Raw genomic sequence first — 115,343 nt, 5'->3', positions numbered from 1 at the left:
GCCAGCTTTTCAGTCAGCCGCCCACCAACGTGGTGGCGCAGTGCCCTGGTCGCTTGCAGGTCTTGCCGCCAGGGAGCCTGCAGGAACGGATGCATGGCATGTCCCGCAAGCGGTGAGAGCACCGTGCGCTCGACTCACTGAGAGCGTTGGCTTAGGTCCCTGATTGCACCCAAGCGCTGCATGGTTTGAAGTCTCGATTGGGTCGGGCGTGTTGCCCTGGGTCCTAGACACTGCGGATAGATCAGGCACGACGCGGCCGATCTGCGGCCTGGTTGCAAGGCCCTTGCCCGCCCACCACCGCGGGACACGCCGTGAATCCATCCCTGGAGGCTCTTATGCGGCATCCATGCCGCATAAGGTCCCGCAATGGTGAGCGGGCAAGGACCCGTCGAGATGGTCGGTGTGCATGGTCAGGAGAAGATCATGACGCGCGCTGTTCGGATAATGGAGCAGCCGATAACCATCTCCCCTCGCAAGCCGACCAGCAGGCGGGCTTTCAACAAAGCCACCTGCAAACTTCCTGGTGCGGTGCCCTCGCCGGTTGCCGGACCCTTGGCGGCATGAATGCCGCCAAGGAGCCTCCACGGACGGATTCACGGCGTGTCCCGCAAGCGGTAAGGGCACCGCGCGCTCGACTTACAGGGCTGTTACCCGTCTCCACTCAACGACGCCGGAATTCGAGCTCGATGGACTCACGCAGTTCCCCGCAAGCGGCAAGACACGCGGGTATTCGACCAACTCCGCTGTTGAGCAGTCGTTTTGTCAGATGCGCTAAGACGGTTCGGCAGAAAACGGCGTCGTGCTCGCCAGCGCGCGGTACTCGCGCGGCGTCATACCCACCGCTTGCTTGAACTGTCGCGCAAATGCGCTCTGATCGCTGAAGCCGCAGGCATGGCCGATTTCGGTCAAGCTCTTTTTTCCGTGCAGCAAATGCATGGCCATCTGCAAACGCAACTTGGCCAGCACCTGCTGCGGGGTGAGCTGGAACACCTTGCGGAACGAGCGTTGCAGCTTGGACATCGAAAACCCGGTGATCTCCACCAATGCCTGCATGCGCACGTTCTGCGCGTAATTGGCGTTGAGATACGCCAGCGCAAGCCGGAGTTTTTCGTACTGCGATTCGTGCCCGTCCTGCGGGCCGAGATCGCGCGAGATGCCGATGATGCCTTGCACCTTGCCGTCGACCAGCAGCGGACGTTTGCAGGTAAGGCACCAGCCCGGCTCGCGGTTGGCGAACAGGTGCAGTTCCAGCAGGTTGTCGATCACCTCACCGGCCAGCACCTGCTCGTCCTGATTGGCGTAGTTGGTGCCGAGACCGCTCGGGTAGACCTCGGCGACACGCTTGCCGATCAGTTCCTTGCGCGACTTCAGGCCCAGGCGCCGCAACATGGTCTGGTTGACGTGGGTGTAGCGACCCTCGCGGTCCTTGACGAAAAACAGCACGTCCGGCACAGCATCGAACAACGCTTCCAGATCGGCAGGATCGATGCTCTTCATGCGAGAGAATTCATGCAGTGCGAGGGACTCGGGGCCAGGAGAAGCGCAGCGGTGTAGCGACGCACCAGCGTCTGCACACACCACCGGTGCGCAACGTCATGATACGCCGCGCCTGTCGCTTGGCTTGCAGGCGCTCAGCGCGGCTGTTCGGCCAAGGTGCCTGTGACTGCAGCAGCCGAGGCGTCCTTCGGGGCATCGATGGACGCGCTGGTGGCGCCCATGCGATCGGCCGGCGTGCGCCGCGCCGCCCAGGTATGCACCACTGCCGCACCCGATTGCGACCCCACCTGCACGCGCAGACGCGCGCCGGCCGTGGACGCGACAAATTCGATTTCGCAATCGCCCGCGGCCATGCAGCTGTCCGCTGCCAGCGGGTCGACCGGCTGCCAGCCCTGCTCGGCGATCGCCCGCGAAAACGCACGGTAGCTCATGCCAGGCTTGAGGCTCGCCGGCAACGGCACCAGCAGCTCGCTGTTGGCGGCCTCTGTCGCGTTGGCAGCGACGGGCGCAGCTGCCACCGGCGCGCGTGCAGGCACCGCCGCCGCAGGCCGCGGTGCGGCACTCCAGGCAGGGCTGAAAATCAGGGCAAGCCCCAGGACGGCAGGGCGGACGAATGTGCGCATGCGAAAGATCCTTGCGATCCTGGCAGGGATTGGAAAAGTTAAAGAAGCGCTATTTTGACACGCCGACAGGACGCCAGGGCGATGGTGCCGGCGCCCGATCAGCCGCCATTTCATCGCCGGTTATCCAACGGCAGATCACAAGCACGCTGGACTGAGGGCTTATCGGCCGCACACCGGTTTGCTTGAGCGAGCGCTGCAGCAACCGCCATTTCCAGCTGTCTAACAGCGGCTAATACAACGGAGCGCGCAGCCTTCAGGTGGGTGTGGACGGCGCGCAGGAACCGGAGCGGACGAGCGGGACATGCCGCACCGAGCACCTAGCACCGGCCGCGTCGGCCTGGTGGTGAGCACGGTCGCTTTATTGGCTGATCTAACTCGACACGACGCATTTCCGGACGATACGCAGTTGCCCAATCGTCGATCGCCAGCAGCATCCGCCTGCTGCAGGTCGATGCTCGCGACACAAAAAAACCGGCACGCCGCGGCAAGGCGGCATGCCGGTTTTTTTAAAGCATTACTGGCCGATATGCTGCTTCAACCAGCCGTTGACCGTGTCGTGCCACAGGATGCTGTTGTCCGGCTTGAGTACCCAATGGTTCTCGTCCGGGAAGTACAGGAACTTGGAATCGATGCCCTTGCGCTGCAGCGCGGTGAACGCAGCCAGGCCTTGTTCGACCGGGATGCGGAAGTCCTGCTGGCCATGGATCACCAGCATCGGCACCTTCCACTTGTCCACGTGAAGCACCGGATTGAACTTCTCGTAGCCAGCCGGGTTCTGCCAGGGCGTGCCGCCGTTTTCCCACTCGGAAAACCACAACTCTTCAGTGGCGTAGCCCATGGTGCGGTTGTCGAATACCCCGTCGTGATCGACCAGGCATTTCCACGGCTGATGCCAGTTGCCTGCCATCCAATAGACCATGTAGCCGCCATAGCTGGCACCTAGCGCACAGGCCTTGTCGCCGTTGAGGAAGCCGTACTGCTTCTGCGCGGCAGCCCAGCCTTTTTGCAAGTCTTCCAGCGGGCGGTCGCCCCAGTGCTGGCTGATCGCATCGGTAAATTCCTGGCCGTAACCGGTGGAGCCGTGGAAGTCGATCATCACCACCGCATAGCCCTGGCCGGCGTAGGTCTGCGGGTTCCAGCGGTTGCTCCAGCCATTGCCGAAGCTGCCCTGCGGCCCGCCGTGGATCAGGAACGCCACCGGGTAGGTCTTGCCCTCCTGGTAGTTGTACGGCTTGACCACGTAGCCGTACACGGTGTCGTTGTTCCAGCCCTTGAACTGGAACTGCTCGTAGTCGCCGAACTGCACGTCGGGCAATTGCTCGCCAGCGGTCTGGGTGATGGCACGCAGGTTCTGGCCCTGCACATCGCTGACGAAGATCTGGTCGCCGCTCTTGAGCGAGTTGCGGGTAAACGCCAGCGTGTTGCCAGCCAGCGTCGGTGCATGCACGCTGCCCTCGCCCACCAGCTTGGTCGCGTCGCCGCTGGCGATGTCGATCTTGAACAGCGGGTGTTCGCCCAGGTCGTCGGCACTGGTATAGATGCTGCTGCCGTTATCGCCCAGCACGATTTCGCCGGCCGAGCGATCCCACTTCGGCGCGATCTCGCGCGTCTTGCCGCTGGCCACGTCCATCGCCATCAGGCCGAAGCGGTCGGCCTCGAAGCCGGGGCGTTTCATCGCGCGGTAGTACAGGGTTTTGCCATCGGCACTGAATACCGGGCCGGCATCCCAGGCCGGGTTGGCGGCGGTCAGATTGACCGGCGCAGACTTGCCGGCCGCATCCAGGCGATACAGGTCGAAGTTGGTCTGCCACGGCTCGTCGTTGCCGGTCGGCTTGGTGGCGGCCTTGGCGTTCTTACCGGCCTCTGGGCCATGCGGTTGCGGGATGCGCACGCTGGCGACCACACTGGCACCGTCTGGCGACCAGGTGTAATCGTCGTTGCCGCCGAACGGCTTGGATGGCGCATCGCCGGCCAGCGTGGCACTGATCGCCGAGGCGCCGACCACCGGTTTGGCGCCGGTTGCGGGCAGCTCGGAGACGAACAAGGTGTTGCGACGGCCATCGTTCCAGGTGTCCCAATGGCGCACGAACAGCTGGTCGTACACCACGCCGCTGGCCTTGGCATTCTTCACGCTGGCGAGCTTTTTCTTGGTGCAGTCCAGGTCCGACCCGCAGTCCTGAAACACGCCCGCACTGAAGGCGATGCGCTTGCCGTCTGGGGAAAGCTTGTAGCTGTCCACGTCCACCGCAAACGCGGTGAGTTGCTGCGGGGTGCCGCCAGCCAGCGGCTGTGCGTACAGCTGCTGGCTGCCGGATTTGCTGCTGAGGAAGTACACCGTCTTGCCATCGGGCGACAGCGCCGGGCTGTTGACGTTCCAGCCTTCCGGGGTGAGCCGCTTGGGCAGCGACAAATCGCGGGTACGCAGGTTGCGCATCCACAGGCCGGTGGCCGGCTTGCCGTTGGCGGTCTTGGCCTGGCGCTTGGCGAACACCACCACGCCGCCATCGGGGCTGAGCGTGGGCGAGGACACCCGATCCAGCGCGACCATGTCGCGCACATCGAAACCGCGCGCGGCGGCAAGGGTTGGCAAGGCGGCCAACAGACACAGGGGCAGCACGGCGTGACGCAGCTTCATCGAGAGTTCCTGCAACGGCAAAACGTCGATGGTAGGCGTTGCTGCGGCGCACGCGCAAAGACTTGCGCTTGCGTCTGCCTGCGCAACCCCGTGGGCGTCGCCTCGTGGATGGAATGGCGCGCATCAGCGCGGCGATCAGAAGGACCTAAGGCGCGTGCTGTCGAACGCGGATAGCCGGCGCGCTTGGCGGCATGGTTGACGCGGGCAGGAAGCCCGATCAAGCCGCCCAAGCCCGCTTGACACGTGCGCGCTGCGTTGGACAGCTGATTGCAGCAGTCTGCGCACGGGCCGCGGCTACGCCGAGCAAGGCCTCCATGCGGCAACTGCAGCTCAGCGTTGCTCAAGCATCAGCAGCGCCTGGTTTGATGCGGACTGACGTTGCCAGGCGCCAGTCGACCTGGCGCCTGGCAACCTTGACCATTCGCTACAACGCGGGGTGTGCATGTACGACAGCACACCCTGCCCTGGCTCACCACACGACTCAGAAGCGGTGCGCCATGCCCACATACACCTGCGCATCCGGGGTACGGTCGTTGAGCCCGAAGTTGGCGCCCACGTCCAGTTGCAACAGCGGGTTGATCAGATACGCAGCCGCGATATCGGCCGAATACTGCTCGATGGTTTCGGCCGGGTCGCGATTGATCGAAGACCACACTTCCACTGCCATCGACAACTTCGGCGTCAGCGGGCGTGCCAGGTTGATCGCATTGACGATGGCGACATGCTTGCCGCTGCCATCGCTGTCGGCCAGCCAGTCGACTTCCGGGCCGAAGGTCAACGAGAAGCTGTTGGGCAAGGCGAAGTTGATCGGCAACGCGACACCGCCTTCCCATTCGTCGTTGCCCAGACCGGTGCGCGCGGTCGGCGCCTTGACGAACGGCAGCACCGCGACGGTGGCGGTGTCGCTTTCGTAGAACCGCGCCTTAATGCGTAGATAGATGTCGCCACCGCCGCTCAGGCTGCTGCGTGCGCCAGTAGCGCGATCGGTGGTCTTGACCTGCAGCTGCGGCGCCCAGTTGAGCTGCAGATCGATGCGGTCGCTGACGCCGTATTTGAGCGTGGGATTGGTGAACACCGAGGTTTCGATGCGTGTGCCGGGCTGGCTGTCGCGGGTGTAGCTGCCGATGTCGGTTTCCAGCTGCCAGGCGCCGGTCGGCACGGTACAGGTGGAATTGGCCTTGGTCGGCCGATCGGTGCACAGCGCCGCTTCGGTGGCGTCTTGCGCTTGCGCTTGCGTGGCCAGGCCGCACAGCGCACCGGCCATGGCGATGGCCAGCAGAGGGGTGCGCGGTGCGCGGGATGAGGAACGGGGACTAACAGTCAGCATTGCAGGAACTCCATGGCAGAGCGCTGGATCGATGACACGACAAGCCAGCAGTGAGTGGGTGGGAGTGCGCGTGGAGAGGTGGATCGACTGCATGACGCTGGAATATCGGCGTCTGGTCGATCCTATCGAACTGTCGAGCTCGCCAGACAAAAAGCGACCGCAACCGCACCTTGGAAGCGGCGCAATGTGATTGGGCTAACGTTTTTGGTAGCAGCAGCGGCGGCGCGATGGCCTATGGCGCGCAGATCAGCGGGGTCGATCGAGGCATGCGGCAGCCGTAACGCATCATCCGTGCGGGAGACGGCACGATACGCAGCGGCGGCATAAAGGCGCTATGCATGAGCGCCGGACCTGGCATAAAGCCGGCGCAAAGACGGGCTGCAGACGAGGAAGTGCCGTCACGGACGATCGACGAGGTCTGCAGCGGCGATGCGTGGGAATGGTGCAGATGGCGCGCTGCAGGCAGGTCGCCTTGCGCGCCTGCCAGAACGGCGCATGCATCGCATGCGCCGTGTCTGTCGCAGGCTCAGGCCGCCTGTTCGCCGCGCTTGCCGACGCGATACAGCAGCCAGCCGACCACGGCGAGGATGGCCAGACCAACCCACTGATTGAGCTGCAAGGCAGCCGGCAGTGCCAGCACATCGGCGCGGCTGGACAGCACGATCGGCACCGCGATGGCGATACCCATCAGCGCCTCGCCGGTGATCAGCCCGGCGGCAAACAGCACGCCCGGACGATGCACCCGGTCGCGGCCGTCTTCGTCGTCGGCGCGGATGTTGTGGAAGCGCTCGACCAGATGCGCGATCAGCCCACCGATGAAGATCGGCACCATCAGCTCCAGCGGCAGGTAGATACCGATCGCCGCGGCCAGCACCGGCACGCGGAAGCGCTTGCCGGTCGCCTTCAACCATTCGTCCAATGCGATGATCGCCGCGCCCACCACCGCTCCAATGGCGATCATGGTCCACGGCAACTGGCCGCCGAACAGGCCCTTGGCCACCGAGGCCATCAAGGTGGCCTGCGGCGCGCCCAACGCGTTGGGATGCTGTGGGGTGGCCGGGCCGATGCCGTAGGCCTGCGCCAGCAGGTTCAACACCGGCGCCATGATCAACGCACACGAAAACGCACCGATGCCGAGCATCAGCTGCTGCTTCCACGGCGTGGCGCCGACCAGATAACCGGCCTTGAGATCCTGCAGGTTGTCGCCGCCCACCGCCGCCGCGCAGCACACCACCGCACCGATCATGATCGCCGCCACCGCGCCCAGCGGTGCGGCGCCGATGCCCACCGGCACCAGCCCGTCCTTACCCAGCAGCAGCACCAGCACCGCCGAGGCGAACAGGATGGTGGAGATGGTGATGCCCGACACCGGGTTGTTGGACGAGCCGATCAAACCGGCCAGATATCCGGACACCGAGACGAACAAAAAGCCGGCCACGATCATGATGATGGTCATCGGGATCGACACATGCCACTGCTGCACGATGGCCTGATACAGGCCAAGCAGCGGCAAGGTGCACAGCACCAGCGCCACCAGCATCCACTTCATCGGCAGATCGCGCTCGGTCTCGGCGACTACGCCGCCCCCGCTCTTGCGCGCGGCGGCAAAGCCGCTCTTGACGCCGGAAAACAGCGATTTACGCAGCGAGAACAAGGTCCACACGCCGCCGATCAGCATCGCACCGACGCCCAGGTAGCGGATCTTCGCGCCCCAGATGCCGAAGGCCGCATCGGCCGCCGGCGCACCGACCAGGCTCTGTGCCAGCGCCGGGTCCGAACCCATGAAGAACTGCTGATACAGCGGGATGGCGATGTGCCAGGACAGGATGGAACCGGACAACACCACGATGCCGACGTTCAAGCCGACGATGTAGCCCACACCCAGCAATGCCGGCGACAGGTTGGTGCCCAAATACCCCACCAGGCGGCTGCTGCCCAGGTAGGTGGCCTGCGCCCAGGTGTCCGGGATCACCCGCAAGCCGCTGGCGGCAGCGAGTTTGACCAGCGCGCCGATGGCACCGGAGGCGGCCAGGATCTTCAGGCCCGGGCCGGGGTTTTCGCCGGCCTTGAGCACTTCGGCCGCGGCTTTGCCTTCGGGGAACGGTAGCGGGTCTTCGACGATCATCGAGCGCCGCAGCGGCACCGAGAACAGCACGCCCAGCAAGCCGCCCATGCCGGCGATGCCCAGCACCCACCAGTACTTGAAGTCCGGCCAGTAGCCCATGATCACCAGCGCGGGGATGGTGAAGATCACCCCGGCGGCGATCGACGAACCGGCCGAAGCACCGGTCTGGACGATGTTGTTCTCCAGAATGGTGCCGCCGCCAAGCAGGCGCAGCACGCCCATCGACACCACCGCTGCCGGGATGGCCGTGGCGATGGTCAAACCGGCAAACAGGCCGAGGTAGGCGTTGGCGGCCGACAGCACCACCGCCAGCACGATGGCCAGCACGACGGCGCGGAAGGTGAGCTGGCGCGGTTGCGCGTCATGGCGCATTGGGCATTCCCCTGTGGGCAAAAAATCCGCACCACGCTAGCGCCTGCGCCGATGCGAGTCCAGCTGCGACGCGGCGTGACAGTGTGCCTGCTTGTGGCGGGTGGGCTGCCGCCAAGCACACTGACGCGGTGATTGCGGCGCTGCAAGGGCTACCTGGCTCTGGCGCCACCCAGCGTGGTGGACAGGAAATCCAGCAATTGGGTGTAGAAGGCACGCCGATGCGGCTCGGTATAGAAACCGTGGCCCTCCGTGTCGTAGTAGAGCGTCTGCACTGGTACGCCAGCCGCTGCAAGGGCGGCCTGCATCCGCTTGCTGTGCTGGATGGGCGCCCGCTGGTCCTCTCCGCCGGCTGCCAAAAACACCGGCACCTTGATCTGCCCGGCCAGGTTGACCGGTGAGCGTGCCGCCAGCGACGCCGGATCACCCAGCCACTCCTTGAGAAAATGCTCACCGGAGCGGGCCTGCTGAATGTCCCCGCGGTTGTACATCATCGGCAGATCGTAGACACCTACATAACCGACCGCGCACGCATACAGATCCGGCTCTTTGGCCGCTCCCATCAGGGCTGCATAGGCACCGTAACTTGCACCGAAAATGCAGATGCGGCGTGCATCGGCATAGCCCTGCGCGATTGCCCAGCGCGTGGCATCGGTGACATCGTCCTGCATGGTGCCGCCCCACTGGCGAATGCCCGCTTGCTCAAAGGCGCGCCCATAATTTCCGGAGCCGCGGAAGTTGACCTGTAATACCGCGTACCCGGCCTGGGCCAGCAGTTGTGCATCATCATCGAACTGCCACGCATCGAAGATGCCGAATGGCCCGCCATGCGGCAGGACGACCATCGGCAGGTTTTTGGCAGCGCTGCCGCGCGGAATGGTGAGATAACCGTGCAGCGGCAGGCCGTCGCGGGCCTTCAATGCAATCGGCTGCACATCGGCCATGTGCTCAGGGTCGAACCACTCGCGGCGACTGATGATGTGCTGGGCCTTTTTCTCCTGGGTGTCGAACACGTAAAAGTCGCCAGGATTATGACCGGCATAGGTTTGCACCATGATGTAGCGGCCATCACGGGTACCGGAACTCACACGCACTGCATTGCCTGCGAACGCCGCTTCCAGACTGTGGTAGATGCGCGCTTCGCTGCCTTGCTCGTCAAAGAAACGGCTGCGTGGACGATCCGCCATGAAGATCGCACCCACTGGAACCGAGGTGCCGTTGCGATAGATGATCTCCAACGGATCGGCGACCGCATCGCCGAGCACCTGCTCGCGCCGATTGGCCGCGATATCCCAGGCCACGATCGCATCCGGCCCGGCAGGGGTTTGCACGCGCAGATAGGCGATCCGGTCGTCCTGCGAAAAACCGATGGGCGTTTCGATATGTCCGCTGGCGCCCTCATCGTTGATCAAGGTCCAGTCGGTACCCGAGGCGCTGCGGTGGTATAGCTTGTTGACATTGTCGGCACCGGCTCCCATTGCAAAACGCACATCCCCATTGTGATCGGTGGTGAAGGTGGCGCGCTGGACCGGCGCCCGCGCCAGTGGGAGGCGGTGGCCGCTGAGGACATCCAGCTTCTCGGCGCGGGTATACGGCTCGTTGCTGGAAAACGGCCAGATACTCACGACGACGTTGCGGTCGTCGTTGGGCAACGTATCGGTCAGATACGCGGCCACTGCCTCGGTCTTCTTGACCTTGATATTTGTTCCCAAACCGCTCCCTTTGGCGCGATAGCCCACCAGCAGTTCGACGCCGGAGCCATCGGCATTGATGGCGTAGAGCTCACCGGTTGGCTGTGGTTTGTCGAGCAGACCGAACTTTTCAGCAATGCCGATCACCACGCGGGTATCGCTGACCCAGGCGAATTCGCTTACATAGGTATTCTTGCCGAGCTGGAAGGTCGCGCCGAGGCTGTTGTCCGCGCGACGCATGATCGCAAGCGCGGTCTTGTCGTCCATCGGCACGGTTGCAGCGAAATACTCGCCACCGGGCGACAGCTTGATATCGGTGAATTTGTCTTTTTTGATAAAGGGGCCAACATCCACCTGCGCAGCAGCGTTGCCCGTCAACAGCACAAACCCCAGGGCGACACAAACGATCCATGTCCGCATTACGTTATCCATATTCACGATGTGTCAGATCGCAAAATTAGCAGCAAGTTGGAGCCACAGGAAGTCCTGCTGCTATCGCGCCCGGCACAAAAGAGGCGCTACGTTCGCGGCGAGCGGTAGCATCCTGAAGATCGGAGGTAGGTGCGACGCAATCACGTTGTAGGACGCAACCAGCACTGCCAAGTTAAGGCAAGGCAAGCACCGGCCGATGCGACGCGGTGCGTGCCTTGTCCGCAAGGCGCAGGCCTCAGTGCAGCAATTCAGCGAACGCGCGATCGGCCTCGATGACGTCCGGCAAGGTAGCGAACAAACCCTCCAGATCCACACCATCCATCAGTGGTGCGCGCAGCGCGTCCAATGCCTGCGGGGTGGCACCTCCGTGCGCGTGCAGTGCGTCGGAAACCTGCACTGCCTGGGCGACCAGCAACGGCATGCGGGCACCGTCGGGCGCGGCGGCCGGGCGAACCTGGTAGGCGATGGCTTCCTGGATCACCGCCGGCAATTGCCAGCGCCGCACCAGCTCGGCGCCCACTTCCGGGTAGCCGAAGCCCAGTTGCAGGGTTTCTTCGGCGGCATGAGCCGCCGATGAGGTGTCGTGATTGATGCGGCTGGCGTAATCCGGTGCGCCGGACTGGATCAGCAGTTCGCCGATGTTGTGCATCATCCCGCAGGTGAAGGCGGTTTCCGGGTCCAGGCCGTGCTGGCGCGCCAGCAGGCGGCAGATGCCGGCCACCTCGAAACTGTGCCGCCAGAAGGCCTTGAGATCGAAGCCCGGGCCGGCGCGGAAGGCGCCAGTCATGGCCGAGGCCAGCACCAGGGTGCGCAGCGTGTTGAAGCCCAAGCGCATCGCGGCGTCTTCCACGCTGGTGGAATCGCGCAAGCCGTGGAATCGCGCCGAATTGGCCAGGCGCAACACCTTGGCAGCGATCACCGGATCGCGCTCGATGGTGTGCGCCAGTGCATCGATATCGGTTTGCGGATCGTCGAATTGACGGATCAGGTCCTGCGCCACCTTGGGCACGGTGGGTAAGGTGTGCAACTGGTCGAACAACGCCTCCAACTTCATGATCGCCTCGTGGGTCAACGGATAAGCCAGCGCGGCTGCGCAGACCTGCATGGTGTAGCACAGACCGGCTAGCTGTCGGTGACCGAGGCCGGGCTTATTCATGCACGCGTATGGGTTTTTGCGCTTGAGGCGACATCCCGCACGCTCCAGGGCGGCGATCACGGCCACCAGCGAACCCGACAGTGATGCGCAGGCGATTGCGCGGATGCCAGCAGTGATGCGGTTTGGCTGTCGATCAGTGGGGGTGACGGGCGCGCAGCGATGCACGGTTGCGCTGCGCGCAGCCGCATCAGGCGCATGGACATGACGCATCGTTGCGTTGCCGGTATGTGCTTGCTTCGGCAGCGCTAATGAAAATCGCGCGATGGCAGTTGCATCTCGCCGAGCAACTCGCTGAGGTCGTACAAATCGCCGGCGATCAGATGCTCCACGTCGTCCACGCGCTCCCAGCGGCCACGCACGGCGAGCAGGCGCGATTCGAGCAATGCGCGGCGTCGGCGCAGCGCCAGATGCGACCAGACGATGACGTTGATCATGCCGTGCTCGTCTTCCAGGGTGACGAAGATGGTGCCCTTGGCGGTGGCCGGGCGCTGCCGCTGGGTGACCAGGCCGGCCACATGCACGCCGCTGCCATGGCGACGGCCTTGCAGGTCGCGCAGCCCCAGGATGCGCCGTTGCTGCATCTGCGGGCGTAGCAGCGCCATCGGGTGCTGACGCAGGCTCAAGCCCACCGAGCGGTAGTCGGCCAGGATCTCTTCGCCCATCCGGGGCGCTGCGAACTCCACAGCGCGTTCTTCCGGACTGCCGGGCAGCAAGGGCCGGCGCGCTTCCACGCCAGCCATCGCCCAGCGCGCGGCATTGCGATTGCCGACCAGGCCTTGCAAGGCACCGGCTTCGGCCAACGCCAGGCGCGCCTTTTCGTCGAGTGCCGCGCGCAGGCACAGGTCGCCGATGTCGGTGAAGGCGCGTTGCGTGCGGGCAGCGACAATCCGATTGGTCACCACTTCCGATAAGCCAGCGACCTGGCGCATGCCCAGCCGGATCGCCGGTTGTTCGCCAGGGTCGGCATCGCTGCACCACGCGCGGCCGCCCACCAAGGTGTTGTCCCAGTCGCTGTGCAGCACATCCACCGGCAAGACCTCCACGCGCGCGCGCTCGGGGCTGCCGCGGCGTGCGTCCTGCACGATCTGGCTGGCCGAATAAAATCCCATCGGCTGCGCATTGAGCAGCCCGCAGGCAAATGCCGCCGGTTCGTGGCGTTTGAGCCAACAACTGGCGTAGACAAGTTTGGCGAACGAGGCGGCATGACTTTGCGGAAACCCGTAGGAGCCGAAGCCTTTGATCTGCTCGAAGATCTGGTCGATGAAAGCCGAGGCATAGCCTTTCTTTTCCATCAACCCGCGAATACGCACGCGATGCGATTCCATATCGCCACCGCGGCGCCAGGCCGCCATCGAACGGCGTAGCTTGTCGGCCTCGTCAGGGTCGTAGCCGGCGTGGATCACCAACTCCATGACCTGCTCCTGGAACAGCGGAATCCCCAATGTCGGCCCGAGAATTTTCTCTACGCCTTCAGAGGGATAGCTGATCAGGCTCTTGTCTTTGCGACGTTGCAGGTACGGATGCACCATGTCGCCCTGGATCGGGCCAGGGCGCACGATCGCCACTTCGATCACCAGGTCGTAGAACACTGCGGGCTTGAGCCTTGGCAGCATCGCCATCTGCGCACGCGACTCGATCTGGAACACGCCGACCGTATCGGCGCGCTGGATCATCTTGTAAGTAGCGGCATCTTCATCCGGCAAGGTCGCCAATGCGTAGTCGCGACCACGATGGCCACGCACCAAGTCCAGCGTCTTGCGAAGACAGGTCAGCATGCCCAGGGCTAAGCAATCGACCTTGAGCAGTTTCATGGTTTCCAGATCGTCCTTGTCCCACTGGATGATGGTGCGGTCGGCCATCGCGGCGTTTTCCACCGGTACCAGCAGCGACAACGGTTCATCGGAGATCACGAAACCGCCGACATGCTGCGACAGATGCCGTGGGTGATCGCGCAGATGTTCTGTCACAAGCAGAATCTTGTTGATCAGCGGGTTGGCCAGATCGAACCCGGCTTCTTCGATACGCTGCTCCATCGGCGTTTCCCCATTGCCCCATCCGTAGCAATTGGCCAGCAACGCGATCTGGTCCGGCGGCAGGCCGAACGCCTTGGCAACATCGCGCACCGCGCTCTTGCCGCGATAGCAGATCACCGTCGCCGCCAGCGCCGCGCGTTCACGCCCGTATTTGGTGTAGACGTATTGCAACACCTCCTCGCGGCGTTCGTGCTCGAAATCCACGTCGATATCTGGCGGCTCGTTACGTGCTTTGGACAAAAAGCGCGAGATCAACAATCGCGTCTTGATCGGATCGACCGAGGTGATACCCAGCGCATAGCAGACTGCCGAATTTGCCGAGGATCCACGCCCCTGACACAGGATTTTTTTGGAACGCGCAAAGCGCACCACATCCTGTACCGTGAGAAAGAAAGCCTCGTATTTCAGTTCGGCGATCAATGCCAATTCTTTCTCGATGTCATCGCGAATTTTCTCCGGCGTACCCTCCGGCCAACGCTCACGCATGCCGGCTTCGGTGAGTTGGCGCAGATAACTGGCGGGCGTATGGCCTTTGGGCACCAGTTCGCGTGGATAAGCGTATTTGAGGGTGGAAATATCGAAGGTGCAGCGTGCGGCCAACTCCACCGCGGCTTGCAACAACGCACCCGGATAGATGTTGCCCAAGGCGCGCCGCGTGCGCAGGTGGCGCTCGCCGTTGCGGAACAGATGCGCGCCGCACTCGGCCAGCGGGGTGGTGTGGCGGATGGCGGTCAAGGTGTCCTGCACGATGCGCTCGCGGCGCTGCGCCATGTGCACATCGCCGCTGGCCAAGGCGGTCATGCCCAGTTGCTGCGCCAACTGTTGCAAGGCGTGCAGACGCGCCGCGTCGTCCTGCTCGCGATGCAGTTCCACTGCCAGAAACGCGCGCGCGCCGAACACCTGCTGCAACCAGGCGCCCTGCTCTGCCTGCGGCTGCGCGCCAGGCAACCACAGCGCAAAGACACCAGGCACAACATCGCGGAACTGCGCCTGCAGCTCCGCACGCCCCAAACGATAATCGCCCTTGCCCGCTGCGCGTCGTGCGGTGGTGATCAAGCTGCACAACTGCGGATAGCCCTGCGCATGCTCCACCAACAGCACAAAGCGGGTGCCATCGACGAGGGTGAATTCACTGCCGACGATCAGCCGCACGCCGGTGGCGCGCGCCGCTTCCAGGCCACGCACGATGCCGGCCAGCGAACATTCGTCGGTGATGGCCAGTGCGCTGTACCCGCAGTGTTGCGCGCGCACGAACAACTGCTCGGCACTGGAGGCGCCACGCAAAAACGAAAAGTCCGAAAGACAATGCAGCTCGGCATAGGCAGGCAGGCCATCGGCGAGCTGCGTATGGGTGATGTCGTCGTTGGCCGCGCGCAGCCGTGCCGCAACATTCCAGGCGCGCGGCATGCGCCCGCCCGGCGTGTCGCGGTCCACGCCATCGACAGCGTCATCCCAGCTCATGCGCGCATCCCTTCAAGCATCGCGCTGCCAGCGCAGCGTCTTTGCAATGCGCGGCAGATCGTTGGGTTGCAGCAGCGCCTTCGCGTCATGCTGTCTCGGGCGCTTGCGGTAGCGCTGCGATGACCCGCCAGGCACCCAACGCTGCGCTCTGACAGTGGCATGCATCGGATCACGCAAACCACCCATGCAGCATCCAGCCTTGGACATGGCCAGGCGCAGCAAAGACCCAGCCGCGTCGGCCGCGTGCGGTCTCCACCACGTAGTAATCGCGACGCGCCTCGTCGTCGTCCCACCAGCCGCTTTCCAGCCGCTCGGGGCCGGAGACGATGCGCAGGTGCGGATCGTGCAGAGGCACCGGCTGCGGCAGCAACCAGGTGGGCCGCGGCGGACGTGGCGGCGCTGCCGTTTCGCGCACCGCATCGCCGATGGCACGGCGCCAGGCGCGTTCCGGGCGCGGGTCGTCGGCCGGCAACACGCGGTACACCGCCTCATCGCCCAGGCGCGCACGCAGACGTTCGCGCAGTTGCGGCCAATCCACCGACTGCTGCGCACGTTGGTCGAACAAGTCGCGCATCGCCGGCACGAACGGCGGCAGCTGGCGCGCCAACAGCCGCATCGCCACCACCGGCCGCGGAATCTCCACCCGCTCCAGCCGGTTGCGGGCCAGCTCGAACAACAGCGTGGGCGCACGCTCCGGGGTCAGCAGACCGATCTCGACATCGGTGGCGCCTTGTTCGTGTTCCAGACGCAGCAAAAAGCGTTGCACGCCGCCATCGCGAATGGACAGATAGGTGCACAGATCACCGATCAACCTGCGCAGCGGGAACAGCAACGCCGGATGGGTTTCCACCTCGTAGCCCAGCTCCACGCGTTGGTCGAAGTGGTCCGGAGGGGCGTAGTACTCCAGCGTGTCATCGGCGTTGCCGTAGAGCCGGTCCAGATGATCGAGCAGGCCGGCACCGAAGCGCCGCTGCAGCCCATCGCGCGGCAAGGCACGTACCGCGGCGAGCGTGCGCACGCCCATGTGCTGCAGGCGCTCGCCGGCATCGCCGGGCAAGGCGGCACGGCGCACCGGCACCTTGTTGAGGGTGCTGTGCAAGTCCGGCACCTGGGTCACCACCATGCCATCGCGCAGCCCGGCCAGCACACGCGCCGCGCGTGGGGTGGGCGCCAGTGCAAGCCGGTGCTGAAATCCCAATGCCTGCAACTCATCGCGCAGGCGGCGCTCGAAACGCGGCCACGGGCCGAATAGACGAAAACTCGCGCCCGCCTCCAGCACGATGGCGCGCGACCATTGCTGGCTCACCAACGAACTGTGCCGGTACGCCCAGGCCGCAAGAAAGCGTTGCGTGCGCGCTTCGTTCTGCGCGTCGTAATCGATCGTGCGTACCTGCGCCATCAAGGCATGCGCCGCAGACAGGCGCATGCCCGGTTTCAATCCCGCAGCGGCAGCGGCGGCATTGACCGAATGCAGGCTGCGCAGCTGCGCCGGCCCCTGCACCAGCACCAGCGGCGCCTGCGGCTCTTCAAACCGCCGTAGAACGGCGTCCAGTGCCAGCTGCGGCAATAAGATGCAGGCCCACAACATGCGCGCGGCTCAATGCGCCAGCCGCAACGGCTGCGAGGGCACTTGGCCGCCGCGGCACTTGCGCACCTGCCAGGCATCGCGCTCGGGCAGAAATTCCAGCCGCAAGGCCGCCGGCGATGCATTGATCGCGTGGCGACGATCGCGCAACGCAAACGCGCAGCAATTGCCGCTGTCGGCCGCGACCTGCAGCCGCCGCAAGGCGCGCGCATCGCCGGTCTGCGGCCAGCCCAATACCGCCGCGCAGGCGCCGCTGCGCAGGCATTGCTCGAACGCCCACAAGGCGTCGCGCGGCGCGGCCTGCACCACTTCCAGATGCTCCAGCACCACCCCGCCCGCCTGCCAGGCCGGCGCATACGGAATGAAGGGCGGCGCCACCAGCACCACCCGGCTGCTGGCGCCGGTCATCCGCGCCAGCGTGGGCAACAACAAGGCGATCTCGCCGATGCCATGTGCGGGCAACAGTAACTCGGTGAGCGCCCGCCGCGGCCAGCCGCCATCGGGCAGCAGCGCATCCAATGCGGCATGGCCGGTGGATTCGCCGCCATTGGCCGTGGCGGTACCGTGGCCTGCACGCCATACCGTGCGCGCGGCCAGCAAGGCGTCCAGCGGCATGGCCAGCGCGGCATTGCCGTGGTGTCGCAGCTGCACGGGCTCGCTCATCTCAACCCTGCCGGATCAGGCCGCAGTACAGCCCTTCGATCGCGAAGTCGGCGTCGGCCGCCACCACGATCGGCGCATGCGCGCGGTTGCGCGGCAGCAGCCGGATGCGCTGGGCGCCGCGCTCCAGGCGTTTGATGGTGATTTCGCCATCCACCCGCGCCACCACGATCTGCCCATCGCGCGCGTCGTTGCTGCGATGCACGCCGACCAGGTCGCCATCCAGGATGCCGTCGTCGATCATCGAGTCGCCCTGCACTTTCAGCAGGTAATCCGGGCGCAGCGAAAACAGCGTGCGGTCCAGCCACAGCTGCCGCTCCAGCCCGATATCCGCCCCGATCGGCACACCGGCCGCCACCCGACCCAGCACCGGCAAGGCCAGCAAGGCATCGCGCCCGGCGCCGCCTGGCACGCGGATGCCGCGCTTCTGGTTGGGCAGCAATTCGATCAACCCGACCTCGGCCAGTGCCTGCACGTGCTTTTGCGCGGCATTGCGCGAGGCGAAGCCGAACGCCTGCGCGATCTCGGCCAGGCTGGGGGATACGCCGGCCTGGGCCTGCTGCTGCAGGAAGGCCAGCACCGCAGCACGTTTGGGGGACAAGGGCGTCATGGAGAACAAGGACCGCACGGGACAAGGTGTACATTTGTACACTTATCGGTCGCAGCAGGCGAGATTGGCTGGTGCAGGTTGCTGAGCCGCTCAGCACGGCTGCTTGCGAGCGTACGATCAAAAAGTTATAACTTACGTAATAACGCGAAAGGACTGCCATGAAACTCAAGATCACTGCCATCGGCAACTCCGCCGGCGTCATCCTGCCCAAGGAACTGCTCGCCCGTTTACGCCTGGGCAAAGGCGACGAGCTGTATGCGCTGGAAACGCCCGACGGCATCAAGCTGACCGCCTTCGACCCCACCCTGGCCGCGCAGATGGAAGTGGCCGAGCAGGTGATGCGCGAGGATCGTCAGGTGCTCAACAAGCTGGCCAAATGAACACGCGCATGGTCGTGTGGATCACGCGTGGACTTGCCTCGGCCATCCATGAGCGTCAATTGAGCGAACACGGCGGCGCTGCTGGCGTGCGCGACGAGGCATTGCTGGATTCGGCACTGGCACGTCCGCAACAGCTATTTTCCTACGGCGATCCGCCACCGGACCTGGTGGAGTTGACCGCAAGCCTGGCCTATGGGCTGGCGCGCAATCACCCCTTCGTCGATGGCAACAAGCGCACTGCCCATGTCTGCTATCGCGTGTTCCTGATGCTCAATGGTGCCGAGCTCATGGCGTCGCAGGAAGAGAAGTATGTCGCCATGATGGGATTAGCAGATGGCGCGTGGAGCGAAGCCGAATTTGCCCACTGGTTGCGCCCACGTGTGCGCTTGCGTGCAGACACGCAGGTGCATGAACCGCAGGGTCAGTACGGTTGATGCGTTGTCGGCGCCATGCGGGTCGCATGCGATGGGTGTACTGACCTTCCATGCAGCTGCGACGTTTTGCATGCACAACTGTATCTCTCTACACAACAACAGCGACGCCGCGACCCATCGCCTGCGGCATCGCTTGGCAGCTTGCGCATCGTGGCCATCCATGGCCGTGCATCGCTAAGTTGCAGCTGCGTGATGTCTGCCTGACAACGCGCCGAAGAGTGGCTCAAAAAACGTAGCGAGCAGTCGCCAGGTGGGCGTGGACAGCGCGCTCGGAACCGGAGTGTACGCGTGGCACATGCCGCACCAAGCACCGGCCGCGCCCGCCTGGCGGTGAGCACAGTCGTTCTGTTGGCGACTCAATCCTTCGCATACACCACACCCAACTGATCGATCTCGTCGCCGGCACGGCCGGTGAAACCGGCGATGTGCCAGCCGCTGGGAGCAGTCAGCGTATAGCGCTCGTTGCTCGGGGTGCCTACCTGTACGCTGCGGCCGGTGTTGGTGCGCAGGCTCAGCGAAAACACGCGGGTGCTGTCGTTGTACTTGCCCACGCTGAAGGTGGCCGAAGACAGCGTTTCGTTGGCACCCAGCGACAAGGTCGTTGCCTGCCCGCCACTGCCGCCATGCGCCAGCAGTTTGCCGCTGTCCAGGATCAAACCCACGCCATCCAGGCGCTCACCGCCGCGCAAGGTCACGCCACTGAGTCGGCGAGCGCCGGGATTGCCGGCCAGGTCGTTGAACGGAATGCCGTGCGGGCCACCGAACTGATCACTGGTGCGCAGTTGATCGCCTACCGCCCAACCGAACTGCGTATACACCGGGTAATGATCGGACAAGGGCTTGCCGGCGCTGTCGTAGAAGCCGCCAGCATCGAGCTGATAGCGATTGGCCACCAGGGTCAGTTGCGGTGCATCGCGGTACAACATCTTGTCGACCACCTCGCAGCGATTGGTGGGCGGCGTGCCGCAGAGCAGCGGCGTGGCGCCGGGCGCCGGTGCGCTGCCCTTGATCAATTCCACCCACGCATCGGTGAGCCCATTGGAGGCGATCAGCTCGCGGATGTTGTCGTCGCTGCGGGTGTAGCGCGTGTTGGAATCCATCATCAGCAACACCGCGTTACCGGCCGACCAGGTCTGGATGAACTGCGAGAGCTGGCCGATGTTGGCGCGACGCGCGGAAAGATCGCCCGCTTCCACACCGGCATTGGGGTGCGCGTTGTAGACGTCCAGCAACACGCCATCGGCCAGGCGGACGCGCATGTAACTGAAACCTTTCGGGGTCAGGCAGTCGGTGCCGTTGCACTGCTTCCACTTGACCCGCGTGAAATCGCTGAAGGGATAGTTGCTGAGCGTGTTGAGCCCATCGCCCAGCGCGGCGCCACCACTGGTGGCGGTGCGATACGGATGCGCATCGCCGGCGTACAGCGCGGCATGGTAGTTGAAGTCTTCCTGCACATGCACCAGGCCGTAAGGCGCCAGTTTTGGTGCCAGCAGTGCGGTGTTGGTGGCCGGCGTTCCGCTGGACAGCCCTTCGGGCAGACCGGCGACGTTGTAGGTCAGCACGTCGAGCACGCCGACAGTTGTTTGTGCCTGGGCAGTGCTGGCGCAGGCAAGGCTTAGAGCGATTCCGAGACTGACGAGTGTGCCTAAATGCTGGAGCATGGATCACCTCTTGCAGAAAGGAAAAAACCGCTGGCACGGCGGCCAGAAAAGCGGCGTCCACGACGCCGATGCGACCACGTGCGACGGCTATTGGCCGGCGCACGCAGCGTCATTCGCTCAGGTACTGCGGGTCGATCGCCGCGTCGATCAATGTCGCCAAGGTCGGTAGCGGGCAGTCGTACTCCGGCGTGGCATTGCTGCAGCCGGGAATGAAGACCGGCGAAGACGGCGGTGGCGCCTGCGCTGTGAGCGCGCGGCGCTCGCGCAGTTGCGCCAGGGTCTGCGCGGTGTAGCGCACGCGGATCACGCGTTGCCCGTCGGCACGCCGCCAACGCTCGAACACCAACGCACCACCGGGCACGGTCTGGTCGGGCTGATACCCCGGCAGCTGCCAATGCAGATCGAACATTCCGGCCAGCAAGGTCAGCGTGCCGTCGTGACCGGACAGCACCACCAACCGTGCATCTCCACCCATCGGCGTGGCGTGCGCGGTATTGGTGTTTGCACGGCCGTTGGTTTCGCTGCCTTGCTGCAAGGTTGCCAGCAGCCGCGCCGCCAATGGCGAACTGGCCATACGCGCCACCGTCGGCGCACGCAGGCGCAACGCGAACTCGGCCTGATGCGGTGCGAACGCGCGCAGCAGGCTGGCTTCGTCCAGGCCTTGCCAACCCAGTGCGGCAAAGTCCTGGCCGTCGGCCCAGCCCATCAACAGACTCTCGCTGATGCCCGATGCGGCAGGTGCCGGGCCTTCGACTCCGGCGATGCCGTCATGCGCATCGCCCATGCGTGCGGGCACTGCATCAAGGCGTCGCTTGCCGGCACCGGCCTGCGCCGGGCACGGCCGTTGCGCGCACTGCAACAGCAGTTGTTGCAAGGTGTCGATCGCATCGTGCTGGGCCGCATTCCAGCCCGCGACATCGCCGCCGATACGGCCGGCGATGGCAGCGCGCATCACGTCCGCGGCAGCGGGTTGGCGCAACGCCGGTGTGCCATCGAACAACGGATCGGACGCGCCATCGGCAACGTGGTGCACCGTGTTCGTGCACCCCGGCGTGAGCGTGCTTGCCAGCGCCTGTGCCGAGGCGATGGTGCGCTGGGTGCGATTTGCCCAGTAATACACGCTGTCGCAGCCATCGCCATCGAACAGGCCGAGCGGTGCGTAATGCGCGCGATAGTAGCTACCGAACAATGCTTCCAGACGTGCGCCGTTCTCGGTCAGGTGACCGGCCGGCACGCCGAAGCGTGGCCAGGGACGTGCGGAATACCGGCCCAATGCTTCCGGGCTGGACATCGCCGCGCGCACACCGTGGCGTTTGAGGATGACGACTTTTTCAAGCGTGTCCGGCACTGCGGCGGCGTGCACGGTTCCTAGTGGAACCAGCGCAGCAACGACAGCAGCAAAAAATCCGAAACACAGACGCGGTAGCGATGACATGCATTCGATCTCGATCGTGGCGCGCCCCGTATGACGCGATAGGGCGTGGCGTGCAGTGGCAACCACGCCACCGCGGGCGCCGTTGCTGGTGCAGAGGACGTCTTGCTGGAAGGCGCCCGGTTGTGGCCTCAGTCGTTGCCGGCAACGCTGGATCGGCGATCGGAACGGCTGCGCCACCAGGCGGCTGCAGCATGTGGCGCTGCACCCGTGCCAGATCGAGCGCAGCGTCCTTAGCCCACTCATCCATGCTCACCGGCTTGCCTTGGCCCCACTCAAAAACGCGCGCGCAAGCCCACCGACCAAGTGCGGCCGTAGTCGGTATAGCCACCGAACAGGTGATCGCCGACAAACTGGCGCTGCACTTCGCCGGTGAGGTTGATCGCATTGACGAACACCGACAGCGTGTCGTTGACCTTGTAAGCCACGTTGGCATCCAGGCTGCCGAACTTGTCGCTGTTGAGCGTGGCCACATTGGCGGTGCCGACGGCATTGAGAATCTCGTCGCTCCAGCTGTAACTGACACGCGCCATCAACGGGCCTTTCTCGTAGAACAGCACGGCGTTGTAGGTATTTTTGGCCACGCCTTCCAGGCTGTCGGTAAAGCTGCTGCTACCGTCGTGATAGGTCGCCTTGCTGTCGGTCCAGGTGTAGTTGAGCTGCATGCCCAGGCCATCCAGCGGCGACGGCAGGCCGGTAAACACCTGCTGATACGCCACCTCTGCACCCTGCACCATCGCCTTGCTGCCGTTGGTCTTGGACGACAGCAGGTAGGTCTGGCCCTGGTAGACCAGGTTGGACATCTGGGTCTGGATGAAGCTGGAAATATCCTTGTAGAACAGCCCCCCGGTCAGCGCCGAGGTTCCATCGATATACCACTCGAAGGTCAGGTCGTACTGCCATGCTTCGAACGGCTGCAGCGCGGGATTGCCGCCACTGGCGGTGAGGATTTCGCCACTGGAATTGAAAGTGAGTTTGGACGACAGGTCGGTGAGATCCGGGCGTGTGATCACCTTCGCTGCGGAAGTGCGCAGCACCATGTCATCGCGCACGTCCCAGGCCGCGTTGAACGACGGCAGCACGTTGGTATAGCTGCGCTCGAAATGCACTGGCTGCGCCGTGCCGTTGACGTCGGCATGACCATCGGTGGCCTGCTCGGTGCGCACCACGCGCGCACCGAGGTTGCCGCGCAGCTCGCGGCCGGCCAGGTCAGTACCGAAATCGGTCATCGCGTAGGCCGAAGCGATCTTTTCCTGCACCTCATAGGAATTCTGCAGATCCGCGCTGTTGGGCGTATTGCGCAGATCGGCGCTGGTGGGCCAATTGCCCCAGAACGCGGATTCGACCGGCGCCAGCCACTGCCGCGGCAGGTTGCCGTTGGCGTCGGCCAGCATGTCGCTCACCGGCAACGCAGTGAAGTTGGTGGCCGGGAAGCGCACCCCGGCGATGCTGTTGAGCAGCAGGTCGGCACGGTCGTAGGTGCGTGAGCGCTCCCGATATTTGGCGCCTACCTTGATGTCGCGGAAGACGCTGCCGTCGAGCGTACGCTTGGCATCGAACTGCAGTGCGTCTTCCTTGTCGCGCGCATCGATCTGCCGCCATTCCAGCCGACGTCCTGCCACGGTGGCCGGGTTGGTCGGATCGAAGCCGTTGGTGAAGCTCCAATCGGGCACGTTATCGCCGTCGGCCTGCGGCATGTCCACGCGCATCGACAAGTTGGTGCCGCTGCGCAGGCGTGTGCGTCGGATCGGGTCCGAATCGTAGCTGTGCGCCTGCGAGTGGAAGGCCACCGCGCCCAGCGTCCATTGGTCGCCGCTCCAGGTGCTGGACAGGCGCGCACTGCGATTGTCGTCGGTGATGCCGGAGGTCTCGCGCGAAATCTGCACCTGGCCATTGCGGTAATCGAAGCCGGTGATGCCGCCGTTTTCCAAGTGCAGATTGCTCATCTTGGCAAGGCTGTCGAAGCCGACACCCAGACTGTATTCGTCGTAATGCACGGTCTGCTTGGCGTAGAGCAGATCCAGCGTGGTTTCCCATTGCGCGCTGGGCTTCCATTGCAGCGACGCGGCCACGCCGGTGCGTTCGCGCTCTTCCAGTTCCAGCGTCGGGCGCAGACCGGTCGGCACGTAATTGGCACCCGGTACGCCCGGCACACCGCTGCGGTAGTAGTCCCAGCTCACCTCGTTGACGCGGTCCTGGCGCAGCGTGCGTTGCGCATACGCGCCAGAGATCAACATGCCGAAGGTGCCTCCGGCATTGACCCAGTTGAACAGGCCGGACACGCGCGGATCGTTGGCATGGGTGCGTTGCGCCTGGCTCGATTCCAGCGACACATTGGCCAGCGTCTTGCCCAGTTCCAATGGGCGGAACGTGCGCACATTGACGATGCCGCCGATGGCGCCTTCATCCAGATCCGCGGTGGGGCTCTTGATCACGTCCAACCCGGATACCAGTTCGGCCGGCAGCGTGTCGTAGCGAAACTGCCGCCCGGTCTGGCCGGAGGTGCGCACGTTTTCGTTGACCGCCATGGTCTGGCCATTGAGCGTGGTGACCTGAAAGTTAGGGCCCAGGCCGCGCACGCGCACGTACACGCCTTCGCCGCGGTCGCGCACGATCGACACGCCAGGCACCCGCTGCAACGCTTCGGCCACGTTTTGTGCCGGCAACTTGCCGATGTCCTCTGCCGCAATCACATCCACCACGCTGTCGGCATAGCGCTTCTGCCGCAATGCGGCGCTGAGGCTGCCGGCATAACTGCCAAGTACCTGGATGCTGTCCAGCTCCTGCACCGGTGCGTCTGCGCGTGGTACTGGCAAGTTCGCCACTGCCGCCGACGTCGGGGACACCTGCGTCTGCGCGCCAGGCGCGTCCTGGGCTGTTTCGATGGTCACTGTGGTCGGATTGAGATAGCGGTAGCGCAGGCCGGTACCGGCAAGCAATTGCTGCAAGGCCTGCTCCGGCGCGATGCCGGCAGTGGTAGCACGGGTCTGCGGGTTGCCGGCAACGCCTGCGGCATACACGAATTGCAGGCCGGTCTGACGCGACAAGGCATTGAGTGCACGTGCCAACGGCTGGGCGGGAATCGCATCGACCGATACGGCCACCGGCGTGGTCTGGGCACCGGCAGTACCGGCATGCAACGCGAGAGCAATCGAAAGAACCAACGTACGACGCATCGTGGAATCCAGTAGGGGAGGAAGCAATGCGCAGCGCCACGCACAGGCGGGAATGCTGCGTTGTACCCGGACTACGAGGGACGACAGCGACGATCGGGCACCGGTTTTTGATGAATTTTCTGTGACACGTGCGTGGTGGCGTCGCGCAGGCACGCAGGCACGCAGGCGCACGACGCTGAGTGAGCGATGCGGTTGCATCTGCGCGCGTGCGCAGGCTGGCCAGTCTTGAAAGGGACATGGCTGCTGTCAGAGCGCGGCATGCACACGATGCTGCTCAGCCGGGCGCGCCTGGCTCGGGGCTATCAGCTGGACAACGACGGTGCCACTCCCCGCCGCTGTCGTCAGTGCGCAGCGTCGCCCTGCGCTGGTCGGCTGCTCACGCGCAACACGCCCGGCGCAGCGACCACGCGCAGGTTGGGTTGGTCGTCGAGAAACGCGCGCAGGGATGCGACATCGCCGCCGCGCAGGTTACCGGTGAGCCGCAACGCGCCGGCGGCGGCATCGTCGATGAGCAGGCGGGTGCGATTGAGCCGATTGAAATCCTCGGCCACGGTGGTCAGCGGTGCATCGCGGAATACGATGCGCCGCTGCCACCACGCATGCATCGCGGCGACATCCTCGTTGGACACGTCGACCCGGCCGGACACAGCGTCGATCCGTGCGCTCTGCCCGGCGCCCAGGTTCGCCAGCATCGGCTGCTGCTTGCGATCATCGCGCCACACGTGCACACGGCCCTCGGTGACTTCGATGCGCGCCTGCTGCCGATACAACGCAATATCGAAGGTGGTGCCGATATCTTCAACACGCAAACGGCCCGCATACACCTGTAACCGACGGCGGTCCTGGGCCACTTCAAAGCTGGCCTGACCCTGCAGCAATTGCAGGCGACGACTCCACGGTGTCATGGTCGCGCGCACGCTGCTCAGCGCGTTCAGATGCACCACGCTGCGATCGGCCAATTGCACGCGGCGCTGCTCGCCATGCGCGGTGGCATAGGTCTGCGTGCGCGGCCACGCCCAGCCGGTCAAGACCGCCACACCGCACACGGCTGCTGCCAAACCCAGGCTCCAGCCGCGAATACGCGCACTGCGCTGACCATCGGCGTGGTCCGGCGTTGGCGCATGTCGAGGCTGTTGTGGTTGTGGTTGTGGTTGTGGTTGTGGTTGCGGTTGCGGTTGCGGTAATCGCGACGGCAACGGCAACACGATCACATTGCGCGACGCTGCAGCCGCACGCGTGCGGCGATCGTCATCGAGCAAGGCATCCACATCCAGCTGCATGCCACGCAAGGCATCGCCCAGCTCGCCGGCCACGCGCAGCACGGCCATGTATTGGCGCACATGCAGCGGCGATGCGGTCAGCCATTGCATGAAGCTGGCTTGCTGCTGCGCGTCCAGCGCCTGCATGCGTTGCAGTGCATGCCAGTGCGCGGCCTCGCTGGCAGCCCTGCGGGTGGCCCAAAGACGCGTACTCACCAGCTTTCCCCGCTATCGGCAACCGCCTGCCTGCATGCCGACAACCCACGTACCACATGTTTCTTGACCATATGCGCAGACACGCCCATGCGCTCGGCGATCTGCTTGTAGCTGAGCCCATCGCGGTACTGCATCACCAGTACCGCGCAGGTGCGCTCGGGCAAGGTGGCCAGCAAGGCCTGCAACCGTTGCTGGCGCTGCTGACGGTGCGCGGCGTCTTCCACATCCTCGCCTGCGGCCAGCAATTGCGAAAACTGTTCCATTTCTTCAATCTGCAACGGCGCCTGCTTGCGGCGCACCGCCTGCTCGCGCGCAAGATTCAGCGCCACCGTGTACAGATAGGCTTCCGGATTGGCGATGCCCTCGCCCTGGTCCTGCTGCGCGCGCAACAGGCGTAGATAGGTTTCCTGCACCAGATCCTCGGCGTCTTCCTTGGCACCGCGGCGCACAAAGAAACCGCGCAGCACAGATCCGTGCTGCGTGAACACCTGGGTCCACGCGCGGCTGGCGTTGGCTTTCATCGTGCGCGCTCCCCTTGCGCTGGGTGGGCTAGCCTGGCCAATTCAGGTGACACCACGATGACGCGCAACGCGCAACGCACCTGCAAAGCGGGCCACTGCGCTGCGCAACCGATTGCCCAATTGCACGCCATCGCAATGCAGCTGAGCGAACGCCACAGCAACGCGGTTGACGTGCGCAAGCGCGATCGAGCATCGCTACATCTACACCGTCCCTACACCGCACCTTGACCCTACGCGCGTCAAGGTGAGCTCCCTCCAGCCATCGCCACGGGGTTCGCATGAATGCCACGCCCGCCACTGCCGATCACACGGCGCCGGCAATCGCCACCGCTGCGCCGACCTACCCGGTCAACCTGCGCATCAATGGCCAGCCCTATCAATTGCAACTGGAGGCCTGGATCAGCCTGCTCGATCTGCTGCGCGATCGGCTCGATCTCACCGGCACCAAAAAGGGCTGCGATCACGGCCAATGCGGCGCATGCACGGTGCTGGTCGATGGTCGCCGCATCAACAGCTGCCTGACGTTAGCGGTGATGCAGGACGGCGCCGAGATCACCACCGTTGAAGGCCTGGCCGATGGCGAGCAGCTGCATCCGCTGCAGCGCGCCTTCATCGCGCACGATGCGTTTCAGTGCGGGTATTGCACGCCGGGGCAATTGTGTTCCGCAGTTGGCCTGCTCAATGAAGGCAAGGCGCGCGACCGCGATCAGGTACGCGAATTGATGAGCGGCAATCTGTGCCGGTGCGGTGCGTATCCGCAGATCACCGATGCGGTGATGGAGGTGATGGGCAAGCCCAGCGACAGCAGCGACAGCGCTGCCACGCCGTGGACGCCCGGGACGGTGCCGGCATGATCCCGCTCAGCTACGCGCGCCCAGACAGCGTGGATGCCGCTCTCTCTGCCATCGCATCGCGCGGCAACGACCCGCAGCCGGTGCCCTCCGACGCATCCGTGCGCCTGATCGCCGGCGGCACCAACCTCACCGACTTGATGAAGCTGCAAGTGATGCGCCCCAGCAGCCTGGTCGACATCAATCGCCTGCCGCTGGACAGCATTACCACGCTGCCGGAGGGCGGCCTGCGTCTGGGCGCACTCGCACGCAATGCCGACACCGCGTATCACCCGGACGTCGAGTCGCGTTACCCGTTGCTCAGCGCGGCAATCCTGGCGGGCGCGTCGCCGCAGATCCGCAACATGGCCAGCAACGGCGGCAACCTGTTGCAACGTACGCGCTGCCTGTATTTCTACGATCACGCCACACCTTGCAACAAGCGTGCACCGGGCAGCGGGTGTTCGGCCATTGGCGGGCTGACCAAGTACAACGCCATTCTCGGCACCAGCGCGCACTGCATCGCCACGCATCCGTCGGATATGTGCGTGGCATTGGCCGCGCTGAATGCGGTGGTGCATGTGCAAGGCCCGCAAGGCGAACGCGACATTGCCTTTGCCGATTTTCATCGGTTGCCTGGCGATCATCCGGAACTGAACAGCACGCTGGCGCCGGACGAGTTGATCGTGCATATCGATCTGCCCGACGCGCAGCGCTTTGTCGCCCATAGCGCCTATCTGAAAATCCGCGAGCGCCTGTCGTATGCGTTTGCACTGGTGTCGGTGGCTGCTGCGCTGGATTTGAACGACGACGGCAGCATTGGCGAGGTGCGTGTCGCACTGGGCGGGGTGGCACATAAGCCGTGGCGTAATCCCGATGCAGAAGCGCAGCTGGTGGGATTGCCAGCGACCGCAGACACGTTCGCAGCTCTGGCCGATGTCTTGCTGCAAGGTGCACAAGCGCAGGGCGAAAACGCCTTCAAGCTGCCAATGGCGCGCCGCGCCATCGTGCGCGCACTCGAGGTCGCACGCGAGGGCACCACCGACAACCGCGGGCGCACCAGTGCGCTGGAGCAATCGCCATGAACGCACGCAACCCCGATCTATCCAACAGCGAATTGACGCCGCCGGTCGCCGATCAAGGCACCGGCTTCCGCCCCACCGGCACGGGTGTACCGCGCATCGATGGGCGTGCAAAAGTCACCGGCCAGGCGCGCTATGCCGCTGAATGGCCGGTACCGGATCTGGCCTATGGCGTGGTGGTCAGCAGCACCATCGCCAAGGGCACGATTGTCGGCTTCGACCTGGCTGCCGCACGCGCGGTGCCGGGTGTGCTGGAGATCGTCACCCACGACAATCGCCCGCACATGCGTGGCATGGATCTGTTCTACAAGGACATGACCGCGCCGGCCGGCTCGCCGTTTCGCCCCCTGTACGACAATACCGTGCGCTACAGCGGGCAGCCGGTGGCACTGGTGGTGGCAGATACGTTCGAGGCTGCGCGCCATGCAGCGCATCTGGTGCAGGTGGAGTACGCCCAGGAGCCGCACGCAACCAACTTGATGACCAATCTGGAGCGTGCGCACAAACCCAAGGCGTTGAAGGCAGGCTTTTCGCCACCGCCCAAGGACAGGGGCGAGCCGGACACCGCCTTCGTCAATGCCGCCTGTCAGGTGCAGGCCGAGTATTACAGCGGCGTGGAGCACCACAACCCGATGGAGTTGTTCGCCTCTACCGTCATCCGCGAGGAAGACGGCCACTTCACCATTTACGACAAGACCCAGGGCTCGCAGAACAGCCGCTGGTACGTGTCGCATGTATTCGGCCTGAGCAAGCGCAAGGTCACTGTGCGCAACCCGTATGTGGGCGGCGCGTTCGGCTCCGGCCTGCGGCCGCAATATCAGCTGGCGCTGGCGGTGATGGCCTCGATCATGCTGGACCGCTCGGTGCGTGTGGTGATGACGCGGCAACAGATGTTTACCTTCGGCCATCGCCCGGAAACCGTGCAGCGGCTCAAGCTCGGTGCCGACCGCGATGGCCGCTTGCGCGCCATCTGGCACGAGGCCATCGCCGAGACCTCTCGCATCGAAGATTACGTCGAGGTGGTGGTCAACTGGAGCGGGCAGCTGTATGCCTGCGACAACGTGCATCTTGGCTACAACCTGGTCAGCCTGGATCAGTACAGCCCGATGGACATGCGCGCGCCCGGTGCCACCCATGGCATGCATGCGCTGGAAGTGGCGATGGACGAGCTGGCCTACGCGGTCGGCATCGATCCGCTGGCGCTGCGGCTGAAGAATTACGCCGAGGTCAATCCAGCCGATGACAAGCCGTTTTCCAGCAAGGCCTTGCGCGAGTGCTACCAGCAAGGTGCCGAGCGCTTTGGTTGGGCACAGCGCTCGCCGCAACCGCGCGCACGCAAGGAAGGCCGCGAGTGGGTCGGCTGGGGCATGGCCACCGGGCAGTGGGATGCGATGCAGATGTTTGCGCGCGCTCATGCCGTGCTGCACGCCGATGGCCGACTGGTGGTGAGCAGTGCCGCCAGCGACATCGGCACCGGCACCTACACGGTGATGGCGATGATCGCTGCCGAAGTGCTGGGCCTGCCGCTGGAACAGGTGAGCTTCCAGCTTGGCGACTCGACGTTGCCTGTCGCACCGATTGAAGGCGGCTCCTCGCATGTCGCCACGATCGGCTCGGCAGTGGACGGTGTCTGCGGCAAATTGCGCACGCGCCTGCTGCGCCTGGCCCAGGCCTTGCCCGATTCGCGCTTTGCGCGGGTCACGCTGGACGATGTGGTCTTTGCCGACGGCACGATTGCATTGCGTGCCGACGCCAGCAGCGCGATTGCATTGCCAGCCCTGTTGCATGCAGCCGAGCTGGCGCAGATCGAAGACAAGTTCCTGCTGCTGCCCAACGTGCTCAAACAGCGCAAATACACCCGTGCCACGCACGGGGCGGTGTTCGTAGAAGTGCGTGTGGACGAAGAACTGGGCAGCGTGCGGGTGACGCGTGTGGTCAGTACGATTGCTGCGGGGCGCATTCTCAACCCGACCACTGCGCGCAGCCAGATCATCGGCGGTGTGGTGTGGGGCATCGGCCAGGCCTTGCACGAACATACCCAGGCAGATCACCGCTTCGGCCGCTTCATGAATCACGATCTGGCGCAGTATCACGTCTGCGCCAATGCCGACATTCACGACATCGAGGTGATCTTTGCCGACGAAGACGACCGCGTGGTCAGCAGCCTGGGGGCGAAAGGCGTCGGCGAGATCGGCCAGGTGGGTGTGTCGGCAGCCATCTGCAATGCCATCTTCCACGCCACCGGCAAACGCATCCGCAGTACGCCAATGACGCCGGACAAGGTGATGGCAGACTGAGCGACCTGTTGCGGGTTCTCAGGATCTCGCAGTCAGGGCTGATGGCGTCTCCCCACAGGCTCGACATCGCACGATGTCGGGCCCGCTGCGTGATTGCGAACGCGCCGTGCAAGCACAAGCTAACCCGGCTCAACCACTCAACGAGATACAGACCGCACAGCTCGCCGACATCCGGCAGGCGCCATCACGCCTCTGTCGCCGTTGAGCACGCGACACAGTGCCGCTTGACGACTGACGTCAAAACGCGATGACCACCCCAGATCAACACGCCGCACCAACCCGCTCACCTGCACGCCACCGGCATCACCGTCCGCGCACGGCCTTCTTCTTGCCCGGCGTCTGCGCACTGCCCGCCTGCACCGTCGACAATGCCATGGTGATCAGACCGGCGATCAAACGGCGCAACACCGCTTCGTTGTCCGCCGATGCCTTGAGGCTGGTGGTGGCAAGCCGCAGGATGTAGGCAAGATCGGCCGCAGACATCGCGCTGTTGTCGCGCACATGCGGGCGCAGCAGTTGCACCAGGGTGTCTTCCATCTGCTGGTACAGCGCATCCAGCGCGTCGGGCGCATACACACCGCAGTTGGCAACCAGATCCAGCCCGTTTTCGGAATCGATCACCGCAGCCACCGGCTCCAGCACCCAGATATCGAACAACTGCCGTAACTGGGTCTGCAGATCCTGCGTGTCGCGCACGCGTTGCGCGGTTGCGGCCGCGCAAACGTCGCGCTGACGCATCACCTGCGCGGCAAAGATCGCCTCCTTGTTGGGAAACGCGGCATACAGCGATGGCCGCGACATCTGCGCAGCCTGGGCGATGTCGCTCATGCTCACCTTGCGGTAGCCATGCCGCAAAAACAGCTGCAGCGCGGTCTCCATGACACGCGCCTCCTTGCTTTCGGCAGGCGCTGTGGCGGGGATAGCCGCCTTCTTCGATGACTTTACACTTGACATTATTTGTAAATACGTAAATCTTACACGTTCCGCCAATTGTAAAGCACAGCGACCACCATGACCTCTGCCAATCCGCACACCAGCGGCGCCAGCCGCACCACCCGCGCCTATGCGGCGCTCGAGAAAGAAGGCGCCATGGTGCCGTGGCAGTTCGAACGCCGCGCGGTACGCGCCACCGATGTCGCAATCAAGGTGCTGTTCTGCGGCGTCTGCCATTCGGACCTGCACTCGGTGAACAAGTGGGCCAGCGAATACCCGCTGGTGCCGGGCCATGAAATCGTTGGCGAAGTGATCGAGCTGGGCGCGGAGGTCGAAGGGTTTACGCTGGGCCAGCGCGTGATGATCGGCACCATCGTCGATTCCTGCCGGCACTGCGCGCCCTGTCAGGCGCATGACGAAGTGTATTGCCACGCCTTCCCCACCCTGACCTTCGATGGCGTGGATCGCGTGGACGGCAGCCGCACGCGCGGCGGCTATTCGGAGTACTACGTGTCCGACGCCCGCTTCGTCTACCCATTGCCCGACGGCCTGGACCCGGCCGGCGCCGCGCCATTGCTCTGCGCAGGCATCACCTGCTTTGCGCCGCTGCACCGCTACGGCATCGGCCCCGGCCACACCGTGGGCGTGGTCGGCATCGGCGGGCTTGGCCATCTCGGCATCAAGTTCGCCCGTGCCATGGGCGCGCATGTCGTCGCCTTCACTACCTCGCCCAAGAAAGCCGCCGAAGCGCACCGCCTGGGTGCGCACGAGGTGGTGGTCTCCACCGATGCGGCGCAGATGCAGGCACAGGCCTACCGCTTCGATTTCATCCTCGACACCGTCTCGCGCAGCTACCCCATGAACGACATGCTCAAGGCGCTCAATCTCGACGGCACGCTGTGCACGCTGGGCCTGCCCGACCAACTGGATTTCCGCCCGGTGTTGCTGGCCATGGGCCGCCGCAAGGTCACCAGCTCCGGCACCGGCGGCACCGCCGACACCCACAGCATGCTCGCGTTCTGCCAGCAGCACGGCATCGTGGCCGATATCGAATTGATCAAGCTGCAGGACATCAACGCCGCATTCGAGCGCGTCCACAACAACGATGTGCATTACCGGTTTGTGATCGATCTGCAGGCATCGGCCTTGTAAGCCGATATCCGCGCAGTGCCGGCGCGGCCGCTACGCGCGTCGGCACTCCTGCGTGCGTTGCCACGTCTGCCCAATGCACGGGCCATGCTCTTCCGAAGCCCCCACATCGATTGCGAACCCGACCCGCGCGTGGGGCATCGCGCTGATGTAGCGTGAGCGTCTCTTCCGCCCAGCAAGGCTCCGTATGCATCCGCGTACTACGCGTCGTCAGTTGCTCCGTGGTGCGGCCACGCTCGCAGTGCTGTCGCGCATTCCGAGCGGGTGGGCGCTGCCGCCGGGGCCATCGCATGGCCCGGCCTTTATCGAGGCGCTGATCGCGCGCATGAGCGTGGAAGAAAAGGCCGGCCAGCTGAGTCTTTTCAGTTCCGCAGAACAGGTCGACAAGGCGATTGTCGCCAACCCCGTCCGCAAGGACGCAGCCGGACGCAACCAGCTGGCCGCGGCACGCGCCGGGCGCTTGACCGGCGTATTCAACGGCTCCAACGTGCGCTGGCATCAGCAACTGCAGCAGGCTGCGCTGAAAAGCCGGCTGCAGATTCCGCTGTTCTTCGCCGCCGATGTGATTCACGGCTTTACCACGGTGTTTCCGGTGCCCTTGGCCGAAGCGGCCAGCTTCGAGCCCGCGCTGGCCCAACGCACCGCGCGCGCCGCGGCGATGGAAGCCAGCGCGGTGGGGATCGACTGGACCTTCGCCCCGATGGTGGACATCGCCCGCGATGCGCGCTGGGGGCGCGGCGTGGAGGGCGCGGGCGAAGACGTGCTGCTGGCGCAACGTTTCGCGCAGGCGCGGGTGCGGGGGTTTCAAGGCGATGCCGGCCTGGCGCATGCCGATGCACTGGCGGCCTGCCCCAAACACTTTGCCGCCTATGGTGCAGCCGAGGGAGGACTGGACTACAGCACCGTGGACATCTCCGAGCGCACCCTGCGCGAGGTGTATCTGCCACCGTTTCAGGCCGCCTTCGCGGCCGGTGCGGTCACCACCATGGCTGCGTTCAATGCGCTGTCGGGCGTGCCGGCAACCGCCAATGCCTGGCTGCTCGGCACCGTGCTGCGGCAGGACCTGCGCTACACCGGGCTGGTGGTGTCCGACTTCACTGCCGACAAGGAGCTGGTTGCGCATGGCATTGCCGCCGACGATCGCGACGCGGCGCGGCTGGCGTTTCTGGCCGGGGTGGATATCAGCATGGAAAGCGGCCTGTATCTGCAACACCTGCCCGCGCTGGTGGCCGCCGGCGCGATCTCGATGCAACAGCTGGATGCCTCGGTCCGCCGGGTGCTGTGCTTCAAGGCGGCACTGGGATTGTTCGACGACCCGTTCCGGCGCATCCAGCCTGCCCGTGCGCAACCACGTCAGCGCCGTGCAGACAGCATGGCCTTGGCGCGCGAAGCGGCGCACAAGTCGATGGTGTTGCTGAAGAACGACGGCGAGCTGTTGCCGTTGCGACGCAGCGGCCAACGCATCGCGCTGATCGGGCCGATGGCGCGCGACTGGGTCGATCATGCCGGGCCGTGGAGCCTGTTCGACCAGGATGATCGCGACAACACCGTGGCCGCAGCGCTGTCGCGCACCATGACGGACCCGCAGTTGCTGCAGGTGGTGGACGGCAGCGGCTTCGACCGCCCGCTCCCCGGCGGCGTGCAGGCTGCAGTGGCCGCCGCGCGCAGTGCCGACGTAGCGCTGCTGGCGATCGGTGAACCCATGACCTACTCGGGCGAGGCGCAATCGCGCACCGAGATCTGCATCCCGCAGGTCCAGCAGCAGTTGCTGGCGGCAGTGGCGGCCACCGGCACGCCGGTCGTGTTGCTGCTGAGCACCGGCCGCGCGCTTGCGTTGCAAGGCCCGGCGCTGCAGAGCGCGGCGATCCTGGTCACCTGGTTTCTGGGCTCGGAAGCCGGCAACGCAATTGCCGATATCGTGTTCGGCGTGCAGGCGCCGTCTGGCCGCTTGCCGGTGAGTTTTCCGCACGCCGCAGGCCAGATACCCTACACCTACGCGCATCCGCCCAGCGGCCGCCCCAACCTGGATCCGCACGGCTTGCAGCCGTACACCACGCACTATCGCGGCGTGCCCAACACGGCGTTGTTCCCGTTCGGCCATGGCCTGACCTATGGACGCATCGCCTACACCGATCTGCAGCTGAGCGCGCCGCAGATGACGGCCACCGGCAGCCTGCAGATCAGCGCACGCATCAGCAACCATGGCAGTCGCGACGCCGACGAAGTGGTGCAGCTCTATCTGCGCGACCGCACTGCCAGCGTTGTCCGCCCGGTGCGCGAGCTCAAGGACTTCCGCAAGGTCAGGGTGCCGGCCGGCGGCAACGTCACCGTGCAGTTCGAGCTGCGTCGCGCGCATCTGCTGTTTGTCGGGCAGGCAATGGCCCCGATCGTGGAGCCGGGCCTGTTCGATGTGTGGCTTGCGCCATCTGCCGAAGCCGACGGCCTGTCAGCCAGTTTTGAACTGCTGGGCTGATGCATGCTGCGATGACCCGCGTCGCTGCGCGGGTCATCGACACGGTGTGCACGGCGGGTCGGCTCACCCTGATCGCCTCCTGCCGCATGCGCCGCGTTGATGCGCCACCATCATCGGCGCACTGACGCTGCTGGCCTCACGCCGTCGTGTGAGGCTGTTGCAAATGCGCGTCCGCTGGCAGGACCGCATTCAAGCGAGCCAAGCGCAGACATGCTCATTGCGTATCGACCAGGCTGATATCGCCTTCGGCAACCGTCCGGGGCACGCCATCGTCGCCAGACGGGCCATTCAATGTCGCCATCACGGCAACCCGCGCCTCCTCACCCAGGTCGCGCGCACGCATCATGGTCTGCTGCGCGGCACGTGTCTGTGCACCGATCTCGCGCACCGCATCGGCTTCTTCAACCAGCCTGGCGTGCAGGCCCTGCGCCAACGAGACCAGCACACCGATGCGATCGCGTGTCTCGGTCCATTGCTGCCGGACCCTGCCCAGCGTCGTTTGCGCATCGTCAACGGCCCTGACCGCCGCAACCTTTCTGGCGGTGTCGTTGGCTGAAGCATCGGCGCCCGACGGCTGCATTTGCAGTGCCTGCAGCGCCTGGCGTCGGTTGTCGGCATCGCGCTCGGCGTCTTCGACCGACCGGCGCTCCAGATCAGACACGCGCTGCAGATCCTTCAAACGAGACATCAGGTCGTTCAACCTGTCGTCCACATCCTGCAGTTGCGCCTCCTGCGCGTCATACGCCTCTTCGGTCCGACGCAGGAGCTCGTGGACCGCTTCAACCAGGGAGGACTCGCTTTGTGTAACCCGCTGCAGGAACTCGAACGCATGCTGAGCGACCGCAATGTCATCCACCCCGCTGGGGCTGGCCATGTGGCTGCGCAGGAGCTGGTGCGCCTGGGCGAGCGCGTCATCGGCCTGTGTCACCCTGGCGCGATCAGCCTGCAGCGACGCAAGCGCCTGGCGCAAGCTCCACGGTGCAATCGCCACCTCGGTGATGCCCTCGCCTGTCGGTGCAAGTGCGGCCAGCAGCCGGTCGATGCGTTCGCTTGCCTTGGCCTGTGTCAGGCCCACCTTCTCCAGCAAGGCAGCGCAGTGACCGCGCTGCGCGTCCACGCGCTGTGTCTGTTCTTCCAGGCGGGTCAGTTCGCGTGTCAGCGCACGCACGTGCGGACCGTCCGGTAGCGTGCCCGCCTGCACAGACCGTTCGAACACATCATCGCGCGCCTCCTGTAATCCTGGGCGTTCACCACGCGGAGAGGCCGGGCCAGGTGGCGGCACCTGCGCCCGCTGAGGTTGCCCCAGCGCCTGCACGCCGGCCTGCTGCAGGCGGTCCAGTGGGCGGCGTAGCGCACGCGCACCGGCTTCGAGGACTTCCGCCCCCTCGATGCGATCGTACAGCCCGTACCGGAACTGAATCTCCGCCTCGAACAATTGGTGCGACGCCACCGACGTCGCCGCCACATTCAACAGTGGCAGGCCGACACGGCTGGTGACCGGATTTTCGTCGGTGTTGTGCGCGGCGATGGCCGCAAGCCGGTACAGATCCGGCGATTGCTGAGCATTGATGAGAACGTCCTGCCAGGACATTCCGTCGTTGGACGTGTGCACCCCCAGTGCCGCTGCCGCCTGTGCATGCTGCCTGGCGACCAGTGCGTCGTTGATCGCCACCATGGCCTGCGGCCGCATCTCAAACACGAAGCGGACCTGATTGACATGCGGGATGTCCTTGAACCTGCGCAACACCTCGTCCAGCCCGGGAATCTTGCGGCGCATCTCGGCAACGTCGCGCAGCTTCTCGCCCAGGGCGTAGTGGCCGATGGCATGACTGACTACCGCATCCAGCGATTCGCGTCCGAACATGTTGATCTCCACGCGGGCGCCGGGAATGACGCGCGCGCGCTGCTGGATGGCTGCGGCATCCTGCTGCCGCAGCTGATGCAGCATGTCGACGACCGACGCGCGCTCGGACGGCGTGCCGCCTGTCCATAACGATGCCGACGCAGCATCGGTCGCGTGCGCGGCCCGCGCCCGTTGTTGTGCCAGAGCTGCCCCAGCAAGCGCCGCGCCAGCTTCGATGGCCAGTGCCTCAGGTCCCTGGATACGTTCGAGCACGTTGCGCAGCACGACGCTGCGCTCTTGCGGCGTGGCCGGATACTCCATCGCGCCCAGTTCGGCGCTGCCTTCCGGAAAGATGGCCTTGAGCCGCGCACGCAGCATGTCCCATCCCTGCCGCGTCACTGGCTGCGCTGCGTGCGTATCCAGGGTGCGCTTGTAGCTGGCGGTGCCCAATAACGGACCTGTGCGCGTATCGTCCAGTACCGCGTCGGTTGGCAACTGCACGTCGCTGGATGCCACCCGCACGCCTGCCAGCTGCAGCGTGCCGGCACCGGTGGCGGCATTGACCAGCCGCTTGAAATTGCGTCCCAGCACCGATGTCAATGCGCCGCCCAGATTGATGCCGCTATTCACCTCGGCATTGATGCCGACACGCCCCTGGAATTCCAGCCCGATGATGTCTCGCCACGCGTGGTCCAAATGCAATTCCATCTGGCTCCATTGCACCCCCATCTGCGCCGTCACGCCGAACGGCAAAGACGCCGAAACCGCGCTGCGCGGGTTAGCGGTGGCTGCGCCCGGTGCGACGGGTTGTTTCGCACCGTAGGGATGCCGCACTGCCAGCGGCTGCACGGTCAGGTTGGCGTTGAGCGACGCGTTGACATTGGTTTCGAACAGATCCAAGCCGATCGCCCCTTCCTCCACGCCTGCGCGTAACAGGTCGGTGGTCTCGCTGGCGTGCCGGTCGAACAACAGCCTGGCGAATTCGGGAATGGTGTCCGGCGACAGGATGACCGCGGCGCCCACACCATGTTGATAGGTCCCGCCCATCCCGAGATTGGCCGCCCCGCCCCAGGTTGCAGACACCGTGTTTGCTGAGTCGTCGTGGTACACATGCCCGCCTGTTCCCGGCCCGGGACGAAGATCGATGCGCAGGCCTGCGGTTCCGGACGCGGTGGCCTTTGCGTGACGCACGAAGAAGGCAACCAGGCCCGCGTCGCCGTCCTTCGAATCGCCGATGCGCTCGACGCCCAGCGCGTGGATGGCCTCACCGCCCATACCGACATTGATCGGATTGACATGCATCCATTGCGCCGAACCCAGCGAGCCGCGCAGTTCGGCCGAGCGCACCCGACTTGAGAAGAAGGTGCTGCGATTGAACAGGTCTTGCAGCACATCGATCATGCGCGAGGCCATTTCATCCGGGGCGCTCCCCGGCGGCAAGCCAAGACTCTTGAGCAGCTGCAGCTGGCGGGCGTTGCCGGGCGTGGTGACCTCCTGCCGAAACGTCGACACCACATCATCGAATGCCTCCAGTTCATGCCAGGACGACAGGCCCCACTTGGCCAGCGCATGCAGCCCGGACTGCTCTCGCCGGGCGACTGCTGACTCCAGCGCGTGCGCATCGTCGACGCCCAGCAGCGCGTTGTACTCGACCAGACCTGCGAGCAGGCAGGCGCCTCGCAGCGCATTCGGCGCGTCGGCGGCTTGATCCTTCTGGGCGGGCAAGGCGACCTGGACGGTCTTGAGTCGATGGCTGACCTCGCGCAACTCGGCAAGCAGCGCATGCTCGGTGTCGCTCAACGCCTGCGGATGTAGCGCTGCGCCACCGGCCAGGGCAGCGATGCAATGGTCAAATGACGGCAGCAGGTCATCGTCTTTCTGGACCGCAACGCGTGTGACCGCAGAGCGCGCCCGCCGCCAAAGTTCAGCGGCGCGATAACTGGCCGTGGAACTTGCGCGCTGGATGGCAGCCCCGTCCGCCATGGAAAAATCGGCGGCCAGCGCACCTTCGCGGAATCCGATCTTGCGCAGATCGCGCAACAGGCCGGCCAACGCCGTTTCGCGCAACCCGACCAGCTGCGCGTGCTGATCGGGCGAAAGTCCCTCGACCGGTTGGCGCGGACATGGCGCAGCAGCAATGCGTACCTCCGCAAGCACCGGCAAGGTGTCGAACAATTCCAGCGCCAGCGACTGCGCCTGCGCCGCTTCCTGACGGAAGCCGGCAAGCCGTTGTTGTTGCGCAGTGGGTGGCTGTGCCACGCCGGTCCAACCGGCCATGGTGCGCGCCGCGCCTCCGGCCATGTCGACGGCCACCTGCACGAGCGTGGCCGCCTGCGCGCGACCGCTCTGGGCCAAAACCTGCGTAGTCGAGCGCAGGGTCAACGGATCGGTGGAGGTGGTGCCCAGCAAGGTCGTGCTGATCGCGGCGTCGTGGTCGGGCGTCCTGATCCGGGTCGCCTGCTGCTGGTTTACCTGGGCATTGGTCCCGGACTGGGTACCGGCAACAGCCAACGCATCGGGTGACGGATGCACAGCCACGCGTGCCGGCAAGCGGATGCCATCGGCACCGGTCATCGCTGGCAATAGGGCGTGCCAGCGCGCGCCGATCTGCAGCTGAAGTTGCCCGGTCCGCGTGCTACGGAGTGCACCGGGCGGCGGAAGCGTCTGTGGCAAGGTGATCGGTACCACGTCCCACTGCCCATGCTTGGTCAGCCGGTTCAGCTGCGCAGGCCCTTCGCCCGATTGGTTCAAGGCATACAGCACATCGTCCAACCCGACCGCGATGGCAAGCGGGCGCTCCAGCGCAGGCAACATGCCGAGGTTGCCTTCCGCATCCACCTTGATCAACTTCCGCGACGCCGTCATCACCACCGCGTTGCGGTCTGCGTGCATGGCCACCTGCGCGACGGCTTCATCGAAGCGGGCAAGCGACGTACAGCGCACCTCCACCACATCCGGCACCACGGCGAGCGGCCCACCGGAGGGCGTGCTGGGCACCGGATTGGCCGCCAACCAGGTGGTCCGTCCGGGAAGCGTGATCTCGACCAGTTGCGGCGGCTCAGCCAAGAGCGCAAACACAGGCCGACGATCGACGAAGCCACGCACCCCGGTATGCAGAGAAACAACACCGGTGAGCGGCGCGCCATCGGCAAGGGTCAAGCGCTCCCATGGCTGGTCCGGCGCGGGCGAATAGTGCAGCACGCCCTCCAGGTGCCCCAACCGGGCGTGTCCATCCAGCACCACCGGCGACTGTATCGCCTCATCGACAGGCAGCTGCAGCCCTTGGCTGCGCATCAGTACAAGCGGGCGGTCAAGCATGAACGCCGGCTGGAATCGCGCCTGCCCTGCCGGCCGTTGCAACGAGATGCGGTGCCCGGCACTGTCTTCCAGCACAAGATGCACACTGTGATCGGTCGCCAACCCCATCGACGTCACCGCCCATCCCTGTGTGCGATCCATCCCTTGCGGCAGCTTCAGGCGGCGCGCAACGATCGGCCCGCTACCGCGCATATCGGCCTCATAAACGCGCCCTTTGTCATCGAGCACCAGCGCAGCCTCGCCGTCAGGATGGGCCAGCGGCAACACATCGACCGGCAGCGCAGGCGTCGATTCGAACGCGGGCCCACCCTGCACCGGGCGCAGCAGCTCCACCACCCGGCCGGGGCTGTCCTCATCGCAGCGGCGCAGCACGCCGTCATGAAGCATGCACGGCCGGCCATCTGCATCGAAGCGCAGCACGGCACCGGCAGGCGGATTGTCCACGCTGACGGAGATCTGCTCGCTGCCGGCACGCCAGCAGTGTGCGCCCGCCTGCAGATACACCGCACCATCGGCCTGCCGCCCGAGCATGCGGATATCCACGTGCGCACGGCAGCTGGCGGGTAGCGGAACCGGTGCCCAGCCCTGGCTCGCATCGGCACGATGCAGCTGGTTGGCACGATAGGTGAAGCATTGGCCATCGGCCGCCTGCCAGATGCCGGTCAGCAGACCAATCGGCGGCTCTGCAAGCTGGCTGGCGATCTGGTCGGCTGTCGGCGCCGTACCAGTGCGGTGTTCGACGTCCGGATGCACGGTCAACCCTGCGATCAGCAAACCCGGCGTTGTGGTGAAAAACGCCTCGTTGCGTGGCATCCGCGGGTCCTTGGGATCGGCCACATAGCGCAGCAGACGTCCACCGCCGCCCAGCGCCGATTCGCTCTGGATCGCCGGTCGACGCGCAAGACAGGCGTCGATCATGCGTGCGACATCGCGATCCGACGCCGCCGAGCCGTCGAATTGCACACCGGCACGTCGGCCATGCTGCGACTGGGAACTGCGCACGCGGACCGTGGCGGCCGAGGTGCTGGACGCGCCTCGCCTTACCGGCAAGTCGGCCAGCGCATGCGGCGCAGGCTCGGGGGACGGCGCCTGCGGTGCGGGTGTGGTCGGCATCGGCGCGTCGACTGACGCTGGTGTCGGCAGCAGCCCAGACGCACGCGATGATGCGATGGAATTGTGTGTGGTCATCGAACGATCCAAAATTAGGATGCGCGGCGCGAAATCTGTGCGGTGACGCCTCACATCGAGTGAAGTACCAGAGCCGTGCATCACGACCAGGCAGGCCTGTGGATGCTTCACGCTGCACAACGCGTGCGCGAGGCAATCCATTCGGCTCGATCGGCAGCACTCAATCTGGCGCGGGTAACGCCGAGGCACGCAGTGGCGCACTGATGCACCACCAGCTCATGCCAAACGTGGAATCCTCCAGAGACGCGCGCTCACGCGAGCGTCGGCACACCGATGGCGTGCACGCGATGGAACAGGCTCTCGCCACCGAGCGTGACGCTGTTGTCTTGACGCCATTAAGCGCATGTCGCCCTCCCTCCCAGAAGAGATGACACCTTGTCAGCATGTCGGGTTGCCGGCGCGTCGGGCATCCAACGTGTCGCCGTCCCGCTAACAAGATAGTGCGCTGAAGATCGCGCGGAACTTCACATGCGAAACGTTGCGCGAGATGGCGAAGCGCGACATCGTTTGAATTGCGACCTTATCGGTCAGTTGCGACCTGTGTCGCCTAAACGATCAACGCCGCTAGAAACGCAGCGGTATGGCTATGGGCGTGTTGCGCCACTTGCGCCGGCGTGCCTGCAACCACCACGTTGCCGCCGGCATCGCCCGCGCCCGGCCCCATGTCCAGCACCCAATCGCTGCTGGCAGCCACGCGCATGTCGTGCTCGACCACGATCACCGTATTGCCGGCGTCCACCAGTCCTTGCAGCTGGGTCATCAAGGTATCCACATCGGCCGGATGCAGGCCGGTGGTGGGCTCGTCCAGCACGTAGACGGTGTCGCGCCGCTGGGCGCGTTGCAGTTCGGTGGCCAGCTTGATGCGCTGCGCTTCGCCACCGGACAACTCGGTGGCCGGCTGGCCCAGACGCAGATACCCCAGCCCCACTTCGCGCAAGACCTGCAGCGGCCGCAGCACGCTGGCGTCGTCGGCAAAAAATGCCACCGCCTGATCCACCGTCATCGCCAACACCTGCGCGATGGTGTGCCCGCGCAATTCGATCTCCAGCGTCTTGGCGTTGTAGCGCGCGCCGTGGCAGGTGGGGCACGGTGCGTACACGCTAGGCATGAACAGCAGTTCCACCGACACCGAACCTTCGCCTTCGCAAGTGGCGCAGCGGCCCTTGGCGACGTTGAAGGAGAATTGCCCGGGGTCGTAGCGACGGCGGCGCGCAGTGGGCGTGGCCGCAAACAACTTGCGCACCGGATCGAACAAGCCGGTGTAGGTGGCAAGGTTGGACCGCGGCGTGCGGCCGATCGGTTTCTGATCCACCCGCACCAGCCGGCGCACGCGATCGAGCCCGCCGACGATCGCACCACCCAACGGCACCTGCGTGCCGCGCTCCAAGGGGTCCAGCGCGTCGTCCTCTTCACACGCTGCATGACCAAGATGCGCAGCCAGCAATTCCACCAGCGCCTGGCTCACCAGCGACGACTTGCCCGAGCCGGACACACCGGTCACCGTGGTGAACACGCCCAACGGCAGATCCACATCCAGCGCGTGCACGTTGTTGCGGGTGATGCCGCGCAGCTGCAGCCAACCGGTCGCGGCGCGCGCATGGCTTAGCACCGCCGGTGGCGTGCCGAACAGATAACGCCGCGTGGACGATGCCTCCACCGCGTCCAGACCCGCTGGCGGGCCGCTGTAAAGCACCTGCCCGCCATGGACGCCGGCCGCAGGACCCACGTCCACGATCCAGTCGGCATGGCGGATCACATCCACCTCGTGCTCGACCACGAACACCGAATTACCCGCCGCCTTCAACTGGTCCAGCGCACCCAGCAGCGCCTGCGCGTCGGCCGGGTGCAAGCCCGCCGATGGCTCGTCCATCACGTACACCACGCCGAACAACTGCGAGCGGATCTGCGTGGCTAGCCGCAGGCGTTGCAGCTCACCCGGCGACAGCGTAGGCGTGCTGCGCTCCAGGCTGAGATAGCCCAGGCCCAGCGCCTGCACCACGGCGATCCGCGCACGTAAATCTGCGGCAATCCGTTGCGCGGCGATCACCTGTTCCGGGTGCTGCGCGGCGCCCTTCTTCTTTGCCTGCGTGCGCACATCGGCATCGGCAGCCGGGCGCAACAGCTCGGCCACCTCATCCAGCGGCCTGCGCGACAGCTCGCCGATATCCAGCCCGGCAAAGGTCACCGACAACGCCTCGCGTCGCAGCCGCTTGCCATCGCATTGCGGGCACAGCGTACTGACCAGATACTGCGCCACACGCTTTTTCATCTGCGCGCTCTGCGTGCTGGCAAAGGTGTGCAATACATAGCGCCGCGCACTGGTAAAGGTACCCATGTAGCTGGGCTCTTCCTTGCGTTTGAGTGCGCGCTTGACCTCGGCCAGGCTGTAACCGGCATACACCGGCACCACCGGTTGCTCATCGGTGTACAGAATCCAGTCGCGGGTTTTCTTCGGCAGCGTGTGCCACGGCACATCTATATCGTGGCCCAGCGTGGTGAGGATGTCGCGCTGATTCTGCCCATGCCAGGCGCCCGGCCAGGCGGCTACCGCGCGCTCGCGGATGCTCAGGCTGCGGTCGAGCACCATGGTGGCTTCGGTGGCGTCGTAGATGCGACCCAGGCCGTGACAGGTGGGACAGGCGCCGGCCGGCGTATTGGGCGAAAACCCGTCTGCATAGATGATCTCCTGCCCCGGCGGATAACTGCCCGCACGCGAATACAGCATGCGCAGCGAGTTGGAGATGGTGGTGACGCTGCCCACCGAGGAGCGCGCACTCGGCGCGCCGCGTGCCTGCTGCAGCGCCACCGCTGGCGGTAGCCCGTCGATGGCATCCACCTCCGGCACGCCCACCTGGTCGATCAGGCGACGCGCGTACGGCGAAATCGAATCCAGATAGCGGCGCTGCGCCTCGGCAAAAATAGTGCCGAACGCCAGCGACGACTTGCCCGAACCAGAGACGCCGGTGAACACCACCAACGCATCGCGCGGAATGTCCAAGTCCACATTCTTGAGGTTGTGCTCGCGCGCACCGCGCACACGCACCAGGCCGGAGGACGACGAGATTGCGTTGGACATGACCACCAGACCGACTTTCGGGAGCGCACTAGCCTAGCGCGACGTGCATGCAGCCGATGTCGTCGTGGCATCGCTCGGTGCAGCCGAGTGCTTGGGGTCAACAGCCTAGGTCGGTCGAGGGTACGGTGCCCTCACCGCTCGCGGGACACGCCGTGAACCCATCCCTGGGGGCTCGGTGGCAGCATCCATGCCGCCACACGGTCCCGCAAGCGGTGAGGACACCGCACCAGAGAGTTGGTCGGTAGTTGATTAAGAAGCTGGTGATCTTGTGAATTGCGGCTTGCTGATGAGGGTCGCAGAACCGCAGGTGAGCTAGCGAGTCAGAAGCACACTATGCATCTTGCGAGTCTGCGCACCGACCATCTCCGGTGGTCCTTGCCAGCCCACCGTCGCGGGACCTTACGCGGCATGGATGCCGCGTAAGAGCTTACAAGGACGTACTTGCAGCGTGTCCCGCGATGGTGGGCGGACAAGGGCCCTGCAGCCAAGCCGCAACTCAGCCGCTCTGCAGCGCTACAACCGACGTATCCACACCGTAAATCGCACCTGGCAACCCGGTCGTGGATCGATGGGAACCACACCCCGGCCGCGCGCACCTGGCGGTGAGCGCAGTCGTGTTGCCGGCTGCTCTACAACCCGCTCATCCCAGCGCGTGCGCCGGCACCGGCCGCTCGGCGGTATCGGCAAGTGCCTGCATGCGCATGACAACGCCACTAAACAGCCGCGCGGTAGCGGCATCGCGCGTGCGAAAGATGGCTTCCAGCTCACCGTAGTACCACAGCGTGCCCTCGCGGCCGGCAGTGAACACGTCGAAGATGTCCTGGCCCACCGCCGGGTTTTCCAGGTCCTGCACGATGGTGCGCGCGTTATAGAGCTTGTCGCAACCGGACACCAGCAGTGCGCGCTCCGGCGTGTTGCGCAGATGCTCCAGGTAGGCCTGCTTGCGCTCGCGCCAATCTTGCTTGCGCGCACGCGCACTGGTATCGCCCTCGGCCTTGTCTTCGGCAGTGGCATCGGTGCAGGCCATCACGATGTCGGCCACGGTGTCGCCGAACTGCGCGCGGATCGAGGCCTCGTGCCCGCCGCCGCAGTCTTCCACCACATCGTGCAGCAAGCCGGCAATAGCCTGCTCTTCATCGCCGCCGCATTCCAGCACTAGCGTGGACACGCCAAGTAAATGGCTCAGGTACGGAATCTGCGTGCCCTTGCGCACCTGTCCGGCATGGGCGATGCGCGCGTAGTCCACGGCCTGGGCGTAACGTTCGGTGAGAGCGGTCATGGGGCGTCCGATGCGAGCGATGGCACAGTATCGCCGAGCCGAACCACACGCGGGGTGAGGATGCTGCGCTGCGCAATTTGGGCTCAATGACGCGCCATTGCGGCCGATAAGATTAAGCTCGATCCACGCCGCACGATTGTGTCTACGTCATGACCCAACTTCCTGTTTGCAACGCCTGCCGCGACGGCCAAGACTTTCCCACCGCCATCACCATGGCCTTCCAGCCGATCGTGGACGTCTCCACGCGCAGCATCTATGCCGGCGAGGCCTTGGTGCGCGGCATCAACGGCGAGTCGGCCGGCAGCATCCTGGCCGCGGTGGATGAGCGCAACCGGTATGCCTTCGACCAGGCCTGCCGCATCAAGGCGATCGAATGCGCCGCGCAGATCGCGCTACCGGCGCTGCTGTCGATCAACTTCATGCCCAATGCGGTCTACAACCCCGAGCACTGCCTGCGCGCCACGCTCTCGGCCACTGAGCAACACGGCTGGCCGCTGGACGCGATCATCTTCGAGGTCAGCGAGCAGGAACACCTCACCGACCCCGCACATCTGCTGGACATCCTGCGCACCTATCAGGCACGCGGCATGAAGACCGCCATCGACGACTTCGGTGCCGGCTATGCCGGGCTCGGCCTGCTGGCCGACTTCCAGCCGGATCTGCTCAAGCTGGACATCGCCCTGATCCGCGGCATCGACACCGACCGCAGCCGCCAGGCCATCGTGCGCCACGTCACCCGCATGTGCGAAGACCTCGGCATCGCCGTGATCGCCGAAGGCATCGAACAACCCGACGAATACCGCACCCTGCGCGACATGGGCATCCACCTGCAGCAAGGCTACCTGTTCGCCAGACCGCAGATCGGCCTGCTACCGCAGGTGCAGTGGCCGGAGTAAGTGCGTGCAGGCGTGCGCATGAATGAAACGAAACAGAACGCTCATCACCCCGCCTCACCAACCATCAGCAACACACCACGCGGCCCCGGGAAGCATCAAAGCGCACACAAACCGCTCCAACGATTCCCCACTCCCGATTCCCGATTCCCAGCGGCGCGCCAGCCAACCATCAGCACCCCACCAACCCGACGCGCCGCTCACACATACCGCGGAATCGGCCCCAGCTGCGGCGTCTGATCCGGCAACTCCACTTCCACCTTGTCCACATAGCACCAGCCCCAGCCTTCGGGCGGGTCGTAGCCTTCGATGATGGGATGGCCGGTGGCGTGATAGTGCGCGGTGGCATGGCGATGCGGGGAATCGTCGCAACAGCCCACGTGGCCGCAGATGCGGCACAGGCGCAGATGCACCCAGGCGCTATCGATGGCAAGACACTCTTCGCAGCCACGCGCACTGGGCGTGACGTCTTCGATCTGCGCGGTGTGGGTGCAGTGGTGGCTCATGCGGTGGTCGACTCCTGATTGGCGCTGGCAAGTTCGGAGGCCGGCACCGGGTTGGCCTGATGGGCGAGGTATTGATGGATCTGCGCAACCACGGCGGCACCCTCGCCCACGGCGGCCGCCACGCGCTTGACCGAGCCGGCACGCACATCGCCGATGGCGAACACGCCGGGGCGATTGGTTTCCAGCGGCAGACACGCCGGCACGCCGTCGCCGCGCGCGGTGCCGGTAATGACGAAGCCGCGCGCATCGGTGTCCACGCATTGCTGCACCCAGGCGGTATTGGGGTCGGCGCCGACAAACAGAAACAGGTGCCGCAACTCCACCCGTGTGGTTGCACCGTCGCCGCGCGTCCGCAGCACGGCGGCCTGCAGGCCGCGATCGTGGTCGCCTTCCAGCGCGGTCACTTCGGTGCCGGTATGCAGCTGCACGTTGGGCAACGCGGCAATGCGCTCGATCAGGTATTGCGACATCGAGGCTTCCAGCCCGGTGCCGCGAATGATCAGGTGCAGTTCCTTGACGCGCGGCGCCAGAAACGCCACCGCCTGCCCTGCAGAATTACCACCGCCCACCAGCGCCACCACGCCGCCCTCGCACAGGCGCGCTTCCACCGGCGAGGCCCAGTACGACACGCCGTGGCCTTCGAAGCGGTCCAGCCCTTCGATCTGCGGGCGTCGATAGCGCGCGCCCGAGGCGATCACCACGGTGCTGGCCAGCAGCTGCTTGCCGTCGGCCAGATCCAGACGCAGCGCGCCGTCGTCGCGACTGCACTCCAGCGTTGCCGCTTCGATCGGGATGGCCAACTCCGCACCAAATTTCAGTGCCTGGTTATAAGCGCGGCCGGCCAGCGCCTGCCCGGAAATCCCGGTCGGAAAGCCCAGATAATTTTCGATGCGTGCCGATGCGCCGGCCTGCCCGCCGATGGCGCGCTGGTCCATCACCAGCACCGACAAACCTTCGGACGCGGCGTAGACCGCCGTCGCCAGACCCGCAGGGCCGGCGCCCACAATCGCCACGTCGTAGCGCTTGTCCGGGTCGATATCCGGCGTCATGCCCAGGCAATGCGCGGCTTCGGCATCGCTGGGCTGGCGCAGCACGCGGCCGCTGGGGCACACCATCACCGGCAGATCGTGCTCCTGGATGCCCAGCCGCTCGACCAGGGCGTGGCCCTCGGCATCGGACACATCCATCACCGTGTTGGGATAGCCGTTACGGGTCAGGAACCCCTGTAACCGGGTCAGATGCGGATCGTCCGGCGCGCCGATCAAGACCGACCCCGACGCATCGCCTTCGATCAGGCCCACGCGGCGCAGGATCAACGCACGCATCACCACCTCGCCCACTTCGGCCGAACTGATCATCAGCGCGCGCAGATGCGCGGTGTCGAAGGGCAGCGCCAGGCAGCCGTCGGTCCCGGCACGTCCAGCCGCCAGCGATGCGCGACCGGCCAGTTGACTCACCTCACCGGTGAACTGGCCGGGCGTGTGCCGGGTGATCGGCTTTTCGTTGCCGAGCCCGTCGCGGCGCACCACCTCGATGGCGCCTTCCAGCACCACCCACACCGGTGCGTGCGCGTCGCCGACCTCGAACACGATCTCGCCGGCGTCGAACCGCTGCGCCGGCCCGCTGGCGAAGCGCCGCGTGATCGCCAACTGGCCCACGTCCAGCTCGGGAAACATCTGATGGTGACGGGTAGCGTCCACAGGCATGGATCGGCAGCATTTGAGAGGGGAGTGCATGCAAGCATGGCCAGTGGTGACGGCAATGGCAATCACCCGAAATAGGCAATGTCAGGCATGACAGACAAGACAGAGTGGCAAGCGCGCGCGAGCGCGGGCAGCTGCGAGAAATACGCGTGTTTGCCGTCCTGCACCCGCCAGCACCCAGCCGAGCGCCACCGGGCGTACAACCGCACGCGCACGCATCAGCGCTGCGCCGGCTGCCAGTGCGGGCCGTGCTGCCCTGCCGCCATGCGCTCGGCCGGGCGCACGCGAAACACCACGCTCATCCGCTCGCCCACGGCCCGGCTGGTCTTGGGAATGCCATGCGTATACGTGAGCTGCGAGGCATGGCTCATCGCCAACAGGCTGCCCGACGCCAATTCCATGCTGATGGCGCGGCTGCGGCCATCGTTTGCGCGCAGATGCATGCGCCTTGCAGCCCCCAGCGACAGCAGCGCAATGGGATGCGGCGCAACCAGCGTGTGTAGCGCGTCGTGATGCATCGCCACGCTGTCGCGCCCATCGCGGTACAGATTCAAGCCCGCCGCGTTATACGGGGCGGGTAACACCGCTTGCACCATCTCCAGCAGGCGCTGCAGCGGCAGCCCGGGCGGCACTGCGGCATCCAACCGATAGGAGGCCAGCAAGCGCGGCACCGCCACCACGCGGTCGTACATCTCACGCCGCTGGCTGTGCCAGTCGGCGCGTTCGCGCAGTGCCGCGAAGCACTCCAGCGCCAGTGCAGGCATCAGCAGCTGCGGCCAATAGCGCACGCCGCCTTCGGCATCGTCCAGCACCTGCAAGGGCGCGATGGGAGTGTCGAACAAATCCATCTGCGCCATATGCGGGCGACTGCCGTGGATTTCAGCTGCGCGCTGCCGTTACGCAGTGCGCCAACCCGACCAGTTCAGTTTCATGCTGCGGGACGCAAATGCCCTGCGTGTCGTTAACGCCAAGGACTACGCGTGGATGTCTGGAAGCTGTAGCGTCGTTATGTGCATTGCAGCTCTCCTGCCGAGGCCGTGGTTTGCGGTGTGTCCAGCTGCGTTAACCAAGCTGCTGCCAAACCAGTTGCCGTTGCCGTTGCCAAGCAAATCGCGCACATCGTGTTGGCCGCACGCAGCGAGGCGGTGTTGCATGCAACTACCGCGTGGAGCGGCGCAACTGGCGCACGTAGCGTAAAAGTCCTTCTCGCACATATCAGCGCAAGCATGCCGGGCAGATCAAGGCACAAGCGGGAAGCGCGCAACACTTCATCGCGCGGATCGATTGACGATGGCGGCGTGCGGCGTTGCGGCGTCGTTGAATGGCAGATGCTGATTGACGCAGACGCACACATTGAAGCATCGCAACGCATAGCCATCTACGAGGGCGCCGCACGCCGCGCGTCCACTGACCACGGCATGGCTGCTGCATCCCTGCTTGCATGCTCGCTTGGCGACGCATCGCTACCCCATCTGCACCTAGCGAGCCCAACAACGATCAATCCGTCGTACACGGCGTGACGCCTGTGGCAGGCAACGTCGCTGTGCTACGGTCCGGCGCTGCATCCGCCGGAGACGTTTCGCATGCCGCATCGATCGGTCGCATCCTCACCTCTGCGTTGGCTGGTGCTGCTTGCCGGCCTTGCCGTCACTGCCGGCAGCGCAGCGCCCTGCGCGGCCGAGTCTGCCTTCAACGCGGTGGACCCGTTCATCGGCACCGGCGGCGAAGGACACACCTACCCCGGCGCCACGGTGCCGTTCGGCATGGTGCAGTTGAGTCCGGATACGCAGATCAAACCGCGCAAGGATGCCTACGGCTGGGCTGCGGGGTATCGGCATAGCGACAGCACCATCGTCGGGTTTTCGCACACGCATTTTTCCGGCTCCGGCCATTCGGATCTGGGCGACATCCTGCTGATGCCGCAAGTTGGCGAGGTCAAGCTGGAGCGCGGCGATGCCAGCAAACCCGGCAGCGGCTATACCGCGCAGTTCGATCACGCCAGCGAGCAGGCGCAACCTGGCTATTACGCAGTGACGCTGAAAGACCGCGCTATCCGTGCCGAACTCACCGCCAGCGCACGCGTGGGCGTGCATCGCTACACCTTCCCAAAGGGCAGGCCGGCGCATGTGCTGGTGGATCTGCGCACCAGCCTGTACGACTACCCCGGCAAGGTGCAGTGGTCGCGGCTGCGCGTGCGCAGCGATGGCACCGTCACCGGCTTTCGCGAAACACGCGGTTGGGCGCCGGGCCGGCAATTGTATTTCGCCATGCGTTTTTCGCGCCCGCTCACCGCCACGCAGCTGCACGACACCGAGCAGGACATCCCATACAAGGGCTTCCCGCCGCCGGGCGACACGCACCCCGCGCAACGGGCGCAGATCGAAGGCCGGCAACTGGTCGGCGTCTTCGATGTGGCCAACGACGGCACACCACTGGTGGTCACCGTGGCGCTGTCGCCGGTCAGCGAAGACGGCGCCATCGCCAATCTGCAGGCCGAAGTGCCCGACTTCGATTTCAACCGCGTCCGTGCCGATGCGCGCGCGCAATGGACCCAGGCGCTGTCGGCGATCGATGCGCAAGGCACACCGCAACAGCGCAGCCAGCTTTACACCGCGCTGTATCACACCCTGCTCGGGCCCACGCTGTTCATGGACAGCGATGGCCAGTACCGCGGGCCAGACAACGCCGTACATCAGGCCACTGGCTGGACCAACTATTCCACCTTCTCGCTGTGGGACACCTATCGCGCCCTGCACCCGCTGCTCACCCTGGTGCAGCCAGCGCAACGCACCAGCGACGTGGTCAATTCCCTGCTCGCGTCGCGCCGCGAAAGTGCCTACGGCATCCTTCCGGTTTGGGCATTCCACGGCCTGGAAACCTGGTGCATGATCGGCTACCACGCGGTGCCGGTGATTGCCGATGCCTACATGAAAGGCATCGGCGGCTTCGATGCCAACGAAGCGCTCGATGCCATGGTCGCCAGCGCCAACTACGGCCCCTACGACGGCATCGCGCAATACCGCGAGCTTGGCTACGTGCCCATCGACGAAGAAGGCGAAGCCGCATCGAAGACGCTGGAATACGCCTTCGACGACTGGACCATCGCGCGCATGGCCGGTGCGCTCGGCAAGCGGGAGATTGCAGCCGAATTCACCAAACGCGCCGGCAACTGGAAGCATGCCTTCGACCCGGCCACCGGCTACCTGCGAGCCCGCACCCGTGCTGGTAATTTCCGCGAACCGTTCGACCCCTCGGCCAGCGGCTATGGCAGCGACTATACCGAAGGCAATGCGTGGCAATACTCCTGGTACGTGCCGCAGGATGTCGCCGGGCTCGCCACCGCGCATGGCGGCGAAAACACGCTACTCACGCGGCTGGACGCGGTGTTCGACGCCAAGGTCGACCCCAAGGTGTTCGAGCATATGGAAGACATCACCGGCTTGATCGGCTGGTACGCACACGGCAACGAACCCAGCCACCACGTCGCCTATCTGTACGCCTACGCGGGCCAGCCGTGGCGCACGCAGGCACGCCTGACCCAGATCATGGACAGCCAATACCACGCCGGCCCCGAAGGCCTGGCCGGCAACGACGACCTCGGCCAGATGTCGGCCTGGTACGTGTTCACCGCACTGGGGTTTTACCCGGTCGCACCGGGCAGCAACCAATACATCATCGGCCGCCCGTTCCTGCCGCGCGCCACGCTCAACCTGCCCAACGGAAAGCATTTCAGCATCATCGCAGATGGCGTGAGCAAAGCGCGCCCGTATATCGGCAGCGTCTCGCTCAACGGCACGCCTTTGACTCGCGCCTACCTGACCCATCAGGAGATTCAGGCCGGCGGTGAACTGCGCGTGCGCATGCAGGAAACACCGAACACCCAATGGGCTACCGACCCGGCGCAGCGGCCGTATTCGATGTCGGCGCCGACTCCGCCTCAGTAATAGATACCCATCCGCAACCCGCAGGCATCGCGCTCCACCACCGCTGGCAGACTGCAAGCGGTTCCTGCGGCAATGCGCTGCGCGCTCCAATCGGCCACCAGGGCATCGAGGACATCGTCTGGCTGGGCGCATGCGCGCGGCACGCGCTCCAGCAGCGACGCAACGCGCGCCGCACCATAGTGATCGCCTAACAAGCTGCGCCGTTGTCGGTGCCCCTCACTGCTTTTCTTGGGTGCCGCCAGGCCTTGCCCGCCGGCAAGCGCTGCGAACGACACTTCCGGATGCACCTCGAATACATGCTCCGCCCATGCGGTGTCTGCACGCAACGCGCTGTCCCAATCGCGAATCTTGGACAGCAATGCAAACGACTGCACGCCAAAGCCGCGTTGCTTTTCATGATCCAGCACGCGATGCAACGCCGATGCTTCTGCCTGTGTTTCAGCCTGCAAGATGCCGCGCAACGGCGCGGCAAAGATGCTGCACGCACGGCGCCCGCCGACAAAGCGGCGCGCCTGTACATCTGCCGCACGCGGCGCATGCTCACTCAAGCCCAACGGAATATCGACGCCCAGCACATCCACGTTGCGCAACGCCGCCGCCAGCTCGGTCACCGTTGCGTAATAAGCAAATTTAAGCGCATCGCCCGCCTCCCAGACCGTAATCCAGCCGCTGCGTGCGCCATCCACGCCAGCACAGTGATGTCGTTTCACGTCCCCATCCTCATCAATGGACTGCATCGGGTGACCGTCATGTAACGCAACAGCGCCCGTCACGCGTTCACATGACGCACAACATTTATTCACCCCTGCGCATCATCGCCGTTCCCACACTGGCTTGCATCGGCACGCTGTCTCAATGCGCGCCGCGCTATCCCCCAATGCAGGAGACCGTGCATGTCCAGCGCGAAAAACCAGTACGCAATGCAGAACCCGCTCACCCAATTCCCGCAACCGAAGTTTCCGAAGCAGACCCAGCAGGCGCCGGGCACCATCCATGCGCTAGAACCCAAGGCTGACCACGGCGAACAAACGTACAAGGGCTTCGGCCGACTGGTCGGCCGCAAGGCGCTGATCACCGGCGCAGACTCCGGCATCGGCCGTGCCACTGCCATTGCGTATGCGCGCGAAGGTGCGGACATCGCGCTCAATTATCTGCCGGAAGAAGAACAGGACGCCGCCGAGGTCGTCGCACTGATCGAGGCCGAAGGCCGCAAGGCGATCAGCATCCCCGGCGATCTCAAGGACGAAGTCTTCTGCAACCAGTTGGTCGAGCGCGCGGTCAAGGAACTGGGCGGTCTCGATCTGCTGGTCAACATCGCCGGCAAGCAGACTGCCATCAAGGAGATCGCCGACATCACCACCGAACAGTTCGACGCGACCTACAAGACCAACGTCTACGCGATGTTCTGGCTGTGCAAGGCCGCCATTCCGCATCTGCCGCCGGGCGCGTCGATTATCAATACAGGCTCGATCCAGTCGTATCAGCCCTCGCCCACCCTGCTCGACTATGCCTCCACCAAGGCGGCCATCGTCAATTTCACCAAGGGTCTGGCGCAACAGGTTGCCGAGAAGGGCATCCGCGTCAACGCTGTTGCACCTGGCCCGGTGTGGACCCCGCTGCAACCCAGCGGTGGCCAGCCACCGGAGAAGATCCCCGAGTTTGGCTCGGAAACCCCGCTCAAGCGGGCCGGCCAACCCGTCGAGATGGCACCGCTCTACGTCATCCTGGCCTCGCAGGAATCCAGTTACGTCACTGGCGAAGTGTTCGGTGCCACCGGTGGTCTGCTGCTGTCCTGACTACCACAACACGCGTTTCCAGCACGACGCCACCACAACCTTACCGATCGCGGCATGCGCAGCGATCGGTAAGCGTTTCTTCGGTGGCGTGTTGGTACTGGCGATAGCATCGACTGGCGGGGCATCAGCAAGACTGAGATCCAGGGTAGTTCGACCCGTTACTCGACGATCGCTTCGACGCCACACCCCTTTTCCCGCTGGGAGAAGGGGCGCGAAAGGCGGATAAAGGGACGCAATCGCCACCAACACTCCGAGCACCATCCACGCTTACCGCGTCATCACCACCGTCTGGATCGCATGCGCCGGAATCTCCAACGCACTGGATGCCTCGCCCACATACAGGTTGTAGCGAACCGCCACGTCGCTGGCGTTCATCACCACCGTCGCCAATGACCCATCGCGGTTCGCAAATGCAGTCGTCATCAGATTGCTACGGCTACTGGCCGCACTTACCCGCCGCGCCCCGGGGCGGATGAACTTGGAAAAATGGCCGATATACCAATAGCTCGGCGTATAAGTCACCTCACCCGTGCGCGTGTCGGCATGCACCGGGGCAGAACAGTAATTGCCCACATGATTGGGCCCACCGTTCTGGTCGAGCAGGATGTTCCAGTCGGTCCAACCCACCGCGCCATGATTGAGGTCGTTGATGATGGCGGTGCCATAACGCTCGCCATTGGGCCAATACTGCAACTTCGCGGGGTCGAACTTTTCCACCGCCGCTTCGGTGAGCAGCAGGTGCTTGTCCGGGTATGCCTGCGCCACTGCTGCCACGTTCTCCACCATCGGTTCGAATCCGGCCCAGGTTTCGTACCAATGAAAGCCCATGCCCCACGCGTATTTGGCCGCGTCCGGGTCGTCGAAGATCACATGCGCGCGGTGCACCATCATGTCGCGGTTGTGGTCCCACACGATGATCTTGCGGTCGCCATAGCCGGCGCTGGTCATGGTCGGGCCGAGATGGTTCTTCAAGAAGTCGCGCTCTTCTTCTGCCGAAAACAGCATCGACTCCCAGGTCTGCACCGCCATCGGCTCGTTCTGCAGGCTGATGCCCCAGATCGGGATGCCGGCCTTTTCGTAGGCCGCGATAAACCGCGTGTAGTAGCTGGCCCAGGCCTGCGCATACTCCGGCAACAGCTTGCCGCCCTTGAGCATATTGTTGCTGTCTTTCATGAAGGCCGGCGCGCTCCACGGGCTGGCAAACGTGGTGAGCGTGCCGCCAGCCGCAGCGATGGCCTGGCGCAGCATCGGAATGCGGTATTTCGCATCGTGCTTGACCGAAAAACTCTTCAGCGCTGCATCGCCGTCCTTGATGTAGGTGTAGCTGCCGCTGCTGAAATCCGAGCTGTGGATGGTGGTGCGCGCCAAGGTATAGCCGATCCCCTTTTGTGGGTCGTAGTACGCGGTGAGCAGCGCGCGTTGCGCCCGCTTGGGCAGCTTGGCAAAGGTCTCCGCGCTGGCGTCGGTAATCGCCCCACCGATGCCCAGCAGCTCCTGGAACTGGCGCTGCGGATTGACGAAGATGGAGTTCTCTTTTTCGGTCAGCGCATGCCCTGCCACCGGTGCGGCCGCAGCGCTGCGTACCAGTTGCGCGGGTGCGCCTTGCGCACTGGTGTACACGATCAACGCGGCCGACGCGGTAGCGCGCGCGCTCGATGTGTCCTGTGGCGTCTGCGCGCCGGCCAGGCCAAACGCACCCAGCATGCTGGCCGTTCCCATCACTCCCATCGACCACGCCATCGTTCGCTTCACCATGCACCCTCCCAGGTTGTTCACGACGCAGCCTAACCGAGCAACGCGCTGCAACATCGCAGCGCAAACGGGCGCAACCATGCATCCCTTCTCCAGCCGCACCGTCGTCCCATCCGGAGAAGGTGGCCCGAAGGGCAGGATGAGGGTACGTCTGCACGGACTAGATCAACTCAGCAATAGAAATGCCGACCAAGGCAACACGTCCTGACAACCAGCCATCGTAAGCACCCCGCTCCGTGCCCCGGCCTGCATCTTGCGACGCGAGCGCTCACGGACAAGCGCGCCAGCGCCTCGCAAGCGTTGCCTTCTCGCGCCACCGGGTGAAGGGTTTACATCACCGGTAGCCGTCTAGCGCGCAGTCCGCGCCAATCGATCCAAAATCCCAGGCACTTCCAACCCAAGCTCGCGCGCCAAAAATCCCACCGTGCCAATCCGCCTGGCCAACTGCTTGCCCGCAGCGGCATGCACAAACACACCCCACAACGCCGCCGTCAATGCATCGCTGCCACGCGCGGCAAACCCGGCAATCAACCCGGCCAGGGTATCGCCCGAACCGGACGTCCCAAGGCCAGGCACGCCGCCACGGTGCACCCACAGCGCACCGTCAGGCCCGGCAATGACACTGTCGGCACCCTTGACGATCACCACGCTGCGCGTCTTCTTTGCAAACGCCAACGCGTAGTCGCCGGGCGCCGCTTCCACCGCCGTCTTGTCGTCGCCGGCCAGCGTGGCCATCTCGCCGGCATGCGGCGTCAGTACCAACGGTCGGCCCATCGACGCGCGCAAGCGTGGCGACAACGCGCCCGCATCCAGCACCAGTGTGCACACCGCCTGCGCAATCGCGCGTTCGACCAACGCCGCAGTGGTATTGGTCGACGCCATGCCCGGCCCGATTACCGCCGCGTCGCAGGACGCCATGGCCGCATCGAGCGTACGGTGCCCGCGCACAATCTCGCCTTGCGCGTTCTGCCCCAACCCGAGTACCAGGGCTTCCGGCACCGCCAACGCCATCCCCGGTGCAACGCTCTCCGCGGTGGCAATCTGCAGTTTGCCCGCACCCGCACGCAATGCCGCCTCGCCGGCCAACAACGCGGCGCCTGGCACACGCATCGATCCGCCCACAATCAGCACGCGCCCACGCTGCTCCTTGTCGCCACCGGGCAACGGCAGCGGCATCGCGCGCAATGCTGCGGCAGTGAGCGTGCGCACGCGTGCCGCAGCCATGTCAGCGCGCTCCTGCCGGCCGATCGGACTCGGTGGTCACCGGCTCCTGTGCAAGCTCCGGCGACACGAACTTGGTGCGCACCAGCTCCAGCGATTGCCCATCGGCCGCGGCAACGTATTCGGTCACCCCGCAATTGGGCACATCGCCCTCGCGGTCGATGCCCAGAATGGTGGCTTCGTCCATCCGCTCGATCAGATAGCGGAAGCAATTGACGATCACCTGATGCCCCACGATCAACACGCGCGCGCCCACATGATTCCGCTGCAAATCGCCCACGATGCTGCGCAGGCGAAAGATCACATCGCACCAACTTTCGCCACCGGGCGGGCGGAAGTAGAACTTTCCCACCAGATTACGTTGCTCAAATAGCGCGGGAAATGCATCTCGAATGCCGGACGTGGTGTAACGGTCGAGAACGCCGAATTCTTTTTCGCGCAGCCGCTCGTCCACGCTCACTGCCGCAGCGGGCTGGCCCAGCGCCCTGGCCACCGCCGCAGCGGTCTGCCTTGCACGCACATAGGTCGAACTCAGGATCAAGGTCGGCCGTTCGTGCTCTGGCAAGCCTGCCATCCACGCACCCAAGGCGTCCGCCTGGCGCTCGCCCAGCGGCGAAAGCGGAATATCCGCATCCCGATGCTCCAGCTCGATCAGCGCCGCTCCCTTGGCCTCGGCCACATCGCGCGCCACATTGCCTGCGCTCTGCCCATGCCGCACCACCCACAACCGCGCCGGCCACTGCGCCGACACCCCTGCAACCGCACTGTTCTCACTCACACGCATCTCCTGCAACGAGCCCCATATGTTGCACGGCGGCCGTGAAAAAACGGTCGATCAGCGCATCTGCACGAACTGCAACACAGCGCACGCAGCACCCATGACCAATGGCCTATAGCCCAGCGAACGCAACGGATGGGTAACGCAACGCCGCTATACTGCAGCCCCCCGCCGACTTGCTCCCCATGTCCAACGTTCTGCTGCTACGCACGGCGAAAGAGCGCGAAGAACTGCTGCTGGAAGAGGTGCTGGATGCCACCGAACAGTGCATCGACGAGATCGGCCTCAACGCCACCAGCTTCGAACTGATCGCCGAACGCGCCAAGGTCTCTTGCGGCAGCCTGCTGCAACGTTTCGAAGACAAGGACGCGCTGGTGCGCGCATTGCTGGAGCGCAACTACATGCGCGCCATCCGCCAGATGTGGCTGGTGGAACGCCCGGCCAACGTGCACGTGGTGGATTTCATCGCCGGCCTGCTCGAAGAATGGCTGCTGCAGGAAATCAACATCAAGCGCACCCGCATCGACCTGGAGCTGCACCTGGCCACCCTGCGCGACCCGGTGCTGGCCGCCTTCATGCGCCGCCAGAGCGCATCGCTGATCGAACACCTCAGCGCCCTGCTCAAACGCCTGCTGCGTGGCCACGCCGACCCCGCCAGCAGCGAACAGGAATTCCAGGCGCGCGTCTTCGCCGTCGCCGCCATGTGCGGCGGCCTGCACAGCGTGATGACCAGCGGCATGGAACTCAACCGCATGCATTTGCAACTGATTCTGCGCGAGAGTTTGTCTGGCATCTTGAAGTCGGCGCCGGTGTAGCTTGGAAAGCCCGGCAGGTCATGCATAGCCCAGCGTGTTACTCAAAGCAGCAAGGCATGGCGTCGGCTTTTAACTGCCGGACGGTACCGACGGTTGTGCAGACGCGCGCGCTCTTGCGGCAACGAGCAACTGCGTGACCAACGCGCAGGCATCGTCGCCAGCTCCGCTGGCGGCGCGCCAGAGTTCTGGGGGCAATCGTGCACGGTCTGCAGTTGTCAGGTTCTGAAGATCTGCCGCCAGCGCAGCCCGCTCTTCCTCGCTCATCTCCCCTCCGGGGCCGGCCGACTCCCCATCGTTCACCAGGGCGATGGCCCGATCCAGACATGCTTCGGTGACGCCCAACGCCTTGGCCCTGTCGCCCTTGCTGACGCTCGCCTGCGGATACGCTTGCAGGTAGCGCTTCGCGAGATATTGCACTGCAGACAGCGTGCCCATCAGGACGGTGTAAGCCAGGGCTGGCGCAAGCGTGACCCCCGCATTCTTTTTCCAGGACAGATCTCCCTTTGCATACTCATATGCCGCCACAGCAGGCGCATGCACCGCGTCCACAACCGCAGATTCGGTAGCCCCTGCCACCGCAGAAGCGGCAAACCGTGCTGCGTGCAACCCGGTGTTTGCAATATGCACACCCACCGGCACCTGCGGAGCCTTCAACCGCGCTGCACGCACCGGCGCGCGCGGCAGGTCGTTCTGCAATTGGACGTTGGCCTGTGGGTCGCCCCGTTGCAACGGGCGCCCCACATCGCGCGGGGCCTGCACCTCCTGTCGATCGCGTTTGGGCGCGACAAGCGCCGCAGAAGGCATGGGTATACGGACCATGTATCGCCTCTTCTAACAAATTCAACAAATCGACCAAGAGCAGCTCACAAGACGACTGTGCGCACCGCCAGGAGGCTGCGGCCGGCGCTCGGTGCGGCATGCACCACGCGTGTACTCCGGTTCACAGCGCGCCGTCCAGACGCACCTGACACCTGCTCACCGGGTTTTGTCAGCCGCTGCAGGGGGGCGTCGTGATGCATTGCGCATGATCGACACTGGCATGATCTGGCGGCACCCAAGAGCAGATGACACGACTCAACCAGCGGTCGATGCACAGGCCTCCGCAGATGCGCGGTGGCGCGCAACCTCAAGTAAATTGCTGACCAATTTATAGGCATCGTCGCCGACCCCATTGGCGGCATCCCAGAGGTCAGACGGCAATCGAGAACGGTCCTCCGTTACCAAGTTCTTGAGATCCATGGCAAGCGCATTCCGCTCCCCTTCACTCATGTCGGGGCCTGGCGTATCTGCATCAAGCAGGCTCACCATTTCGATGGCAGCATACAAACATGTTTCAGTCATCCCAAGCTCGTTCGCTCTAACCGCAATTGGGACGTTTGCCTGTTCTTGTGCTTGGGCTTGCAGATACCAGGCTGCCAAGTACTCAACCGCATACAGCCCGATCATCGGAGGATAGAAGGACAGCGCTGTTGAAACCGATACATTCGCATAGTTTTTCAACCACGCATCATCTGTTGCGTAACCATACGCCGCCACGAAAGGTGCCGGCAATGCGCCCACGCTGAACACCGCGGCAGGCACCGATGCCACCATCCTGCCGAAATGTGCAACCTTCATCCCGAAGTCCGCAATCTGGACACCGAGCGGCCTGCGCGGCTCCCTGAGCCGCGCGGCACGCATTGGCGGCCGTGGCGCCAACTGTTGCGCCAATTGCGTGTTGGCGTGTGGGTCGCCCTGGTGCGAGGAAGAGCCCACGTCGTGCTCGGTAGGCCCAGCGGTTTCTTCTTGCCTTGCCCTTCTATGGGTCGCCACGGTCAGGTTCACTGGACGCATGATTCATGCCTCTACATCGATTGACCAGGTGATCACTGTGCTACCCGAATGCGATGTGATGCAGCAGAAAACCGAAAGATCGCAGCGCTGGGCGAAACGTTTAAACCTCCATCTTGTAGACGACCCAAACAATCGCTTTACTGGCTAAGCGATTGCGATTGTCTGCAGCCACTCGCTTGGCAGGAGCAACTGACAAAGGCACAAATAGTCATCGTCAAGCGGACGGAAGGTATGGACAGCGTGCAAGCTCCAGTTCGGCGATCGCGCTATTACCAAACTGACTCACGCTTCCGCATCAAAGCAGTGCAACAGAAAATTTCCGCTTCGTTTCGTTCTAACGTCCTTCGCCGATCGATTTGCCAGGCAATGCAGTCAGATAATAATTGTATGGTCATTGCTGGACATCGACACGAAGACAGCAAATGGACTCCATCAGGCATCAACGCCGCCCCATATGCATGTAAACGCGCAGGACGTGCACGAGGACGAAGCTAAGCGCACCGTCACTGCGTCAACTGACCATCCTTTCCCAAGCTGCGAGCCCCGCGACGGAATGCTGCAGGCGTTACCGCGAAAAAGCCAATCTCACGCGCGCGCCATCAAACGTTCACTCAGTGCACCTCCACTGACGGCAACACAGCGACGCATGCTCGCCGAACTCGGTGCCGAAGGCGGCACATGCCTCACGCCCGACGAAGCGGCCGTGCTGCGGGAGCTCAGCTTCCACACGCCGGCGACACCGTGCGACACGGTGTTATTTACCGACCCCAACAAGGATCCCGATGACGTGGTCACCTATGTCATTGGCAAGCAATTACAGACCGCCGGGTTTGTGCGCGTTACCGGTGTTGCGGTGACGCTGGGCGATGCAGACGTGCGCGAAGAACGTGCACGACTCGCCAAGGGCGTGTTCAACCGCCTGCAATTACCCGACGTGCGTGTGGCACGTGGTCAGGATTACCCCATAGGTGCCAAGCAAGCCAAGGACCATGCCAAGTTCCTGCAGGAAGGCCGCCATTGACGCGCTGAACCGGGCGACCTTTGCGGCAGCAGCCTACAGCTCATGCACGACCAACTGATGCAGGCATCGAAGGGACTGAGCATGGTGGTGATTGCAGGCATGACCGACGCCAATGCGCTGGTCGATGCGCATCCGGCGCTTGCGAGCGAACGCATCAAGACCATCACCGTCATGGGCGGCGTCGACCCGGCCAAGGACGCAGACGGCTATGTCCAGCCGGACTCGCGCGCCTACAACAATGCGACAGACCTGCACGCGGCCCGTGGTCTTTATCGCAAGGCACAGCAACTGCGCATTCCATTGCGCATCGTCACCAAGGAAGCCGCCTACAAGACAGCGGTGTCGCCGTCGTTCTATGAGGGCCTGGCGAGGAGTGGTCATTCCGTGGGCACATACCTCAAAGACGTGCAGAAAAATGCATTGAACGGCTTGTGGGACGGGATCCAGGCAGGGCTGCTTCCCGGCCTTGATGAGGCGTGGTTCTTTCGCACGTTCACCGCAGACGCCCTGCCGCAGGCGAATCGCTTGCAAAGTTGCGCAAGACAAGCCATTGCGTTCGACCAAGTATGGCCGAGGGTCACCAAACTCAAACTTGTACGACCCGTTGACACTACTGGCGGCGGTTCCCGGCGCAGCGAACATGTTGTTCACGTCAAGGCAGATACAGACCGATGCATTCAGCTTCGTGGAGCAGGTGGGCGAACAGGAAGTCAGGCATCCAGAAAAGGCGAAGCTGTTGATGTCTGCTTTGGCAAAAGTGGCGCTTTCTTCAAAATGAAGAGTAAATCCGCCTTAGAGGTAACGCAATTATCTAGCTAAATAGCGCGGAAGGGTACATTTAAAAAATACCCCACCCCTCCCCGGGGGCTTACACCGGGGCAAGCTCAACCGAGCACGCAAAGTCGGCTGCGAACTGCATCTGATCGTCGATCGCAACGGTTTCATCGAACGCCTCGACGGCAGCTAAGGGCGCGATGTGCTGGACACGCATATTTTCCGCGCACTCAGTGCAAACCGAGCATTGGCGGCCGACTACAATTAAAAGATACGAGACAGCAGCAAAGGCGGGCTGATGCCCGCCGATGTCCACGATGAACATCAACCGCAGACCTCAGATTTTTTCTGGCACTGGATTGAGAGGATTCGGCATCGCCAGCCTGAAGTGGATCCTATATAAATTCACTAAACCATTGGTTATTGACCCACTTCGCACCAGCTTATGATTTTTCGCAATTAATCGGTGGCAACGCACCGGCAAAGCTATAGTACGAGCCATATCCAATTCACATGGAAACTATATACATCATGCCAATCAAAACCAACTACACCGGAATTTACTCACAAAGCATGTCTAATACGCAGCGCGACCAAGAACGGTTTAATGCGGAATTGAATGTGCATCTCGACCATCTCAACTCTCGTTCCACTGGAAACCAGTTGCTGAACGAGCTACAGCAACTAAGTCAAATAAGAAGACACAAAGCTACTATTCATGAGATCGCGCGCAACCAAAATCCATGTGCAGAACCGGTTCTCTCACGGCACCAATTAGACGCTCACCCTGAGCTCACCAGATTCAAAGATATTCGCGAGAAAGCCGGCCTTTTATATGCTCTCAAGAAGCCAGAAGAGGGAAAAAACGAGGGGTCAAGTGTTGTTATTTCATGGAGCCCCCATCAGACAAGCATTGAGTTGGACGAAGATGGAGACCCAACCGGCAGGACGACCTCCAGTCCCATTGACAAAGTCTCGGTGCTCGCACACGAATTGGTGCATGCAAAGCATATAATGGCTGGGACGTGGAAGGGTTCATATGAAGATGAACGCAACCCAGACACTCCCACCGGAAAGGAAGAGTTGCGTGCTGTTGGCTTAGGAAAATACAAATATTCTGAGTCAGGCGAACCATCGGAAAACTCTATTCGGGCCGAGCACGGTTTACCAAAACGGGTTAGCTACCATTACAGTGGCTATAGAAGCGAGTGAATCAAACGACGACATGACCTTGTGCCCACGCGATTTTGACGAGAGCGTATTGCCTGCTATCGGCTGCGTCGAAATATAAGAATTCGCCACGTCATTGACCATGTTTAGCCGATAGTGGATCTCTTGTATCCCAAAGCGCAAGACCTTTGGCTGCATTCATCCCTGGCTGAAGCTCAGTCCTCACCTTGACAGCCGACTCTGGCAGATCTGTGCGGTGCGAGCCAACGGTTGAATGCCAACGGACAAGCCCCCAGACACGGGAGCCGATGCTCGGGCAACCTGTTGAAGCGGGGCCGCTCCAACCTGGGACGCACGAGTAAGCTCATCGGCCGACGGCATGGCCGCGAGGGCATCCAGCGAGTACGGTCCGGAAGCGTGCTCCAGATCTCCCCATGCCACGTTAGCGATCGTGGGGCTGCCTTCACCGGCCGGTACAAGGCGAGGTGAGTTTCGGGCTGTCGGCGCGCCGTTTGCTGACCATCTCGTCTGCAGCGCTGCAGCTGGCGGCGGGGCTTTGGCACGTCGCTGCCAAACCACCGGACGAAGACGCACCATATAGCAGCCGTAACGGGCGCGCAGGCGCAAGGCCACAGCGGCCCATCAAAGCCGCTGAAGCTCCAACTGGACCAGGATGTTGCACATGGCACCGGCCGCATCAAAGATCGCGCTGCCCAGCACGGGTAAGGTGCGGCGGTCCAGCCGATCGGTGTTGCCGGCAGCGATCACATCGCCATGGGCGGCGATAGTCGGCAACAGCTGATCCAGCGCATCTACTTGCTTCACGGTGACGCCGAAGGCAAGCGCATCACACGGCTTGTCATCCCCTGCCCGCCGTCGCGCGCCGGCCGATGCCATCACTGGCCGGCTCATGCGGCCTTCCCTGCGTCAGCGCGCTCACTCTCAGAGGCACCGGGCTCCAGGCGCGCGGGCCACTGCGCCTGTGCCAGTGCCTGCGTTACCTGCTCGGCCAGCAGCTCCAGGCAGCACGCCAGCTCGTCCATACAGATGGCCGGCTGCCGCGCCTGCTCTTCGGCTCTTGAGCGTGGCTGCGCCAGGCGCGCCAAAAAACGCATGTGGTCGCGCAGCTGCTGCAAGCGGTACTGCGCGCCTTCTGGCAGGTAGTAGCCCGGGTGTGACTGCACATCGCGTACAACGTCCGACATGGCCTGCTCCTCATTCCATGGAATCAGCCCGCCCGCCGCAATGCGACGGACGGGAAGTCGGGAGGCTCGAAACCGCGTATAGCCGGCGGGCGTATTCCCCTTGCGGGTGTTGTATTAGCCGCCCTCCCGACGCAGGCATCGCATCGGTTGCGCCCCTAAACAAGCAGGCACAAAAAACCCACCGGTTTGTCGGAGGTGGGTACCGCTATACGTGGAGTTTCGAGGCTCCGTGAGGTGATCGTGCTACTGGCAAAGCTTGGCGTCAAGACTAGCCGGCAATCGACGCAGTGACCTCTTAGCAGCGAGCCGATCGGAGCGCGTTCAATCCAAAAGCTCGGCGGTACCGCCACAAAACCAGTCAAATCGCGCAATTGGCGCAACCAATCAGATCTTTCAAATCCCTTCTACGTCCATCCCGTGCTCGGCAAGCCATGCCTTGCGCTGCGCATAGTCCGGCATCGCACGCTCCAACCGTAGCCAGAACGCCGGGGTATGGTGCGCCTCATGCAGATGCACCATTTCATGCACCAGCACGTACTCGGCGATGCGCGGCGGCAGCAGGATGGTCTTCCAATGGAAGTACAACCAGTCGCCCTTGCCACACGAACCCCAGCGGTAGCCCAGATCCTGGACCTTTACGCCCGCTGGCGCGACTTCCATCCGGGCCGCATGCTCCACCATGCGCGTGGACAGCCAGGCTTTGGCACGTACCCCATACCATCGGATGAAATGCTCCCTGGCCTCGGGCAAGGCCTGCGACGCCAGGCAAAAACGCCCGGCGGCCAGTTTCAGCGGCACGGTCTGGTCGGACATCATCTTCAGCCGGTAGCTCCGCCCTAGATAAAGAAAACCCTCCCCACCCACGAACTCCTTGCGCGGCGCATGTCGCTGCAGGCGATCCTTCTCTGCCAACCGGGTGTAGATCCAGAAGCGCTTTTCCTGCACAAAGGCACGCAACCTGGACTCTGCCACGTCCGGCGGTGCAGACAACACCAGCGCGCCATCACGCTCGACGGTAATCTCCATCGTCCGGCGGCGCGCACTGTGTCGCACCGTGAACAGCAGATCGTCCACCTGCAGACTGGAGGCTGTCATGGCTGCTCGCATGGCATCACACCTGCATCAACCGCTCATGGCTGGCACGTGCCTGTTCCATCAGCTTGTCGGTGAGCAGCCCCGCCGCAGCTTCGTCCATCAGCGGGGGACGCAGCCGCATCAGACGGTCGAACAGCAAACCATTGAGCTGTTCCTGTGCCGCGCGCTTGTGCAAGCTCCAGATATTGCGGTTGCTCTGCAGCTCCTGCACCAACAGCTCGACCAGCTCCACGGTCACGTCCATCAACCGGAGCAGTTCCGTCGGGGGCGGCTCGCGCCCGGCACAGACCACGTCCATCACCGTGCGAAGAAACGGCACGCAGTGCTCCGGCACACCCGCTGGCGCATCGGCAACACCGGCGCTGCCGTTGCGCACATCGTCCACCAGTGCCTGCAGCTGAGCAACCTGCTCGCTCCATTGCTCACCCAACGCCCGCAAGATCTCGTTCAATCGCTCGGAAAGCTTGCGGTACAGCACCGGGTCCTCGTCGGCGTGCTTGCGGATATGCGAGCGCACCGCGTGTTCCATTTCCGAAGCCTTGGCGCGGTCATTCGCGGCCCGGCTCACATGTGCATCGAACTGGGCATCTGTCAGCTGGATCGGCGCAATCTTCGGATCGATGCCCAGAGAGATCACATGGTCATCAATCAGCTTGCGCACCTTGGCGCCCACGTCCTTCCCAAGCACCGGCGTGTCCTTGTAGCGATTACGGGCGCGCGCATGGATATAGGCCAGGCGCTTGGCATCGGCAGAGAACGGTAGGCCTTCCGGACGTGGCAACACCGTGTCCAGCGATCCAAGAAAGGCTTTGAGCTTGACCACGAACTCCGCTCTGAGCTTCTCGTTACCTAGTGCATCCACACAGGCCTCGGTGTCGGCTAGTGATGCGATGCCCCGTTCGCGGAATAGCTCAACCACCCGCCCATGCCGGTCGCGTAGCACCGGCACCTCGTCCTTCAAGCTTGCCAATGCGCCAACCACATCTTCGTCGGCGTAGGCAGCCAGCGCTTCCTTCAGGTGCTGGGCCACACCGTAATAGTCCACCACGATGCCGCGGCGCTTGCCAAAGCCGGTGCGATTGACGCGCGCAATGGCCTGCAGCAACTCGGCCTCGCGAATCGGCCGGTCCAGGTACATCACACCGGCGATCGGCGCATCGAATCCCGTCAGCAGCATCGACTTGACCACCAGGAACGCCAGCGGATCCGCCTTGGTCATATCCGGATGCAGCAGCGGCTTCTTGAAGCGTTTGATCAGGGACTCGTGGCCTGCATGGTCGGTCCAATGCTTCCAGCCTGGATCGTCGTTGTTGCTGCCGGAGATGATCGGCGCAAACTCGATACGCGCCAGCACCTCACGATAGCGCCAGGCCTGCACCACTGCCCGCACCTTCGGCAGCCGCAGGCACAGGGCCTCATCATCCATCGCCTTGTCCTGCGGGCTCAGCGCATCGGCCTCCTGCAGCAGCTCGTCGCGTGCAGCTTTCAAGGCGACGAAATAGCGAGTGGCAGCCAGCCGGCTGTAGGCCACCACCTGGGCCTTGTAGCCATTGGGCAGGATGTTGGCGACGTAATGGCGCAGGATGTCGCGCGCCTTGTCGGCAATCAGCGCCGGCGCATCGAAGATATGACCCTTGGTGGCATACTTTTGCTTGATCGCTTCCAGCTCTTCCGGCGTGTGCTGGCGGAACAGATCCTCGAACAGTTCGTCCAGGTCCGCGCCATCTTTGATAGCGCCGTTGGCAGTACGTCCTTCGTAGAGCACCGGCACCGTCGCTCCATCGGCCTCGGCCTCCTTGATGGTGTAGCGGTCGATGAACTCACCGAAGATCTCGTGAGTGCGCTTCTTCTCGCCCATGATGATCGGCGTGCCGGTAAAGCCGATGCGCGCGCAGTTGGGCAATCCGGCCAGCAGGTTGGCATGCAGGTCGCCGGCCTGGGTACGATGCGCCTCGTCCACCAGCACCAGGATGGCGTCGTCATCGTTGAGCACCTCGAAGTGCTCCGCAGACGCTTCGGCCTTGCCGTACAAAGCCGGCGCCTCCTTGACCGCGTGCCCAGCACCCGGCAGATCCTCGGCCTTCAGCGGCGCATCGTTGGCGGTGTCGCCATCGCGGTACTTCTGGATGGTGACGAACACCAACCCCGGCCCCTTGCGCCGTGCCAGGGCTTTCAGGCCTGACGTGCTGTTGGCCACCTCCACCGTCTCGCCGGTGAGCGTGGCGGTCACGGACAGCTGGCCTTGCAGGTCCTTGCGGTCGGTGACCACCACCACCTTGAAGCGTCGCAGCGCCGGTTCGGCGCGCATCTTGCGCACCAAAAACACCATGGTCAGCGACTTTCCCGAGCCCTGGGTATGCCAGATGATGCCGCCACGCTGATCGCTTTCGCCATGCTGCAACCGGGTCTGGCCGCGCTTGAGCTTTGCGATCGCACGGTTCACCGCACGGTATTGCTGATAGCGACACACCGATTTGATGGTCTGCCCGCCCACCTGCATGAACAGCAGGAAATGCTTCACCACATCCAGCAGGTTCGCTGGCGCCAGCAGGCCGGCAATCAAGCGCTCCTGGGCGTTGAGCGTCTGCTTGCCGAAGCGTTGCGCCGCCTCCGCCTCCGATCCTGCGCCGTCCGGCCCCACTACCGTCTTCCACTGCGCGAAGTGCTCGAAGCCCGCGCCGATGCTTCCCACCCGCGCCTCATCCACGCAGCTGGCCACCAGCAACTGGTTGGTGGCAAACAGCGTCTCGTTGCCCTCGTTCTCGTCCACTTCCAGCGCGGCTTTGCGCTGATTGCTGTAGCGGCGCAATTGGTCCACCGCCTCGCTCAACGGCTCGGGGATGGACGGACTCTTGCACTCCACCACCACCAGCGGGATACCGTTCACCAGCAACACCAGGTCCGGCACGATGAAGGCCTTGGCGCTGTTGAAGCCGGGCGGGCAGTCCACGCGGTACTGGCTGACCACGGTGAAACGGTTGTTGGCCGGTGTGTCCCAGTCGATATAGTGGATCGTCTGCCCGCGCCCACCATCCCAGCCGGCCAGCCCGTCGACCGTCAGCCCCTTGGTCAGCAGCTCGGTGGCCTGCTGGTTGGCCTCCATCAACCTGTGCGCACCCAGGCGCGTGATCGCAGCCACTGCCTCAGCGAGGCGAGCATCGTCCAGCCACGGCTTGCCGTCCGGCCCCGGATTTAGCTCGAGCAGGTGCTCGCGCAGCCGGGCTTCCTGAACGACCTCGGCAAAGCCGCTCCGTCCCGTGACGGCGGGGTCGTCCAGGCTGCCGGCCAGATGCGTCCAGCCCACCGCCTGCAGCTGCGCCACGAAAGGCTTCTCAACGTCTTCCAACTCCCAACCCATCAACGTCTCCCTGGCTGGATGCAGGCATCCATGAACATCCCAATATTTCCCAAAAACTCCCAAAAACTCCTAAAGAGCCCCAAAGCTTCCCAAAGCGCCCGGTTCGCCTGCCGACCACCGGTCAGTCGTCAGGTTCGATGGTGTAGTAAGCCGAACGGCGTGTCCCATGTTGGGACAGCCGCCCTTGCTCCCTTAGCTGCCACAACAGGGCTTTGGCCTGATCGGCGCCCAATCGGCACAACTCCATCACCTCGGCACGGCGGATCTGCCCGTGCTGCTGCACGTAGTTCAGCACCAACTGCGCGTTCTGCAGGCTGGTGAAGCCGGCTTGCCGGGTATAGGCGGCCTTCTCGCCCTGGCGCTGATACACGGCCGCCGACAAGGTGTAGCTCCGCCCACGGGTCTGGCCGTGCGCCTCGATCAGGCCGGCCTCGGTCAGCGCCTCCAGCGTCCGCTTGGCGCTGGCCGGGTCGCGCTGGATGCGCGCGGCCAACTCGTCGGCGGTCACACGCTTGAGCTCGCGCAACGCGGCCAGCGCGATCAGGCTGTCGATCGGCAGTTCGCCATTACTGCGCCGCTCCTGCTCCACCACCATGCGGCCGAAGTCGAGGTCCACCACACCGGTATCCAGCCGCACCACCACGCTGTGGCTGTCCGTGCGGGAGTAGTCCGGCGCCGAGCGGCCGAAGCGCAGCAGACCGCGATAGATCGTGTCGACCCCGCGCCCCGAGCGTTCCACCACACCGATGCGCTTCATCGCATCGGCAAGTGCGCGGTTGCGTGGACGCGGCTCGGTGGTCAGCAGGTTGTCCAGCGTCACCCCGTCGACCAGGCCGCCAGGGTTGCTGACCACCAGCGCATCGTTCTCCAGCCGCACATGCACCGCGCCCAGGCGGTGGTAATCGCGGTGGATCAGCGCATTGGCCACCGCCTCGCGGTAGGCACCCATATCGACCTTGGGAACCGGCACGCGAAACAGGCCCACCTGCAGTTCTTCCTCCGGGTTATAAGGGCGGAAGTTGGTCTCCAGCCAATCGATGGCCTGAAGCAGCGGCACGCGGCGGAACTCGTTGAAGCGTACGGCCTGCTCGGCCAGCACCTGAAACGCAAACTCATGTGTGGCCACATGCTGGCGCAGCGCCTCGACGCGCCCGATTACCAGCAGACCGCACAACGTCGGCACGCGGCGGCCGTCGGGCTGGCGCGTCGTGAAGCCCAGCGCGCCGTCCAGCGCCTCGTCGTCCAGTTCAAGCAGCACGCGGTCGCCGCCATACTGTTGAACGGCCTGGCGTAGACGCTCACGCTCCAGCGGATCGAAATCCGAGAGTTGCGCGCCGGCCACCGGCTGCGCCGAGGCATCGGCCAGGCCAAGCTGGCCGAGGCGGCTGTCGCGTTCATGCGGCAGCATCGGCACACATTCGGGCGTGCCATCGTGCTTCAGCCGGCGGCGCAGATAGACGCCACCTGCGGTGGCCACCACCGTGGCGGCCTTGGGCACCACGATCCGCGCCACGGGCACACCATCGATCTCGACCGCCTCCACCTGCACCGCGATGGCCGGCGAGGTGCGCGCAGCGATCAGGCCGGGCAAGCCGACCAACTGACGGTGATCGGCATGCAGACCGGTCGCGGTGCCATCGTCTTCCACGCCCAGCCACAGCTCGCCACCGTACGCGTTGGCCAGACACACCACGGCCTCGGCCAGCTCAGTGTCGGACAGCTTCCTGCGGTCGCTCTTGAACTCGACCGTCAGCGATTCGGCGGCTGGCAGGGGGTGGGTCATGCGGTGGCAGCATCCAGCAGCGGGGTGACACGGACGCGGCCGGTGAGGAGGTCGTCCATGAGGCCGGACTTGAGCTCTCGTAGTGAAGACAACTGCAAATCCTCACTTTCAGCTTGCCGCTCAGAGGATCTGACAGCCGCAACAATCTTCTGCTGTTCGTCGAGCTCTGGACAGGGAATGGGAAATGCTTTCAGCTGAGTCAAGTTGATGGACGCGAGGTTGGTGGACTGCTTAGATGAAAGGAGGAAAAATCTCTTCCCACCCGAAGATGCCGTGTAAAAAGCAAGGAAATCGGCATCAAGACACGAAGGATCACAGCGGACACGAAAGACGTGATTCTGGTGAAGGCATGGCTCGATTTGAGAACGCCAGACCGCGCCACGTCCAAGCTTGTCGTAGTCTCCCCCTTCATTCATCAGCACGTCGCCATCCATAAGCTTGTACCTTTCAATCTCATCAGTGAGAACCCGAACTTGCTTAACGCTTGCGAGATCGAAATACCCATCCTGCACATTCGCGACACGTAGGTATGGAAGCTCAACAGAGTTGGGACCAGCTAGATCTCGCCCAAGGGTGACGCCGCCAGCGATGGAAGCACAAGCACCAAGCCGGCGCACGCTCCACTCGAAGGGAATCCATCCTAGCGGTGATGACTTGTAAAGGTGCGGGGCCTCAGCCTGTGGCGGCCGTAGTTCGCCGTTGGCGTCGATGCCGCGCGTCAGCAGGTCGTGCAGCAGGCCCTGCTTGACGGCCTTGAGCTTGGCGATCAGCGCTTCGGTTTCGTGAATGGCGGTGTCGAGGGTATCGAGGACTTCTGCGATCTTTCGCTTCTCGGCATGCGGAGGAGACGGCAACCGGATCTCACAGAACTCGGCGCCCGAGATTTCGAGAAACGTTGTTCCAGACGCGCGCCGGGATATCTCCGGCTTAACTTTGTCAAATGCATGCAGATAGAACCGTGAGTCGTCGGCCGTATCGAAGACGATCGACTTGAACCCCTGATTCGTTGCCATCGGAACCGCATTGATCGCGCGCGCTCCCAAAGTTGCACGTGTCGTGACCATCAACGAGCCAGGTGGAAGTAGATTCGCTCCACTGCTCGATAAGGCGGAAACACTGATGTGCTCGTTCGTATCCCACAGAAGCATCGGTATCCCGCTGCTCACCTCACTTGGCGTTGCCCACGGGATCGCCCCCCGCCAGAACGACATGACGTTGCGAGACGGCGTTCCACCTCCGACGACCTTTCCCAGCTGCCGGACTCTGAGTTGCTGCCAGTCATGCGGGAGATCTTGGAGAAATCTCTGATACCGGTTATCAGGCTCTCGCACTTCGATTTCAGACATACCCCAACCCATTCAAGAACCCTTGCAACGCCCGCGCTGCCTCATCGCGCTTGCCTTCGATATCCGCCAGCGTCACCCGGTACTTGTCCCACCAGGTCTCGAACGCCGCCACAACATCCTTGCGCTGTGCGGCGACGTAGCGCTCGACGATGGCGCGCATGTCGTCATGAAGGATGGTCAGCAGCAGCGCTGCGGCCGCTGCGTCGTCCAATGCATCGACCTTGCGGTCGAGCTCATTGGTAAAGCTGTCCTTCTGGGCCTTGAGTTGCTTCTTTACCGTGGCCAGGTCTTTCTTCCAGTCCTTGAGCTGTGCCTCATCGACGGTATCTTCGTTCTCGTCCGCATCGGCCGGTTCGGCATCGCCATCCTCGCCATCGGCGTCTTTCGATGCCTTGGGGTCGGCCGCCTTGATCTGGCTGTCCAGCTCGGCCTTCTTCGCGTCCAGTTCGGCGATGGCCTCGACGAACTCGGCCAGCAGGAAACGCACCAGCTTGTGGTCCAGCGGGTTGTCCTTGCTGGCCTTGTCCTCCAGTGCGGTGACGATGCTGGTGCGCCAGGCATCAATGACGCCACGGGCGCCGCGCACCATCAGGGTCTGAAACTCATAGCGGGTCTGCACCCAGAAACCGGCGATGATGCCGCGCACCTGAAACGGATTGAGCAGGCCGATTGCTTCCAGCGCTTCGCTGAAGCTGGCCAGCAATTCGTGGCGCAGCGCGACCAGCGCAGCGGCGTCATTCTGGCGCCCGGCCAGCGCGGTGATGCGGGTACCGTGCGCCTGCCACCAGGCCTCGAACGCGTCGCGCAACGCAGCCTCCTTCGCCCGCAGGCCGGGATTGCCTTCGACGGCAGGCTTGAGCTCGGCGCGGGCGGTCAGCGTCGGTGCGAAATCGAGATACGCCGCGTCACGCGCGACGAACAGCTCCTGCGGGTCCAGGCCATGCGCGGCGAACAGCGCGGCCTTGGCCTGCACCTCGGTCCTCGGCACGCCCCCGACCAGATGCGCGCGCACGTCGTGCGGTTCCGGCGCTGGAGCGTTGTCGGCATACCGGCGGATGTTGAGGTTGCAGCCGTTCTCCAGCAGCGTGGCGTTATCGACGATGGCGGAAAAGCCGTCGATGGCGCGGAATTCGTCGAACGTGGTGACGATCTTCTCGATGTGCTCAGGCAGCAGGTAGTTCTGTGCGCGCCCCTCGAAATACTCTCGGTCGGCATTGATGAAGAGCACCTTGCCCCGGCGCTGTGCCGGCTTGCCGCTGACGCGGTTGCCGCCGTGCTGCACCTGCTGACGTAGCACCAGGATGCAGGCCGGGATGCCGGTGCCGTAGAACAGGTTGGGCGCGACGCCGATTACCGCTTCCAGCAGGTCATCGGCAATCAACCCAGCGCGGATGCGCGCCTCGTCGCCACCGCGGAACAGCACGCCATGCGGCATGACCGTGGCGATCATGCCGCCATCGCGGGTCACGGCCACCATGTGCTGCAGGAACATCAGGTCGGCCTTCTTCGCGCCCAGCGGCACCTGGCCGTAGCGGAAGCGTTCGGGGAATTTCGGTGCCCAGGCCGGCGTACCATCGGTGTTCTTGTCGGCGGTGCCCCAGTTGATCGAGAACGGCGGATTGGTCAGCACGCGATCGAAGCGCTGCAGCTCGCCACCGGCGACATGCTGCGGCTCGGCCAGCGTGTCCTCGTTGCGCAGGTCGGCGGTGCTGATGCCATGCAGCAGCATGTTCATTTGGGCGATCGACCAGACCGTGCCGTTGAACTCCTGCCCAAACAGGTTGGCCTTGCGGCCGTCGCCGCCATGTTCGTCGATATAGTCCTTGGACATGATCAACATACCGCCCGATCCGCTGCAGGGATCATAGATGTCGTGATGCTGCTCGGGCTTGAGCAGCTGCACCATCATCCGAACCACCGAGCGGGGTGTGTAGAACTCGCCGCCCTTCTTGCCGGCGGAGTCGGCGAACTCGCCGATCAGGTATTCGTAGGCCGCACCCAGCAGGTCGGGAAACTCGAAATCCTCGTTGCGCAGACGGTGCAGGCCGAAGTGGGTGATCAGCTGGCGCAGCTTGATGTCGGGGAGCTTGCTCTGGCCGACCTTGCGGGTGAAGTCGATGTGCTCCAGCACGCCATCAAGGCTGTTATTAGTGTCTTCGATCCCGGACAGCGCCTTGTTCAGCGCATCACCCACGTTCTGGTGGGCATCGTTGACCAACGTCTGGTAGCGCGAAATCCGCGGAACCCAAAACGCACCTTCGACCTTGTACCAGCGCGGATTTTCGGCAGAAGCGTTGGCTTGCGCCTCGCTTTCACCGGCGCGCTTGCGCTCGGCGATGACCTGCTCGCGGCGCTGCTCAAACACGTCAGAGCAACGCTTGAGGAACAACATCCCGAAGATGTATTCCTTGAATTCGGACGCATCCATCTTGCCGCGCAGGATGTCGGCGGCCTTGAACAGATGGCGTTCCAGCTGGGGGAGAGTCAATGGCATGAATCAAACTTCTCTTTAGTAATGCTTAAATTCGAGTGACAGATCGGCATCAGTTTCACCTCTCAGCACGGAGTGACGGCGCTAGATGATGCGTTTTGTGCAGGCATCTCACTGCGACCATCAGCTTTCCTAGCAGGGCTTTCGTCAGCTTTCTGAAGCAAGGAACCAAACCGGCTTCAATGGCAGTTGTGTGCGGGCAGTGTCACTGAGCTGCGCGTAATGCGTCGTCCATAGCTCCACCAACTTCCGCGCATCGATCAAGTTGATCCGCCGATGCGACTGCCTCGCTTCGTAATCAGCGTCCTTGGTGAAGCCGGACAATGCGACGAACAAACCGACATCGCCCTCTCCCAGAACCGCCATAAAGCTGCGCAGGCCTGTCACATCGATCCGCGGCGAGTTGGCATTGCGCTTGACCTGCACCTTGATGCGCGGCGGGCGGGTGCCGAGCGGGTCGTTGTAGGCAATGATGTCGGTGCCACCGTCCTTGCCGGGCGGTGCGACCCAGGCCACGTGATACCCCATCGCCCGCAGCAGCGACGCCACGAGTTCCTGGAAGTCATACGGCGGCATCGCGGCGAGGTAAGCCTCGATCTCGGCCCATGCCATCTCTTCGGCTTCTTCCAGCGTGATGCTGGCCGATTCCTCGGTGAGCTCGCCTTCGGGATCGTCGACCTCGTCGGAGACGGGCTGGGCGCTCTTCCACTTCTTGTACAGCTGGCCGACCGCCCGGATGAACTGCTCTGGATCCGGGTAGGCGTGCAGCGCCGCTTCGCCCTCTGGCGTGAGGGTCCAGATGCCTTTGTCCTTGACCAGCCAGCCGGCCTTGACCGGCGCCACGGTGCTGAAGCGTACGATCTTCTCGAAGCGACGGCCGCCGGTTTCGTAGTCACCCGCTTCGTACTCGGTGAGCACGACCTGCTTTTCCAGCGAGGCTAGTGCATCGGACGCACGCATGCCTTCCGGTTGGGCCTTGAGGATATGGAACAGCGCACGGGTCAATTCCCCCGTGCGATGCCTGCTGATATTGGCCATCTACTTCCCCTGTGGCGCGACGTTGGCGCTCACGCCGTGCTTAATGATAGTCGTCTTCACGCTGATGCCTGACGGCCAAAACGGTGACGACCTGATCGCTTTCCACCTCGAACAGCAGCACATAGCCGCTGGCACCGAAGCCGATCACCAACTCCCGCAAGAACGGGTCTGCCACCCCCGCCTTGCGGCAGCTCAACGGCGCCAGTTCAAGCACGGTGACGCCGTCGTCGATGGCCTGCAGCGCGCGCTCGGCCACGGTGAAGTCGCCTTCGGCACGCTGTAGCAGCCAGTCGTAAAGCCGCGCGAGATCGTCGCGCGCTTGCTGAGTGAAGCGGACAGAAAATCCCACCTTGGCTCAGCCCTTGCGCGCCTTGTCCAGCTGGGACTGCAGCCCGGCCAGCACATCCTTCGCGTCGATGTATCGGTTTGATCCCTTGGCGCTGTCACGCGAGGCCAGCCCACGCGCAATGAAGGCCTCCTGGTGCTGGCGCTGCTGCACCTGGGCGCGCACGGAGTGCTCGACGAAGCTGGACAGCGTCTCACCCTCCTGCAACACGGCTTCGGCCGCTTCGCGCAGTGCGGGGTCCACCCGAAGTGACGGCAGAGATGCGGATTTCATGGCAGACCCAGTGCGTTGCAATTGCGATGCATCATCGCAAGCGAGCGGCGGCGCTTCAAGGTTTTCTTTGCAGACCTAAGCCGAAGATGTCGCAGCTACGTTGATGCGATGTCACGTAGACGCTGAAGCACGATGCTTGCGCGCTCCGGTTCGGCGACCAATCCGGGTAGCGCGTTCACAAAAGCCGGGTTGTCTATTAGCCCTACGAACACATCGGCGACCCACTGCCGAAGGTCTGCATGCTCCACGGCAAACTCTTCCACCAGCTCAGCCCGGCCATCGACGACATTGAGTACGTCCTCCAGGTCGTGACTGGAAAGGAAGTCGCTGTTGCCTCGGGTAGCGAAGGCTTCGAGCTTGGTCGCCACGAATGCTGTCGCTGTCACCAAGCGGATGGACAGGCGATCGCTCAAGGCAAACACTTGCGCCGTCTTTACAGCATGGGCATACCAGCGGTTGGAGAAGCCAAGCACGCCTTCATCCACCGGCATCAGGTCGAAGAGGATGCCCGACGCTTGGTGTATCCAACGGCAGACGACACCGCTCTGCATCTCTCGCGCAAAGCCCTGCGATTCCACACGCGCCTCGATGCCGCGGAATCGGGACCAATCAAAATTGACCACCGCATCGACGTCATAGGTGGCGCGGACGTTTTCAGCCAATGGATACGACACCAGCAGGCCAACGACTGCCCCGCCGAGGAAGACCATGTGGTCGCAACGTTCGCCCAGTGCATCCGCAATCACACGCAGATGCGGTAGTTAGGATCATCAGACCGCATCGCCAAGCCCCAGCAACTGCTTGAGATAGCGCGCCGCCAGCGTGCGCTCGCGGGCGCGCCCGCTACGCAGGGCGTCCTGCAGCGCCAGCAGCTGGTGCAAGGCCGGGTCGGCCAGCGCAGCGTTGGGCGCACCGGCCGACAACGGCGACAAGCCGGGGCCTTTGGCCGTGCCCTGCGCGCTTGGCCACACCGGTGCATCCCCTGGGGAGCTGGCAATCGCAGTGGACAGTGGGGGCACGCCAAAAGCCGTAGGAATGCCACGCTTTGGCGGCCCGATGACCGCAGGAAAGGCATAACGCACGCCGTGGACCGCAAACTCGTGCAAGGCCGTGCGCACCGTCTCCCACTCGCCGCGGCTTTTTTCCAGCGCCAAGCCGGATGCCACCGCGCGCTTGACGCTGCGATGCACCTGAGAGGCGCTCATGCCCAGCGCTTCTCCGAGGGATGCATAGGTCCAGGCCTGGCCCGCCTGGGCGACCTGCTTGTACAGCACCACCAAATCCTGCGGCTTCAGTTCCACGGCCAAGCCCGCCTTATTCCATATTCCAGAATATGGAATATCCAGCGAACAAACTGTTTTTGCAAGCAGTCTTTGCGACACGCTGACCTAAACGAGGATCTAGCGCTCGAAGGCGGAAGCCAGACACTCTCATCCAATGCTCCGCGGCTTAACCGCCTCCTCCTGCGCCAACGATCTCTCCTGCGCTTGGCTTTGGCTCTGCGCCAAGTTGCGCGCGTCGAGTTCTTGCAGCTTTGCCAGCGATTGCTCCACCGGCGTACTGACGGCCACGTCAGTGGGCATGCTGGCACGCAGATGGGCCGGATTGCTGGGCTCGCCCTGCACCACGAACACGGTAGCGCCAGCCGCCGCACGCGGTGTCTGGTTGCTCAGCGACACATGGTCAATCCGCTCAAGCCCGTGCTCCTTTGCCAGATGCGCCAAGCTGGCACTCATCCGCTCGCTGTGCGCATCACTGCTCCGTCCCATGCTGGCATCCAACTTGCCAACCAGAGTCGTTGCCTGTGCATGCAGGGGGTGAGGTGCCTGCGGCGTGGGTTCCAGGTCTGCCTGTCGCTGCCTGCCGTGCACCGGCTCTGCCGGCCCACCTTCTTGCCGTTGGGGATGAGGCGGCTGATTGCCACGCGGCTGAGGGCCGGGCCGTGCTCCCTCCTGCTGAAGCCCTTGGTCTAGCTGCTGCTCTCGCACGGGGCCAGGGGTCGTGCTGGTCAGCACGTATTGCCAGCGTGTTTGCGCAGGGTTGCCTTGAACAGCATCCATGAACGGCTCGTAGTCGTCCGCGTGGATAGTCTGGCAGCCGGCCGAGTCTGTGCTGCCGCGTGATCCGCGGTGGATTTTGAATGTGTCGTTGAGATCCTGTGTGCCGTTGACGTCGGCGTGATCAAACCAGCCGTCGGCATTGCTGTCCCGCTGCACCATGCCGAGACCTGCAGTCACTGCAGCCTGGCTAGGCCGCAGCGCATCGTCCATGGATCCAGCCAGCAATGGATTGGGATGCTGCGCCCTCTGCATTTCGATCGTGCCTTCGCCCAAACGTCCGAGGTCACGGACACCATCCCCCATTTACATCGTCACCCTCGATCTTGCGCGGCCGCGTAATGCTCTCAAACCCGGGGGAGGGATCGAATCGGCGGTTTTTACGACCGCCCTCGCCCAGCGGCCTCGCTCCGGTATTGCCCGCGTGGTGATCGTATTGCGCAGTGGGCTCGGTGTTAGAGCGGTTCGCTTCAACCACATGAGCGGTTCCGTCTGCGTCCTTCCACAGAACGACCAGGCGATCGTTGTAGACACCGCTGCCACCGCGTGACTCATCGCGAGGAGTTGCCGGGTTATCTGACCGCCTTTGGGTTGGATGTGCCGAATCTTCCATGGCGTCGAGCGTGGAATTCTCTTGCTGCAGGCCAAGGATGACCCGTTGCCCTGGCGTTGCAAGCGCCTGATCTGCTGCCGTATTGCCACGCGCTTGGGCGATGCTTGCGTAAACGTCGTATTTTTGACCGTCGGAGAGAGTCGCCATCTCATTGTCGGCTGGAAATCGCGGTGCAGTCGTGTGAATGCTTTGCAGGCGTTGTAGCGCTGCGGTAACGCCTGGCGTCTGCGCGCGGCCTGCATTGGCAGCGATATCACGCTCTGCCTGGATGCCGACGTAGCGATCCATGCTTTCTTGCACGATTTCTGGCTGTCCTTGCCGATGCCGTTCCAGCAATGCCACTGCATCTGCGGGACGGTTGGCATTGAACAACACCACAACCTCGTCTGCACGCTCTTTGATATTGAGCTCTATGACACGCGCCATCTTTGCTCTCCCTGCATCGATTAATGAGTGACGAAACGGTCGCCCTTGTTGTCCAGCGGACCAGAACAGGCAGCCTTTCCTTCAGCGACGGGCCTGCACGGCCATCGCGAGCGATCAACCGTGTTCATCAAGTCAAAGCGCTGCCCGTTCCAGACCAGAAATCCGAAATGCAGGTACGCCCAATCGTTGTAGTAGCGCGGATCACTGGCAAGCGGTGCGTCCGGGTCGAACTCGATCACCCAGCGCAGCACGGGAACCGCCCACAGACGCGACATATCAAGAAACGGGACAGGTTCCGCGTAAGGCTGGTAACGACGGATCTCGTCCTCGGTCAATGTGGGTGCAGGCGGCAATACCTCTTTACTAACATCGGCCAGCTGTCCTTTCGCATCGAAACGGAATGCGCGTACGCCACCCGAATCCTTGCAGTCCACTGCCTGATCGGTACACCGCACCCCACCAACCAGGTATACGACATCAAGAGGATCGGGTGATTCGAAAGAGCGCACCCAGAATGCATCGGTCGCCAGCATGAAATCGGCACGCTTACCCAAACCAGCAGATGCAACGTAAACAGCATGTTTCAAGGCGTCTGCGCGCGTGTCGGGAGTGATTGCCAGATCAGATGATGAAAGCGCCAAGATAACTTGAGCTAAAGGGCGCGGCGCAGGGCCGATGCATTCGTCGGCAGGCAGAAGAACACTGCGGCCAGAAGCGCTTCGCTGCAATCGGGTTGTACAGGTGGCGCCCATGTCTTGCTCCAGCGCGAACTGCTTCCATGGCTTTGGAGAGGACAAGGGCACTTCCGGGTAGACGTTCTTGGCGGCAGCTATCGTCGCTGAAGGGCTGGTTGCCGAGCGAGCGCTGTCTTGGGCGCATCCAGCTGCAACGATGAGCACGACACCCACAAGCAATCCGTTCAAATGGCGATGATGCATGCTCTGCTCCGTGTGGGTTGCCTAAGCTTTGATCGGCTTGTTGTATCAGGACGATATCAATCATGCCTTGTCGTGCTGGTTACTGCTTTGGCCTGGTTTCACCTGTGCGCTTGCGCTCACCCTATGCCGCGCGCCATGGGTTGGCACCCTTTGAATTAATGGGAAACGAATCGGTCCTCACCATCTGGATAATCAGAATATGCTGGTTTGCCCGTGCGTTGTTGACGACACGGCCACTGCGCTCTTGCAACCCGTTCGACGCGCTCGAAGCGTTCGCCCGTCCATCGGAGAAAGCCAAAATGCGCATAAGCGCCGACCCGCCTTGGGTCATCGGCGGCAAGCGGCTGGTCGGGGTCAAACTCCATTAGCCATCGCATGGTTGGCGCCATAGGTAACTTGTCGTCGAACAGAAAAAGCTCCGAGCCGCCGTGTTCGTTCTGCCTGGCGATATATTCAGCAGTCAGGCTGGGCGCTGGCGGGAAGATCGATACGCTGACGTCGGATGCATTGCCGTCCTTATCGAGGCGATAGGCTTTGCGCCCTTGGCCTGATTGGCATGCAAGGCCTGCGTCACCCGCACTGCATTTCACTGGCCAGACCAGATACACCGTCTTGTCAGGATCGGCACTTTCGAACGAACGAATCGTGAGCTCACCTGCGGCCACAGTGAAATCCGCGCGTCGTCCCAACCCAGGTGCGGCCACGTAGACCGCATTGCGCAGACTGGCTTCGCGCGCCTGCTGCGAAGTATCGACGGCGTCTGCACGCAGAGCCAGCAGTGCGCGCGCCATGTGCGCGGGTGCCGGGCCTCGGCAAAACGCGTCCCTCAACAGCGGTGCAGGCGCAGTGCCCTGCGATTGCATCCTGTCAACACAGATAGCCCCCATCTGCCGCTCCAACTTGAAGGGGATCCAGGATGTGGGCGAAGCAGCGGGTGCCTGAGGAAAGGAGGACACTTCCTCGGCATCGCGCAAGGGCTTTGCTGCAGCAGCTTCTGTCGAAAGTCGTGCACACCCAAGCGTCATGATGGGCATTAGCGCCGTGGCTACCAGGCAACGCATCAGCTTCTTCACGAGCATCCCCTGAGCAGAGAAAACAGACGCTCCGGACTGTGTCCGCGTAACGGGGTGAGGTCAAGCATCGGCATGGCATTGATTGATCTGGCCCAGAGGTTGGCAGCGCCTGTAACAGCCTGTGCAGCATATGGGGGCAGTACGACATCTCGCGGCTCTATTGAGTACCGGAGGTCAGTTCCTCCCGGTCGTACATCAAGGCACGCCCCAATGCTGCAGGTCTGCATATCCACTCGCGAAAGTCACCGCTACCCTTCTGCGCTCATTGCATTTTCTTGATACGCACAGCCGATCAGTGCTTGTGCTTCGATCCAGAAGTAGCCGCAAGCGCCAGCCGAAATCGGCATCGGTCTTGTTGATACCTAAAGAGGGTCGAACGCCGGTCATCGATGTGGTCAACCTGTCCCGCCATCGCTTATTTGCCTATAGTTCTCGGTAGACCCTGCAATGGATTGACCAATGCACATGATGTCATCCGGCCGGTGCCTGACGCTTGCACTTGCCGTCGCTGTGACCGGCAGTGCGTGTGCACGGACGCCTTCAACCGAACAAAAAAGGACTTCCCCCATGTCTGACACCGTCACCACAGGCCGCACCATCAACGGGCATACCTATTCGGATGCGCCTGTGGACGTGAAGCTGGGGCCGAACACGTTCCGTATCCCTGCCAACTACCTGGACAGCCAGATCGCACCGTGGCCGGGCGAAGGCGTGACGCTTGTCATCGAATGGCCGGACATGACCCCCACCCCGCCCGGTGCGCGCGCGAACCCGCGTACGAACGATTTCCGGAAGGAAATTTCGGTCGCGATCGACTACATCGACCGCGCACCCATCGAAACATCACTGGAGAGGCTATCGTCCAACGAGGCCATCACTGAAGACGGTTCGGTGGAACGCCGAGATCCAAGAGATCGACTTGACCTACGCGTTGCCCAAGCCGAAACCATGGGGCTGATGCTGTACGCCATCGACGAAGCAAAGATGGCGGGGTATACAAAGGAATACGAAGCAAACTATGGCAAACCACCAACCCGTAATCCCGGCTACGAAGACGACTGGTATGTCGCCCGCGGACCAAAGGGCAAGCTGACGACATTCATCAAATGCGATAGCAAGACGTTTCGAGGAGATGGAGTGCGCCTGGAAGGTGATCAGGTTCTTAACGAGGATGGCGCGGTTTCGGCGGGTTGCTTTCATTATTTCTCGGATATCGACAACAAGCTCTCGATCAGGTTGACCTACAAACGAGCCTTCCTGAAGGATTGGAAGCGCATGGAAGACGCAGTACGGGATGTCCTGGCGCGAACCAAAGTTCAGTAATCCGCCTATTACAGGAGTAAATCATGAGTGGATTGACTAAGAAGGATTTGGCGGTCCTGACCAGCTATGCCAGAGATGGCAACCGCGAACTCTACTGGAACTATCTTTCACAGTTGCCAGGTGCCGATGGCTACGGAACGTTGGCACTGGGTGTGGTCCGCAATGACAGTTTGCCTGGCCGAGTTGCAAACAGTTATGCGCAAGATTATGCCAGGCATCAACACGACAACGGATCACGCTTTGCCAACGCAGAACTGAGTGAGCGCCAATGGGAGGTATTCGGGCAGACGCTGGTCAAGCAGGATTTGGCGCAAAGGATGCATTGGATGGAACAGCGCCGCCCAGACCTGGCCTTGAATCTTCCCGGCAAGGACGTAATGACTGCACATGATCGAGCATTCGAGTTCCACCAGCTCGACCCCAACTGCTGGACACCCCGCGTGCTCCTGCAGGCAGCATTGGAAAAAAGCGGCCCCCAGAAGCTGGAACAGATCTGGACCAACATGCTCGACAACGCGTACGTCGGCGCCACCCGCATCAGCAATACCGGCTACGAGACCTTTGCGCAGATGGGCGTGGTGGACGGTAGCCAGTACCTGGCCAAGCTGGGGGCAACCGAAGCGATCCAGATGCTGGAGGGCCGTTCTGCGATCGATCCAAATGTGATCGGCAGCAACAGTTTCTATGCGATGTACTTCGAAAAAGAACAGAAGTGGATGAATGTCAGCGTCGGTGGCGGGCATCCTTCCATGCGCGAAGAAACCAATCCTGCGCGCCTTGCAGAACTCAACGATACGCGCCAAGTCCGCATGGAGCGCCAGCAGAAAGCGACGCAGTTTCATGAGGACGATCAGCACCGCTCCATCACTCGCAGCCCGTTCACGGCATCGGTCGATGGCGTGCCCGATCGGACCCAGGCACCTACCAAGCTGGCCGATATCGGCCCGGGCCACCGCGACTACGCGTTGCTGCAACAGGTGAGCGCAGGTGTGAGCGCTATCGATGCGCAAGCCGGGCTCACACCGGACGAAAACAGCGAACGCCTGGTGGCCAGTGCCATGAGCCTGGCCCGCCAGAACAATCTGGACCGGGTGGATCATGTGGCGTTGAGTACGCAGACCGCGCAACACCCGGCCGGGTACACGGTGTTTGTGGTGCAGGGTGCATTGAACGACCCTGCACACCTGCGTGCATCGATGCCCACCGATGAGGCGGTACGCACGCCGGTGGGGCAATCGCTGCAGCAGCTGGAAACTGCATCGGTGGATCGTCAGCAGGCAGCGCAGCAGAGCCAACAGCAGGAGATGGACAACCTCTCACGCGAGGCTCCTGCAATGCGGATGGCTTGAGTGCAATCTGGCATGACGCAGCGTTGCGAGGCATCTCTGCAGGGCAAGACGGATTACCCCTAGACGATCAGCGCCGCTTCGTGATGCAAGTGGCCATGTTGAAACGCTCAAAAAACGCTGCCTGCCGCGCAACTCCAGAAGTCGCACTAAGCTCAAACGCACAACTGCGTGCCCCTCCATCGCCGTACGCCCTTGCGCGAATCGGCAAACTGCAAGGCGGCACTCACCTTCAATACGCGACACGAAAAAGCCCGGCAGTTGCCGGGCTTTTTTCAACTGGTCTCCGGTAATGCTCAGCCCTTGCGCGCCTTCAACCATGCCTCGATCTGCGGCACCAACGCCGCGCGCAGCTTGATCCGGGTCTGGATGCCGGTGATGGCGGTCTCTGCGTCACGGCGCGAGGTGGGAGCCAGATACTGATCGGCGTAGGCCTTGATCTTGTCGGCCATCTTCGGGTCGACCGAGCCCGAACCCAGGCGTGGGTAATAGCGGGCACGCGAGGTGGAGTCGACCAGGCCATCCACCTGTGGCCGATGCGCCACGGCGAAGTCGAAGGCCAGGTCCGGATGTTCGCTCGCCACCATGTCGATCATGCTGGCACCGGTGGTGGCGCCTGGCTCGGCGGTCAAGGCCAGCTCCAGTGCACGCTTGGCCAAGGCCTGGTCTGCTGTTGCCGCCAGCAGGCCATAGTACTGGTCGCGGATCATCGAAGAGGTTTCCTTCTTCGCCATCGCATGCAGCGCGTCCCAGGTGGCGGCATCGGCATTGCGCGCGACGATGCTCAGCACGCTGGTGCGCAGCTCCGGCGACAGCGACGCCGGGTCGGCCTGGAAGGCGGCAAAACGGCGGCGCGCTTCGGCAATGAGCTGCGCGTCGTCCATGTCGCTGAGGCTGCCAATCAGCCGTGTGCGCAGTTGCTTGATCTGCGCCGAATCGCCAGTGCGGTCGTCCCAGCCCAGGGTGGCAAATTGCGGTGCCAGCCGCGAGGTGGCATACGACCGCCATGCGGCACGGATGGCCGGATGTTGCTTGAGCATGTCGTCGACACTGTCCACAGTGCCGGCCACCGTTTCCCACAGGTCCGGCGAAGCGCCCACCGCCACCTTGGTGGTCAACTCCAGCGCATCTGCCTGCGGTTGCAGGCCAACCGTGGCAAGCGCACTGGTATCCATCATCAAACCAAGCTGGTCCACCACCGGCAGGCTGGAAAATGCAGTGCTGAGCGCCTTGAACTGCGCTGGTGCATAGCGGGTGCGGAAGTAGCCTTTCTGCCCGGCGTTGACCACCACCGGTGCATCGCAGCCGGGCAGTTGCAGCTGTGCGCTGCCATCCACCAGCACGCGTACCGGCACGCCGTTGCCGGCACGCACGGCGACCGGCACATGCCAGCGCAGCGGCTGCTTGTCGGGGCGGTCGAGCGTGTATTCGCCCTGCTGCAGGGTGAGGTGGGTCTGCCCGCCCACACACGTGGAGGCGACATTGATCAACGGCACGCCGGGCTGGGTGGTGAAGTCGTGTGCGACCTGGGTGAATTGCTTGCCCGGTGCCATCGCATCGACCTGCTGCCACAGCGCATCGGTCACCGCGTTTCCGTACTGATGCTGCTTGATGTAGTTGCGCACGCCGGCACGCCATTGCTCGGCGCCGACGTAGTCTTCGAGCATGCCGATGACCGCTTCGCCCTTGTCGTAGGTGATCACGTCGAATGCCTGGCTGGCCTGCTCCACGGTGTCCACGTGCTGCACGACCGGATGGGTGGTGGCATAGGCGTCGCGCCGCATCGCCGCGCGACTTTTGAACGCCGCGCTGGTCTTGTCGATATCCCATTCCGGGTGAAGCATCGCGGTCGTTCGCGATTCCATCCAGTTGGCGAAACCTTCGTTGAGCCACAGGTCGTCCCACCACGCCATGGTGACCAGATTGCCGAACCACTGATGGGCGATTTCGTGCGCAGCGGTCGTGAACACGGCCTGCTTGCTGTTGATGTCGGCCACCGCCGGGTCGAGCAGCAACACGAACTCGAACGTAAAGATCGCGCCCCAGTTCTCCATGGCGCCGAAAAACTGGCTCTGCCCGGGCGCAGCGATGTTGTCCAGCTTGGGTAGCGGATACGGCACGCCGAAGTAATCGTTGTACGCATGCAGCACATCGCGGCTGGATTCCAGTGCGAACTTGGCTTGATCGACCTTGCCAGCCTGCGCGATCACACCGATCTCGGTGCCGTTATCGGCCTTGACCGTGGCGCGCTCGAAGTCGCCCAGGCTCATGAACAGCAGGTAGGTGGACATCTTGGGCGTGGTCTGGAAAACGACCTTCTTCATCCCGCCCGCCGCTGCGCTGGAACGCGCCACCGGCATGTTGCTCACCGCCATCTGCTTGGCCGGCGCATTCACCGCAAGGTCGAACGTGGCCTTGAAATTGGGCTCATCCCAGGACGGAATGAAGCGGCGCGCATCGGAATTTTCGAACTGGGTGAACAGCGCGCGGCGCTGGCCCTGCGGCGTGGTGTAATCCAGCGCGAACAAGCCATTGGCCTGCGTGTTGATGATGCCGCTGTAGTCGATGGACAACACGTAGTTACCCGGTGCCAGCGGTGTGCCGGTATCGAAGCGCGCGGTCTGCGCATCGGCGTCGGTGGCGATCTTGGTCGCTACCGGCTTGCCGCCCGTTGCTGCGAGCGTAGCTTTGGAAAAGTGCAGATTGGCTGCCTGCAACACGATGGCATCGGTAGCGGTGAGCACCTGGACATCGATGCGCACCTTGCCGTCGAAGGTCATCTTGTCGGCATGCGGGGTGATCTCCACCGCGTAATGCGTCGGCCTGGCGGTTCGCGGCAGCTGGGTAGTGACCTGCAAGACCGATGGGGCCCCCGTCCCGGGAGCAGCGGCAGCATGGGCCACGGTAGCGGCGGACGTGCTGGCCAGCGCCAGTGCAATTGCAGTCACCAGGATATGGCGCATGTGGTTCCTAACGTGATGGAAGTTGTCCGTGCCGAATCATCGCGTCAACGCAGATACCCCAACACAGCCGAAAGTCACGTCCACGCCTTGCAAGCACGAAAACGTAGACGCGGAAAAGAAGCGTTGGTGCTGCCGATGATAATCAAAGCAAGCCGGCGCGAACGGACACCGGTTGGCGGGTGTCATGCTACAGGCCAGCGGTGAACACGACTCGTATCAAGGCGGCTGGCGCGCGGTGGCAATGACCGTGATGCGTCGCGCGCTCCATATCTCCAGCACCACTCGGCATCACGCTGACCCAACACATCCGCCGTCGTTGCAGTCGGCCTGCCTGATCGGCTGCGCCACGTGCGCAAGCGGGCCTTGGACTGCGATCAGGCTGCCGGACTTACACCATTATTCCGCTACCCAAGGCGACGGGTGATAGCGTGACAAAGAAAAGCCCCGCTTTCGCAGGGCTCTCTTGTTTCGATAGTGCATCAGGCGATCAGGCGAACGGGTCCTGCAGCACCATGGTGTGGTCGCGGTCCGGGCCGGTGGAAACGATGCTGATCGGGCAGCCGGCCAGTTCTTCAAGCGCGCGCAGGTAGGCGCGTGCGGCAGGCGGCAGCTCGTCCCACACGGTGATGCCGTGGGTGTTTTCGGTCCAACCCGGGAACTCCAGGTACACCGGCGTGCACTCTTCCCAGCCCTGTGCATCCAGCGGCGCGTATTCGGTGCGCTTGCCGCGGTATTCGTACGCGATGCAGACCTTGAGCTTTTCCATGCCGTCCAGCACGTCGAGCTTGGTGATGCACAGGCCGGAGATCCCGTTGATGGCTACCGCGCGCTTGAGCGCGACGATGTCCATCCAGCCGCAACGACGCGGGCGGCCGGTGGAGGCACCGTACTCGGCACCGCGGTCGCGGATGCCCTGGCCCACTTCGTCGTCCAGTTCGGTCGGGAACGGGCCGCCACCCACGCGCGTGGCGTAGGCCTTGGCAATGCCCAGCACGTAGTCGATCGCATCGGCGCCAACGCCGGTGCCGGCCAGTGCGCCGCCCACCGTGGTATTGGAGCTGGTGACGTACGGATAGGTGCCGTGGTCGATGTCCAGCAACGCGCCCTGCGCGCCTTCGAACAGCACCCGCTTACCCTGCTTGCGCAGGTCGTGCAGGATGCCGGCCACGTCGTACTTCATCGGCTGCACGTAGTCGCCGAACGCCAGCGCTTCGTCGTAGGTCTTCTGGAAATCGACCGCTTCCACGCCCAGGTACTTGGTCAGCACGAAGTTGTGGTAATCGAGCGCGGTGCGCAGCAGTTCTTCCAGCTGCGGCGGGTAATGCAGGTCGGCGATGCGGATACCGCGACGCGCCACCTTGTCTTCGTACGCCGGGCCGATGCCGCGACCGGTGGTGCCGATGGCCTTGCCGCCGGCGGCCTTCTCGCGCGCCTGATCCAGGGCGATGTGGTACGGCATGATCAACGGGGCAGCCGGGGAAATCTTCAGGCGCGAACGCACCTCCACGCCGGCGCCTTCCAGCTCGCTGATTTCCTTGATCAGCGCGGCCGGGGAGATCACCACGCCATTGCCGATCAGGCACAGCGCGTCGTCGCGCAGGATGCCGGACGGAATCAGATGCAAGACGGTCTTCTTGCCGTTGATGACCAGCGTATGGCCGGCATTATGGCCGCCCTGGAAGCGGACGACCGCACCGATCTCTTCGGTAAGCAGATCGACGATCTTGCCTTTGCCTTCATCGCCCCACTGGGCACCGAGCACGACAACTGACTGACCCATGACGGGTGGACTCCTGAGTTTTGCTGCGGCCATCGGGGCCGCGGGATGGGACCGGTTCGGGGCTGGAGGCGCCACCTTGCGCGCGGCTCCATCGGGGAGCGTTGCAGCGGCGACCAGCCCGGACACGGAAAAAGCCGAACGGGGTGCTCTGGTTGGAGCGTGCCCGGCCGGCTTTTGTGCATTATCCGGGTTTCGGGTGACGTGCACTACCCCTTCGAGGACGGCGGAATGGAGGCTGGTCAGATTGCGGATGGCCGTCGGTTGGTGGGTGATCCGACCGCTGCCGGGCTCTAGACTGGTCGTCGAAAATCTCCAATCCCCCCCGGGCCGCAGGAGCGCACCTGGGCGCGACGCTTTGCTGGGAATGCCTGTCGCGCCCAGGTGCGCTCCTACACTGCCCTTGCTGCGGGAATGGATGGCCTCCTCAGTGGCGCACGATCCACAACGCGATCGCCCCCATGACCAGGGTGACGCCGCCGATAGAGCGCAATTGCGCAGTGGGCAGACTGAACAGTTGCTCGACCATGCGCTTCCAGGCGGTTGGCGCGGCAAACAGCAGCAAACCTTCAATGACGGCGATCAAGCACAACGCTGACAGAAACTCGTGCATCAACAACACCAGGACAACGTGGGGATCTGCAGTGTGCCGGTTCGGCAACCAACAGGCTTACATCGTAGGAGCGCACCCGGGCGCGACAGGCGCATTCCCTGTAAAGCTTTCGCGCCCAGGTGCGCTCCTACGCGGCTGAGTCTGGCTCATAAAACCAAGTAAGCCTCACTCTTCATCTGGGACGCCCGGGCGCGATCGACACCCTGGGATCTACAAAAAGACAATCCACCCGGCAGGCAGGCCAGGCAGGCATGCATCGTAGGAGCGCACCCGGGCGCGACGGGCATCACCGGTAATGCCCGTCGCGCCCGGGTGCGCTCCAAGCTGCCCAGCCTCACAGCCAGATTGCGTCCCAGAAGGGGGAATCGCCGATGCGGGCAACCAGTCCGGCCCGCAGTGGATTGGCGATCAGGTAACGCGCCACTGCATGCAGGTCGTCGTCTTTGCGCAACGCATGGTCGTGGTAGCTGCGGCTCCAGACCGCCACGCGATGTTGACGCTGATCGTTCACCGCACGCGCTGCGCACGCTTTCATGCGCGATACGGTGTCGGCCAACGATGTGGCGCTGCCGAGTTGCACCAACCAATGCACATGATCAGGCATCAACACCCAGGCCAGCAGCCTGGCATCGAGTGGCGTTGCTGCGGTAAACGCCCGACAGGCCGCGGCGGCGAGCAGAAAATCTGCGAACACAGCGCGACGCTGCCATGTCGTGGTGGTCAACAGGTAACCGCCGTTGGGCAAAGACTGTCTGCCGCGGCGCAGCGCGCGATTCCCGGGTGAGTGGACGTTGGCCATGCGGCAATGCTGATGGCTTCGCAGCATGAGGAATATCGGGGGTTGCTGGGTTTTGTTTTAGGAAATCTACGTTTTACCCGGCTGTTTGAAGTTTGAAGACAGTCGGTTGGGTATGCCGGGAAGGCCCTGTCGCGCCCGGGTGCGCTCCTACGTCGTGGGCTCGTTGGGCGAGCATGCAACTGTTTGGCGGTGACGGGCACAGACGAAAACGCCCGCATTGCGCGGGCGTTTTCGGTTCAACACTGAGCACCTCGGTACAAGGTGATCAGCAATTCAACACTCAGCGATCAACGATCGCTCTTGAGGTACTGCAGGAACGGGTCGTTCTTGTCGAGCACGATCACGCCGTTGCCGTCGGCCATCGATTCGCGATAGGCCTCCAGACTGCGGTAGAAAGCGTAGAACGAGGGGTCCTTTGCGCCGGCCTGGCCGTAGATGCGGGCGGCATCGGCATCGCCTTCGCCACGCAGTTTCTGCGCATCGCGTTCGGCGTCGGCCTTGATCACCGTGCTTTCGCGGTCGGCTTGCGCACGGATGGTCAGTGCCTGCTCTTCGCCTTCGGCACGCAGCTTGCTGGCTTCCTGCTTGCGCTGGGCGCGCATGCGCTCGTAGACGTCGGTGATCACCTGGCTGTCGGTCGGCAGGTCGATCTGCTTGATGCGCAGGTCGGTGATCTGCATCCCTAAGCCCTTGATGGCGCCGTTGATGCCCTTGAGCTGGCTGGCGATCAATTCGCTGCGGTCGCCAGAGACCAGCTGCTGCAAGGTGCGCGAGTTGATCTGGTTGCGCAGCGAGTCTGTGATGATCGGGGCCAGGCGCGAATTGGCCACCGACTCTTCACCGCCGGTGGCGCGATAGAACGCACGCACATCGGAGATGTAGCCGATGGCGAAGAAGTCCACGCTCACGTCTTTCTGCTCGGCGGTGAAGTACCGCGCCGGGGCGGTATCGAGCACCTGGAAGCGGCGGTCGAACACGCGCACCGATTCCACCACCGGAATCTTGAAGTGCAGGCCGGGCTTGAGGTCGGCGCGCACCACGCGGCCCAGGTTGAGCACCATGGCGGTCTGGTCTTCGCGCACCACGAACACCGAGCCCATCAGGGTCAGCAACACGGCGACGATCAGGCCGATAACTAGCGAATTTTTCATTGGTCGGTTCCCTCACGGCCGGTCGGGCGCGGGCCGCGTTCCGGGTTGCGGATGGCCTCGCTGGTGGCGCTTTGCGGCGGATTCAACAACACGTCCTGCGGCACCATCGACGGCATGCCGCCAGTGCCCACGTTGCCGCCGGCGTTGGCAGCCTTGCCAGCATCTGGCAGCGGCACATAGATGACCTGGCGGCCATCGCTGCCGATCACCTTGCGGTTCTCCGACAACACCTTCTGCACGGTTTCCAGCCACAGCCGCTTGCGCGTGACTTCGGGAGCATTGGCGTACTGCTCCTGCAGCAGGGTGAAGCGATCGGCGTCGCCCTCGGCCTTGGAGATCACTGCCTGCTTGTAGCCTTCGGCGCCGGTGCGGGTGCGTGCACCCTGGCCGCGCGCTTCCGGCACCACCTTGGCGGCGTAGGCCTGGGCTTCGTTGATCAGGCGCTCGCGCACCTGCTGGGCACCGTTGACCTCGTCGAAGGCCGGCTTCACTTCTTCCGGCGGGCGCGCGTCCGGCAGGGTCACGCCGGTCACGGCCAGGCCGGTGTTGTAGGCATCCAGCGCCATCTGCAGACGGTCCTTGGAGGCGATCGCCAGCGGGCCGCGATTGTTGAGCACGGTATTGAGGTCGGACCGACCCACCTGCTCACGCACCGCGCTCTGCGCGGCCTGCTCCAGCACCAGGTCGGCATTCCGCGAGCCGAACAGATATTTGCGCGGGTCGCTGATCTGGTACTGCACGTTGAGCGAGACGTTGACGATGTTCTCGTCGCGCGTCAGCACCGGCACCTGGTTGCTGAAGGTCTTGATCTCGGTTGCATTGACCTTGCGTACCGACTCGATCGGCCAGGGCAGCTTGAAGCTCGGGCCGGGCTGCAGGATGCGCGAGAACTGGCCGAAGCGCAGGACCACGCCACGCTGCTGCTCGCCGATGAGCTGGAAGCTGGAGAACAGCACCATCAGCACCACCGCGACCAGAATCCAGCGCCCCACGCCGCCGTCGAACAGCTCCTTCAACGGCGCGGGCAGATTGCCCCAGCCACCACCGTTGCCACCACCGCGCGGGCCCCAGGACCTGCGACGGTTGGGATCCGGGCCGTCTCCGCCCTTGTTGCCGGGTGTGTTCCAGGCCATGCACGCTCCATGATCGAGGGGCTGTGCGGGCCAGTCCCGCAGTGCCGCCGTGTTGTTTGATTCGCCGATTCTACTAGATGGGGCAGACCGGCCGTTTTGAAAGGCCCTGATTGGTGCATCGGCGGTTTAGCCGGCGGGGTGAATCAAGGGGTTGGCAGTTCCTGGCGTGGGTGGAGACGAGGTAGCGGCGCCAGGTTATAGGTCGGCAGGAGCTTCCAATGCGCGAAACGGGTGCCGAGATCGAAGCCGCGGAGCCGACCGCTCCGCTACCGGGAGGTTTGGCCGAACCGGCCCAGCGCGGCCGACGCCCCTGGCGCTCCTGCGCACGACCTGGGTACTTCGAGACCGTGACCGGCACCGGCACCGGCACGCGCGCTGACGACAGCGGCTGTACCGCGCCAATCAATGGCGACAACGACTGGGTTGGTGCACTCACGCGCACTGGCACATCGGCCTGAAGAGACGGCTGGTACTGGAATGGACGGCTGCTGATCGAGGACAGCACTGCCGTGGCACATCGCTCGCATGGCGCTGCGCTTTGACAGCGCATGCAATGTCGCGCTTGCAGGCATGTGACCGACTATCGACCACCCGATTGATTGCGCTGTGCCTGCTAAACCCGCGCGGCAGCCAGGCGTCTTGCGGGTGCCATCGCGCAGGCGCGCTTCGGGCTCGATGCAGCGATGGCACGGCAGCGATGATTAGCTGCGGCCCGTCGTGCACTGTCATCGACATCGTGGGCAGCGGCGGAGAACTGGGTGCTGCAATACAGCGGAGCGGCGAGACAACGAGCCCCCCATCAAGCGTTGCCGCACCGGACGCGCCCGATGGCAAGCACGCACGAGCGCAGACCGCTGGCAATTGCCGGTTCGCAGCGAGGCGTTTGTCGTTCGCTACGGCGATGACGCCGGAAGTCATCGCCTGTTCGCCCGAGACTCCCGGCGCAGTTGCCGCGGATCTCTGCGATCACCCCTTCGGCGGCTCGTCCTTCTGATTGAACACCCGCTCCATCACTTCCAGCAGCTCGTCTTCGGAAAACGGCTTGGTGATGTAGGCGCGCGCGCCTTGGCGCATGCCCCACATGCGGTCGGTGTCCTGGTCCTTGGTGGTCACCAGGATCACCGGGATGTGCTGGGTGGTGGGCTCGCGCTTGAGCGTGCGCGTGGCCTGGAAGCCGTTGAGGTTGGGCATGACCACGTCCATCAACACCAGATCCGGCAGCGACTCCTTGGCCGCTTCCACGCCGGCGGCGCCATCGGTGGCGGTGATGGTTTCGTGTCCCAACTTCTCGACGATGCGCTGAATCCCCAGCAGCTGCGACGGCGAGTCGTCGACGATCAAAATGCGTGCCATGTGTTTCCCCTAGTGTGCGCGGCGAGTGTAGTGCGCCGGCAGTGCTTTCGGTAGCTGGGGGCGATAGCGCGATGGTCGAAGCCTGTGCTGCGCCGCGGCGCAAGCCGTGCTCGTCTTCGCACTCCTGTGCACCGTGGTGGGCGGTGAGGGGTTGGAAGCGAGGTGCAGGCGAGAGGCCGCGCTTCGGCGACGGGCGCCGCTGGGGCTGACTGCGGGAAGAGTGCGTCGATCCAGCTTCGCTCGCTGGGCGCAGCGTCTGCCATTGACGTGGCGCCCGGCCGAAGTTGACTGACGCCGGCAGCCGCACCGGGCGGCCGTACCCTCACCCCACCCCCTCTCCCGCAGGAGAGGGGCTTTCGCGCCGTCTCATATCGGGAGGCTCGCGCGGTGCGACGGGCGAGACATCTGGACCTCAGCGCCCCTCTACGAAGAGAGGCGCCTGTGGACCTCACACCGTCTCGCCGAAGGCCTTGGCCAGGTTGCGGTAGGCCTTTTTCTGCGCGTCGTCGGTGGGGGCCGGAGCCAGGATTTCCAGTTCCACGATCTGATCGCCCGGGGTGGTACCCGGCAGGCCGCGGCCGCGCAGGCGCAGTTTGCGACCGGCATCCGAATCGGCGGGCACCTTCAATTCCACCGAGCCGCCCAGGGTGGGCACGCTGATGGTGGTGCCCAGCGCCGCCTGCCAGGGCATGACCTGCAGGGTGTAGAGGATGTTGCGCCCGTCCACCTCGAACTGCGGGTGCGCGGCGTATTCGATCTCCAGCAGCAGATTGCCGCCGCCGTTGCCCTGCCCGCTCAGGCGAATCACCTGGCCGGGCTGCACTCCCTTGGGCACGCGCACGTCCAGCTGCTTGCCGTTGATGGTGATACGGACGCTGTCGCCCGAATGCACCGCTTCCAGCGGTACCGCCAGCTTGGCGCGGGTGTCGCCGCGCGCCTGCGGCCCCGGCCCTGCGCCGGGACCGGCACCCGGGCCGCGCGGGCGGCCGCCGCGCTGGCCGGCGAACAGGCTTTCGAAAAAGTCGCTGAAGCCGCCACCGGCGCCGCCATTGCCGAACACTTCTTCATAGTCGAAGCCCTGCCCGCCGCCGTGGCTGGGCGGTGCCTGGAACTCGTCGCCCGGGCGATAGCCCTGCGCCTTCAACTGGTCGTAGGCCTTGCGCTTTTGCGGATCGCGCAGCGCCTCGTAGGCTTCGTTGATCGCCTTGAATTTGTCTTCGGCGCCGGCTTCCTTGCTGACGTCGGGGTGATACTTGCGCGCCAATCGGCGGTACGCGGTCTTGATCTCCGCATCGCCTGCGCTGGGCTCCACGCCCAGCGTTGCGTAGTAATCCTTGAATTCCATCTATTCACCTCTGGAAAAAAAACGGCCCGCAGCCAGGGCCACGAGCCAGTTCGAGAGGCAGACACCAGTGGGGACGGCCATGCATGGCGCGGGCGGTGGGAATCGTAGGCATGTGCTGTACCTGCCGACTCCAGACACCAACCGCGCCCGCGTGGCGGTCACGCAACTGGGTTGCTGGCCGATCTCTTCGCAGCCGGGCGGGCGACCGCGCCTATTCTACGGCGCGGCCGTCGCCTGGGAGCGAAGTCGGTGACCTCGCTCCAGGTCCACTACCTGGAAGCGCGCGCCTCGCAGCACGCCGCAATGCCGGTCGCCGGTAACTGGCCGGGCGGGCCGGGATGTCATGTACACCCCGGCCACAGTCCAGACCAGCTGCCATCGCGCAGGCAGCCGCTGCGATGACGCTTACTGCACCGTGCTGCCGCCGGTGTCCTGCCCGTTGCCCACCTGAATGCGACGCGGGGTCGCTGCCGGGCGCTTGGGAATGCGGATCTCCAGCACGCCGTTATGACCGGCAGCGGTGATGCCGTCGGCATCGGCGCTGTCGGGCAATGCGAAGCGGCGGTGGAAGCTGCCGTAGCGGCGTTCGATGCGCGAGAAGCGTTCTGTCTCGGTGCTGGACTCGCTCTTGCGCTCGCCCTTGATCGACAGGATGCCCTTGTCCATCTGCACCTCGATCTGGCTGGGGTCGATGCCCGGCAGGTCGGCATACAGCACGAAGTGATTGGGCTCCTCCTTGATGTCCACGCGCGGCACCCATTGGGCGGTGACCACGGCCGATTCGTCGGTATCGCTGTTCTGTTCGAAGAAACGGTCGAACACGTGCTTGATCTCGTTTTGCAGGGCGTGCGTGGGCCACTGGGGATAACGAACGATGTTCATTGCAAGCCTCCAAAAGGTTGGGTGAAGGACCGGCGGTTGCGGCATGCACCACCGCGCCGGCCATGTGCGTCAAATAGGCGTGGCCGTGCGGATTTCAAGCGCGTTGACGCGCTTTTCCCCTGCCCTTTTCTAGAATTCGTTCAGCCACACAGAGACCAGCCCCATGACCATCGCCGTTGGTGACAGCATTCCCGAAGTGGTGCTCAAGCGCATGCGCGAAGGCATCGAAGCGGTCGACACGCATCGCTTGTTCGCCGGCCGCAAGGTGCTGCTGTTTGCAGTGCCGGGCGCATTCACGCCGACCTGCTCGGCCAAACACTTGCCGGGATATGTGGAGCACTTCGAAGAATTCCGCAAACGCGGCATCGACGTGTTGTGCACCGCCGTCAACGACCCGTTCGTGATGCAGGCCTGGGGTCGCAGCCAGCTGGTTCCCGATGGTCTGCACCTGGTGCCCGACGGCAACGCCGAACTGGTTCGCGCGCTAGGCCTTGAAATCGACGTAAGCGGTTCGGGCATGGGCCTGCGCTCGCGTCGCTATGCGTTGTATGCCGACGACGGCGTGGTCAAGGCCTTGTTCGTCGAAGAACCCGGCGAGTTCAAGGTGTCTGCGGCCGATTACGTGCTGCAGCATTTACCTGATTGAAAAAGCGATTCCCCCGTCCACTCAGAAGGAAAACGGCCAGCCATGTCTGATCAGCCAGCCAGCAAAAACCCCGCCGGTATCACCGATACCGCCACCTTGCGCGCACGCGCACGCCAGAGCATCGAAGACGGCGCCATTACCGAGAGCTACCACGCCGATCGCGAGAAGGTGATCGAACTGCTCAACACCGCGCTCGCAACCGAATATGTGTGCACGCTGCGCTATTACCGCCACTACTTCATGGCCAAGGGCATGCTTGCCGACGCGGTCAAGGGCGAGTTCCTGGAGCATGCGCAGCAGGAACAGGCGCACGCGCACAAGCTGGCCGAGCGCATCGTGCAGCTGGGCGGCGAACCGGATCTCAATCCGGACACGCTGACCAAGCGCTCGCACGCCGAATACAAGGAAGGCACCGATCTGCGCGACATGGTCAGGGAAAACCTGATCGCCGAGCGGATCGCCATCGACAGCTATCGCGAGATGATCGACTTCATCGGCGACAAGGACACCACCACCAAGCGCATCCTGGAAAGCATCCTGGCCCAGGAAGAAGAGCATGCCGACGAATTTGCCGACATGCTGGAAGGCTGGATCGGCGAGTGAGTGCGTTGCGTCGGTGCTGAGTGCGCCGATGCGAATGCATCGAAGACGCAACACAAACAGGGCGCCAGTGGGCGTCCTGTTTTTTTGGAGGGGTGTGGGTCGCAACCATGCCCCGCGTAGGAGCGCACCTGGGCGCGATGAAGCCTTACCGTTAACGCCCCATCGCGCCCGGGTGCGCTCCTACGGGTACGTCGGTATGCCCGCAACTTCGTCAAAGCATTGTCGCCGGCCATTGCGGTGAGAGGGTGCTGGCTTGCCGGGCCTTGCTGATTACGCCGATGCGGCTGCGGCATCGAAAACGCAATACAAACAGGGCGCCGTTGGGCGCCTTGTTTGGGTTTGTGGTCTGGTGCAGACGGTGGCAGAAACCATGGTCCGCGTAGGAGCCCACTCAACGCAAGACGCGGAACCGCACCTGGGTCCAGGCGCCGTCGCTGGCCATGGCGGTGAGCGTGTGCTCTCCCACTTCGGCAAAGTCGCGCTGAAATCCCTGGCGCCCATCGGTCTGTGCAATCCAGCGACCGTCCAGCAGCCAGTCGATGCGCGCTTCGCTGCCCAGCGCACGCAACTGCAGGCGCACCGGGCGTGCGGTGTCGTTTGCGCGGGCCAACGTGGCGCGGTCGCTCAATCCATCGATGCGCAGCACGCCGCCGCCGGTCATGCGCCCGTCCGGTAGGCAGTCCGGTGCCAACGGCGGCAGCTGCGCGGCGGTGCGTTCGGCCGCGCTGAGCCAGGGCGACACCAGTGCCGGCCAGCGTGCCAATGCGCGTGGCGTGCGCGCATGTGGCTGGGTGCACTCCTGCGACAGGCGCTGGCCGCTGTGCGCATCCACCTCGAACTGCAGCCGCCCGCTTTGCCACAACCGCGCATCGCGTTCGGCAAACGTGGGGGGCAGCGCGCCATCCAGTGCGTAGGCCTCGGCACGCCGCGCGCACAGTGGCGGCGGCGTCTGCTCCAGCGCACCGCCGAGCGGCCAGCAGATCTCCCTGGACTGCACCGTGGCCGGCATCGGCAGCGGCGCACTGTCGCCAGCGTTGCGCGGCAATGCATCGATGACTTCGAACATCAGCGGCAATGCGGTCACCGCACCGTACTGGCCCGGCAACGGCGTGCCATCCGGGCGGCCAACCCACACACCTACGGTATAGCGCCGTGTGCCGCCGATGGCCCAGGCATCGCGGTAGCCGTAACTGGTGCCGGTCTTCCAGGCCACCCCCGGGCGTGCGGCGGTATCGAAGGTGCCGCTGCCGTAGCCGGGGCGCGGATTGCTCTGCAAAATCTCGCGCACGATCCAGGCCGCGCCCGGCGACATCAACCGTCGATCGATCCGTGCATCGTCCGGCGTGTAGCGCACGCGCCCGGCGATACCGCCACGATTGAGCGCCGCGAACGCGCCCACCAATTCCTGCAATTGCGCGCCGGTGCCGCCCAGGATCAACGCCAGCGATGGCGTGCTGCCACGCGGGAAGTGCAGCGCAATGCCGGCATTGGACAGCCGCGCGGCAAAGCGTGCCGGGCCGATGCGATCAAGCAGGTCCACCGCCGGCACATTCAAGGACAAGCGCAATGCGGTGGCCGCACTCACCGGTCCGTTGAACGCGGCATCGAAGTTGCCGGGCCGGTAGTCGCCGAAGCTCTGCGGCGCGTCCACCAGCAGACTTTCCGAATGGATCAAGCCATCGTCCAGCGCCATGCCGTACAGAAACGGTTTGAGCGTGGAGCCGGGCGAGCGCCAGGCCTGCACCATGTCCACATGGCCAAGCCGTTTGCGATCGCCGAAGCTGGCCGAGCCGACATAGGCGCGCGCTTCCATCGTGGCGTTGTCGACCACCAGCAAGGCGGCCGAAGTGCGCTCGGGCAGTTGCGAAAAATACGTGGCCACGCGTTCTTCCAGCGTGCGCTGCAATTCCGCATCCAGCGTGGTGACGATGCGTGCGGTGCGCGGTTGCGCGCTATGCAACCGCTGCGCCAGCAGCGCGGCATGCAAGGGCGGCTTGAGCGCGCGCGTCACCACCGGCTCGATGCGGGCATCGTCGACCTGCGCGCGCGACCACACGCCCAGCTCCACCATGCGATCGAGCACCTTGTCGCGCGCACGCTGCGCCGCTTCAGGGTGACGGTCCGGACGCAGCCGGCTGGGCGATTGCGGCAACACCGCCAGCAACGCCGCTTCGGCCTGCGACAAGGCAGTGGCCGGCTTGCCCAGGTACGCCCAACTGGCCGCGTCCACGCCTTCGATGGTGCCGCCGTAGGGCGCGCGCTCCAGATACAGGGTGAGAATCTCGCGCTTGCTCAGATGCGCTTCCAGCTGCAGCGCGCGCAGCAACTGCTTGGCCTTGCCCCATGGCGTGCGCGTATGCGGGTCCAGAATGCGCGCCACCTGCATGGTCAAGGTCGAACCGCCGGAGACGATGCGCCCCTGCCCCAACCACTGCCCGCCGGCACGCAACAAACCCCACGGGTTGACGCCGGGATGCCGCCAGAACCAGCGGTCTTCGTAGTTCAACAAAGCCTGCAGATACAGCGGCGACACCGTGTCCGGGCTGGCCGGATAGCGCCACACACCGTTGCGATCGGCGAACGCGCGCAACGGTGTGCCATCGCGCGCCACCACCAGGGTGGAGGTGTCGCGCGATTTGGGCAGCGGCAGCGGGAAAGCCAGGTCCAGCACCAGCACCATGGCCAGCACCGCCGCTGCGCTCCAGCGTAGCCACCGTCGCCAGTGGTACCTGCGTGTGTGCGTCACTGCCTTGTGCTCGGCCACACAGTCCTGTGTCGTGGTGCTCATTGTGTCGGTGCGTGGATCATCCATCGCGCAAAGCATGCAGTGGCACGCGAATTTCGGCCACTGTGCCAGGCGCGTCGGTGCGTGCGTGCAGGCTCAGACTGCCGCCTTGGGCTTCGATGATCTGCCGCGACAGCACCAACCCGATGCCGGAACCGCCAGGCTTGGTGGTGAAGAACGGCACAAACAGGTTGTCGCTGGGCGGGAGCCCGGCACCACCGTCGACGATCTCGATGCAGGCGTCGGTGTCGCCGCCCCGCGCGCGTAGCCAGACCTGTGCCTGCCCACCGGCCTCCAGCGCATTGCGCACCAGATTGATCAGCACCTGCTCCAGTTGATCTGCATCGGCCTGCACCTGCAGCGCAGGTGCGATGTCGATGCACAGGCGTGGGTCGTCGAGCAGATGTTGCACGCGCGCGCACAGCGGTTGCAGCGCAACTGGCATTACGCTCGGTGCGGGCAGGCGCGCCAGGCGTGCATAGCCGCCAAGAAAGCGCTGCAGTGCGGCGCTGCGCTGCTCGATCACCGCCAGCCCGCCGCGCAGATCGGTGTGCAGCTCCGCATCCACCACCGCTGACGGTGGCGGCACCATGCGCGCCAGGGTGTCGGCAATCGAGCCGATCGGCGCCAACGAGTTGTTGATCTCATGGCTGAGCACACGCAGCAAGCGCCGGAATGCCTGCGCCTCTTCATCGCGCAAGGCGCGCTCCATCGGCTGCAGCACCAATAGATGACCGGCCTGGCTGCGGCTGCGCAAGGCCGCATGCCCTACCTGCCAGCGCCCCTGCTGGCCGGCGAATGTCTGCACGTGGATGCTTCCGGAGGGCACCGCGAACAACGCCGACAACCCAAGCGCTTCGGCGGAGCGGCCCAGCAGCGCCTCGGCCGTGGCACCCAACAAACGCTCGCCGGCCGGGTTGACCAGGCGCAGACGCCAGTCCTGCTCGAAGGCGAACACCGCACCGTCCAGCGCCGCCAATGTCTTGCTCAACAGTTGCAGGCTTTCGTGTACGTCGCGCTGCTCGTCCTGCAACCGTTGCGCCAGCAAATTAAAGCGCGCAAACAGCATGGCATCGCTGCCGGCAACCGAAACGGCGCGCACGCTGTAGTCGCCCTCGCGCAATGCGTCCAGCAATCCGGCCAGCGTGCGGTGGCGGTGACCGTCACGACGCTGACGCAGGCGCACCACCGCGGCCGTAAGCAGGACCACGCAGGCGAGCAACAGCACGGCCTCGGTGGCCGCCGGCGCTCCCACACACAGCACGACCGCCAGTGCGAGCAGCGCGGGCACGGCCACCCACCACGGTTGCCAGCGCAAGGGTTTACCCGACATCGTCGCCACGCAGCCCGTGCTTGCCGATGCGCCGATACAGGCTTTGCCGGGTGATACCCAACTGCTCTGCGGCGCGCTGCAGGTTGCCCTGCTGGTCGGCCAGTGCGGTGCGCAGCAGCAGCGCCTCGGCCTGATCCAGGGTCATGCGTGCTGCCACAGTCGTTGCGTCATGGGGCACGGTAGGCATACGCAGGTCCTGGGCACCGATGACGTTGCCATCGACCAGCAGCGCGGCGCGCTCCATCGCATGCGCCAGTTCGCGCACGTTGCCCGGCCATGCGTAGCCGAGCAAGGCCTGCTCGGCATCGCGCGCCAGCGTGGGCAAGGCCCGCCGATAACGCGTGCACGCCGCAGCCAGGTAGTGCCTGGCGAGCGGCAGGATGTCGTCGTGGCGTTCGCGCAGTGGCGGCACGCGTAGCTGAAACGTATTGAGGCGATACAACAGATCTTGGCGGAAGCGCCCGGCAGCGACATCGGCCTCCAGATCGGCGTTGGTTGCCGCCACGATGCGCACATCCACGCGCTGGGTGCGCGAGGCGCCGACCCGTTCGAACTCGCCGTCTTCGATCGCCCGCAACAGCTTGGCCTGTTGTTCCAGCGGCAGGTTGCCGATTTCGTCGAGGAACAACGTGCCGCCATCGGCCAGCTCGAAGCGGCCGCTGCGGTCCTGGCGCGCATCGGTGAACGCGCCACGCACATGGCCGAACATCTCCGACTCGAACACGCTGGCGGCCAGCCCGCCGATATTGACCTTGATCAGGGGCTGCGCATGCCGTGCGGACCATTGATGCAGCAGCTCGGCCACCACACTCTTGCCGGTGCCGTTTTCGCCGAGCAACAGCACGCCGACATCGCTCTTGGCAATGCGCGACAGATCGTCGAGCAGGCGGCGCATCACCGGCGACTCGGCGATGAAGCCGCCGGCCGCTTCCTGCAGCCGCAACGCCTGCGCCTGGCTGAGGTGGCGCTCGCTGCGGCGGCTACGGTCCAGCGCGATGCGGCTCTCCAGCACACTCAATACGCGCGCGTTCTGCCAGGGCTTTTCGACAAAATCCACCGCACCATGCTGCATGGCGTTGACCGCCAGCCCGACGCTCGCCCAGGCCGTCATCGCAATCACCGGCAACCCCGGCCAGTGCGCGGCGATCTGCGCGATCAAGCCCAGCCCTTCCTCGCCCGAGGTGGTGTCGCGGCGGTAATTCATGTCCACCAGCACCGCGGCAAAGGTGTCGCCACGCAGGCAACCCAACGCGACCTCCGGCGACTCCGCGCCGACCATGCCGTAGCCGGCGCTCTTGAGCAGCAGCCGCATCGCCTCGCGGACGTCGGGCTGGTCGTCGACCACCAGGATGCGGGCGGCGGGGGTTGAAGGAACCGTCATGTGCAGAGTCTAGCGGCCACGCGCCGGATCGCGGCACAGTGCGCTGCGCATGCCCCGCATGGGGCTGCAGCGCCCACCAGCGCTAACGCTGCTGCATGCGTGCGCAACTGTATCGTGTATGCGGCTTGCCCGCGGGTCGGTGGAGCGGTGCATGTGGTCATTCCAGCCGCAATGCCTGCATCGGCGACACGCACGCCGCGCGCCAGGCCGGGACCAACGCGGCGAGCAGGCCGGCCAGGCTCAGTGCCAGCAGTACGCCACCAATGGCCAAGGGGTCGGCCACCCGTACATCGAACAAGAACCGTTGCAGCACGCGTGAAAGCGCCATGGCGATGCCCAAACCGATCGCCAGGCCAACACTGAGCTGCAGCGCCGCTTCGCGCAGCACCTGGCCCAGCAAGCGCGCGGACGAGGCGCCCATCGCGGCACGCACACCGAACTCATGCCGCCGCGCGGTCACCGCCACCGCCATCACCGCGTACAGGCCGACCACGGCAAGCAGTAACGCCAGCCCGGCAAGCAACCCAACCAGCAACAGGTTGAGCTTCTGATCGCTGGTGGTGGTGGCGACCACGGTTTGCATGGATTCCAGCCCGGCGATGGGTTGCTGCGGGGCGACCTCGGCAATGGCGCTGCGCAAGGCTCGCTCGTCCACACGCTGCGCCTGGGCACGCAATTGCACCGCATAGGTCAAGCCGCCGAAGCTGCGCAGGATCTGATACATCGCATCGCTCATCTGCGCCAACGGCTGATAGACCATCGGTGGCGCAGGCTCGGTGGGCCCGGCCTGGCGGACGTCCCCGACCACCCCCACCACACGCATGGGCACGCGCTTCCCGCTGCCGTCGTCTTCCAGCACCACCTGCTTGCCGATGGCGTCATTGCCCAGATAGCGCTGCGCAAACGACGCACTGACCAGGCAGACTTTTTCAGCGCCGGCGGTGTCGTTGCTGCCGATCGCGCGGCCGGCAAGCAGCGGGATCTGAAAGACTTCCATAAATCCCGGCGTGACCAGGCGGTATTGCGTATTGAACGACGGCGCCTGCGCGGTCGACACGCTCCAGCTCAGCTGCGTGGTGGTGGGTGGATTGGTGGAGACGCCTGCCAGCGCAATCCCCGGCTCGCGCTGCAAGCGTTCGACGATGCGGCGCGCCTGCTCCACCGCGTCCGCCGCCGTGGCGTAGCGCTGCTTGACCGGTGCCAGGGTAAAGATGGCTGCGGCCCTGCTTTCGAAGCCCATCGGCACCTGTGAGAGTTGCTGCAGCGAGCGTGCAAACAAGGCCGCCCCGACCAACAACACCACGGCAATCGCCACCTGCACCACCACCAACGCACGCGCCAAGCGCCCGGCCTGCAGGCTCCATCCGCCGCGCCCCCCGCCGACCAGTTCCAGCACCAGGTTGCGGTTGCGATTGCGCGCGACACCGAACACGGCCGCGAGCACGGCAGTGCCGATCCCTGCCAGCAGCGCAAACAGCGCACTGCCGCCAGTGAGATGCGCACTGTCCCCGCGCAACCACATCACCGGCACCCAGCTGCCCAACAGGCGCAGGCCGATCCACGCCAGCAGCACACCGCCCAGGCTGCCGATCAGACCGATCAACACACCTTCGGCCAGTGCGGGCAGGCTCAGCCGACCCAGCGATGCACCGAGCGCCGCACGCACGGCGCTGTCATGACTGCGGCCGAGTACGCGCAACGCCATCAGGCTGACCAGATTCACCGCAGCAATCACCAGCACGCATGCCGCGGCGGCAAAAAACAACCACAGCGTGTTGCCGCTGTTGGCGCCATACAGCGCGTTCTTCAGCGGCAACGCGTTGGCCGGATGCCGCTGAAGTTCCTGAAACCAGGTGTCGGTCATGCCGGGATTGGTGCGCAGTGCAGTCTCCAAAGCCACTGCCACCTGCGCAGAGGCCTGCTCCGGACGCACACCCGGCTTCAACCGCCCGACGATGATTTCGTTGGTGGAGAGATTGGTGGTGGCCAGGTCCGGCTGCATGGTCTGGATCAGATCGAACGGCTGGGCCCACGGAAACTGCGCCGGCAACACGCCGACCACTGGGACCGCCCGGCCTTCCACCTGCAACACGCGCCCCACCGCCGCCGGGTCGGCACCAAAGTAGCGCTGCCAGAATGCGTAACTCAGGATCACCGCCGGCGGACCACCGGGCTGATTTTCTGCATCGTCGAAGTTGCGCCCGGCCGCCATGCGGACACCCAGCGTCTGCAAAAAGCCGCGGTCTGCGCTGATCGATTGCACCACGTCGGCGCTATCGCCGCGGGCGATATTGATTGGCAACGGCCAGGCACGCAGCATTCCGGTAGCCGACAGCCCCGGCAAGCGGCGCAGCGGTGCGTAATAGCCCGGCCCGGCCACGTTGCGCCCCTGCTCGGAGGGGCGTCCCAAGGTGACCAATTGCTCGGCCTGCGGAAACGGCAACGGTGCCAGCAACGCCTGGTCCAGCAGCGCGAACACCGCAGTGGTGGTCGCCACGCCCAGCGCCAGGGTCAGGCTGGCCAGCAGCAGGTAGCCGGGCCGGCGCAACAGGCCACGCCACGATTGTCTGGCTTCGCGCCACAGCAGCGCATGCGCCATCACGGCGATGGCTCCGTGACCAACGTCGGCAAGACGCTGTCGTGTGCGTGGCGAATGCGTTCGAAGGTGTCTTCGTCGACGATGCGGCCGTCGAGCATGTGCACGATCCGCGAGGCCCGGCGCGCAAACGCGGGATCGTGCGTGACCATGCACAAGGTGGTGCCGGTGAGATTGAGCTGCTCCAGCAACTGCATCACGGACTCGCCGTTGCGCGTGTCGAGATTGCCGGTGGGCTCGTCGGCGAGCAGGATCGCCGGCTCGCCCACCAGCGCGCGCGCCACTGCCACGCGCTGCTGCTGGCCACCGGACAATTGGCCGGGATAGTGCCGCTGCCGGTGGTGCATGCCGACCAGTTCCAGCACCTCGCGCACCCGCTGGCGCAGCGCGGCAGCACTGACGCCATCGCGATAGGTCAGCGGCAAGGCGACGTTTTCTTCGACGGTGAGATCTGCGATGAGGTTGAAGGCCTGGAAGATGAAACCGATATGGTCGTTGCGCACGCGGGCACGCGCGCGGGCGGTAAGGTCGGCAACATTGCGGCCCTGCAGCAGGTAGTCGCCGTGGCTGGGCACATCCAGCAGGCCCAGGATCGACAGCAGCGTGGATTTACCGCAGCCCGACGGCCCGGTGATCGCAACAAAATCGCCCGGTGCGATATCCAGCGCGATCTCGGCGAGCGCGTGGGTTTCCACCTCATCGGTGTGAAACACCTTGCTCAATCCCTGCAGGCGAATCAGCGGGGCGGTGGGGGTGACTGTGGGCTGCATGGAGCTCTCCTTGAAGGTCTAGCGTAGACGCAACCGTGGAAACGTTGCCCACTGGCTGGTATCGGACAGGATGAGTTGGTCGCCGGGCCGGAGCCCGGCACGTATTTCGATACGGTCGCTGGAGACGGCGCCAAACCGCACCGGCACGCGGATGGCGGCATCGCCGCCGGGCTGCACGACAAACAGGGCCGCCGATGAATCCGGCGCGGCCAGCGCAGGGCGCGCGACGCTGATGACATCGCGCAGCATGCCAAGCCGGATACGGCCATCGACCGACAGATCCGGCCGGGCGCCGGCAGGCAGCGGCTGCACGAAGCGCACGTCCACGCTGACGCTGCCGTTACGCACCGCAGGGTCGATACGGACCACGCTGCCGGCGACCAGGCCGTTGCGGGTATCGACGCTGACCGGTAGATCCAGCAACAGATCCTTGGCCAGCACTTCCGGCACCTGCAGCCGCGCCAGCAACTCATCCGGTCGCGCCACCCGTGCCAGCTTGGCACCTGCGGCCACCTGCTGGCCGGGTTCCACGTCGACCTGCTGCAGGATGCCCGCGATGCCGGCACGCACCTGCAGCGCGGCCAGTTGCTGACGCGCGATCGCCAGGCTGCTGGCCACCTCGTCGCGGCGTGCCTGCGCGGCACGCAACTGGGCGGCCATGTTCTGCCGGAATGCGGCAACGCGCTGCTGTTCGATCTGCGCGCGGCCGCGCTGCTGCGCTTCGTTGATCTGGCTCTCGCGCAATTCGATTGCCGAAATGACACCCGCCGCATGTGCGCGCTCATAGGCCTGCGTCTTGACTTCGGCAATGCGCCAATCGGAGTTGGCGCGCGCTTGCAGCGCCTGTTGATCGAGCAGTTGCGAGGCCAATGCGGTGCGTGCAGCGGACACCTCTGCTTCGGCGCCGGCCAATGCCGCCGTGGCCTTTTCCTGGTTGGCCACCAGCTCGGGATTTTGCAAGCGCAGGATCACCGTCTCTGCTTCGACCCGGCTACCGGCCTGCACCACCACCTGCTCCAACGTGGCCGGCGCGCCAGCGGTGATCCAGCGCGTGTCGCGCGGGACCAACACACCGGTGGCGCGGATCTCGCGCACCATATCGCCGCGCTCGGCGGTGCCGATCCACACGCTGGCACGCTCCACGCGGGGGCTGGCGCGACCAAGTCCCACCGCGGCGATGATGGCGGACAGCACCACGGCGCCACCAACGAGCGCACCCACATGCAGGCGGCGCAGACGAAAACGACTGGGAGACTTGGCGATATCCATGCCAAGGTGAGAGCAGGACGCGTGCCATGTCTTAGCGGCCTGCAACCCCTTGATTTTCAATGTACTCGCCGATTCGACGCGCGCATTGCGATGTACGATTTCGTACATGCGCCATCGATACCGGACAGTGACGCGGCCTGCACCTGCATGCGCGCGGCAACGTTGTGCGAACCGAGCGGTGCGGATGCCGCTGGTGCGAGGCTCTACGACGTGCGCGTGTCACGTCCAGAAGGGGTTGCTGCATCGCGCTTCATCGAGCACGACAAGCCGCCGCATCGAAGCGCGTGGCGCCGGTGATGCAGGCTCTCGATCGGGCATCGGCCGCAGCGTGATCGGCTTGGAGCGGCTGACCCACCGCTGCGCTCATCGCCAGGCGGTTGAGGTTGATGCGCGGTGCGGCAGGGACGGCTCGTCCACTCCGGTTCTCAGTGCGCTATCCACGCCCACCTGATGACTGCTCGCTATGGTTGTAAGCCGCGCTCTCAGCGTATCGATGTCATCGAAGTACGCGCTGGCGCTTGTGTGCCTGACGAGACGCTGCGCTTGTCTGCGCGCAGACTGCGGCCCTTATTGCCGCAGCGCCAATCGCAACCGCTCTGCTCAGCCGCAGCAAAGCTGGTCGCACAGCGATCTCCATTACCGTTTTTCAAGCGTCTGCCGATACCGCAACAACGCTTCCGGCGCATCGGTCTGGATGATCGACACACCATCGCGGTACAGACGCCCCCACACTTTGTCCGGGTCGCGCTCGGCATCGGCGTCGCCGCCGTAGCCCGCGATAAACCCTTCCCACAGCGAGTTGACCATCAGACGCACGTTGTGGGCCTTGCTCACTGCCGCCAAGGCCGGCAATTGCGAGGCGGCCATCCTGGGCAGTTCGAAGGCCATCGGGCGCGCATTGCGGGTTTGCGCAGTGGCGATCGCGGCCAGATCGGCCGTGCCGTGTGCGTTGATCAGGATCGGGAAGAAATACACGCGGTCGAACGGCTGCATCGCTGCCAGCGGCGAGGTCGCAATGCCGGCTTCGGCCTTGACGATCACCTGGTGCTGCATGCCGGCACGCGTGACCGCATCGACCACCTGCACGTAGATCGCATCCTTGACGTCCAGATTGAGCAGGATGTGGCCCTTGGCGGCAGCCAGCATCTGCTCCAGCGTGACTACGCGCTGGTCGGTCAGCGCCGCCTGCGCGCCGCCTTCGTCGCTGCGCAACCGCAGCTTTTGCAACTCGGCCAGCGTGAGCTCGGACAGCTTGCCGGTGCCATCGGTGGTGCGGTCCACGGTGGCGTCGTGCAACATCACCAGCGTACCGTCGGCGGCGCGGCGCACGTCGGTTTCCATCACATCGGCACCGATGGCGATGCACCGCTGCAGCGCCGCCAGCGAGTTCTCCGGTGCGGTGTCGGTGAAGCCATGCTGCGGCGCGGCCGCGTGGCAACCGCGATGGGCCACCACCACGATGCCGCCTTGCGGGTTGGTCAAGCGCGCCTGGATCGCCGCGACACCGGTGGGCGCTGCATTCACAGGGCTGGCGAGGGTCGCGCACAGCATGGCGGCGACAGTGGCAACAGAACGTAGTGTCATTGAACAACTCTCAAGTGGGTGACTGATCGCCCGACGGCATCTGCGCCAGGCGAAGCACATGCAAGCTGGGTGCGGGACGCACCGCTCGCACGTCCGATCCAGCGCGCCATGGGCATCCGGCCCATGGCGACTTTATTTCAAGCGCTACGCTCAAAACGTCGGCGTAAAGCGCAGACCAAACCAATAGGTGGTGGGCACCGAATAACTGTCCTTGAGCAGGTTCTGCCCTGGGCCCGTCACGCTGGTGATGCGGCTGTGGGTGATGTTGCTGACCTGGCCGATCAAGCTGAGCTGCTTGCTGATGGCATAGGTGGCGGTGAAATCCAGCTGCGAGCGCGGCGACCAGTACAGATCCTGCCAATCGATATTGCTGACGATGGACCGCAAGGCCTTGCCCTGCCGGTTGTAGGCCGCACGCAGCTCCAACCCGCCGGTGTTGTAGAACAGCGTGGCGTTGGCGGTGTAGTCCGGTTGGCCAACCAGGTTGTCGAGCTTGCGTTCGCGCTGAGTGACATTGCTGCCGCTGCCGACGCTGTACGGCACGTCCAGGCTGCCATCGAGCACGGCGAGGTTCGCGCTGAAGCCCACACCGCTGAGCCACGGCGCGATCGGCGCCAAGGTGTTGACGATGCCGTTGAGTTCCACGCCGCGAATGCGCGCCTTGGCGGCATTGGCCGGCGTACTGATCAAGGCATTGGCATAGGTGGTGCCGTCGAAGCTGAAGCTGTCGGTGCGCGAGAGCGTAAAGATCTCGTCCTGGATACGCTTGTCGAACACGGCAGCGGAGGCGAACGCATCGAAATCGCCAGGCAGGCGCCATTCCAGCGACAGATCCAGGTTATTGGACACGCGCGGTTTGATGTCCGGGTTGCCGATGGTGACGGTGACGCCCTGCGCATTCGGGTTGCCGGCGTCGGTGGTGTTGACGAAGCCGATCGAGGTGCGCGCCGCGTACGCATCGTATGGCGGGCGGCCGAGCGTGCGGCTGGCACCAGCGCGCAGGTCCAGCGCGTCGGTCAGATGGTAGGTCATGATGGCCGACGGCAGCAGATAGTCGTAATCGGCACTGGTCGGATTGTCGACGTAGACGTAGCGATTGGTCGCGGTATCCAGCTGACGCTGGCGGCCCACCGTGTCCAGCTTGGTGCTATCGAAATGCACACCGGCCTGCACGTTGAGCCGATCGCTGCGATAGCTCACCAGCCCATAGCTGCCGAAGGTCTTTTCGGTATGGGTGAAGTTGTCCTGGTTGCTGAAGGCCTGCTGGTCGGTGCTGTTGAATGCGCTCAGCGGTGTTGCTGCCAGTACGCGGTTGGCCTTGTCCGGATCGATGGTGATCAGGTTCAAGCCGGCGTAACGCATCGGCGCCCTGCCGGTGCCGGCCACGTCGGCCAGGCCGAAGGCCGGCGCGCTGGTGTTGGGCTGATACTCGACACGATAGATGTCGTAGGACGGCTTGTCGGTGGTGTACGCCACGCCCGCCGCAAAGCCAATGCCCTGATCGCTTTCGCCCTGATTGAAGCCGTAATCGAGCCGTCCGGTGAGAATACGGTCGGCCGCAGTGCGTTTGTAGTCCGGCCGCCAGTACGACAGGCTGTAGTTATCCAGGTTGTTATACGCCTGCGGCGACACACCGAAGCGCTGATCGAACCCGGAGGTGTCGTAGTTGAACGCATAGTTGGGCGTGGCATTGAGGGTCACGCCACTGCCGGTCTGGCCCACCGGCACCGCTGCGGCGCGGGTAATGCCGGTGGCGTATTTGATCATGCGGATCGGCTCGTCGTAGGTCGCATTCGACCACGCCCCGCGCGCGGAAAACTGTTGCCGATCGGTCGGCCGCCAGATCGTACCCAGCTGCGCGACCTTGGTGCGCGTGGTGACGATCTGGTTGGAATATCCCACTTCGATATCGCCACCGGGATACCTGCCGGAGGTGGCGGTCTGGTTGAACACCTGATTGCGGTTGCGCGGGTCGATGATGACCTCGTTGCGCTCCATGTTGTCCTTGAAATAGTAGTAGCCGGCCATGGCATACGCTTCGAGCGCCGCACTGGGCCGCATTTCGAACTTGCCGGTGACGCCATAGCGGTCGCGCTGATTCTGCACGTACCAGTACTTGTCCTGCTGCGGCACCGCCCAGCCATTACCGAGATTGGCGCCGGTCTGCAGCACGCCGTTGTTGTCGTAGAACCCGTAATGCACCGTGTCGGTGGTCATATGGGTTTCGGTGTAGCTGCTCAGCGTCTGGTAGTTGGCCGACAGGGTGAAACCGTATTGCTGTTCGCTACCGAAGGTGCGGCTGCCGGTGGCATTCAAGCGATAGCCCGGGTCGTCCTGGTCGCGCGGCTTGCCGACATCGTTGGCGTGGCCCAGCGCCGCTTCGGCACTGAAGAACGGCTTGCCGCCGTTTTCGAATGCACTGCGCGTCTTGAGATTGATCGCACCGCCGGTGGCGTTGGGGTCCAGATCCGGCGTAAACGTCTTGACCACCTGCAACTCGCTGACCATCGAGGCCGGCAACAGATCCAACCGCACGCCGCGGGTGATCGAGCCGAGCGTGCCGTTGGGCGTGCCGGGCGAGGCGATGGTCAAGCCATCGATGGTGACGTTGTTGTACGACGGACCCAGGCCGCGCAACACCGGCGTGGCCGCTTCGTCGCGCGGGTGCTCGTTGTCGGTCGCCGGCAATACGGATAAACCCGGCACGCGGCGCAGCGCTTCGACGATGGTGCTGTCCGGCAGTGCGCGCACGTCGGTGGCACTGATGACATCGGTAATGTTGGTCGCTGCGCGCTTGCTCTCCACCGCCGCCGCATTGGCACGCCGCACGCCGGTGACCTGCATGGCATCGAGGGTTTGCACGCCGGTGTTGGTGGCCGCGCGCGGTGCGTCGGTGTTGGCTATTTCACCTGAGGACGCGACGGAGTCGGTACCCACCGCGTCGCCCGGTGCCGCGATAGCGCCTGCGGGATTTGCAGGTAACGCAGACGACGATGGAACAGTGCGCTGCGCGCTAGCAGAAGCCGCGTTGGTCTGCGCCTGCAACGCTGGGGAACATGCCGCGATGGCGACGGCCAGAACGGATAAGTGAAAACGGTACGAATCGGAGCGCTGCATGGAATCTCGAGATCGCGCAGCAAGGGCGCCACGCCGGTGAGAAAGCAGGCCACCTTAGCCAGTAGAAATGACCCTTGCGTGTCGCTTGCATCGCACCCAAAAGACAATGCGAAGCGATGTCGCGACATGCGAAGAGGGTAGCCGACGCTTGGCAAAGATCTGCCGCGTCAAGTTTCAAAAACGCCATCCCTTCCGTCAGGAGAGCGAACGTGTATGCCAGCAGCGATCGACGCCGGGACTGAACATCCAACAGCAGCCATCAAAAACGGCTGTATTGCCCGCCAGGCGGGCGTGGCCGGTGCTCGGTGCGGCATCGCCCACGCGTACGCTGCGGTTCTTCAGCGCCGTCCGCACCCACCTGGCGACTGCTCGCTCCGTTGTGTGAGCCGCTCTCAATCCTGTTCCGAGAGATTGAGTGAGCGACTTGGTCGATGGAGCCAAGCGCAGCCTCAAGGTCGGCCCGCTGGTCTTCAATGACGGATCGCAGCACGGCGAGAGCGGCATCAGGCTCACTTGGAAAGTCGCGCCGCATTTCTGCGGCGCATTTCCGCCTCGTTTCAGGACGGACGTCGGATGGCTAGCCGGCGAACGACTGCCGGTGGTCGCGGACGAAGTCGTCGAAGGTGCGCGGCGGCGTCCCGGTGAGCCGCTCGATCTCGAACGTGGGGTCGATGTCGTGATGGCCTGCCACCACGTCCGCGAATTGCACAGTCAGCCCCTTGGCCATCCATGACGAGTTGCCCGTCGCACGCATCAGCACACGGAACACCGGCGTCGGCAGATCCAGATAACGCACCTTGCGCCCGGTGCCCTTCGACAGACGCGCCGCGGCCGTCTTCATATCGAAGGTCTCCGGGCCGGTGAGGAAATAGGTCGCCCCTGCATGCGTCTGCTGGGTCAGCACCGCAGCGGCCACGCACGCGATGTCGCGTGTATCGATCCAGGACACGCTCCCACTGCCGGCCGCCAACGGGAACACGCCTTTGGCGATCGGATCCTTGAACCACAGGAAATTCTGCATGTAAGCGGTGGGCTTGAGGATCGTCCAGCCGATACCCGACCCACGCAGGTGGTGATCGATCAAGGCATGGGATTTCGCCCACGGCACCGGTGACCGCACGTTGCAATCGGATGCCGACACTTTCACGATCCGACCGATCCCGGCACGCTTGGCCGCATCGATGGCAGCGATTTCCTGGTCGACCTGCCGGGGCGTGGGCGGCGTGATGAGAAACATCGTGTCGCAGCCCTGCATCGCGCCGGACAGCGTTTCGGGCGTATCGAAGTCGCCCAGCACGGCGTGCATGCCCTGCTTGTGCAGATTGTCCACCTGCGCCTGCGTGCGGCACATCGCGCGGAACGCCGCACCTGCGTCATGCAAGCGCCTGCACAGTTCGCCGCCGATACCGCCTGTCGCTCCTGATACGAGAATCATGATTGCATTACTCCTGCGGTCTGACGATGGAAGTGGGAGCGCCGGACGCATCGTCCAGCCACGCGGAGATGACGGCGCTCATGTCCTCGAGCGTGCGGATGGCCTCGCGGATGCGATCGATGCCGATGCGCTCGGCGATC

General features: G+C 64.2%; 81 protein-coding genes, 5 other RNA genes and 2 pseudogenes (1 of these 88 only partly in view). 21 read left to right on the top strand and 67 right to left on the bottom strand.

The genetic code is table 11. The features are described 5' to 3' along the window. Positions 1 to 771: 771 nt before the first annotated feature. The 12 genes from ACCQ06_RS06730 to lexA form a co-directional block, all read right to left on the bottom strand. Entirely contained in the window at positions 772 to 1,497 is a 726-nt protein-coding gene (locus ACCQ06_RS06730) for an AraC family transcriptional regulator (RefSeq protein ID WP_228322767.1), read from the bottom strand. 134 nt (positions 1,498 to 1,631) lie between these two features. Continuing rightward, positions 1,632 to 2,120: a hypothetical protein gene (locus tag ACCQ06_RS06725; RefSeq protein ID WP_228322768.1), complete on the bottom strand. Its 489-nt coding sequence runs from the start codon at positions 2,118 to 2,120 to the stop codon at positions 1,632 to 1,634. 227 nt (positions 2,121 to 2,347) lie between these two features. After that, positions 2,348 to 2,423: non-coding RNA, sX9 sRNA (locus tag ACCQ06_RS06720), on the bottom strand. Between the two features lie 211 nt (positions 2,424 to 2,634). After that, on the bottom strand, positions 2,635 to 4,755 hold the full coding sequence (locus ACCQ06_RS06715; protein WP_316691423.1) for a S9 family peptidase: 2,121 nt from the start codon (positions 4,753 to 4,755) through the stop codon (positions 2,635 to 2,637). A gap of 481 nt (positions 4,756 to 5,236) precedes the next feature. Continuing rightward, positions 5,237 to 6,082, bottom strand: coding sequence for a transporter (locus tag ACCQ06_RS06710; RefSeq protein ID WP_316691421.1), 846 nt, complete (start codon positions 6,080 to 6,082; stop codon positions 5,237 to 5,239). A 526-nt stretch (positions 6,083 to 6,608) separates the two neighbouring features. After that, positions 6,609 to 8,579, bottom strand: coding sequence for an OPT family oligopeptide transporter (locus ACCQ06_RS06705; protein WP_316691419.1), 1,971 nt, complete (start codon positions 8,577 to 8,579; stop codon positions 6,609 to 6,611). Between the two features lie 149 nt (positions 8,580 to 8,728). Beyond that, complete coding sequence (locus ACCQ06_RS06700; RefSeq protein ID WP_316692513.1) at positions 8,729 to 10,321, bottom strand: alpha/beta hydrolase family protein; 1,593 nt, start codon at positions 10,319 to 10,321, stop codon at positions 8,729 to 8,731. 613 nt (positions 10,322 to 10,934) lie between these two features. Then, the gene (locus tag ACCQ06_RS06695) at positions 10,935 to 11,753 is read right to left on the bottom strand and encodes an HDOD domain-containing protein (RefSeq protein ID WP_104614252.1); all 819 of its coding nucleotides are present in this window, start codon (positions 11,751 to 11,753) and stop codon (positions 10,935 to 10,937) included. A 347-nt stretch (positions 11,754 to 12,100) separates the two neighbouring features. Next, the gene (locus ACCQ06_RS06690; protein ID WP_316691417.1) at positions 12,101 to 15,349 is read right to left on the bottom strand and encodes an error-prone DNA polymerase; all 3,249 of its coding nucleotides are present in this window, start codon (positions 15,347 to 15,349) and stop codon (positions 12,101 to 12,103) included. 169 nt (positions 15,350 to 15,518) lie between these two features. Further along, entirely contained in the window at positions 15,519 to 16,937 is a 1,419-nt protein-coding gene (locus ACCQ06_RS06685; protein ID WP_228322772.1) for a Y-family DNA polymerase, read from the bottom strand. A gap of 9 nt (positions 16,938 to 16,946) precedes the next feature. Next, positions 16,947 to 17,597 (bottom strand): translesion DNA synthesis-associated protein ImuA, encoded by a 651-nt coding sequence (gene imuA / locus ACCQ06_RS06680; protein WP_170068454.1) that lies wholly within the window; start codon positions 17,595 to 17,597, stop codon positions 16,947 to 16,949. Position 17,598: 1 nt separating this feature from the next. Continuing rightward, on the bottom strand, positions 17,599 to 18,204 hold the full coding sequence (gene lexA / locus ACCQ06_RS06675; RefSeq protein WP_228322773.1) for a transcriptional repressor LexA: 606 nt from the start codon (positions 18,202 to 18,204) through the stop codon (positions 17,599 to 17,601). 158 nt (positions 18,205 to 18,362) lie between these two features. On the opposite strand from lexA, the gene ACCQ06_RS06670 reads away from it, so the two are divergent. Both ACCQ06_RS06670 and ACCQ06_RS06665 read left to right on the top strand, forming a co-directional pair. Next, complete coding sequence (locus ACCQ06_RS06670) at positions 18,363 to 18,584, top strand: AbrB/MazE/SpoVT family DNA-binding domain-containing protein (RefSeq protein ID WP_104614183.1); 222 nt, start codon at positions 18,363 to 18,365, stop codon at positions 18,582 to 18,584. Positions 18,585 to 18,592: 8 nt separating this feature from the next. Next, positions 18,593 to 19,018 carry a type II toxin-antitoxin system death-on-curing family toxin gene (locus tag ACCQ06_RS06665; RefSeq protein WP_055846280.1) on the top strand — a complete coding sequence of 142 codons (426 nt, stop codon included), beginning with the start codon at positions 18,593 to 18,595 and terminating at the stop codon, positions 19,016 to 19,018. 220 nt (positions 19,019 to 19,238) lie between these two features. Here the strand turns inward: ACCQ06_RS06665 and ACCQ06_RS06660 are convergent. The 6 genes from ACCQ06_RS06660 to ACCQ06_RS06635 all read right to left on the bottom strand — a co-directional run bounded on the left by ACCQ06_RS06660 (position 19,239) and on the right by ACCQ06_RS06635 (position 27,283). Next, positions 19,239 to 19,315: non-coding RNA, sX9 sRNA (locus ACCQ06_RS06660), on the bottom strand. A gap of 59 nt (positions 19,316 to 19,374) precedes the next feature. Next, complete coding sequence (locus ACCQ06_RS06655; protein ID WP_316691413.1) at positions 19,375 to 20,679, bottom strand: jacalin-like lectin; 1,305 nt, start codon at positions 20,677 to 20,679, stop codon at positions 19,375 to 19,377. Between the two features lie 109 nt (positions 20,680 to 20,788). Then, positions 20,789 to 22,114: a histidine-type phosphatase gene (locus ACCQ06_RS06650; RefSeq protein WP_316691412.1), complete on the bottom strand. Its 1,326-nt coding sequence runs from the start codon at positions 22,112 to 22,114 to the stop codon at positions 20,789 to 20,791. Positions 22,115 to 22,386: 272 nt separating this feature from the next. After that, entirely contained in the window at positions 22,387 to 25,287 is a 2,901-nt protein-coding gene (locus tag ACCQ06_RS06645; RefSeq protein WP_316691410.1) for a TonB-dependent receptor, read from the bottom strand. A 341-nt stretch (positions 25,288 to 25,628) separates the two neighbouring features. Continuing rightward, on the bottom strand, positions 25,629 to 26,693 hold the full coding sequence (locus ACCQ06_RS06640) for a FecR family protein (protein WP_316692512.1): 1,065 nt from the start codon (positions 26,691 to 26,693) through the stop codon (positions 25,629 to 25,631). A 65-nt stretch (positions 26,694 to 26,758) separates the two neighbouring features. Next, the gene (locus ACCQ06_RS06635; protein ID WP_115512300.1) at positions 26,759 to 27,283 is read right to left on the bottom strand and encodes an RNA polymerase sigma factor; all 525 of its coding nucleotides are present in this window, start codon (positions 27,281 to 27,283) and stop codon (positions 26,759 to 26,761) included. Positions 27,284 to 27,561: 278 nt separating this feature from the next. On the opposite strand from ACCQ06_RS06635, the gene ACCQ06_RS06630 reads away from it, so the two are divergent. Genes ACCQ06_RS06630 through ACCQ06_RS06620 form a run of 3 tightly spaced genes read left to right on the top strand, consistent with a single transcriptional unit; the run spans position 27,562 to position 31,492 of the window. Further along, positions 27,562 to 28,137 carry a (2Fe-2S)-binding protein gene (locus ACCQ06_RS06630; RefSeq protein ID WP_104614188.1) on the top strand — a complete coding sequence of 192 codons (576 nt, stop codon included), beginning with the start codon at positions 27,562 to 27,564 and terminating at the stop codon, positions 28,135 to 28,137. Beyond that, entirely contained in the window at positions 28,110 to 29,198 is a 1,089-nt protein-coding gene (locus ACCQ06_RS06625) for an FAD binding domain-containing protein (RefSeq protein WP_316691405.1), read from the top strand. Before ACCQ06_RS06630 ends, ACCQ06_RS06625 begins: the two co-directional genes overlap by 28 nt. Next, positions 29,195 to 31,492: a xanthine dehydrogenase family protein molybdopterin-binding subunit gene (locus tag ACCQ06_RS06620; RefSeq protein ID WP_228325441.1), complete on the top strand. Its 2,298-nt coding sequence runs from the start codon at positions 29,195 to 29,197 to the stop codon at positions 31,490 to 31,492. The genes ACCQ06_RS06625 and ACCQ06_RS06620 overlap by 4 nt, the downstream gene beginning before the upstream one ends. Positions 31,493 to 31,795: 303 nt before the next feature. On the opposite strand, the gene ACCQ06_RS06615 is transcribed toward ACCQ06_RS06620, so the two are convergent. Beyond that, the gene (locus ACCQ06_RS06615) at positions 31,796 to 32,371 is read right to left on the bottom strand and encodes a TetR/AcrR family transcriptional regulator (RefSeq protein ID WP_228325440.1); all 576 of its coding nucleotides are present in this window, start codon (positions 32,369 to 32,371) and stop codon (positions 31,796 to 31,798) included. A 132-nt stretch (positions 32,372 to 32,503) separates the two neighbouring features. Here ACCQ06_RS06615 and ACCQ06_RS06610 point away from each other — a divergent pair, with 132 nt between their 5' ends. Both ACCQ06_RS06610 and ACCQ06_RS06605 read left to right on the top strand, forming a co-directional pair. Further along, a complete protein-coding gene (locus ACCQ06_RS06610; RefSeq protein WP_316691403.1) occupies positions 32,504 to 33,577 on the top strand; it encodes an NAD(P)-dependent alcohol dehydrogenase in 1,074 nt (357 codons plus the stop codon). A gap of 184 nt (positions 33,578 to 33,761) precedes the next feature. Beyond that, entirely contained in the window at positions 33,762 to 36,047 is a 2,286-nt protein-coding gene (locus tag ACCQ06_RS06605; protein WP_228325439.1) for a glycoside hydrolase family 3 N-terminal domain-containing protein, read from the top strand. A 214-nt stretch (positions 36,048 to 36,261) separates the two neighbouring features. On the opposite strand, the gene ACCQ06_RS06600 is transcribed toward ACCQ06_RS06605, so the two are convergent. The 3 genes from ACCQ06_RS06600 to ACCQ06_RS06590 form a co-directional block, all read right to left on the bottom strand. Then, positions 36,262 to 42,258 carry a transducer protein car gene (locus ACCQ06_RS06600; protein WP_316692510.1) on the bottom strand — a complete coding sequence of 1,999 codons (5,997 nt, stop codon included), beginning with the start codon at positions 42,256 to 42,258 and terminating at the stop codon, positions 36,262 to 36,264. Positions 42,259 to 42,943: 685 nt separating this feature from the next. Beyond that, complete coding sequence (locus tag ACCQ06_RS06595) at positions 42,944 to 45,472, bottom strand: excinuclease ABC subunit UvrA (protein ID WP_316691400.1); 2,529 nt, start codon at positions 45,470 to 45,472, stop codon at positions 42,944 to 42,946. A 640-nt stretch (positions 45,473 to 46,112) separates the two neighbouring features. Beyond that, positions 46,113 to 46,751: an HD domain-containing protein gene (locus ACCQ06_RS06590; protein ID WP_316691398.1), complete on the bottom strand. Its 639-nt coding sequence runs from the start codon at positions 46,749 to 46,751 to the stop codon at positions 46,113 to 46,115. 149 nt (positions 46,752 to 46,900) lie between these two features. On the opposite strand from ACCQ06_RS06590, the gene ACCQ06_RS06585 reads away from it, so the two are divergent. Next, on the top strand, positions 46,901 to 47,647 hold the full coding sequence (locus ACCQ06_RS06585) for an EAL domain-containing protein (RefSeq protein ID WP_104614195.1): 747 nt from the start codon (positions 46,901 to 46,903) through the stop codon (positions 47,645 to 47,647). 197 nt (positions 47,648 to 47,844) lie between these two features. Here the strand turns inward: ACCQ06_RS06585 and ACCQ06_RS06580 are convergent, their stop codons facing one another. The 3 genes from ACCQ06_RS06580 to ACCQ06_RS06570 form a co-directional block, all read right to left on the bottom strand. Beyond that, a complete protein-coding gene (locus ACCQ06_RS06580) occupies positions 47,845 to 48,150 on the bottom strand; it encodes a UBP-type zinc finger domain-containing protein (RefSeq protein WP_316691395.1) in 306 nt (101 codons plus the stop codon). Beyond that, a complete protein-coding gene (locus tag ACCQ06_RS06575; RefSeq protein WP_316691393.1) occupies positions 48,147 to 49,856 on the bottom strand; it encodes an FAD-dependent oxidoreductase in 1,710 nt (569 codons plus the stop codon). Before ACCQ06_RS06575 ends, ACCQ06_RS06580 begins: the two co-directional genes overlap by 4 nt. Before the next feature lie 215 nt (positions 49,857 to 50,071). Beyond that, complete coding sequence (locus ACCQ06_RS06570; RefSeq protein WP_316691392.1) at positions 50,072 to 50,701, bottom strand: alpha-ketoglutarate-dependent dioxygenase AlkB; 630 nt, start codon at positions 50,699 to 50,701, stop codon at positions 50,072 to 50,074. A 201-nt stretch (positions 50,702 to 50,902) separates the two neighbouring features. On the opposite strand from ACCQ06_RS06570, the gene ACCQ06_RS06565 reads away from it, so the two are divergent. Both ACCQ06_RS06565 and ACCQ06_RS06560 read left to right on the top strand, forming a co-directional pair. Further along, on the top strand, positions 50,903 to 51,373 hold the full coding sequence (locus ACCQ06_RS06565) for a hypothetical protein (RefSeq protein WP_316691390.1): 471 nt from the start codon (positions 50,903 to 50,905) through the stop codon (positions 51,371 to 51,373). A gap of 63 nt (positions 51,374 to 51,436) precedes the next feature. Then, entirely contained in the window at positions 51,437 to 53,797 is a 2,361-nt protein-coding gene (locus ACCQ06_RS06560; protein ID WP_316691388.1) for a GH92 family glycosyl hydrolase, read from the top strand. Here ACCQ06_RS06560 and ACCQ06_RS06555 read toward each other — a convergent pair. After that, positions 53,791 to 54,507 (bottom strand): DUF429 domain-containing protein, encoded by a 717-nt coding sequence (locus tag ACCQ06_RS06555; RefSeq protein ID WP_316691386.1) that lies wholly within the window; start codon positions 54,505 to 54,507, stop codon positions 53,791 to 53,793. The genes ACCQ06_RS06560 and ACCQ06_RS06555 overlap by 7 nt on opposite strands. Before the next feature lie 183 nt (positions 54,508 to 54,690). Here ACCQ06_RS06555 and ACCQ06_RS06550 point away from each other — a divergent pair, with 183 nt between their 5' ends. Next, positions 54,691 to 55,593: an SDR family oxidoreductase gene (locus ACCQ06_RS06550; protein ID WP_316691383.1), complete on the top strand. Its 903-nt coding sequence runs from the start codon at positions 54,691 to 54,693 to the stop codon at positions 55,591 to 55,593. A gap of 267 nt (positions 55,594 to 55,860) precedes the next feature. On the opposite strand, the gene ACCQ06_RS06545 is transcribed toward ACCQ06_RS06550, so the two are convergent. The 3 genes from ACCQ06_RS06545 to ACCQ06_RS06535 form a co-directional block, all read right to left on the bottom strand. Then, complete coding sequence (locus ACCQ06_RS06545) at positions 55,861 to 57,348, bottom strand: glycoside hydrolase family 30 protein (RefSeq protein WP_316691382.1); 1,488 nt, start codon at positions 57,346 to 57,348, stop codon at positions 55,861 to 55,863. Positions 57,349 to 57,693: 345 nt separating this feature from the next. Continuing rightward, positions 57,694 to 58,569, bottom strand: a complete 876-nt coding sequence (locus ACCQ06_RS06540) for an NAD(P)H-hydrate dehydratase (protein WP_316691381.1) — start codon at positions 58,567 to 58,569, stop codon at positions 57,694 to 57,696. Between the two features lies 1 nt (position 58,570). After that, positions 58,571 to 59,350 carry a histidine phosphatase family protein gene (locus tag ACCQ06_RS06535; protein WP_104614203.1) on the bottom strand — a complete coding sequence of 260 codons (780 nt, stop codon included), beginning with the start codon at positions 59,348 to 59,350 and terminating at the stop codon, positions 58,571 to 58,573. 179 nt (positions 59,351 to 59,529) lie between these two features. Here ACCQ06_RS06535 and ACCQ06_RS06530 point away from each other — a divergent pair, with 179 nt between their 5' ends. Continuing rightward, on the top strand, positions 59,530 to 60,159 hold the full coding sequence (locus ACCQ06_RS06530; RefSeq protein WP_104614204.1) for a TetR/AcrR family transcriptional regulator: 630 nt from the start codon (positions 59,530 to 59,532) through the stop codon (positions 60,157 to 60,159). Between the two features lie 69 nt (positions 60,160 to 60,228). Here ACCQ06_RS06530 and xopAV (ACCQ06_RS06525) read toward each other — a convergent pair whose 3' ends face one another. After that, positions 60,229 to 60,900, bottom strand: a complete 672-nt coding sequence (xopAV, locus tag ACCQ06_RS06525; protein ID WP_372365770.1) for a type III secretion system effector XopAV — start codon at positions 60,898 to 60,900, stop codon at positions 60,229 to 60,231. A gap of 176 nt (positions 60,901 to 61,076) precedes the next feature. On the opposite strand from xopAV (ACCQ06_RS06525), the gene ACCQ06_RS06520 reads away from it, so the two are divergent. Continuing rightward, a non-coding RNA gene (locus ACCQ06_RS06520) (sX9 sRNA) lies at positions 61,077 to 61,153 on the top strand. Positions 61,154 to 61,233: 80 nt separating this feature from the next. Here the strand turns inward: ACCQ06_RS06520 and xopAV (ACCQ06_RS06515) are convergent. Beyond that, positions 61,234 to 61,992 carry a type III secretion system effector XopAV gene (gene xopAV / locus ACCQ06_RS06515; RefSeq protein WP_316691377.1) on the bottom strand — a complete coding sequence of 253 codons (759 nt, stop codon included), beginning with the start codon at positions 61,990 to 61,992 and terminating at the stop codon, positions 61,234 to 61,236. Positions 61,993 to 62,414: 422 nt separating this feature from the next. Here xopAV (ACCQ06_RS06515) and xopQ point away from each other — a divergent pair. Next, positions 62,415 to 63,791, top strand: a pseudogene (gene xopQ / locus ACCQ06_RS06510) (type III secretion system effector XopQ). A gap of 90 nt (positions 63,792 to 63,881) precedes the next feature. Here the strand turns inward: xopQ and ACCQ06_RS06505 are convergent. Then, positions 63,882 to 64,112 carry a hypothetical protein gene (locus tag ACCQ06_RS06505; protein ID WP_316691374.1) on the bottom strand — a complete coding sequence of 77 codons (231 nt, stop codon included), beginning with the start codon at positions 64,110 to 64,112 and terminating at the stop codon, positions 63,882 to 63,884. A gap of 206 nt (positions 64,113 to 64,318) precedes the next feature. Here ACCQ06_RS06505 and xopG point away from each other — a divergent pair, with 206 nt between their 5' ends. After that, a complete protein-coding gene (xopG, locus tag ACCQ06_RS06500; protein WP_316691372.1) occupies positions 64,319 to 64,999 on the top strand; it encodes a XopG/HopH/AvrPtoH family type III secretion system effector in 681 nt (226 codons plus the stop codon). A 600-nt stretch (positions 65,000 to 65,599) separates the two neighbouring features. Here the strand turns inward: xopG and ACCQ06_RS06495 are convergent. The 16 genes and pseudogenes from ACCQ06_RS06495 to ACCQ06_RS06420 all read right to left on the bottom strand — a co-directional run bounded on the left by ACCQ06_RS06495 (position 65,600) and on the right by ACCQ06_RS06420 (position 82,999). Beyond that, positions 65,600 to 65,869 (bottom strand): hypothetical protein, encoded by a 270-nt coding sequence (locus tag ACCQ06_RS06495; RefSeq protein ID WP_104614209.1) that lies wholly within the window; start codon positions 65,867 to 65,869, stop codon positions 65,600 to 65,602. Next, a complete protein-coding gene (locus ACCQ06_RS06490) occupies positions 65,866 to 66,162 on the bottom strand; it encodes an XAC0095 family protein (RefSeq protein ID WP_316691369.1) in 297 nt (98 codons plus the stop codon). The genes ACCQ06_RS06495 and ACCQ06_RS06490 overlap by 4 nt, the downstream gene beginning before the upstream one ends. A gap of 393 nt (positions 66,163 to 66,555) precedes the next feature. Continuing rightward, on the bottom strand, positions 66,556 to 67,269 hold the full coding sequence (locus ACCQ06_RS06485) for a M48 family metallopeptidase (protein WP_316691367.1): 714 nt from the start codon (positions 67,267 to 67,269) through the stop codon (positions 66,556 to 66,558). A gap of 4 nt (positions 67,270 to 67,273) precedes the next feature. Next, entirely contained in the window at positions 67,274 to 70,615 is a 3,342-nt protein-coding gene (locus ACCQ06_RS06480) for a type I restriction endonuclease subunit R (RefSeq protein WP_316691365.1), read from the bottom strand. A 121-nt stretch (positions 70,616 to 70,736) separates the two neighbouring features. Next, a complete protein-coding gene (locus tag ACCQ06_RS06475) occupies positions 70,737 to 72,398 on the bottom strand; it encodes an ATP-binding protein (protein WP_316691363.1) in 1,662 nt (553 codons plus the stop codon). Beyond that, on the bottom strand, positions 72,395 to 73,744 hold the full coding sequence (locus tag ACCQ06_RS06470) for a restriction endonuclease subunit S (RefSeq protein ID WP_316691361.1): 1,350 nt from the start codon (positions 73,742 to 73,744) through the stop codon (positions 72,395 to 72,397). Before ACCQ06_RS06470 ends, ACCQ06_RS06475 begins: the two co-directional genes overlap by 4 nt. After that, entirely contained in the window at positions 73,737 to 76,238 is a 2,502-nt protein-coding gene (locus ACCQ06_RS06465) for a type I restriction-modification system subunit M (RefSeq protein WP_316691359.1), read from the bottom strand. The genes ACCQ06_RS06470 and ACCQ06_RS06465 overlap by 8 nt, the downstream gene beginning before the upstream one ends. Before the next feature lie 144 nt (positions 76,239 to 76,382). Next, positions 76,383 to 77,273: a restriction endonuclease gene (locus tag ACCQ06_RS06460; protein ID WP_316691358.1), complete on the bottom strand. Its 891-nt coding sequence runs from the start codon at positions 77,271 to 77,273 to the stop codon at positions 76,383 to 76,385. A gap of 40 nt (positions 77,274 to 77,313) precedes the next feature. After that, complete coding sequence (locus ACCQ06_RS06455) at positions 77,314 to 77,622, bottom strand: type II toxin-antitoxin system RelE/ParE family toxin (protein ID WP_316691356.1); 309 nt, start codon at positions 77,620 to 77,622, stop codon at positions 77,314 to 77,316. Positions 77,623 to 77,628: 6 nt separating this feature from the next. Then, on the bottom strand, positions 77,629 to 77,892 hold the full coding sequence (locus ACCQ06_RS06450; RefSeq protein ID WP_316691354.1) for a YlcI/YnfO family protein: 264 nt from the start codon (positions 77,890 to 77,892) through the stop codon (positions 77,629 to 77,631). A gap of 215 nt (positions 77,893 to 78,107) precedes the next feature. Continuing rightward, positions 78,108 to 78,515: pseudogene (locus ACCQ06_RS06445) on the bottom strand (hypothetical protein); the annotation flags it as partial. A 147-nt stretch (positions 78,516 to 78,662) separates the two neighbouring features. After that, on the bottom strand, positions 78,663 to 79,193 hold the full coding sequence (locus ACCQ06_RS06440; RefSeq protein ID WP_316691353.1) for a MarR family transcriptional regulator: 531 nt from the start codon (positions 79,191 to 79,193) through the stop codon (positions 78,663 to 78,665). Positions 79,194 to 79,322: 129 nt separating this feature from the next. Then, a complete protein-coding gene (locus ACCQ06_RS06435) occupies positions 79,323 to 80,162 on the bottom strand; it encodes an XVIPCD domain-containing protein (RefSeq protein ID WP_316691352.1) in 840 nt (279 codons plus the stop codon). 73 nt (positions 80,163 to 80,235) lie between these two features. Beyond that, positions 80,236 to 80,988: a hypothetical protein gene (locus tag ACCQ06_RS06430; RefSeq protein ID WP_316691350.1), complete on the bottom strand. Its 753-nt coding sequence runs from the start codon at positions 80,986 to 80,988 to the stop codon at positions 80,236 to 80,238. Positions 80,989 to 81,008: 20 nt separating this feature from the next. Then, positions 81,009 to 81,926 carry a hypothetical protein gene (locus ACCQ06_RS06425; RefSeq protein WP_316691349.1) on the bottom strand — a complete coding sequence of 306 codons (918 nt, stop codon included), beginning with the start codon at positions 81,924 to 81,926 and terminating at the stop codon, positions 81,009 to 81,011. A gap of 155 nt (positions 81,927 to 82,081) precedes the next feature. Next, positions 82,082 to 82,999 (bottom strand): hypothetical protein, encoded by a 918-nt coding sequence (locus ACCQ06_RS06420; RefSeq protein ID WP_316691347.1) that lies wholly within the window; start codon positions 82,997 to 82,999, stop codon positions 82,082 to 82,084. Positions 83,000 to 83,458: 459 nt separating this feature from the next. On the opposite strand from ACCQ06_RS06420, the gene ACCQ06_RS06415 reads away from it, so the two are divergent. Together ACCQ06_RS06415 and ACCQ06_RS06410 are read left to right on the top strand one after the other, a co-directional pair. After that, positions 83,459 to 84,322 carry a Smlt3025 familytype IV secretion system inhibitor gene (locus ACCQ06_RS06415; protein ID WP_316691346.1) on the top strand — a complete coding sequence of 288 codons (864 nt, stop codon included), beginning with the start codon at positions 83,459 to 83,461 and terminating at the stop codon, positions 84,320 to 84,322. Between the two features lie 23 nt (positions 84,323 to 84,345). Further along, a complete protein-coding gene (locus ACCQ06_RS06410; protein ID WP_316691344.1) occupies positions 84,346 to 85,671 on the top strand; it encodes a Smlt3024 family type IV secretion system effector in 1,326 nt (441 codons plus the stop codon). A 293-nt stretch (positions 85,672 to 85,964) separates the two neighbouring features. On the opposite strand, the gene ACCQ06_RS06405 is transcribed toward ACCQ06_RS06410, so the two are convergent. The 9 genes from ACCQ06_RS06405 to ACCQ06_RS06365 form a co-directional block, all read right to left on the bottom strand. Beyond that, the gene (locus ACCQ06_RS06405; RefSeq protein WP_316691342.1) at positions 85,965 to 88,631 is read right to left on the bottom strand and encodes a M1 family metallopeptidase; all 2,667 of its coding nucleotides are present in this window, start codon (positions 88,629 to 88,631) and stop codon (positions 85,965 to 85,967) included. Between the two features lie 487 nt (positions 88,632 to 89,118). Beyond that, the gene (locus ACCQ06_RS06400; RefSeq protein ID WP_046963141.1) at positions 89,119 to 90,411 is read right to left on the bottom strand and encodes an adenylosuccinate synthase; all 1,293 of its coding nucleotides are present in this window, start codon (positions 90,409 to 90,411) and stop codon (positions 89,119 to 89,121) included. A 424-nt stretch (positions 90,412 to 90,835) separates the two neighbouring features. Beyond that, on the bottom strand, positions 90,836 to 91,021 hold the full coding sequence (locus ACCQ06_RS06395) for a DUF2065 domain-containing protein (RefSeq protein ID WP_104617551.1): 186 nt from the start codon (positions 91,019 to 91,021) through the stop codon (positions 90,836 to 90,838). Between the two features lie 334 nt (positions 91,022 to 91,355). After that, positions 91,356 to 91,820, bottom strand: coding sequence for an REP-associated tyrosine transposase (locus tag ACCQ06_RS06390; RefSeq protein WP_316691339.1), 465 nt, complete (start codon positions 91,818 to 91,820; stop codon positions 91,356 to 91,358). Between the two features lie 287 nt (positions 91,821 to 92,107). Beyond that, on the bottom strand, positions 92,108 to 92,971 hold the full coding sequence (gene hflC / locus ACCQ06_RS06385) for a protease modulator HflC (protein WP_104617549.1): 864 nt from the start codon (positions 92,969 to 92,971) through the stop codon (positions 92,108 to 92,110). Then, positions 92,968 to 94,104: an FtsH protease activity modulator HflK gene (gene hflK / locus ACCQ06_RS06380; RefSeq protein ID WP_316691337.1), complete on the bottom strand. Its 1,137-nt coding sequence runs from the start codon at positions 94,102 to 94,104 to the stop codon at positions 92,968 to 92,970. The genes hflC and hflK overlap by 4 nt, the downstream gene beginning before the upstream one ends. Before the next feature lie 966 nt (positions 94,105 to 95,070). Further along, positions 95,071 to 95,457, bottom strand: a complete 387-nt coding sequence (pilH, locus tag ACCQ06_RS06375) for a twitching motility response regulator PilH (RefSeq protein ID WP_104617546.1) — start codon at positions 95,455 to 95,457, stop codon at positions 95,071 to 95,073. Positions 95,458 to 95,905: 448 nt separating this feature from the next. Continuing rightward, positions 95,906 to 96,802 carry a DnaJ C-terminal domain-containing protein gene (locus tag ACCQ06_RS06370; protein ID WP_104617545.1) on the bottom strand — a complete coding sequence of 299 codons (897 nt, stop codon included), beginning with the start codon at positions 96,800 to 96,802 and terminating at the stop codon, positions 95,906 to 95,908. A gap of 405 nt (positions 96,803 to 97,207) precedes the next feature. Then, positions 97,208 to 97,684, bottom strand: coding sequence for an Hsp20/alpha crystallin family protein (locus tag ACCQ06_RS06365; RefSeq protein WP_104617544.1), 477 nt, complete (start codon positions 97,682 to 97,684; stop codon positions 97,208 to 97,210). Positions 97,685 to 97,847: 163 nt separating this feature from the next. On the opposite strand from ACCQ06_RS06365, the gene ACCQ06_RS06360 reads away from it, so the two are divergent. Both ACCQ06_RS06360 and ACCQ06_RS06355 read left to right on the top strand, forming a co-directional pair. Continuing rightward, a complete protein-coding gene (locus ACCQ06_RS06360; protein ID WP_316691334.1) occupies positions 97,848 to 98,330 on the top strand; it encodes a peroxiredoxin in 483 nt (160 codons plus the stop codon). Between the two features lie 42 nt (positions 98,331 to 98,372). Beyond that, positions 98,373 to 98,933 carry a ferritin-like domain-containing protein gene (locus ACCQ06_RS06355; RefSeq protein ID WP_316691332.1) on the top strand — a complete coding sequence of 187 codons (561 nt, stop codon included), beginning with the start codon at positions 98,373 to 98,375 and terminating at the stop codon, positions 98,931 to 98,933. A 391-nt stretch (positions 98,934 to 99,324) separates the two neighbouring features. Here the strand turns inward: ACCQ06_RS06355 and pbpC are convergent, their stop codons facing one another. The 6 genes from pbpC to ACCQ06_RS06325 form a co-directional block, all read right to left on the bottom strand. Beyond that, complete coding sequence (gene pbpC / locus ACCQ06_RS06350) at positions 99,325 to 101,721, bottom strand: penicillin-binding protein 1C (protein ID WP_372365286.1); 2,397 nt, start codon at positions 101,719 to 101,721, stop codon at positions 99,325 to 99,327. 16 nt (positions 101,722 to 101,737) lie between these two features. Beyond that, positions 101,738 to 102,241: a sensor histidine kinase gene (locus ACCQ06_RS06345; protein WP_316692509.1), complete on the bottom strand. Its 504-nt coding sequence runs from the start codon at positions 102,239 to 102,241 to the stop codon at positions 101,738 to 101,740. 799 nt (positions 102,242 to 103,040) lie between these two features. After that, positions 103,041 to 104,432: a sigma-54-dependent transcriptional regulator gene (locus tag ACCQ06_RS06340; protein ID WP_316691328.1), complete on the bottom strand. Its 1,392-nt coding sequence runs from the start codon at positions 104,430 to 104,432 to the stop codon at positions 103,041 to 103,043. Between the two features lie 157 nt (positions 104,433 to 104,589). Continuing rightward, positions 104,590 to 107,031, bottom strand: coding sequence for an ADOP family duplicated permease (locus ACCQ06_RS06335; protein ID WP_316692508.1), 2,442 nt, complete (start codon positions 107,029 to 107,031; stop codon positions 104,590 to 104,592). Then, positions 107,031 to 107,798 (bottom strand): ABC transporter ATP-binding protein, encoded by a 768-nt coding sequence (locus tag ACCQ06_RS06330; RefSeq protein ID WP_104617468.1) that lies wholly within the window; start codon positions 107,796 to 107,798, stop codon positions 107,031 to 107,033. Before ACCQ06_RS06330 ends, ACCQ06_RS06335 begins: the two co-directional genes overlap by 1 nt. 18 nt (positions 107,799 to 107,816) lie before the next feature. Beyond that, positions 107,817 to 109,067, bottom strand: coding sequence for an efflux RND transporter periplasmic adaptor subunit (locus tag ACCQ06_RS06325; RefSeq protein ID WP_316691327.1), 1,251 nt, complete (start codon positions 109,065 to 109,067; stop codon positions 107,817 to 107,819). A 400-nt stretch (positions 109,068 to 109,467) separates the two neighbouring features. Between ACCQ06_RS06325 and ACCQ06_RS06320 the strand changes: the two genes are divergently transcribed. After that, positions 109,468 to 109,543, top strand: a non-coding RNA gene (locus ACCQ06_RS06320) — sX9 sRNA. Positions 109,544 to 109,703: 160 nt separating this feature from the next. On the opposite strand, the gene ACCQ06_RS06315 is transcribed toward ACCQ06_RS06320, so the two are convergent. Together ACCQ06_RS06315 and ACCQ06_RS06310 are read right to left on the bottom strand one after the other, a co-directional pair. Beyond that, the gene (locus ACCQ06_RS06315) at positions 109,704 to 110,651 is read right to left on the bottom strand and encodes a glycerophosphodiester phosphodiesterase family protein (protein ID WP_316691325.1); all 948 of its coding nucleotides are present in this window, start codon (positions 110,649 to 110,651) and stop codon (positions 109,704 to 109,706) included. 150 nt (positions 110,652 to 110,801) lie between these two features. After that, entirely contained in the window at positions 110,802 to 113,768 is a 2,967-nt protein-coding gene (locus ACCQ06_RS06310; RefSeq protein WP_316691323.1) for a TonB-dependent receptor, read from the bottom strand. A gap of 313 nt (positions 113,769 to 114,081) precedes the next feature. Here ACCQ06_RS06310 and ACCQ06_RS06305 point away from each other — a divergent pair. Next, positions 114,082 to 114,156, top strand: a non-coding RNA gene (locus ACCQ06_RS06305) — sX9 sRNA. A 189-nt stretch (positions 114,157 to 114,345) separates the two neighbouring features. Here the strand turns inward: ACCQ06_RS06305 and ACCQ06_RS06300 are convergent. Continuing rightward, positions 114,346 to 115,203 carry an SDR family oxidoreductase gene (locus ACCQ06_RS06300; RefSeq protein WP_104617465.1) on the bottom strand — a complete coding sequence of 286 codons (858 nt, stop codon included), beginning with the start codon at positions 115,201 to 115,203 and terminating at the stop codon, positions 114,346 to 114,348. 7 nt (positions 115,204 to 115,210) lie between these two features. Beyond that, a protein-coding gene (locus tag ACCQ06_RS06295; protein WP_104617464.1) for a MarR family winged helix-turn-helix transcriptional regulator crosses the window boundary here: on the bottom strand, positions 115,211 to 115,343 show its 3' end. Its footprint extends 356 nt past the window's final position; the window shows 133 of its 489 coding nt (coding positions 357-489); the start codon falls outside the window, past its right edge; the stop codon is at positions 115,211 to 115,213.

It is taken from the genome of Xanthomonas sp. NCPPB 4467 (assembly GCF_041475665.2).
GTDB lineage: Bacteria > Pseudomonadota > Gammaproteobacteria > Xanthomonadales > Xanthomonadaceae > Xanthomonas > Xanthomonas dyei.
The sequence above is the reverse complement of the archived record's forward strand: the minus strand, read 5'-3'. Positions and strand labels throughout refer to the sequence as shown.

Coding starts and splice junctions, on each gene's coding strand:
- ACCQ06_RS06730 (WP_228322767.1), bottom strand. CDS start 1,497: ATGAAGAGCATCGATCCTGCCGATCTGGAAGCGTTGTTCGATGCTGTG.
- ACCQ06_RS06725 (WP_228322768.1), bottom strand. CDS start 2,120: ATGCGCACATTCGTCCGCCCTGCCGTCCTGGGGCTTGCCCTGATTTTC.
- ACCQ06_RS06715 (WP_316691423.1), bottom strand. CDS start 4,755: ATGAAGCTGCGTCACGCCGTGCTGCCCCTGTGTCTGTTGGCCGCCTTG.
- ACCQ06_RS06710 (WP_316691421.1), bottom strand. CDS start 6,082: ATGCTGACTGTTAGTCCCCGTTCCTCATCCCGCGCACCGCGCACCCCT.
- ACCQ06_RS06705 (WP_316691419.1), bottom strand. CDS start 8,579: ATGCGCCATGACGCGCAACCGCGCCAGCTCACCTTCCGCGCCGTCGTG.
- ACCQ06_RS06695 (WP_104614252.1), bottom strand. CDS start 11,753: ATGAAGTTGGAGGCGTTGTTCGACCAGTTGCACACCTTACCCACCGTG.
- ACCQ06_RS06690 (WP_316691417.1), bottom strand. CDS start 15,349: ATGAGCTGGGATGACGCTGTCGATGGCGTGGACCGCGACACGCCGGGC.
- ACCQ06_RS06685 (WP_228322772.1), bottom strand. CDS start 16,937: ATGTTGTGGGCCTGCATCTTATTGCCGCAGCTGGCACTGGACGCCGTT.
- imuA (WP_170068454.1), bottom strand. CDS start 17,597: ATGAGCGAGCCCGTGCAGCTGCGACACCACGGCAATGCCGCGCTGGCC.
- lexA (WP_228322773.1), bottom strand. CDS start 18,204: ATGACGCCCTTGTCCCCCAAACGTGCTGCGGTGCTGGCCTTCCTGCAG.
- ACCQ06_RS06670 (WP_104614183.1), top strand. CDS start 18,363: ATGAAACTCAAGATCACTGCCATCGGCAACTCCGCCGGCGTCATCCTG.
- ACCQ06_RS06665 (WP_055846280.1), top strand. CDS start 18,593: ATGGTCGTGTGGATCACGCGTGGACTTGCCTCGGCCATCCATGAGCGT.
- ACCQ06_RS06655 (WP_316691413.1), bottom strand. CDS start 20,679: ATGCTCCAGCATTTAGGCACACTCGTCAGTCTCGGAATCGCTCTAAGC.
- ACCQ06_RS06650 (WP_316691412.1), bottom strand. CDS start 22,114: ATGTCATCGCTACCGCGTCTGTGTTTCGGATTTTTTGCTGCTGTCGTT.
- ACCQ06_RS06645 (WP_316691410.1), bottom strand. CDS start 25,287: ATGCGTCGTACGTTGGTTCTTTCGATTGCTCTCGCGTTGCATGCCGGT.
- ACCQ06_RS06640 (WP_316692512.1), bottom strand. CDS start 26,693: ATGCAGGCGCTGGACGCGCAGCAGCAAGCCAGCTTCATGCAATGGCTG.
- ACCQ06_RS06635 (WP_115512300.1), bottom strand. CDS start 27,283: ATGAAAGCCAACGCCAGCCGCGCGTGGACCCAGGTGTTCACGCAGCAC.
- ACCQ06_RS06630 (WP_104614188.1), top strand. CDS start 27,562: ATGAATGCCACGCCCGCCACTGCCGATCACACGGCGCCGGCAATCGCC.
- ACCQ06_RS06620 (WP_228325441.1), top strand. CDS start 29,195: ATGAACGCACGCAACCCCGATCTATCCAACAGCGAATTGACGCCGCCG.
- ACCQ06_RS06615 (WP_228325440.1), bottom strand. CDS start 32,371: ATGGAGACCGCGCTGCAGCTGTTTTTGCGGCATGGCTACCGCAAGGTG.
- ACCQ06_RS06610 (WP_316691403.1), top strand. CDS start 32,504: ATGACCTCTGCCAATCCGCACACCAGCGGCGCCAGCCGCACCACCCGC.
- ACCQ06_RS06605 (WP_228325439.1), top strand. CDS start 33,762: ATGCATCCGCGTACTACGCGTCGTCAGTTGCTCCGTGGTGCGGCCACG.
- ACCQ06_RS06595 (WP_316691400.1), bottom strand. CDS start 45,472: ATGTCCAACGCAATCTCGTCGTCCTCCGGCCTGGTGCGTGTGCGCGGT.
- ACCQ06_RS06590 (WP_316691398.1), bottom strand. CDS start 46,751: ATGACCGCTCTCACCGAACGTTACGCCCAGGCCGTGGACTACGCGCGC.
- ACCQ06_RS06585 (WP_104614195.1), top strand. CDS start 46,901: ATGACCCAACTTCCTGTTTGCAACGCCTGCCGCGACGGCCAAGACTTT.
- ACCQ06_RS06580 (WP_316691395.1), bottom strand. CDS start 48,150: ATGAGCCACCACTGCACCCACACCGCGCAGATCGAAGACGTCACGCCC.
- ACCQ06_RS06575 (WP_316691393.1), bottom strand. CDS start 49,856: ATGCCTGTGGACGCTACCCGTCACCATCAGATGTTTCCCGAGCTGGAC.
- ACCQ06_RS06570 (WP_316691392.1), bottom strand. CDS start 50,701: ATGGATTTGTTCGACACTCCCATCGCGCCCTTGCAGGTGCTGGACGAT.
- ACCQ06_RS06560 (WP_316691388.1), top strand. CDS start 51,437: ATGCCGCATCGATCGGTCGCATCCTCACCTCTGCGTTGGCTGGTGCTG.
- ACCQ06_RS06550 (WP_316691383.1), top strand. CDS start 54,691: ATGTCCAGCGCGAAAAACCAGTACGCAATGCAGAACCCGCTCACCCAA.
- ACCQ06_RS06545 (WP_316691382.1), bottom strand. CDS start 57,348: ATGGTGAAGCGAACGATGGCGTGGTCGATGGGAGTGATGGGAACGGCC.
- ACCQ06_RS06540 (WP_316691381.1), bottom strand. CDS start 58,569: ATGGCTGCGGCACGCGTGCGCACGCTCACTGCCGCAGCATTGCGCGCG.
- ACCQ06_RS06535 (WP_104614203.1), bottom strand. CDS start 59,350: ATGCGTGTGAGTGAGAACAGTGCGGTTGCAGGGGTGTCGGCGCAGTGG.
- ACCQ06_RS06530 (WP_104614204.1), top strand. CDS start 59,530: ATGTCCAACGTTCTGCTGCTACGCACGGCGAAAGAGCGCGAAGAACTG.
- xopAV (WP_316691377.1), bottom strand. CDS start 61,992: ATGCGTCCAGTGAACCTGACCGTGGCGACCCATAGAAGGGCAAGGCAA.
- ACCQ06_RS06505 (WP_316691374.1), bottom strand. CDS start 64,112: ATGTTCATCGTGGACATCGGCGGGCATCAGCCCGCCTTTGCTGCTGTC.
- xopG (WP_316691372.1), top strand. CDS start 64,319: ATGCCAATCAAAACCAACTACACCGGAATTTACTCACAAAGCATGTCT.
- ACCQ06_RS06495 (WP_104614209.1), bottom strand. CDS start 65,869: ATGAGCCGGCCAGTGATGGCATCGGCCGGCGCGCGACGGCGGGCAGGG.
- ACCQ06_RS06490 (WP_316691369.1), bottom strand. CDS start 66,162: ATGTCGGACGTTGTACGCGATGTGCAGTCACACCCGGGCTACTACCTG.
- ACCQ06_RS06485 (WP_316691367.1), bottom strand. CDS start 67,269: ATGCGAGCAGCCATGACAGCCTCCAGTCTGCAGGTGGACGATCTGCTG.
- ACCQ06_RS06480 (WP_316691365.1), bottom strand. CDS start 70,615: ATGGGTTGGGAGTTGGAAGACGTTGAGAAGCCTTTCGTGGCGCAGCTG.
- ACCQ06_RS06475 (WP_316691363.1), bottom strand. CDS start 72,398: ATGACCCACCCCCTGCCAGCCGCCGAATCGCTGACGGTCGAGTTCAAG.
- ACCQ06_RS06470 (WP_316691361.1), bottom strand. CDS start 73,744: ATGTCTGAAATCGAAGTGCGAGAGCCTGATAACCGGTATCAGAGATTT.
- ACCQ06_RS06465 (WP_316691359.1), bottom strand. CDS start 76,238: ATGCCATTGACTCTCCCCCAGCTGGAACGCCATCTGTTCAAGGCCGCC.
- ACCQ06_RS06460 (WP_316691358.1), bottom strand. CDS start 77,273: ATGGCCAATATCAGCAGGCATCGCACGGGGGAATTGACCCGTGCGCTG.
- ACCQ06_RS06450 (WP_316691354.1), bottom strand. CDS start 77,892: ATGAAATCCGCATCTCTGCCGTCACTTCGGGTGGACCCCGCACTGCGC.
- ACCQ06_RS06435 (WP_316691352.1), bottom strand. CDS start 80,162: ATGGACGATGCGCTGCGGCCTAGCCAGGCTGCAGTGACTGCAGGTCTC.
- ACCQ06_RS06430 (WP_316691350.1), bottom strand. CDS start 80,988: ATGGCGCGTGTCATAGAGCTCAATATCAAAGAGCGTGCAGACGAGGTT.
- ACCQ06_RS06425 (WP_316691349.1), bottom strand. CDS start 81,926: ATGCATCATCGCCATTTGAACGGATTGCTTGTGGGTGTCGTGCTCATC.
- ACCQ06_RS06415 (WP_316691346.1), top strand. CDS start 83,459: ATGCACATGATGTCATCCGGCCGGTGCCTGACGCTTGCACTTGCCGTC.
- ACCQ06_RS06410 (WP_316691344.1), top strand. CDS start 84,346: ATGAGTGGATTGACTAAGAAGGATTTGGCGGTCCTGACCAGCTATGCC.
- ACCQ06_RS06405 (WP_316691342.1), bottom strand. CDS start 88,631: ATGCGCCATATCCTGGTGACTGCAATTGCACTGGCGCTGGCCAGCACG.
- ACCQ06_RS06400 (WP_046963141.1), bottom strand. CDS start 90,411: ATGGGTCAGTCAGTTGTCGTGCTCGGTGCCCAGTGGGGCGATGAAGGC.
- ACCQ06_RS06395 (WP_104617551.1), bottom strand. CDS start 91,021: ATGCACGAGTTTCTGTCAGCGTTGTGCTTGATCGCCGTCATTGAAGGT.
- ACCQ06_RS06390 (WP_316691339.1), bottom strand. CDS start 91,820: ATGGCCAACGTCCACTCACCCGGGAATCGCGCGCTGCGCCGCGGCAGA.
- hflC (WP_104617549.1), bottom strand. CDS start 92,971: ATGAAAAATTCGCTAGTTATCGGCCTGATCGTCGCCGTGTTGCTGACC.
- hflK (WP_316691337.1), bottom strand. CDS start 94,104: ATGGCCTGGAACACACCCGGCAACAAGGGCGGAGACGGCCCGGATCCC.
- pilH (WP_104617546.1), bottom strand. CDS start 95,457: ATGGCACGCATTTTGATCGTCGACGACTCGCCGTCGCAGCTGCTGGGG.
- ACCQ06_RS06370 (WP_104617545.1), bottom strand. CDS start 96,802: ATGGAATTCAAGGATTACTACGCAACGCTGGGCGTGGAGCCCAGCGCA.
- ACCQ06_RS06365 (WP_104617544.1), bottom strand. CDS start 97,684: ATGAACATCGTTCGTTATCCCCAGTGGCCCACGCACGCCCTGCAAAAC.
- ACCQ06_RS06360 (WP_316691334.1), top strand. CDS start 97,848: ATGACCATCGCCGTTGGTGACAGCATTCCCGAAGTGGTGCTCAAGCGC.
- ACCQ06_RS06355 (WP_316691332.1), top strand. CDS start 98,373: ATGTCTGATCAGCCAGCCAGCAAAAACCCCGCCGGTATCACCGATACC.
- pbpC (WP_372365286.1), bottom strand. CDS start 101,721: ATGAGCACCACGACACAGGACTGTGTGGCCGAGCACAAGGCAGTGACG.
- ACCQ06_RS06340 (WP_316691328.1), bottom strand. CDS start 104,432: ATGACGGTTCCTTCAACCCCCGCCGCCCGCATCCTGGTGGTCGACGAC.
- ACCQ06_RS06335 (WP_316692508.1), bottom strand. CDS start 107,031: ATGGCGCATGCGCTGCTGTGGCGCGAAGCCAGACAATCGTGGCGTGGC.
- ACCQ06_RS06330 (WP_104617468.1), bottom strand. CDS start 107,798: ATGCAGCCCACAGTCACCCCCACCGCCCCGCTGATTCGCCTGCAGGGA.
- ACCQ06_RS06325 (WP_316691327.1), bottom strand. CDS start 109,067: ATGGATATCGCCAAGTCTCCCAGTCGTTTTCGTCTGCGCCGCCTGCAT.
- ACCQ06_RS06315 (WP_316691325.1), bottom strand. CDS start 110,651: ATGACACTACGTTCTGTTGCCACTGTCGCCGCCATGCTGTGCGCGACC.
- ACCQ06_RS06310 (WP_316691323.1), bottom strand. CDS start 113,768: ATGCAGCGCTCCGATTCGTACCGTTTTCACTTATCCGTTCTGGCCGTC.
- ACCQ06_RS06300 (WP_104617465.1), bottom strand. CDS start 115,203: ATGATTCTCGTATCAGGAGCGACAGGCGGTATCGGCGGCGAACTGTGC.